We start from the raw sequence: 111,864 nt of genomic DNA, 5'->3' as shown, positions 1-111,864 counted from the left end.
ACTCGAGGTGCCCGACGAGTGGGCCGACGACATGCGGGGCATGTGGTCGGAGGCGATCGGCTCGATCAAACGGCTGGCGGAGCGCGCCTAGGTCGACGAAATCCCGAGCCGGTCAGGTATGGCGGCAGCCCCGACGGCAGCCTTCCAATGGGGCCCGGATGGGCCGCTGCAGGAGTCGCAGCGGTCCGTTGACACCGGTCCGGGCCGCGAGGAGACTTTCTTGTGGGGGGTGCCTCTTCGAAAGGAGCCCCAAATGCCGTGGCATGTCGAGGGCACGTATTTTGAGAATTGCAACTGCGATATGGCCTGCCCCTGCACCACTTCGGGGCTGACCGCACCGGCGGACAACGAACGCTGCAACGTGGCACTGGCCTTCCACATCGAAACGGGCGAAGTGAACGGCGTCGACGTCGGCGGCCTGACCGTCTGCGTCGTAGCCGATACTCCCGCCCTGATGAGTGAGGGCGGCTGGAAACTCGGAGTCCTGATGGATGCCGCCGCCTCGACCGAGCAGGCCGAAGCGCTCGGCGCAGTCTTCGGCGGCCAGCTCGGGGGACCGATGGCGGGCCTCGCCCCCTTGATCGGTGAAATGGCGGGCATGGAGTCCCGCACCATGGCCTACGCCGACGACGGGCGTGTCCACCGCGTCGGGATTGGCAGTGCCGTTGACATGGTGGTCGAGGACTTCGTGTCTCCCTTGGATCCCTCAGGCCTGGGAGTCAAAATCAGCGGGGTCGGATTCCCGGCCGATACCCTGGCAGTCGGTAGGTCGAGCACCGCCCGCGTTGACGTGTTTGGGATGACCTGGGATAACGCCGGCAAGAACTCCTACTCCGCCCCCTTCGCCTGGTCCGCGTAGTGCCGGGCAGGAGCGGCCTGGCTGCCACGCACCATGCCGCAGAGTTGGCCTTGATCGGGGGCGCCGGGCTGGCGTGGTACGTCACGGTCTCAGGCCTGGCCGACATGTCCGCAGGCCCGGGGACCATGGGACTGGGGCTCTGGGGTTTCCTGGGCGTGTGGACACTGATGATGGCTGCCATGATGTTGCCGGCGTTGGCGCCCCTCACTTCGACGTACCTCAGGTCCATCCGTGCCGTCCGCAGCCGCGGGGTCCGGGCCGTCCGGACAACTGCCCTGATTGGCGGTTATCTCTTGACGTGGATCGGATTCGGAATCGTTGCCTACGGGGCCGCGGAGCTCTCCGCGCTGCTGGCTGAAAACGCCGCGGACGTCGCACCCTGGGTGGGGGCTGGAGTGCTCGCGGCGGCCGGCGCCTACCAGCTGACCCCGCTGAAGGATTTCTGTCTCAGGCACTGCCGGTCGCCCATAGCATTCCTATTGCACGTCTCCGGGTATCGGGGCCGGTTGCGTGACGTCCGCGTCGGCATGTACCACGGGGTCTATTGCGTGGGCTGCTGCTGGGGCCTCATGGTGGTGCTGATTGCTGTTGGCGTGATGAACCTGGCATGGATGGCGGTGCTCACGGTCGTTATCTTCCTAGAGAAGACGTGGAAATACGGCCCCGCCCTCAGCCGGATCATTGGAGTCTCACTGATCGTGTTCGCGCTCTTCGTCCCGGCCCACCCGGAGCTGCTGCCCGGGCTCCACATGAATGCGGCCATGTGAAGGAAGGCAATCACGGAGCTGGATGGTTTGATTAGTCCGTGCTCCGTCTAAAACGCCTTTTGGTTTTCAGCCTGCTCGCGGTGTGCGCCATCGCCGCATTCTCGTTCTGGGCAGTCCGGCAGCCCGGCGTCGACGCCCGTGGGCTCCTTGCTCCGCCGCCGCGGGCGGTTGCGAAGCTCGATCCGTTCCCCGCCGGCATCACCACCGCTGTGAACGTAACCAGGAACCCGGATGCACAGTGGCTCCTCCGGGCCGCCGCGCAGACCGGGATCCCTGCCCGCGCTCTGCGGGCCTACGTCGCTGCGGCAACCACGGCCAACGCTGCCGCTCCGGCGTGCGGGATCGGCTGGAACACCGTAGCCGCCGTCGGCTTCGTCGAATCCGCGCACGGAACCTACGGCGGCGGCAGCCTTAACTCCGCAGGGGAGGCGAGCGGCCCAATTGTGGGCCCGAGCCTCAACGGATCCGGATTCGCCGCCATCGCTGACACCGACGCCGGTGAACTGGACGGTGACTCCCGCTGGGACCACGCCGTCGGACCCATGCAGTTCATTCCCTCAACCTGGGAGCTGGTTGGGCGGGACGGGAACGGGGACGGAACAGCGGACCCGTTCAATATCGACGACGCCGCCCTCAGCGCGGCGAGCTATCTGTGCGCCCACGGCCGTGACCTCTCAACCGCGCAGGGGTGGACCGACGCCATCTACTCCTACAACCAGTCCGATCCCTACCTGCGCCAGGTGCGGGCCGAAGCCACCGCCTATGCCGCGAAGACGGGCACCTCTTGAGTCGTTGGGTTCGATCACCATAAGGTGACTGCAAACGACAAGCACCTCAGGAGATGACATGTCCCTAGTCCGCGTGCATAACTTCTCGGTCTCACTCGACGGCTTCGGCACCGGCGAGGGGCAGCGACTCGACGCTCCTTTCGGTCACGCTGGCTCACGGCTGATGGAGTGGGCCTTCGAGACGCGCACGTTCCGTGAGATGGGCTTCCACGGGGAATCGGAGGGGTCGTTCGGCGTGGACGAGGCGTTCGCCAGCGCGTGGAAGCCCGGGATCGGCGCGGAGATCATGGGGCGCAACAAGTTCGGCCCGCAACGGGGTCCCTGGCAGGATGAGGAATGGAAGGGGTGGTGGGGTGATAACCCTGTCTTCCACACCCCCGTCGTTGTACTAACACACCATCCCCGGCCGGTACTCGAGATGGAAGGCGGGACAACCTTCCATTTCGTCGACGCCGACCCCGTCTCCGCGCTCAAGCAGGCCCGCGCCTTGGCCGGCGACCTCGACGTCCGGATCGGTGGCGGCGTCAGCACGGTCCGACAGTTCCTCGAGGCCGATCTGATCGACCACATGCACATCGTCCTCGTGCCGATCGTGCTGGGACGTGGCGAGCGGCTCTGGGACGGACTCGAAGACCTTGAGCAACGCTTCGACATCGAAGCGACCCCTTCTCCAGCCGGAGTTGTCCACATGATCTTCACGCGCCGCGCGGCCCGGTAATTCCGGGCGGCCTCCGGCGCGGGGAGGTGGACCCGGAAGTCCCGGGCAGCGAAGGCCTGCCGTCCTGTCAGCCCGACGGCGGTGTCCTCACCATCCGGCGGTGCCCGGGCCACCCTTGAACGGGCCAACGATCTGCTTGGTGATCCACCCTCCGTAGAAGTCGCCGTCCTGGGAGGTCACCTGTTCGCCGTCGACCTCGCAGGAGTCCATCTGAGCCGGGTAGAGGGCCACCCGGGTGGCGAGCGCCTCGAACCCCGGGGTGGGTTCCGGATAGGTCCACCCGCCACGGCGAACGACGACGCCGCCGGCGACGACATCGAAGTAGTGCGCTTCGCCCTTGAACTCGCAAAAGCTGGTGCCTTCTACCGGGACGAGTACCCCGGCAGGGAAGGAGTTCAATGGCAAGTAGTAGACAGGCGGATGACTCGTCTCCAGGACGCGCACTGCATCGGTGGTATCGGCAATGACCTGGCCCCCAAGACGAACGATGACCCGTTCCGATCGCGGCTCGACCCGTGGCGGCCGCGGGTAATCCCACACCGATTCCTCGCCGTCCTGGGGTTTGATGGGCTGGGGACGCCGGAAGAAGCCGGAAAAACCGTGAACGGGAGTCATGGTTCCATGGTGCCACCTTCACCCTGGGACGCCGTACGCGGCGGAGCTCCCGGTTGGCCCGTATGGCGGCTGGATCAGCTACCGGGGCCCTGGGCCCAAAGATGCCGGTGGTTAGAGGGTGACTTTTCGATTGATGATCTTGTCCGCAGTTTCGTAGAGCGTCTGGTTGTGGGCACGGGCATACCCGCGCAAGAGTGCGAACGCCGCGTTCATATCGACATTTGAGGTGTGGGCGATGACGCCCTTGGCTTGCTCGATCAGGATGCGGCTGTTCAGCGCGCGCTGCAACTGTTCGTTGATCAGGGTGGTTTCCCTCGCGGCACGTTCCTGCAGCAGGGTGATGGCTGCCACGTCAGCGAAGGCTTGGGCAATGGCGGCGTCGTCGGCGGGAAGCGGACCGGCCTCGTGGCCGAAGAGGTTCAGGGCGCCGATAGTGCGGTTCCGCAGCCGCATCGGGACGGCATGCAGGGACCGGAACCCCTGGGACAAAGCGGAGGACTGGAACAGCGGCCAGCGGTCACCCTGCGTCGCGATATCGTCGATTGCTACGACGGCTCCGGTCCGGTAGCAGTCAACGCACGGGCCAGTACCTGCCTCAAGCTGCAGGACTTCCACGAGTTGGCTTTCCTCGCTCGTCGAAGCCATGACCTGGAGATCGCCGGCTGGATCGACCAGCACCAACCCCGCAGCGGCGGCGTCGAGGATGCCGACCGACTCATCAACGAGGGTGTGGAGCAGATCGAAGACGTCGTAGTCCGCCACAAGTGTGTCCGCAATCTTGACGAAAGCGGCACTTACGCGGCCAGCGCGGCTCATCATCGCCATATCGGAATTCTACTGTATGCGCCCATGTCAGGTGCCCTCCGGCGTGAAGTCCAGGGTCCTGTTGACCACGTCCCGGGCAACCTCCCGCACCGTACGCCCACTGGCGAAGGCATGCGCCCGCATCAGGAGGAGGGCGTCCCGTGCTGTCGTCCCCGCCTGCGCCAGAATCATCCCCGTGGCCTGATGGACCTCGCGGCGGGAGAGGGGAGAGCCATCCGGCGGGTCATCGGCGCCGCTTTCTGGCGCAAGGGTCAGGAGCTGGCGCAGTAGCCGCCACGTTGCGGCGTCGGCGAGTTGCAGAGCCGTGGAATGCCCTGCCGGGCTCAGCGGGCCCGGCTCTGAACTGTAAAGCTCCACAACGCCGATGTCCATGGCGCCGAGTGCGAGGGGGAAAACGAACAGGGCCGCAACATCCAGTTCCAACAGGGACTTTGCAAAGACAGGCCAGGCGGTATGCGGGCCCCTGCGCACGTCCGGCACAAGCACGGGGTTGCGGGTCCGCAGGGCTTCCCAGCGCGGGCCTTCCCCAAGGTCGAACTGCAGCTCTTCGACCCTCGCGGAGACTGCGTTGCTGGCGCACACCATGGTTTCCGGTGCCAGTCCGGCGAACACTGAGACCGCGGCCCCGGAAATGGGCAATGACGTGAGGAACCCCCTGCACAAGCCGGCGTCAAGTCCCGCTGCCATGGGATCAGGTCCGTCACCCATGCCGGACGACCGGATCTGTCGTGTCCCCAACGGCAAAGCTTTCGGCCGGAGGAGGCAGCAGCGGCGCCATTGCCGAGCCAAAATTAGTGCACATGGGTCGCGCCTCCTCGGTCCGGTCTTAGTGCCATCAATTGCGGAAGAACCCCGTAGTTGTTTGTTTTAGTTTATGCCCGCGGGACCGAGTGCCGGTGGGCGGCGCGGCCCGGCCGTCTGTTGTCACAGCTACGTGATCCTTGCGTGGGCACCCTACCGGCTGGACTGAAATTCCGATAAAGTAGTGCTGTTGCCCCGGACCCCGGTAGCGCCATCATTCGGCATGCTAATTCGGAGGAGTCCCCCTCATGTCAGGCAACCCCAACTATAGGCCTGGATCAGTACATCCATTCCACCGTTCCTTGACCATCACAGAAGGTCTGTACCCCGGGGGCCCGGAAGACGACGATCAACAGCTCGCCCTAGGGATCGACGTAGAAGAAGTCTGGGAGCCGCCGGCCCCGACTCCTCAGAAGCTGTCGGCCGTTGAGCGTGCCAGTTCTTTGTGGGAGGAGCGGGAAGCGGGCCTTAACGCGCTGACGTCGTCCGCGAGTGGAGGCCCCTGGGCCAGTGATCCACTGACTTCGCGGGAACAACTGCTGGCTGAGATCGAAGACCTCACCCGGGTGCTCAAGGAGAAAGTAGCCCGATACTCCGCGCTTCGGGCGAACCAACCCCACGCCGAAGTCGGGGAAAGGGCTAACGAGACGGCCGTGATGTGGATTCAGGATGCCCTGGAGGATATTGCCGCGACTGCCTTGGGCATTGAAGTCGCCTCCCGTGAGCTGTTCCTCCGTTCGGCTTCGGCAGGGGAGCGGAGTTCGATTAGCGATCTGGGCGGCCAGGAACAAGCCGCCGCGGAGTGACCTCCAAGGGCAACGGCTGACGGTGCCGAGTGCGGGAACCGGGCCCGCCTGGCCCGGCTGATGCGGACGGGTGTGCCCGAGAAAGGGCGATCATTGCCCGTGGCACTGTACTTAGAGGCCGCGGCGCCCCGTCCACAACCCGTGGAGCAGCGGAACTGCCGACGCAATCATCAAAACGTTGCCGAGCACCGCGTCGTCCGCCCGGACCACGGCACCTGCAATGAGCAGGGCACCGAAGATCAGCGCCGATGCAGCTCGCTGCGCCGTGCGGTCCAGCCGGGCCAGCTGCCGTTCGAGGCGCGGATTGGCCACTGATAGCGAACCGTCCTCGATTAGGCTGATGAGCCCGTCGAGGCGTTTCGGCAGACGCAGGGCGACCCCGGCGGCGTCGAGCGCCTGCTGGGCCACATCCTGGACGATGTTGCCCCGCTCGTCGCGGAGCAGCTGCGCCGCATAGGGCTCGACCGCGTCCCAGAGATTGAACCGGGCGTCCAGCGAGCTGCACACGCCCGAGGTCAGTGACATCGCCCGGATGATGAGCAGGAAATTCTCCGGCAACTGGAACGGCAGCGAGCGAACCAGATCGCGGAATTCCACCGCAAAATCAAGGAACACCCGCTGGTCAACCTCGCGAAGCTCGGCGAAGCCCATCCCGCCAAACCGGGCGAAGAGGTGCGTCATCGCCCGTTCGAGCTCGGCCTTGTCGGCCGAAGGCACCAGCACACCCACGTCGCTGATCGCGCCCACCAGGCCCTTGCCGTCACGCGAGGCGGCCGCGATCAGAAGCTTCCGCAGGCCGCTCCGAGTGCTGGGCGGAACCTCGCCCATCATGCCGAAGTCGATGAACGTCAGCTTCCACGGGCGCCCTGCAGAGGGAGCAGCTGAATCGGCAACCGGGGTGACAAAGATGTTGCCGGGGTGCGGATCGGCATGGAAGAACCCGCGGGTGAACAGCTGGTCGAACATGACCGAGGCAAAAATCGGGGCAACCTGCGCCGGATCGATGCCCGCCGCCAAAAGTGCGTCCGCGTCAGTGATCTTGATCGCCGCGACATCTTCCAGCACGAGCACGCGGCGGGTGCTCCACTCCCACGCAACATCGGGCACCCCTACGCGGTCGTCGTCGGCGAAATCAGCCGCAAAGCGCTCTGCATTCGCTGCCTCGTGCAGGTAGTCGATTTCCTCGAGACTAATCTGCGCAAACTCCTCGACCAGGGCCGGCATGTCCGCACGATCGGACACGAGTCGCACGCGGCTGAGCCAGCCGCCCACTTTGCGCAGTGCCGCCAGGTCGACGTCGACAATCGCATCGATACCCGGGCGCTGCACCTTCAACACGACGGTTTTGAGACCGGCGTCGGCGCCATGGGAGGGAAGGAGTTGTGCACGGTGCGCCTGCCCGAGGGACGCCGCGGCAATCGGCGTCTCCTCGACTGAGGCGAAAACCTGGTCCAGCGGCGCGCCCAGCTCCGCCTCGGCCAGTAAACGGATTGCGGAGAACGGCACGGGAGGCACCTCATCCTGAAGTCCTTCGAGTTCCCGGGTGATCTCGGGCGGAAGCACGTCGAGCCTGGATGAGAGGAACTGACCGACCTTGATCATCAGGCCGCCCAGCTCCACCGCGAGCACGTGGAAGTGCTGCGCGAAACGCTGCATCCTCCTCGCCCTGGTGCGCTCGGCAATTCTGCCCAGCCCGAGGCGGGGGAGAAACAACTCAAACCACCAGGTCACCGCGAGCTGCCACGCCGCGAAGCGCAGGATGCGACGGTAACGGGCGCGGGTGTCCCCGAAGCCGGGTGCCGGATCTGCCCGCGTCCGACGAACCGACGTCACCCGCGTCAGTCCTGGGCGAGGATCGAATACAGCCGGCGACGTGCCTCGTCGAGCACCGAAACGGCCTGCTTCACTTGCTCCGGGGAACCGGTGCGACCGACCTGGGCTGCGGCCTGCGCCAGCTCGACGCCGGCCTTGGGCAGTGCCGCGAATCCGGGGCCGGCGGCCGGCCCCGACGACTCCCAGGGCTCCGACGGATCCGCACCCGCTACGACCTCCCGGCCTGCCTCGGTCAGCGAGTAGATCTTGCGGCCGTTGGACTCCTCGGCGCGGATGAGCCCCTCGTCGGACAGCAGCTGCAGCGTGGGGTAGACGGAGCCGGCACTCGGCTTCCAGCTGCCGCTGCTGCGCTCCTCGATTTCGCGGATGATCTGATAGCCGTGCATCGGCCGTTCGGCGAGCAGGGCCAGCACCGCGGACCGGACCTCGCCGCGTCCCGCGCGGGTGCCCGAGCGCTTCTCAAACCTTGAACGCAGTTCCTCAACCGCCTGCCACATGCCGTCGATGTTTGGCGTGCCAAATCCGCCGGCCGGGTATGAATTACGCATGCTGGTCTCCTTAGTGGATCGCGAACGATACTCAACGATACATTCCGATATACGCGAAAACCAGAGGTTCCAGAAGCCGGGGTGGTGAATTCGGTGTCTTCGTGCGGTAGACCGGAGGCTATGATCTTCAGCCAACTTGAATACATGGTCGCCTTGGCCCGGGAGCGGCATTTCGCACGGGCGGCCGAGAGTTGCTCGGTTTCCCAACCGGCCTTGTCGGAGGGGATTAGGAAACTTGAAGTTGAGTTGGACGTTCCGCTGATCCGTCGGGGCAATAGGTTCGAGGGGCTGACGGCCGAGGGTGAACAGATCGTGGTGTGGGCGCGACGCATTCTGGCGGACCGTAAGGCTCTGACCGAACAGATCAGTGCCATGCGGTCCGGCGTGACCGGGCAGCTGCGGATTGGCGCGATTCCGACCGCGTCACCAGCCGTGTCCGTGCTGACCGCCGCCTTCTGCGCGGCGCATCCTTTGGCCAATGTGCATGTCGCGTCCGATCTCAGGTCCGAGGACGTCCTGCGGCTGCTGGCAGATTTTGAGATCGACGCCGGGATCGCCTACGTAGGCGGCCCGGTACCGGATGGCTTCCGGGTGACCAGGTTGTACTTCGAAAAGCACGTGCTGCTCACAGCGGACGAGCGGGGAGCCTTCGGGGGCAGCACGGTCGGCTGGTCCGACGCGGCAGGACTGCCCCTGTGCCTGTTGGACCGGTCGATGCAGGGACGCCGGCAGGTGGATGATGCTCTCCGGGACGTGGGCCTGACTGCCGCGCCGCGGCTTGAAACGGACTCGGTCGCTTTGCTGCTGGCCCAGATGAAGGCCGGGCAGTGGTCAACGATTGTCCCGGCGGCGTGGTTGCACGTGTTTGAACTCCCGCGTGGCGTGCGCGCCCTCCGTTTGGTGGGGCCGGAGCGGCAGGCGGAAGTAGGCCTTGTCACCCTCTCCCGCGAGCCGGAAACCGTCCTTGCCCGGGCGCTGACCGCGGTGGCCCGTGCGGCCGATCTCACATTCCTGGAGAATCAGCCTGCTGACCAGCTGTAATAAACATCCCCTATTAGACGATGCACTATCCCTCTTTGAAACCTATCGCGAGGCGGCGAAGAGTGGGTGTTAGCCGCGGAGCTCCGGTCAAGCCCGGAGGCGGCAGTCATCGAGCGTGGCTTCTTTGGACGCCCGCCTAACTAAAGGAGATTTTCTTGAGTACTTTAACTGTTCCCCAGCCCCTGCGTGATCAGGCCAGGAAGGCCGCTTACACCGACACCAACACGCTTCAGCGCCCTGAGTCGGCGAACAAGCCGTTGCCCGGCAGTTACACCGACGTCGATGTCCTGACCAAAGGGAAGACCGCGCCCGCGGGACGCCCGGGCAGCTACGCCGACGTCCACACCGTGATCGGTAGGATGTCTGCTTGGGGCGGCCAGGGGCGTTACACCGACGCGGATCGCTAAGGCCGCTTGTACAACGATCGAGAGGACCACAGGATGGACACGAAACGCACGGTGGCGGTGCTGGGCACCGGCATCATGGGGGCAGCGATGGCCCGCAACCTGCTGCGGGCCGGGCACGAGGTCCACGTGTGGAACCGCGACCAGGCCAAGACCGCCCCGCTCGCCGACGCCGGAGCCCAGGTCGCCGTGTCCCCGGCGCAGGCTGTTGCCGGCGCGGACGTTGTGGTGACCATGCTCTTTGACGCTGCAGCCGTGACCGACGTGATCCGACAGGCAGCCGCGGGAGTCCGGCGGGGCACCGCCTGGGTGCAGTCCACGACTGTCGGTGTGCACGACGTCGCAGCCCTTGCGGACCTGGCCAACGAGGCCGGTCTCGACTTGGTCGAAGCGCCCGTTTCCGGCACCCGCGAGCCTGCCGAGGCCGGCCAGCTCCTGGTGATCGCGGCGGGACCGGAAGCTGTGCGCGAGCGCGTGGCACCCGTACTGGACGCCATCGGGGCGCGCACGGTCTGGACTGGTCAGGACCCGGCCGCGGGCTCGGCAACGCGGCTGAAGCTCGTCGTGAACAGCTGGGTCATCGCCGCCTCGAATGCCGCCGGTGAGATCCTTGCCCTGGCCGAGGCGCTCGGGGTGGACCCGCAGCAATTCTTCAACTTGATCGACGGCGGCGGCCTCGATCTGCCCTTCCTGCGCACCAAGGCCGGACTCATTCGCGATGATCGGCTGGAACCGGCGTCTTTTGCGGTCGATACGTCGCTGAAAGACGCCCGCCTCATCATCGACGCCGCCCGCGAACAGGGTCTTCGGCTCGACGGTGTCGAGGCGTCCGCCGCGCGCCTCGAACGGGTCGCGTCCCAGGGCCGCTCCAAGCAGGACATGGCTGCTGCTTACTACGCCGGTACCGGACAGAAGCCCGGATCGCGCGCCGAGCGATAACCACGGCGGCAATCAGCTGCCCCTCGCCCTCAATCCGTGAGGCGTTGGCTAAATGACACCAGGCGCGATTGCATCTCCCAATACGGGGTAGCGGGTGGGAGCTTCTTGCCATCGCGCAGGGCGCTGGCCACGTTGACCGCCGCGTCGACCGCTGCGCGGTAGGGCAGGGAGCCGGAACTCACCCGCCGGACCCCCAGCTCACCCAGCTCGGCAACAGTCAGCGAGGGATGTGCCAGCACGTTGACCGGCAGCGCAATGCCGGCGGTGACGGCCCGGATGTCCTCCGGGACCGCCAGCCCGGGCACGAAGATCCCGTCCGCCCCGGCGTCGGCGTAAAGACCGGCACGGAGCAGCACGGCATCCACTGTGGCTTCTTCGCCGAACCAGATGTTGTCTACCCGGGCGTTGATGAACACGGCCGGGCTGCGTTGTTTGACGGCGGCAACCTTCTCGGCAAAGGCTGCTGGATCGACAAGGTGTCCGGCCGTGCTGTCCTCCAAGTTGACCCCGGCCACGCCATGGGCCGCCAGTTGAGCCACGAATTCGGCAACCTCGGCGGGGTCGTCGGAGTAACCGTCCTCGATGTCCGCCGTGATGTGGACCGGCAGGCGGCACAGTTGGGCAGCCAGGGCGGAGGTTGCCGCCTTGCTGGACCCGCCTCCGTCCGGGAGGCCGGCACTTGCCGCAATGCCAAAGCTGGTGGTGCCGATGGCCGGGAATCCCGCTGTCGCAAAGGCCAACGCGGATCCGACGTCCCACGCATTGGGCAGCAAGAGCGGCGCCGCGCCGTGGTGAAGTTCCCGAAAAGTAGCCATGTTCACTCCCGTACCCTGCCAACCGAATAGGTGGATCCCGGTTCAGTCTACAAACGCGGCGGACCGCCGCAAGGCGTGGACGATACCCAAAACACGTGCCGCCCGAATGGAACAGCAAAGGCGGGTCTTGGCCACGTTGCACAGGGCCGGACAGGCCCTGTTACGCCGGCTGGCCGGCTGCTAGGCTCGGCGCCAAGACAACTTCGGGAGGTCTGATGTTTGAGCGACTTTGGGGACGAAAAGACCAGCAGGGAAATACCGAGACCCATTCCCGGGCCGATATCGCCAACCCGGTGTACAAGGAGATAGCGCTCCAGCTCACCTCCACCGCCGAGAACTCCACTCCTGACTGGACCACTTCCTTCGGATACATCGAGGACATCGACGACGGACGTGGCTACACCGGTGGGCTGGTGGGCTGGTGCAGTGGCACCGGCGATATGCTCGAGCTGGTCCGTGCCTACGAAAATGCCGCCCCGGGGAATCCGCTGGCGCGCTACCTGCCGCAGTTGGAGCAGATCATGGAAGCGCCCTACAAGGAACGCCCTGCCTTGAGTCATCGACTACTTGATCCTGGCTTCACGGCCGACTGGAAGAGGGCCGCGAGTGACCCGGCCTTCCAGTTGGCCCAGCAGGCGGAACGGGACCGGGTGTACTGGCAGCCGGCCTTTGAAGAGGCCGTCCGGGACGGCGTCGGGCCGCTGGGGCTTGCGATCTACTACGACGTCTCGGTCAACCATGGTCCCGGGGACGACGACGAGTCTTTCGGCGGCATCCTGGCCGCAGCCCGTAAGGCCGAACGCCCTCCGGCCCAGGGCGGGGACGAGTCCATGTACCTCGCAGCCGTGGTCAAGGACCGGGTAAAGATCCTGAAAGCCTGGGGCGATTATCAGAAGCACGGGCGCCAGGACATTCACAACGGGCTTTTGGAGGCCGGCAACCTCGATCTCAGGCCACCGATCCGCTGGTCCGTCTACGACGACCCGTACGAGCTGGGATCGTATCCCCAGGTTAGATAGGGCGGGGTTAGTCCCCGCTCACGTTGTCGCCGTGCCGATGCGCGACTTTCCACTCGCCATCTTCGCGTCGGTACACCTGGGTGGCCCGCAGGGTGTAGGTCCGCGGCTCACCGTCGACGGAGGCAGAGGTGTGTTCCAAACCGGCGGTGTAGGCCATGTCGCCCACCACGTCATACGCCTGAAGTTCGAAGGCGTAGGACGTGCAGTCGGAAAAGCTCTCCGCGAGCCCCGCGAACAGCTCATCCAGTTGATGCTGCCCGAACGCGTTGCGCCATGCCCCTAGGACGCTCACAGGCTCGTTGCGGGACCAGAGCGCCCGGCGGGGAGCAGAGTCGCCATTGTGGAGCGCCAGTTCCGCTTGGTACAGCGCGGTCTTGACCCAGGCAAGGAAGTCGTCACGCTCACTCATGCCCCCAGTATGCTCCGGCCCAGCAGGGGTCGGCGCAGATGTCGAGTGCGTGGATGGGGTGTACTCATGAGCGACAAGCGGAGCCGGGTCGCGTCTATACTTGTCCCTATCCGCCGCCGCCCCTACCAGGGAACGGGTCCGGATTTCGACGTAGAAGTGGAGTGGGCATGGCAGCAGAAGATCTTCACTTGACCCCGGAAGAACCATTTCCGGAGCACTTGGACAAGGTGTCCGACCAGGAACTGCAGATACTGGACAGCCAAATCCAGCGTCAACTGGACCACGAGGTGGTGGCTGAGGGCGAGCCGAACCCGGAGACAGAGTTCCGGGGTTTCGAGATGGACGAGGAGTTCGAAAGCCGGGATAAAGGCTAGGCCTTGCACCCCGGAACTGCACGCCCCTGCGTTCAGGCTGACTGCCAGCTGGCCGGCAGCGCCTTCAGCCCATAGACGATGCTGCTGTCCATCCGTTCCAGGCTCGCTCCCGGGGCCAGCGTCAGCCCGGGCAGCCGGGACAGGATGCCCTCCAGCGCGATCCTTGCCTCCAACCTGGCCAGCGGGGCGCCGAGACAAAAGTGAACGCCGTGGCCGAACGCCAGATGCCGGAGCTGGCCCCGGTCGACGTCGAATTCGGCCGCCCGCTGGAATTGCCGCTCGTCGCGGTTCGCGGAACCGATCCAGGCCACGAGCGGGGCGCCGGCCGGAATCTGAACTTCGCCGAGGGTGGTGTCGGCGACAGCAATCCGGTACATGGACTGCACCGGCGACCGAAAGCGGAGTACCTCTTCTATGGCCTGGGGGAGCAGCGCCGGTTCCTGCAGCAGCCGATCGATGGTGCCGGGCGCTTCAGTGAAGCAGAGCACGGCGTTGCCGATCAGGTTGGTGGTTGTTTCATTGCCGGCGACCAGCAGCAGACTGCAGAAACCCAGCAGTTCGACCACGCTAAGTTTCTGCCCGTCGATCTCGGCGGAGAGCAGGTTGCTGATCAAATCATTGCCGGGCCGGCTGCGACGCTGTTCGATCAGGTCCAGGAAGTACGCCGTCATCTCAAGATTGGTGGCCCGGTGGTCCTCATTCATCGCGCCGGTCCGCGTTTGGCTGACAATAACGTCGGACCACTGCTTGAACCGGTCACGGTCTTCGGCGGGCACGCCCATCAGTTCCGAGATCACGATCACCGGCAGCGGAACCGCCAGTGCCTGGATCAGGTCCGCCGTCCCGAGTGAAGCGATCCCGTCGAGGAGTTCGGTGGTGAGCTGCGTAATGCGGGGTGCAAGCGCGTCCACGGCTTTCGGCGTGAACGCCTGCGTCACCAGGGAGCGCAACTGCCGGTGCCGGGGAGGGTCGGTGGTGATGAGGCTGGACTCGAACAGGTGTCCTGCCTCGGAAGGATCGTCGCCACGCATCCGCGAGGAAAACGTGGCGTGTTCGGAGAGCACCCGCTGCACGTCGTCGTACCGGAAGACATGCCAGCTGCCCGACTGCTCGTCGTGACAGACGGGCGCTGCTTCCCGCATGCGTTGGTAATAAGGGAAGGGATCCAGAGGATGCTCATTGGCCGGGGCGAAGTCCATGGCTGGCCTCTCTGCTCAGCCCGGCGGGCTTTCGGCCGGGCCGAACCGCCGGGGTCCCGGGTCGATTGACCGGGGACCCTGATTTTAGCCAATGCCCGCCTGCGGCGACAGGGGGCGCCGGCTGCGGACGGCCTGCCGCGCTACTCCGCCGAAGGCCGCCTTCGCTGGCGTTTTGTCGCTGCCCGTTGTTCCTTTGCGGCGAGGCGGCGGCGGTTCGAGCCCCGCGTGGGTTTGGTCGGTCGGCGGGGAGCAGCTTCCGGGGCAAGGCCGGCAGCCACGAGCTCGGACAGCTTCGCCAGCGCGATCTCGCGATTGCGCAACTGGGACCGTTGCTCCGATGCGGTCACGGTCACCACCCCGCCGATGAGGCGCCGTCGTCCGAGCCGTTCGAGCAGCAGCACGCGTTGGTCGTCCGTGAGCGCTGCCGAGGCGGCGATGTTCCAGGAGAGTTCAACGCGGCTGTCCGAAGTGTTGACGTGCTGGCCTCCCGGCCCGGAGGAACGCGAGAACCGCCAGCGGAGTTCGGACGAGGGAATCGTGAGCGCGGGCGACACCTCGAGGTCCATGCAACCAGCGTCGCACACGATGCGGGGGATCGTGGCCTCACGCCTCGGGCCGGGACGGGTTGGGTCGGCCCACGCCGTCAGCGCTTCCCTGCTCTGTCCGGCGGGCGGAGGCTCAGTTGCCTGGCGTGGAAATCGAAGTGAAGGGTGGGGTAGGCGTAGATGTCGTTGAGGGTCATGACCGGCTTGAAGAACGGGTCCCACCGGTCCGGAAACGGCATGGTCCTGGCGAGCGAGGCAGGGTTCTCACGTTCCAGTTGCCGTATCAGCGCGGTGACAGTTTTTCAAGTTTCCTGGCCATCCGGCGCCTGTTGTAGACGAGGGCGGCGGCGCGCGAACCCCAGTAGTTCACCACATCGAAGGGTCCCGTGGCGGCGTTCAGTGCTGTGGCGAAGGCAGTGCCTGCCGGCCTGGGGAGCCGGCTGACCACCCGGACGAGGGGAAGCAGGGCACGGACGACCATGTAGCCGAACACCATTTGGAACAGGAGTTCCTCGTTGGTCCACCGGGTGCCGGCGCTCTTCCGGCGAAGTTCCGCGGGCGTGGCGTTCCCCAGCCAGGCGGCGAGGTCGTGGATGGCGTGGCGGTACCCGGTTGTGATCCCGTCTTTCGTCGGATCCATGGTCTGCGCTCCCTTGCCTCAGTTCCCCGGCCCTCCGAGGGGCCCGCGGTCCCGGATCGCGGTACGGAGGGATTCCGGGCCCATGGCCTCAGTATGGCGCCTGAAGGCGGGACCGGACCCCGACGCTTCTCAGCTGATTGCGTGCGGCCGGACTTTGCGCTGGCTCACGACGGCGGCGAGGACGGCTGCCGTGCCGGCCGCACCGGACATGGCGTACGTCATGCCCGTGTACGTGCCCAGTCCGGCCGCCAGTATGGGTCCCGCCGCCGGAGCGATGGCGGTAACTGCTGTCAGCGGGGCCGAGAAGATCCCCTGCAGCGTGCCCAGGCTCCGGGTGCCCCAGCGGTCACCCACGATCGTGGCCTGCAGCAGGGTCTGGCACCCGCGGACCGCGCCGGCGACCATCCCGGCCGCGATCAGTACCGGCACCGGGCCGGGCAGCGCCGCCAGGAGGAGGATGGCACCCGCCGCCGTGCCGGTGATGCCGGGCAGCCGGGCGCCGGCCGGGATGGCGGCGAACAACAGCCGGCCAGCCACCTGCCCGCCGCCCACCAGGCCAAGCCCCAGAGCGGCCGTGGCGTAGTCGGCGCCCTTTTCCAGCAACAGCGGGATGATGTTCAGGGTCACGGTGTAGAGCCCGAGGCACAGGAGGGCCATGAGGGCCTGCAGGCCGAGGAATTCCGGGCTTCGCCGGACATCCCGCGCCAGCGCACGGCGGTCCCCGGCGTTCGTGTTGGCGGCCGCCGGGGACCAGCTGTGGTTGAGGAATCGGGCATGCAGCGGAACCGTGATGATCGCCATGCTCCCGGCGAGGATGACAAAGGCGGCCCGCCAGCCGAATAGGGCGGTCAGGGCGGCGGTGGCAGGGGCGAAGATCGTGGACGCGAATCCGGCCACGAGGGTCAGGACGGTCAGGGGCCTGATGCGTGCGGGTCCGTACCAGCGGCTGATCACCGTGAATGCCGGCTGATACAGCACTGCGGCTTGCGCGGTACCGGCAAGCAGCCACGCGGCAAGAAACACCGGCAGGCTCGGCGCCGCAGCCACGAGAAGCATAGCCACTGTGCCAATCAGGGACCCGCCAACCATCAACGCGCGCGGTCCGGTTCGGTCAAGGATCCTGCCCACAAAGATGCCGGCCACCGCGGAGACCAGCAGTCCTGCGGAAAAGGCTCCCGTGACCGCGGCGGGATCCCAGCCGGTGTCCCCGCTGATGGGCCGGACCGCGGCGATTAGCGCGTAATAGAGCACGCCCCACCCGGTCGTCTGGGTGATGCACAGTGCGGCGAGGCCGCCACGCGGTGCGCCCTCCGCGACGAGGGTCGGGGTGGGAGCGTGCGTTGGCAACGGGAGGTCCCGGTCGGGTGGTCAGTTATCGCCGGAGCGGCCGTGCGCCAGGCCGGTGGGGAACCCGACGAGTACGGGCTCGGGCGCCCCGCAGCAGCCGCCGGAGGTTTCCGCCACGAAACCCGTTGCCGCGGCCGGGACGTCGCAACTGGTGCCGATGTCCGAGGAGCAGACCCCGGTCTCCGGCAGTTCGAGCTGGACGGTGTCGGCGGCTTCACGGTCCCCGGCCAGGGCGGCCGCGACGGAACGGACCTGTTCGTAGCCGGTGGCCAGCAGGAAGGTCGGCGCCCGGCCGTAGGACTTCATGCCCACGATGTAGAAATCTTGCTCCGGGTGGGCCAGCATCTTGGCGCCGTGCGGTTCCACGGTGCCGCAGGAGTGGAACTCGGGGTCGATCAGCGGGCCGAGTTCCCGCGGTGCCTCGACGCCGGGGTCCAGCTCCAGCCGGAGTTCCCGGAGCATGTCGAGGTTCGGGCGGAACCCGGTGGCCGGAACGACGACGTCGGCGACGAGGGTGCGGCCGTCGGCGGCGGTCAGGGTGACGGCGGCGTCGTCGGCGGCGAGGCCGGCGATACCAAAGCCGGTGTGCAGCTCAACGGTGCCGTCCTCCACCAGGGCGCGGAGCCGGCTGCCGAGCTGGCCGCGGGCGGCGAGACCGTCGGCGTCGCCGCCGCCGTAGACCTTGGCTGCCGAAGCGCCGCGGATCGCCCAGACGATCTTCGTCCCGGGCTCCTCGCTTGCGAGCTCGGAGAGGTTGATCAGGGTGTTGGCGGCGGAGTGTCCCGCGCCGACCACGACGGCGGTGCGGCCGGCAAAGGCCCCACGGTGGCGTGCCAGCACGTCCGGCAGGGGAGAGGAGATGTGGCCGGCAGCGGCGGCTTCGCCGACGGCAGGCAATCCCGAGGTTCCGAGCGGGTTGCGGGTGGACCAGGTGCCGGAGGCGTCAATGACAGCGGCGGCCCGGTAGTCGCGGACTTCGCCGTCGGCGTGTTCAACCCGGACCACGAAGGGGGTGGTGTCACGGTTCCGGCTGTGGGTCTTGTCCATTCCCAGACGGGTTACCGCGACGACGTGGGCGCCGGTGTGCAGGCGTGACGCGATCGCCGGGAGTGAAGCCAGCGGGGTGAGGTACCGGTCGATGAGGTCGCCGCCGGTGGGCAGCGCCGTCGGCTCAGGAGCTTCCCAGCCGGTAGCGGCGAGCAGGCGGACGGCGGCGGCGTCGGTGTTGTACTGCCACGGCGAGAACAGCCGGATGTGGCGCCACTGCTCGATGGCGGCGGCCGGGGTCGGGCCGGCCTCAAGAATGAGCGGCTCGAGGCCTCGCTCGAGCAGGTGGGCTGCCGCGGCGAGGCCGATCGGCCCGGCCCCGATGACAGCTACGGGAAGGGTTGTGGTTACAGCCATGGTGTCCTCTGTTTCTTCCGGTTGGGGCTACTTGGCGGCGGGGGTGAGGGAAGCGATGAGGCCCTCGATGCGGGACTTGATTTCGTCGCGGATGGGCCGGACGGCGTCGACGCCCTGGCCCGCCGGATCCTCGAGTTCCCAGTCCTCGTAGCGCTTGCCGGGGAAGATCGGGCAGGTGTCGCCGCAGCCCATGGTGATGACGACGTCGGACTCTTTCACGGCCTCGGTGGTGAGGACCTTGGGGATCTCGGCGGACATGTCGATGCCGAGTTCGGCCATGGCTTCGACGGCGGCGGGGTTCACCTTCTCCGCGGGCTGCGAGCCGGCGGAGCGGACCTCGATCCGGCCTTCGCCGAGGGTGGTGAGGAAGGCGGCGGCCATCTGGGAGCGGCCGGCATTGTGGACGCAAACGAAAAGGACGGAGGGCTTCTTGGCGGTGTCGGTGCTCATGGTGTTCTCCTGAAGTTTGTGGGGTTAGGCGGAAAGGGGGTGGGGGCTAAAGTAGCGCTTGCGGGCCCAGAGGGCCACGTAAACCAGTGCAACGAGGACGGGGACTTCGATCAAGGGCCCGACGACGCCGGCCAGGGCTTGTCCCGAGGTGACGCCGAAGGTACCGATCGCCACGGCGATGGCGAGTTCGAAGTTGTTGCCGGCAGCCGTGAACGCCAACGTGGTGGTCTTCGCGTAGCCGAGGTCCAGCCGCTTGCCGACCAGCATCCCGGCGCCGAACACGACCAGGAAGTACACCAGCAGCGGCAAGGCGATCCGGGCGACGTCCACGGGCCGGGACGTGATGGTCCCGCCCTGCAGGGCGAAGAGCAAGGTGATGGTGAAAAGCAGACCGTACAGCGCCCACGGGCCGAGCCGGGGGAGCAAGGTGCCTTCATACCAGTCGCGGCCCTTGGCTTTCTCGCCGATGGTGCGGGTCAGGAAGCCTGCCAGCAACGGGACCCCCAGGAACACCAGCACGGAGGCGGTGATGGACCAGAAGGAGAAGTCCGCGCTGGTGGTCGGCAGCCCAAGCAAGGACGGCAGGAGCTGAAGGTAGAACCAGCCCAGCGCACCGAAGGCGATGACCTGGAAGACGGAGTTGATGGCTACCAGCACGGCGGCGGCTTCCCGGTCGCCGCAGGCAAGGTCGTTCCAGATCATGACCATCGCGATGCAGCGGGCCAGGCCGACAATGATCAGCCCGGTGCGGTACTCGGGCAGGTCCGGGATGAAGAGCCAGGCCAGGGCGAACATGAACGCCGGGGCCAGCACCCAGTTCAGGACCAGTGAGGTAATCATCAGTCTGCGGTCGCCGATGACGCGGTGCGTCTGGTCGTAGCGGACCTTCGCGAGCACCGGGTACATCATCACCAGCAGGCCGACGGCGATCGGCAGCGATACTTCGCCGACCTTGACCGCCTCCAGCGCCGTGTTCAGGCCCGGGATGAAGCTGCCCAGAAGCAGTCCGAGGACCATGGCGGCAATGATCCACGCCGGGAGGAAACGGTCCACGGTGGAGAGTTTGCCGGCGACGGCAGCCTCATCTTCAGGGGCGGGCGACTGGTCGGTCTGGATGCTCACGGAACTCCTATGCTGCGCTGGCGCGGTTCTGCTTGTGGCCCCGCTGGCGCGGCCGTTTTGGTGCAGGGCTATCTGTGCAGCGCTACGATAAATTGATGCTTGTCGATATGAAGTATCGCCAACTATATCGATGAATGTCAATCAATGTGCATAATAGAGGCATGAACTCTCTGCAAACCCTTGAACCGGCCCTTGACGAGGCCTGCTGTGCACCGTCCGGCCAGCCGGTCCTCAGTGCAGAGGATGCCCAGCGAAAGGCCGTCGTCTTCAAGGCCCTGTCGGACCCCAACAGGCTCCGGCTGCTCTCCATCGTCAAGGGCACCGGCGACGGGGAAGCGTGCGTCTGCGATCTCACCGAGCCGCTTGACCTGGGCCAGCCCACCGTGTCGCACCACCTTAAGATTCTGGTCGACGCCGGCCTGCTGCACCGTGAGAAGCGCGGCACCTGGGCTTATTACTCGCTGGTTCCCGGGGCCCTTGAGCAGACGGCCGGCCTGCTGGCTTCCCTGTGAGCGCGGCCGCCGCGCCGGACGTCACTGTCCGGCCGATGCGGGAATCGGACTGGCCCGACGTCCGGCGGATCTACAGCGAAGGAATCGCGACCGGGCAGGCGACGTTCGAGGCCGAGGCGCCGGACTGGTCCCGTTTTGACGGTTCGCGGCTTGCGTCCCACCGCCTGGTGGCGGAGGCGCCCGATGCCGGGATCCTCGGCTGGGCGGCCGTCTCCGCCGTATCCGGCCGCCCGGTTTACTCCGGCGTGGTGGAACATTCCATTTACGTATCCGAGGCGGCACGCGGCAGGCGGATTGGATCCGTCCTCCTCCGGTTCTTGATCGCTTCGACGGAACGGGACGGCATTTGGACCCTCCAGGCGAGCGTCTTCCCTGAAAACGAGCAGAGCCTGAACCTGCACCTTGCCCACGGATTCAGGGTGGTCGGCCGGCGGGAAAAGATTGCCCGGATGGCTTATGGTCCCGCCGCGGGTCAGTGGCAGGACACCGTCCTGATTGAACGGCGCACCCGGGTCTTTTAGTTCTTGTGCTGCCGACGCGCCGACGGGGAAGGTAGTCCCTGGGACCTGCCAACAGGACCAAAGGCAAGGAGGACACATGAAGACCGAGACCCCCAGCACTGAGGACCGCTTGCGCGCGATGCTGGACAACGTCAGGATCGCGACCGCCAACACGCGCCGGGCCATGGATGCACCGGGAGATGAGGACTGGGTACAGGACGGCGAGTCCGATGCCGAGTACCTGCGGTCGATCCAGCGGGACACGATCGCCAGGCTGGATGCCACGGCCCGGGACCTCGAGGCGCTGCTGGACCGCGGCCCGGAGGGCTAGCCGGGCTGCGGCGAAGGCCGGGCCCGGATCCAGCTCAGGCGGGCAGGGAGCTGAGGGCGGTCAGGGCCGATAGTTTGTCTTCGCCGATGGGCTCGTCGGGCAGCAACGGAATGAGGGCTACCCGGCCCGTCAGGGTCCGCACCTTGGAAATCTGTTCGACTTCGCTCGCGGCGCGGGCCTGCAGGAACGGCGTTTCCGGGTGCGCGGCGGCGATCGAGTTGTTGACCACCCAGGCCCAGGGATGAATCCCTGCCCTTTCCAGGTCAGCCTGCAGTTCCTCTGCTTCGAGCACCGGCGTCGGTTCGGCCAGGGTGACGAGAACAACCTTGGTCTGTGCCGGGTCCTGTAACCGCATGAGCGGCGTTACGAACCCCATGGTGTCGCCGACCTGGCGGGCAATTTCGCGGTGGTAGGAGCCCGTGGCGTCCAGGAGCAGCAGGGTGTGGCCGGTGGGCGCGGTGTCGATGACAACAAAGTGCCGGCGGGACTCCTGCACCACCCGGGAGAACTGGCGGAACACGGCCACCTCGTCGGTGCACGGGGACAGCAGGTCCTCGGCCAGCGCCGCACGTCCTTCCTCGTCCAGGGTCCGGCCTTTGGTCGCCATGACGTGGCTGCGGTACTCCTGGATGGCCGCCTCCGGATCGATGCGCGAGACCGTCAGGCCCTTCACGGAACCGTGGAGTGTTTCGGTCAGATGGGCTGCGGGGTCAGTCGTGGTGAGGTGGACCGCATGGCCCCTTTTGGCCAGCGCGACGGCGATGGCGGCAGCGACGGTGGTCTTCCCGACTCCGCCCTTGCCCATGCACAGCACGAGGCCGTGGCCGTCGGATTCCAACTCGTTCACGAGGGCGGCCAGCGGGGCGTCGTGGACTTCCGTCACCCGGGCCGCATCCGCCGTGATTCCGGCGTCGGAAGTGGCTACGAACAGGGACTCAAGTGCCGGAATGCCGACCATGTTGCCCGGCTTCAGCTCCAGGACATCGCGGGGCAGCCCGGCGACGGCGTCCGGTATGGCGGCCAGGGCTGCGGACTCGCGGGCCCTCAGGGCCCGCGCCAGTTCCTCCTCGCCTGCGGCTTCCGGCAGGAGGCCGTTGACGACGACGTAACCGCCCCCGATTCCGATCTGGTTGAGTTCGAGATATGTCCGCTCGATCTCGCTCAGGGACGAAGTCTGCGCACGCGTGACCAGGACAAGCCGGGTCCTCGTCGGATCGGTGAGGGCCCGGACTGCCGTGGCGTACACCTGTTTGTGCTTCTCGAGCCCTGACAGCGGGCCCAGGCAGGACGGGTCGCCCTTGCCGGCCGCCAGGAAATCGGTCCACGAGCCGGGCAGTTGCAGCAGGCGGAGCGTGTGGCCCGTCGGGGCGGTATCGAAGATGATGTGGTCATAATCCCCGTAGTAGCTGTCGTCGGCGAGTAGGTTGGTGAACTCGTCGAAGGAGGCGATCTCCGTGGTGCACGAACCTGAGAGGCTCTCGGTGATGCCGGCCAGTTCCGACTCGGGCAGGAGCCCCCGGACGGGCGCGAGGATCCGTTCCCGGTAGGCCGCGACGGCCTGCTCCGGGTCAATTTCCAAGGCAGAGAGACCCGGCGCGCCCGGGATGGGGGTGACCATGTTCCCGATGCTCAGGCCGAAGACCTGCCCGACGTTGGAGGCCGGGTCGGTGCTGACCAACAAGACCCTCTGGCCGGTCCTCGCGAGGCTTAGCGCTGTTGCGCACGCTATGGACGTTTTCCCTACGCCACCCTTGCCGGTGAAGAAGACGAACCGCGGAGCATTCTCGAGAAATTTCACGCCGGAACCTCACAGCAGCTTGTCGAGCCGCCGCAGCGTCCGGCCGGCTCAAGGCTTCGGGCAGCAGACATGAAGTTCTCCTTGGCTGGCTCACACCGGCACGGTCCCCGGCGGGGGCGCGCCGACTTGAGTAAGACACTTACCGTCAGTATATCGATAAGCGTCAATGCCACCCGGCCTGCCCGCCGTCGCCGCAACCGGCCTCAGGCCCCGGGGGACTCGGCGGCCAGGCTTCGCTTGAGGATCTTCCCGCTGGGGCCGAGCGGGAGTTCCGTGAGCAGCCTGATGACGCGCGGATACTTGTATGCAGCCAGTTGGGCGCTTGCGAAGTCGATCAGCTCGGTCTCGGTGGTGGCGGCCCCCGCATCGAGCACGATCGCGGCCGCAATTTCCTGGCCGTGGACATCGTGCGGGATTCCATAGACGGCGGCGCTGACAACCTGGGGGTGGGAGAGGAGAATTTCCTCGACCTCACGGGGGTAGACGTTGTAGCCGTTCCGGATGATCATGTCCTTCTTGCGGTCCACGATGGTGAGGTAGCCATCCTCGTCCTTGGTGCCAAGATCCCCGGTCCGGAACCAGCCGTCCACGACGGCCTCGGCGGTGGCCTCGGGTCGGTTCAAGTACCCCTTCATCAGCAGGTGGCCGCGGACGACGAGCTCGCCGAGTTCGCCGGTCGGCAGCAGTTCGATGCTTTCGACAGTTTCGGCGCGCGCGATTTCAATGTCGACGCCCCAGATCGGGATCCCGATGGTGCCGGGCCTCGGTGCCGTGCCTACGTGGTTGAACGCGGCGACGGGGGACGTTTCGGTCAGGCCGTACCCTTCATGGATCTCCACCCCAAAGACGTCGCGGAACTTGTCCATCACCGCAAGCGGCAACGACGCCCCGCCGGAGACGCCGTAACGGAGAGCGGCCGGGCGGGCCGCCGTCGTCTTGGCCGCTTCCAGAAGCGCCACGTACATCGTCGGTACCCCGACAAAGATATTGACCTTGTGCCGGTCCAGCAGCGCCAGGGCGCCCTCGCCGCTGAAGCGGGGCATCATCACGATCGTGGCACCCGCGCGGAGACCGGCGTTGAGGACAACCGTCTGGCCGAAGGTGTGGAAGAGCGGCAGGCCGCCGAAGAGAACGTCGCCCTGCTTGAAGTCCATGACGCTGGTCAGGATCACGGACGTCTGTTCCACCAGGGCGAAGTGCGTGCCCAGGGCGCCCTTCGGTTTGCCGGTGGTGCCGGAGGTATAGAGGATGGTGGCGGTGTCCGAGGGACGGCACGGGACGTAGCTGCGGATGGGCTCGGCCGCGGCGGCCTCGGCCTCGAGCCGCGGCAGTCCGTCGTCGTCGGGCGCCATGACCGTCAGGACATCGACGCCGGTGCTGGCGGCGCCGGCGGCACCTTCCTTGAGCAGCGCGGCGGCGCAGATCAACATTCTGGCGCCGCTGTCCTGGAGGACGTATTCGATTTCGCGTGCCTTGAGCAGGGCGTGCACCGGAACCACAATGGCTCCCAGCGACAGGACGGCGTAGTAGACGCGGGCGAAATCCGGGACGTTGGGGATCAGGACGGCGACGGCGTCTCCCGGGCCGACGCCGCGCGCCCGGAGCGCCCCGGCGTAGGCGCGCGTCTCACGCCACAGATCTCCGTAGCTGGTTTCGTCGTCACCGACGATGAGGGCGACGCTGTCCGGCGTCCGCTTGGCGGATTCCGCCAGGATCGCCGCAACGGAAATGGTGGCGAAGCCGTCGCCGGTGGTGGTGTTGGTCATGGCCTGCTTCTTCGTAGGGTTGATTAAGCTTTGAGGATCAGGGCATCGCCCTGGCCGCCGCCGCCGCAGAGGGCGACGACGCCGGTGCCTCCGCCGCGGCGCTTCAGCGCCAGCGCCTGGTGCAGGACCAGGCGGGCGCCCGAAGCCCCCACCGGGTGGCCGAGGGCGATTGCACCGCCGTCGGCGTTGACGACGTCGGTCTCGATGCCGAGGTCGTTGGCTGACTGGATGAGGACCGAGGCGAAGGCTTCGTTGATTTCGACCAGGTCGAGGTCCCCGGCGGTGAGCCCCTCCTGAGACAAGGCGCGTTCAATGGCACGGGCCGGCTGGGAGTGCAGGGATCCGTCCGGTCCCGCGGTCTGGCCGTGGGCGCCGATTTCGGCGATCCAGTCCAGGCCGGCGGCGATGGCCGCGGCCTTGCTGGCAATCACCAGCGCGGCGGCGCCATCGGAAAGCGGCGAGGCCGAACCGGCGGTGATGGTTGCCGCTTCGTCTTTCGAGAAGGCGGGCCGGAGCTGGGCCAGGGATTCGGCGGTGGTCTCCGGCCGGATTCCCTCGTCGTGTTCCAGCGTCAGGGCGGGCCCCTTGCGTTGCGGCACCTGGATGGGCGCAATTTCCTCCGCAAGCACCCCGGCGGCGCGTGCCGCCTCGGCGCGCTGGTGGGAGCGGGCCGCGACGGCGTCCTGCTCGGCCCGGCTGATGCCCCGCTCGGTGTTTCCTGCGTCGGTGGCTTCGCCCATCAGCTTGCCACTGACCGGGTCCTGCAGGCCGTCGTGGTTCAGGGAGTCGAGCATGGGTGCGTCACCGATGACGACACCTGCGCGCAGCCCCGGGACCAGGTGCGGGGCGTTGGTCATGGATTCCTGGCCTGCGGCGACGATGAAGTCGGCCTCCCCGGCCCGGATCATCCTGGCGGCGTCGATGACGGCCGTGAGCCCGGAGAGGCAGAGCTTGTTAATCGTCACGGTGGGCACGTCCCAGCCGATGCCGGCGGCCAGGCTGGCCTGGCGCGCTGGGCCCTGGCCTGCTCCGGCCTGGATGACCTGTCCGACGATGACCGCGCCGACCTGTTCCGGGGAGACACCGGTGCGCTCCAGCGCGGCACGGATGGCGTGGGCGCCCAGCTCGCTGGACGAGAAGGGTGTCAGGCCGCCGCGGAAGCGGCCGAAAGGTGTCCGGGCGCCGCCGAGGATGACGGGGATGTTGGCATTCTGGTTCATGGGAAGTCCTTTCGGAGGAACAACGTTGGTCAGGCGAAGGCTGAGGTGCCGGTGATTCCGCGGCCGATGATGAGCGCCTGCATGGTCTCGGTGCCCTCGTAGGTGTGGATGGCTTCGATGTCGGCCAAATGCCGGGCGACGCGGTTGGCCAGCAGGATGCCGTTGCCGCCGAGGAGATCCCGGGCGTTGGAGGCAATGCCGCGGGCTGTGCGGGTGCAGGTGTATTTGGCCAGTGAGGCTTGCTCGGGGGTGAGCGACCCTTCCTCGTCGAGGCGGGTCATCTGGACGACCATCAGCTGCATGGTGGCCAGTTCGCTGAGCATCCGGGCCAGTCTTTCCTGCACGATCTGGGAAGCAGCCAGCGGCCGGCCGAACTGCACGCGCTGCTTGGCGTACTGAACCGCGGTTTCGTAGCAGGCGGTGGCATGTCCGACGGCGGACCAGGCGACGCCGAGCCGGGTCGCCAGCAGGACGCGGGCCGTGTCCTTGAAGGTCCGCGCCCCCGGCAGCACGTTCTCCTGCGGGACGAAGACGTTTTCGAGCCGGATGTGGGCCTGCCAGATGGCACGCAAGGCCAGCTTGCCTTCGATCCTTGTAGCGGAGTAGCCGGGGGAGTCCTGCGGTACCAGATAGCCGTGAACCTGGCCGTCCTCACCCCTGGCCCACACCACGCTGACGCCGCCGACGGAGCCGTTGCCGATCCATTTCTTTTCGCCGTTGAGAAGGAAGCCGCCCTCCGTGCTGGTGGCCGTGGATTCAAGGGCCACCGAATCCGAGCCGTGGGTCGGTTCCGTCAGCGCAAACGCGGCGTATTCCGTGCCGGCGGCGATCGCCGGCAGCCAGCGTTCCTTCTGCTCGGCAGACCCGCACTCCGCTACGGACCGCAGGGCGAGCCCGCCCTGGACCGCGATCATGGTCGCCACGGAGCCGTCGCCTCGGCTGATCTCCATGTTCACCAGGCCGGCGGCCATGCTGGTCATCGCGGGGAACCCTTCCACGGGGACGCCGTCGCGCAGCAGGTCCAGCTCGCCGAGGCGGCGTAGGAGGTGCAGCGGATACTCGGCGCGCTCCCAGTAACTGTCTATGACTGGAAGTACCTCGGCCTGGACGAAGTTGCGGGCACGTTCCCAGTAGCCGCGGTCCTCGTCGCCGATCGTGGCGAACACGGAGGCGGGATCCGTGCCCAGGGCTTCGGTGAGCACGTAGTCGGGTTCGACCGTGCCGAGCGGAAATTCGTCCGTGGCCGCTGTGGCGGTGAGCCCGGAACCGGGCGACGTCGTCGTCATGGGTAAGTCCTCTGTCTGGGGCGCGGGGTTTCTCCGCCCCGCGTAGTGTGGTTCAGGCCACACCGACTAAGGATGCATTGAAACGGAGTCTCACGTCAAGAAACTCAGTGCCAGAAGTGGCGTGTCGAGCCTAGGGCAGGGCATCGCGGACGGCCTGCACTATCGCGTCCTTGTCTGCGCCTGCCGCGAGGACAGTCACGACGACGGCGGGGGCCGGGTGCGCCGGTCCGGAGCCCAGTAAGACCGGCCGGAAGATCTCGGAGAGGGCCTGAAGCTCGTTCGCGAGCGCCGTTGCCCTGTCCCGGGCGGCCGACTCGGTTTCCTGGGCCGCCCCGCTGCGAAGCCAGCGCCGGAGGAAGGCGTTGTGGACCGCGACGACGGCCGCGGCGAAGGAGACGGCCTTGTACTCGCGGTGCTCGGCGTCGGGCAGCTTGTCCAGCAGGTGCTGGAGGAACGCCCTCTCGTACCGGTGCGAGGTGACCAGCTCCCGGTCCCGCAGCGCGGGGACGGCCTGCATCAGTTCATAACGCGCCCGGGACGTTTCCCCGTTCCGCAAGTGGTGGTTGAAAACCAGCAGCGCCGCGTCCCCGATCGCTGCCAGTGGTTCCTGCATCGTTTCCGCCAGGCTGTCCGTCACCTGCCGCAGGATCCGCTCGTGGTCCGCGAAGACCACATCCTCCTTGGAGCCGAACTTCCGAAAGAAGGTGCTGCGGCTCATGCCCGCGGCGTCCGCAAGGTCTTCTACGGACGTTGCGTCATAGCCCTGCCTCGCCAACAGCCCGATAGCGGCGGCGGCGGGCGCGTCGGCATGGTGGCTTGGCGGGTGCGAGGTCATGGGCCGAAATCTAGCACAACCGCGGCTATCCGATCCGGGCCGGGAGCCGAGGCCGCGCTCCTGCCCGGTTGTTAGCTCCGACGCGCGGAACACTCCGGCGTGTCTCCGACCCGGCGTTGTTGTTTCAGCCGAAAACCGGGCTGGAGCGCGCCGGTCGCCCTGCCGGCCGGTGCGGACGCGGCGGCGGGGTAGCCTGACGGCACTAATCTGGGGAGTAGCAAGCATCCGAGAAGTTCAGAAGCAGATGACCCGCAGGATGTTGCTCGAAAAGGGACTGGAGCTTTTTGAACAGAAGGGCGGGATGAGCCCTCGACAAGGAGGTCAGGATGGCTGGCGGCAGCAGCGAACCCGGCAGGACCGTTACCTCGAAGGTCCTCGCCATCCTGGAAGCCTTCGAAACATCCCGTGGTGCCCTCAGCCTGACCGGGATCGCCGAGAAATCCGGGCTGCCGCTGAGTACTGCCCACCGGCTGGTCACCGAACTCACCGCGTGGGGATTCCTGTCCCGGGAACCGAACGGGCGCTACCAGCTGGGCATCCGGCTGTGGGAGCTGGCGCAGAACACGGGGAGGCAGCTGCGTGACGCGGCCAGGCCCTACGTGCAGGATTTGTTCTCGCTCACGGGGGAAACCGCGCACCTTGCGGTCCGGGCCGGCCACGAGGTGCTCTACATCGACCGCGTTTACGGTTCAAAACGGGTGCCGCGGGCCTCCCGGGTCGGCGGCCGGCTGCCCATGCACGCGACCGCCGTCGGCAAGGTGATCCTGGCTTACGAGCAGGACTGGGTCCGGGACGCGTACCTGAACCGGCAGCTGGAGCGGCACACCGCCCACACCCATGTGGACCCCAAAAAGCTGGCCGCGGAACTGGTCCAGATCCGGGAGCAGGGGTACGCCACCACGCTGGAGGAGGTGCGGCTGGGCTCCTGTTCGATCGCGGTCCCGGTCTTCCATACCGGCAGGATCGGCGCCTCCATCGGCCTGGTGCTTCCCACCAGCCAGGCCGCCACAATGACCCGGCACCTGCCCGTCCTGCGGGGCATCGCAGCCCAGATTGAGCGTGCCACCGCGAGGATCCCGCTGGAGACGCTGCTGGGCAGCCACGTCGCCGGCACGGACTGAGCCGGGCACGCCCCGAGTGCTGTCTGCTCCCGGCGCCGGAGGGTCCGTCCGGGGGCACTTTGACGGCAAGCACTTTGACGGCAATCTTCGACGTCGGCCGCTGTGTTGGCGGCGTGGCCGCGTCGAAGTGCCCCCGCACCCCGGGCCGCACCCCGCACCCCCGGCCCGACGCTGTCCAGGGGGATCGGCCGGGCCCGGCCCTGGAACAAGTCCTTTCCACCCAGTGGAAGCACACGCTATCCGCGGGGAGTGACCGGGGCCACACTGGGAGATAAGAACCCCGGCATGCACTGGCGCTGCCGGCGGGACCGAAAACCTAGGAGCTTAGATGTCACCCTCGACGGAAACGGCCGGCCGCTGTCCCTTTGGACACGGCGCCGAAGCCCCCGCAGGGCACCACGGCTATGAGCCGTTCCAGATGAAGGATCCGTTTCCCGCCTATGCTGAACTCCGGGCCGAGCAGCCCGTGATGTTCGACGAGCGGGTGGGCCTCTACGTCGTCTCCCGCTATGACGACATCAAGGCCGTCTTTGAGGACTGGGAGACCTTCTCCAGCGAAAATGCCCAGGCCCCGGTCCGCGAGCGCGGCGCTGCGGCGAAGAAGATCATGGAAGAGGGCGGGTTCACCGCCTACTCGGGCCTGTCGGCGCGGCGCCCGCCGGAGCACACCCGCATCCGCGCCGTGGTCCAGAAAGCCTTCACGCCGCGCCGCTACAAGGCGCTGGAACCGTTCATCCGGCAGAACGTCGTCGACCTGCTGGAGAAGATGCTGGCCCACCCGGAACACCGCGGCGACATGGTCAAGGATCTCGCCTACGACGTCCCCACCATCACCATCCTCACCCTCATCGGCGCGGATGTCTCCCAGGTGGACACCTTCAAGCGCTGGAGCGATTCCCGCGCGGCGATGACCTGGGGCGACCTCAGCGACGAGGAACAGATCCCGCACGCCCACAACCTGGTGGAGTACTGGCAGGAATGCCTCCGCCTGGTCAAGGTGGCCCATGAGGAGGGCGGCGACAACCTCACCGCGGACCTGGTAAAGGCGCAGCAGGAGGGTGCCGAGATCTCCGACCATGAGATCGCCTCGGTCCTGTACAGCCTGCTTTTCGCCGGCCACGAGACCACCACCACGCTGATCTCCAACGCCCTCCGCGAGCTCCTGGCCCGCCCGGGCCAGTGGAAGCAGCTGGTCGAGGACCCCAAGAAGATCCCCGCCGCAATCGACGAGGTGCTCCGCTACGCCGGCTCGATCGTCGGCTGGCGGCGCAAGGCGCTCACAGACACCGAAGTCGGCGGCGTCCCCATCGAGGAAGGCGCGCAGCTGCTGCTCCTGATGGGCTCTGCCAACCGTGACGAGAACAAGTTCGACGCCGGCGAGGTCTTCGACATCAGCCGTCCCAACGCCCGCGAGCACCTCTCCTTCGGGTTCGGCATCCACTACTGCCTGGGCAACATGCTCGCCAAGCTCCAGGCCAAGATTGCCCTTGAGGAAGTGGCCCGGCTCGCCCCGGAACTGCAGCTGGAGAACCCGGAAGCCATCACCTTCCGCGAAAACCTGTCCTTCCGCGTCCCCGAGACCGTCCCCGTCAGCTGGAAGGCCTAAGGAAAATGCAAAGCAACGAGTACATCCAGTTCTTCGACGGCGGCATCGAACCGAAGCTCGACAACCTTGGCGGCAAGGGCGCGTCCCTGGTCACCATGACTTCCGCCGGCATGCCCGTCCCGCCAGGCTTCGTGGTCACCACCGCGCAGTTTGACGCCTTTATGCAGGAAGCCGGCATCACCCGGCATATTCACCAGCTCCTGGCCGATCTCGACCCCGAGGACATGGGCCAGGTGGATAAGGTCTCGGCCGCCATCCGCGAGGACATCTGCTCCCGCCCGGTGCCGCAAGCGCTGCGCGAGCTCACCGTCGGCGCCTACGAGGCCCTGATGTCACGCTTCGAGGCGCCCGTGCCGGTGGCCGTGCGCTCCAGCGCCACCGCCGAGGACCTCCCGGACGCCTCCTTCGCCGGCCAGCAGGACACCTATCTCTGGCTGCACGGCGTCAAGGCCGTCACCGATCACATCCGGCAGTGCTGGGCATCGCTGTTCACCTCCCGCGCCATCATTTACCGGCTGAAGAACAGCATCCCCAACGAGGGCCTCTCGATGGCCGTCGTGGTGCAGAAGATGGTCAACGCCCGCGTCTCCGGCGTCGCGATCACCATGGACCCCACCAACGGCGACCGCTCCAAGATCACCATCGACTCCTCTTACGGCGTCGGCGAGATGGTGGTCTCAGGCCAGGTCACCCCGGACAACATCATGCTGGACAAAGTCACCTTGGCCGTCATCTCCGAACACCTCGGCGACAAGCACGCCGAACTCGTCCCGGACGCCGTTGCCGGCCGCCTGGTGGAGCGGGAAGTCGACGCCGAACGCCGCGGCCGGCGCAGCCTCAGCGACGCTGAACTCAGCGCCGTGGCGCTGATGGCCAAGCGCGCGGAGAAACACTACAAGTGCCCGCAGGACATCGAGTGGGCCCTTGACACGGACCTGCCGGACGGCGCGAACCTGCTCCTGCTGCAGTCCCGCCCGGAAACCGTCCACTCCTCCAAGCCCGCCGTCGTCACGGCCCCGCAACCGGTGGTCGCTGGAGGCTTCTTCAGCGGATTCAGCGCCGGGACGCCCAAGGCGTCCGCCTAGTACCCGCTGTTGCCCCCCGTTCCGCCCTCCCACCACGGCTCAACGATGAGCCCGCCTTGAAAGGACCGCCATGTCCCTGAAGTCCTTCCCCAAACCCTCCGAGCTCGCGGTCCCCGCCGGCGCCGAGGGCTGGGAAAAGATCTACCCGTATTACCTGGTCTTCCAGGACAAGCTCAAGGAGCAGGAGGACGCCAAGTTCTGGTTCTGCGACAGCCAGCACTGGCCCACAGTCTTCAAGCCCTTCGAGACCATCGGCGGCGAATTCGCGGTCAAGTGCCTGGGCCAGTACAACGCCCGGCATCTGATGATCCCGAACGCCAACGGCATCGAATTCAGGGTGCACCTGGGCTACCTGTACATGTCGCCCATCCCGGTCCCCGAGGACCAGATCGCCGCGCGGGTCCCCCTGTTCGAGCAGCGCGTGGGCCACTACTTCCAGAACTGGGACCAGCTCCTCAAGCAGTGGCATGTCAAGGTCAAGGGCACCATCGACGAGATGGAAACCATCTCCTTCCCCAAGCTCCCGGACGTGGTCCCGATGGAGGATATCCTCTCCGGCAAGGGCAAGGACGGCTCCGAGAAGCTGCTGGAAAGCTACGACCGGCTCATCCAGCTGGCCTACCAGAACTGGCAATACCACTTCGAGTTCCTCAACCTCGGCTACATCGCCTACCTGGACTTCTTCAACTTCTGCAAGCAGGTCTTCCCCAACATCCCGGACCAGTCGATCGCCACCATGGTGCAGGGCGTGGACATGGAGCTGTTCCGTCCGGATGACGAGCTCAAGCAGCTCGCCAAGCTCGCCGTCGAACTCGGGCTGCAATCCCGCTTCGGCAACCCCGACGACGTCGAGGCCACCCTCGCTGCGATCGCGGCCGCCCCCGGCGGGGACCGCTGGATTGCCCAGTATGAGGCCGCCAAGGACCCGTGGTTCAACTTCACCGTGGGCAATGGCTTCTACGGCCACGACAAGTACTGGAACGAACACCAGGAAATCCCGCTCGGCTACATCGCGGACTACGTCCGGCGGGTGGACGAGGGCCAGGAAATCATGCGCCCGGTCGAGGCCCTGATCCTCGAACGCGACCGCATCATCGAGGAATACCGGGAGCTGCTGGAAGGCGAAAACCAGGCACTGTTCGACGCCAAGCGCGGGCTCGCCGCGACCGCCTACCCGTACGTGGAGAACCACAACTTCTACATCGAGCACTGGACCATGGGCGTCTTCTGGCGCAAAATCCGCGAGCTCAGCCGCATGATGCAGGGCGAAGGCTTCTGGACCGAGCCGGACGACCTGCTCTACCTGGGCCGCAACGAGGTCCGCGACGCGCTCTTCGACCTCGTCACCGGCTGGGGCGTCGGCGCGAAGCCGATCGGCCCGGACTACTGGCCGGAGGAGATCGAACGCCGCCGCGGGATCGTGGACGCACTGAAGACGGCGCGGCCGGCGCCCGCGCTGAACACCCCGCCGGAAATCATCACCGAACCGTTCACCCGGATGCTCTGGGGCATCACCACCGAGCAGGTCCAGCAGTGGCTGGGTGCCGGCGAAGCGGTGGAGGGCGGCGGCCTGCGCGGCATGGCGGCCTCACCCGGCGTCGTCGAAGGCCTGGCCCGCGTCGTCACCGACGCCGACCAGCTCTCCGAAGTGCAGCAGGGCGAAATCCTGGTCGCGACCGTCACGGCACCGTCCTGGGGCCCGATCTTCGGCAAGATCAAGGCAACGGTCACGGACATCGGCGGCATGATGAGCCACGCGGCGATCGTCTGCCGGGAATACGGGCTCCCGGCCGTGACCGGGACCGGCTCCGCGTCCACCACGATCAAGACCGGACAGCGGCTGCGGGTGGACGGCACCAAGGGGACCGTGCAGATCCTCGACGCCGAAGACGAACTGGCGGTCACCGGACCCGGAGCGCACAGCCACAGCCATGTCTGATGCGACGATGAACCCCGCAGAAGACGGGCGCACGGACCAGCCGGCCCGCACCGTCCTGATCACCGGTGCCGCCGGCGGGCTGGGCCGGGCGTTCGCGCTCGGCTTCGCCCGCCGCGGCTACCGCGTGGCGGTGGCGGACGTGAACCTGGCGGGCGCTGAGGAAACAGCCAAACTGGTCCTGGATACCGGGGCCGAGGCGGCCGCCTTCTACGCCGACGTCACCAGCGTCGACTCCACCGAGGCCCTCGCAAAAGACTGCGCGGACTTCGGTAGCGGAAGCATCGACGTCGTGCTCAACAACGCGGCGGTGTACGCCGGGGTGACCCGCAGCCCGTTCGAGGACATTGACCCGGCCGAATGGGACCTGGTGATGAACGTCAACCTCAAGGGCCCCTGGCTCGTCACCCGGGCGGCGAGCCCGTTCCTGCCCGAGGGCGGGCGCGTCATCAACCTCTCCAGCGCCACGATCTTCAGCGGCTCGGAGCAGTGGCTGCACTACGTCGCCTCGAAAGGCGGTGTGGTGGCCCTGACCCGGGTGCTGGCCAAGGAACTGGGCCGGCGGGGGATTACCGTCAACGCGATCGCCCCCGGCTTCACCCTCACCGAAGCCAGCTATGGGCTGATGGAGAACGCCGAGAACTACGGCGTGGACCGGGGTGCCATCAAGCGGGCCAGCCAGCCGGAAGACATCGTGGGTGCGGCGCTTTTCCTGGCCGGCCCGGACAGTTCCTACTACACCGGCCAGACCATGGTGGTCGACGGCGGCCGCCAGTTCATCTGAGCGCCGGCTCCAAATTTCCAAGCGACTTTCTACCCAAGGAGGACCAATGCCAACGGTTCATTTCACCGACGCCGATGGCGCCGTCCGCGACGTGCAGGGCAACCCCGGGGATTCCGTCATGGAGACCGCGGTGCGCAACGGCGTCCCCGGCATCGTGGCCGAATGCGGCGGCTCGCTGTCCTGCGCCACCTGCCACGTCTTTGTCCGCGAGGACTGCCTCGCGGAGCTTCCACCGATGGAGGACATGGAGGACGAGATGCTCTACGGCACGGCCGTGGACCGCGAGGACAACTCGCGGCTGTCCTGCCAGCTGCGCCTGACGGACGAGATCGAACTGTTCGTCACCACCCCGGAAACCCAGGTGTAGCCGTGGAAACCCACGTTGCCGCGGCGCAGCAGACGTCCGCCGAAACGGCCGGCGCAGCCGGTCCCGAAACTGCAAGCCCCACCCGCACCGGCCTGCTGATCATCGGCGCCAGCCAGTCCGGCGTCCAGCTCGCGGTGTCGCTGCGGGCGCTCGGCTTCGACGAGCACATCACCCTGCTTGGCGACGAGGACCACCGGCCCTACCAGCGCCCGGCCCTGTCCAAGGAGTTCCTGCAGGGCACGGTGGAGAGCGAATCCCTGATCTTCCGCTCCAACGAGTACTGGGCCGAGCACAACGTGGAGCTGGTCAAGGGCGAATACATCGTCCGGATCGAGAAGGAAGCCGACGGGTCCGGGGTGGCGCATTCCTCCTCCGGGCGGCAGTTCCCCTTCACGCGGCTCGCCCTCACCGTGGGCGCCCGCGCCCGAAAACTGGAGATTGAGGGCGGGGACCTCGACGGCGTCCTCTACCTGCGCAACGCCGACGACGCCCTGGCGCTCAAGGCCCGGGTGGAGGATGCCACCGACGTGGTGGTGATCGGCGGCGGATTCATCGGCCTCGAAGCCGCGTCCAGCCTGCAAAAGATGGGCAAGAACGTCACCGTGCTCGAATTCGGTCCGCGGCTGGTGGGCCGCGCCGTCGGCGAGGAAACCGCCGAGTACTTCCTGCAGGCCCACCGTGCCCGGGGCTTGGACATCCGGCTGAACACGAGCGCCAAGCGCTTCACCGCAGCCGGCGCCGGTGACAACGCCCCGGGCGACGGCCGCAGGGTCGCCGGCGTCGAACTCCAGGACGGCACGGTGCTGCCCGCGCAGATCGTGCTGGTCGGCATCGGCGTCATCCCGAACACCCAGCTGGCCGAACAGCTTGGCCTGGCCGTGGACAACGGGATCGTCGTGGACCGCTTCGCGCTGGCCTCGGACGGGACCACGGTGGCCATCGGCGACTGTGCCAACATGCCCAACCCGGTCCCCGGCTCGGAACCGGGGGAGCGGATCCGGCTCGAGAGTGTCAACAACGCGATCGAGCACGCCAAGGTGGCCGCCTATTCGCTCACCGGGCGGCGCGAGGAATATGCCGGCATCCCGTGGTTCTGGTCCAACCAGGCCGACCTCAAGCTCCAGATCGCCGGACTCTGCAGCGGCTACGACCAGACGGTGCTGCGGCAGGACCAGGAACGGGGCAAGTTCAGCGTCCTCTACTACCGGCAGGGCCGCATCATCGCCGCGGACTGCGTCAACGCGCCGCTGGACTTCATGGCGGTCAAGAACGCCCTCGCCAAAGGCCAGAACATCCCCGCCGACGCCGCCGCGGACCCGGCTACACCCCTCAAGACGATCACCACGGACAGCTAGCCGCCTCCGGCCAGCCCCACCCGAAGGAGCACTATGACCACCCCCAAGACGCCGGTTGCCGACGCCGGCACTGCCACAGCCGGGACTACTGCTGTCGCCCCTGCCCACCCCGCGGCCGCGGACTTCGCCGCCGCTTATCCGGTCCGGCCGATTCCGGCGCCGGGACCGGTGGACACGGCCCCGATCGCCACTACCCCCGCGGCCCTAGGAGAACTGGACGGGCTCTGGCGGGCAGTAGTGCACGAGACCCGCACCCGAGGCAACGACATTCACCTGCCTATCTCGCTCGCCTACGCGGAGCGGCTCTGCCGGGCCTATCCGGATGCCGACGCCGAATTGGTCCGGGTGGCCACGGTGCTGCACGACACCGGCTGGGCCCACGTGGACGAATCCCGGATCATCTCCGAGGGCTTCGCCGGGGACTGGCGCAAGGCCGCCATCCGGTATGAACACGAAAAGCAAGGCTGCGACGTCGCCCGCCGGGTGCTCCCGGACCTGGGCTACGACGCCGAATTCATCGAGCGCGTCTGCGCGATCATTGACGGGCATGACACCCGCCCCGTGGCCTATTCGCTGGAGGACGCACTGATGCGCGACGCCGACCGGCTGTGGCGCTTCGACCAGGCTGGGATCGCCCTGGCCTCCTCCTGGTTCAAGATGGACCCGGCGACCTACACCGAGCGGCTGACCTCGGAAATCGTGCCCGAGCTCATCACCCAGGCCGCGTTCGACATGGCCATCGCGGACCTGGACCGCTCCACCGCCCTGCTCAAGACGGCGGTCATCCGATGACCGCCGCCACGCACGAGGCCCCCGCCGTGGCCGCCCGCGCCGCGCTCAAACTGCCCTACACCCACGTCGACGACCTCTTCATCGACGGCGCCTGGATCCCGGCACGCGGTACCGGCCGCAACCCGGTCACGGACCCCGCCACCGGCGAAGCCTGGGGCTCCGTGCCGGACGGCACCGCCGAAGACGTCGACGCCGCCGTCGTCTCCGCACGCCGGGCTTTCGACGCCGGCGAGTGGCCGCGGCTGGCGCCGTCGGTCCGCGCCGCGTACCTGCTGCGCATCGCCGAGGAAGTGGAGAAGCGGGCCGGGGAGCTGTCCCTGACGAACACCCGCGAGAACGGCTCGCCGGTATCCGAATCCGCCGGGGCCGCCGCCAACGCCGCGGGGATCCTCCGCTACTTCGCCACCCTGGCCGAGTACCTGGAGCGTGAGGACGTACGGGCCTTCCCGAAGGGCAGCGGGGAATCTGTTGTCCGGCGCGATCCGGTGGGCGTGTGCGCCCTGATCGCACCGTGGAACTTTCCGATCAACCTCGTGGTCATCAAGCTGGCCCCGGCGCTGTTGGCCGGATGCACCGTGGTGATCAAGCCGGCGTCTCCCACCCCGTTGTCCCTCCGGGTGGTCATTGACGCGGTGGCCGCGGCCGGTGTCCCGGCCGGCGTCGTCAACCTTGTCACCGGATCCGGCCGGCTGGGGGATCAGCTCGTGAAGCACCCCGGCGTGGACAAGGTGGCGTTCACGGGTTCCACGCCGGTGGGCCGAAAGATCGCGGCGGCATGCGGCGAACTGTTGCGCCCTGTCACCCTCGAACTCGGCGGAAAATCCAGTGCGGTTGTGCTGCCGGACGCGGACTTGGACGCCATGTCCAAGGTGCTGATCCGCTCCTGCCTGCGCAACACCGGGCAGACCTGCTACATCTCGACCCGGATCCTGGCACCCGCCAGCAGGTACGAGGAGGTGGTGGACATGGTCACCGCCACGATCGCGGCAGCCAAGCAGGGCGACCCGCTGGAGCCTGACACCGTGTTTGGCCCGTGCGCCACGGAGTCCCAGTACCGGACCGTTCTGGAATACGTGGAGTCCGGCCTGGCCGAAGGCGCCCGTGCCACGACCGGCGGCCGCGCCGCGTCGCTGGGCGGCGGGCTCGAAGGCGGCTACTTTGTCGAGCCGACCGTGTTCGCCGACGTCACCCCCGCCATGCGGATCTCGCGCGAGGAGATCTTTGGACCGGTCATCTGCATCCTGAAGTACGACGACGCGGGAGGCAGCGCCGATGCAGCGGTCGCGTTGGCCAACAACACCGAGTTCGGCCTGGGCGGGCTGGTGTTCGGCTCCGACCCCGGGACGGCGATGGCGGTGGCGGAACGGATGGACACCGGTTCGGTGGGCATCAACTTCTTCGCCTCCAACCATGCGGCGCCCTTTGGCGGCCGGCACGATTCCGGCCTCGGCACCGAATATGGCGTCGAGGGCCTCAACGCCTACCTCAGCTACAAGTCGATCCACCGGAAGGTGTAGGGGATGCTCTTTCCCTTATGGTCCCTCTGCCGCACCCGGAACAACCAAAAGTGATAGCGCAACCGGTTCCGGCCGTGCCAGCATGGGGGCTCAGCGAAAGCGCGCCGGGAGGGGACTGCAATGAAGGCCAACGAACTGCTGCTTGACGGGTTTGGCAGGATCCACGAGATCGTGGCCGCCACCCTCGAAGACATAGACCCGGAGCTGCTGGTCCGGCGGGTGGCGGACCAGGCAAACCCGGTTGCGTGGCTGGTCTGGCACCTCAGCCGTGGGGAGGATGCCCAAATCGCCCCCGCCGCCGGCTTGGAGCAGGTGTGGACGTCGCAGGGCTTCGCCGGACGGTTTGGCCTGTCACTGCCCGTCCAGGACACCGGCTACGGGCACACGTCCGAGCAGGTCGACGCGGTTCAGGCCCCGCCTGAGTTGCTGCGGGACTATTACGACGCCGTCCACCGGCAGAGTGTCGGGTTCCTGGAATCCCTCAGCGACGAGGAGCTCGACCGCGTCGTGGACACCCGCTGGAAGCCGCCGGTCACGCTCGGGGTGCGGCTGGTCAGCATTCTCGCCGATTGCCTCCAGCACGCGGGACAGGCCGCGTACGTGAAAGGCGCCGTTACCGAGACCGGTTGAGCACCATCGCCGAACCGCCGCCGCGCCGGACCGGCTCGGCGGCCGCGACCAGGCGCCCGCCCGGACCGAACTCGATCGCGGTTGCCGCGCCGATCTCCGCCGCCGAGGTGAACGCATCCCCGGACGGTGTGAACTGATGGCCGTACGGCGCGAGCCCGGTGCCGTACGCGGCGATGAACGACGGCTCGGCCGTGACCTTGGCCGTGTTCCGCTGTGACGCACGCGGTGCCGCAATCGCCTCGGAGATCGTCATGCCCAGATCCACCCGGTTCAGGATGGTCTGCAGCACTGTCGTAATGATGGTCGATCCGCCGGGGGAGCCGAGCGCGAGGAACGGCGCCCCGTCCTTCAGGATGATGGTCGGCGCCATCGAGGAGCGCGGACGCTTCCCCGGCTCGATCCGGTTCGGATCCTTGGGGTCGTACACGGTGGAGAAGTCGGTCATTTCGTTGTTGAGCAGGAACCCGCGGCCGGGCACCACCATGCCGGATCCGCCGGTCTGCTCGATCGTGAGGGTGTACTCCGCCACGTTGCCCCACTTGTCCGCGACCGTCAGATTCGTCGTCGAGATGTTCTCGGTGTCCTTCTCGTCGGCGGGTGCCACTGCGGCGGCCGGGCACACGCCGTCGTACGCTGACACATTTCCCGGTGCGACCGGCTTGGCCGCGGCATGCTGCGGGTCGATCCGGCAGGCGCGTTCCTTGCCGAAGAGCGGGTCGGTGAGAGCGGCCGTTGGCACGTCGACCTGCGCCGGATCGCCGACGTACTTGCCGCGGTCGGCGAACGCCAGGGCACTGGCTTCCAGGTAGTGGTGCAGGGCGCCGGCCCGGGACATCCCGGAGAGATTGGACGGGTCCAGGATGTTCAGCGCCTCGCCGACCGTGGTGCCGCCGCTGCTGGAGGGCGCCATGCCGTAGACGTCCAGGCCGCGGTAGTCCACGTGGGTGGGATCCTGGTCCAGCGCACGGTAGGCGGCGAGATCCGCCGTTGTCATGAATCCGGCCGGGACGGGCAGCTTGGTGCCGGCGGCCTTCGCTGGAGCCTGGACGGTGGCCGCGATTTCCGCAGCGAGCGGCCCGCTGTAGAAGCCGCGCGTGCCGTGCTTCGCGAGGAGCCGGTAAGTCGCGGCCAGGTCGTGGTTTTGGAAAATGCTGCCGACGGCGGGAGCGTCCCCGCCGGGCAGGTAGAGGCTGCTGGTCGCGGGGAATGCGGCGAAGCGGGCCTTGTTGTCGAGGGTCTGCTGCCGGAACGTTCCGTCCACGACGAAGCCTCGGGTGGCCACCTTGATGGCCGGTTTGAGGGCCTCGCCAAGGCCCAGGCTGCCCCAGCGCTCGAGTGCCCGTTCCCAGGTCGCGGGGGTGCCAGGGACGCCGACGGCGACGCCGCTGGTGACGAGCTCGGGGGTGAAGCGGTAGGGCTGGCCCGTCGCCGGGTCAATGAACGCATCGTGCGGCATCCCGGCCGGAGCAGTCTCGCGTCCGTCGACTGTGCCGACCTTGCCGGTCTTTGCGTCGTAGTAGACGAAGTAGCCGCCGCCGCCGATGCCGGCGCTGTACGGCTCGGTCACGCCCAGGGTCGCGGCTGCGGCGACGGCGGCGTCTGCCGCGTTGCCGCCCTTGCGGAGCACCTCGATCGCGGCGGCCGAGGCCTCCGGGTCCACCGTGCTCACCGCGCCGCCGTAGCCGATGGCCGTCGCGGTCTTTTCAGTCTCGCGCGGTGCCGCGGAGGCGGGGCCGGCGACGGCGCCGCCCGCCACGCTCAGGGCCAGTGCCGCGGTGACGGCGGACAGTCGACGTCCTACATGTTGCATGGCTGCTCCCGGGCTAGCGTCGTGTGAACTGACAGTTTCTGTCACACTACCCGCGCCCGTTGTGACATTCAATGCAGCATCCTGTCACACCGGTGGCTGGCGGCCGCGGCTAGCCTGCCTCCCGCAGGTGCGCCAGGAGCGCGTCCAGGACCGGAAGCTGGCCGCGCACCAGCTTCGTGCGGGCCTCGGACTCGCTGAACCACGCGGCGTCGTCGATCTCCGGGTAGCTGCGGACGATGCCCGATCCCCTTGGCCACTCCAGCGAAAAGGTGTTGCTCACGCTCCTTTCCGGCCGGAAGTCACATTCGGCGGCGAAGACGGTGACAAACTTGCCCGAAGCCTGCCGGAAGCTGCCCAGCGGGAAGTAATCGACGTCGGGCGGGGCGGTGCCGATTTCCTCCGCGAACTCGCGGCGCGCGGCCGCCAGTGCGTCTTCGTCTTCGGTGTATTCGCCCTTGGGGATGGACCAGGCCGCGGCATCCTTCCGCGCCCAGAACGGCCCGCCCATGTGTCCGATCCAGACTTCCAGCCGCGACTGCGGACCCCGCCGGTACAGCAGCAGGCCGGCACTCAGAACGCTCATGCGGCCTCCAGTCCACGGGCGGGTTCCGGACTATCTTCGGACGCGCGCGGTGCGAAGGCAAGCGCGGTCGGGCCCGGAACCGTGGAGGCATGGCTGCCGCGGCCCGGTTGCCAGGGGAGGTTGGAGCCCCCTAAAGCGCGGATACCGCCGACCGGACCGCCTCGGACATGGGTGTTGTGGGCCGGCCGATCAACGTGCGTAGCTGAGTCGTAGTGACGTGAAGGTCTCCTCGAGCGATCCCCAGGTCGGAGTCCGCAAGGATATCGGCGAAGTCCAACGGCACGCCGAATCCTGCCAGCATGGCGGCGTAGTCGGCCGCGGGCAGGTCCTGATATGCGATCGGCTGCCCGCTGGCCTCGGCGATCTCGCCGGCCAGTTCCGCCATAGAGAAGGCCTCGTCGCCGCCGAGTTCGTAGACTTTCCCGGCCTGGTCCTCGGCCATCAGGGCCGCAGCCGCTGCCTCGGCATAGTCGGCGCGCGCCGCGGCGCTAACCTTGCCGTCGCCGGCGCTTCCGGCGAACACGCCCTGTGCGAGCGTCCCCTGAAGCTGCTCGGTGTAGTTCTCCAGGTACCAGCCGTTGCGCAGGAGCACGTAGGGGAGTCCGGATTGCGCGAGCAGGGCCTCCGTCGCCTGGTGCTCGGCGGCCAGCTTCATGCCCGTGCTGTCCGCATTGGCGATGCTGGTGTAGGCGATCAGTCCGACGCTCTCGGCGACGGCGGCATCGATCACAGCGCGGTGCTGTCTCACCCGCCGGCCGACTTCACTCCCGGAAATCAGCAGCACCTTCGTGGCGCCCTTAAGGGCGTCGGTGACCGTGGCGGCGTCGTCGTAGTCCATGGCCCTAACCTGGAGGCCGCGGCCGGCGAACTCCGCCAGCCGTTCGACGGCACGTCCGGTGGCGACGATCTGCCCTGCGGGGACGCCGCGCTGCAGCAGGGATTCGATTACAAGGCGGCCAAGTTGTCCGGTGGCGCCGGTGACGACGATGCTCATGGGAAATTCCTTTCACGTGTTTGCTCTTCCGGGGTGGACAACCGGCCCGCAGCGGCAAAACTTCCCGGAAGAGAGTACGCACTTTCAGGTAAGGTACATACGTGACGGTTAGTTATGAATCATCCCCGGTCCCCGCAGCCTCCGGAGAGCCCCGTATTTCCTGCCGGTTGCGCAAGCCGGACCCTGCTCGACCACGTGACGAGCAAGTGGGGGGTGCTGATTCTGATCGCATTGGCCGACGGGCAGCAGCGCTGGAGCGAATTGCGCCGCCGGGCCGAGGGCATCAGCGAAAAGATGCTGGCGCAGACGCTGAAGACGCTGGAGCGCGACGGCCTGGTGTACCGCGAGGCCCGGCCGACCATTCCGCCGCGGGTGGACTACAGCCTGACGCCGCGGGGCCGTGAACTCACCGACCACCTGCTGCCGCTCTTTGGCTGGGTGCAGGAGAACGCCGAGGAAATCATCGGCCAGTAGTGGGGCCCTGGCGCCCTGCTACCAGTTCTGTGGATCGTTCATGCTGCAGCCCTGGCTGCTGCACTGCCTCGCGCTGACCTGCCAGTCCGGCTGGCGCGCCGCCACGGGACGTACGTCTTTCCAGATCGGAACCACCCGTGAACCGCACGCCGGGCAGGGCGGCTCCATATGAGCGCGTCGTTGCGCCTTGTTCATGCTTCCCCCAAAAAACTCCGATGCCTACACCCAAATTTAGCCATAATTCCATCGAAGTTACAAACACCTTAGGAGCGTTCGGCCCAGTCCAGGACCCGCATGGCCCGCAGGGTGTTCCAGCGGCTCGGGCGGCCGTCACCCTCGTCCAGCGGGAAGTGGATCCGCCCCGGATGGCTGTTCTCAAGGTGCCAGGTCCCGTCGGGCTGCCGCTTGGACCGCACCACGCCCACTGCCTCGGCCGTCCGCTCATCCACGGCAGCCCCGGCGGCCCGGAGGTAGTCCAGGCCGCGGAGCACGTCGTAGTGCCAACGGACCGGGTGGGAGAATTGCAGCCACGCCGGGTCGATCAACCCGCCGGTGCTCTTGCGGCGGAGGAGGCCGCGTTCGAGCAGGTATTCCTCGCCGCGCCGCCGCGCCGCGGTGACCTCGGGAGTGCCGCCGGTTGCATGCCCGTACTCCAGCAGCCCTTCCAGGACGTTGATGGTGGTGTCGAAGGAGGATCGCGTGGACCCGCGTTCCGCCTCACAGTTCCAGCCACCGTCGTCGAGCTGTTCCCCCAGCAACCGCGTCACGACGCCATCGACGTCCTCGCCAAAGTAGGCACCGAGCGCGACGGTCATCCCATTGATGCAGGGCTCCACTTCGCCCTCGAAGAACGGCTGGCCGGCTTCCTCCCAGCGGCTGTTCTGCCGGACACGCGCGACGGCGTTGCGCGCTGCCTCGCTGCCGGGGTCGAGCCCGAACTCGCGGAGCAGCAGCAGGCTGTAGGTCGTCGCGGTCCAGGGCTGGCCCGGCTCGGATTCATCGAATGGCGCCGGGAAGTACGTGCCGCCGTCCCACTGCCCGTCGTCGGCCTGCAGCCCGAGCAGGCGGGCGCCCCACCCCTGCGCAGCGACGCGGGCCCGCTCGGCGGACAGTTCGTCCGCGCCCGCGCCCGTCAAGTCGCGCAGGGCCTGCCAGCGGATGGCGGGGTCGGAATCGAGCAGCCAGTCGAGGACGTCCATCCGGACAAGCTAGCACCACCTTCATCCGGCGGGGAAGGAACCCGGCGGGGGAGGAACCCGGCGGGGCCCTCAGTCGCCGTCGTCGTTGGACAGCCGGCGGAAATCCCTGGACAGGTAGAGCGCCAGCGCCGCCGAATTTCCGCTGTCCACCGTGACCGCCACCCGGGTGCGGCCCAAGGCATGCAGGGTGTGCAGGCAGTGGCCAAGCAGTTCCTCCGCCAGACCCTGCCGGCGATGGTCGGGGTGGGTAAAGAGTTCGGCGATCTCGCTGTCCCAGTCGCCCTCGCTGCCCGGGGCCGGCTCGGTGACGATGATGGCGGCCGCAAGTTGTCCGTCGGGGGCTGCTTTGACCGCGGATGCCTCCGGAACGTGCCGGCCGTGGGCTCCACCGAGCAGGGCGTCGATCCAGCCGACGGCGCGGTCCTCGGGCTGCGGCAGGCCGTCCGCATAGGAGTCCCGGTACATTACGGACAGCTCAGGGAGGTCGGCTGCCTGGATGGGCCGTATCGCGGTGCCCGGGCGGGCGCCCTCGCGTGGGCCGGTGGCCGCGGTCAGGATGATTAGGGGATTCACGGCAGCCCTGCTCTCTCTAGCAACCTCTTATAACGAGACACCCTTTGGGAGTCCCCTCCAGCTTGCACCCGCTTTATTGCGGCGGCGTTTCCGGATGGTGATATCCGGACGACGGGAAGGCCGTCGAAAGGTGAACAGTTCCTTTCCGGCCGGGTTACCCTGCTTGGCCGACGACGGCGGTGACGAAACCGGCCGGCGCGCCCCGCCGTCGGGTCTCTTTGCCGAAATTTCGGTGTTCCTCCATGGCAAGGCCGAAGGGCCGGAGGAACTCCACGGCGCGATCCCGTGCCGGGGGAGTGCTGTCGATTCCGAAGTCGAGGGGCTCGCCGGCAAAGGCTGCGGCGGCGCGGCCGTAGCGCATGTAGGGCGAGCGGGACGCAAGGGTCTGGGCGGCGAAATAGTCGAAACTGACCACACTGCCGGCGGCTCCACCGCCGATCCGGCGGAGCGTCGCCTCGACGGAAGCGCGGTCCAGGTACATGGTCACAGCCTCCCAGAGGAAGAACGCCGGCCGGTCGGGGTCGAAACCGGCGGCCAGGAGCTTGCTCCACCAATCCTGCGCCCGGAGGTCGGCGGCGACGTAGCTCGCCAGCTGTGTGGACAGTCCGGCACGCTTCAGCATGCCGAGCTTGAAGGCCTGGGTCAGGGGCTTGTCCACCTCGAAGCAGCGCACGTGGTCGGCTCCGGAGAACCGGAAGGCGCGGGTGTCGAAGCCCGCCCCGAGGATGACCAGCTGGCCCACGCCGGGAAGATGGCGCTGGAGGGCAGCATCAAAAAAGCTCGTCCGTGCCGAATCCTGGTGCCTCAACGGCGCTTCGCCCTCGTAGGGGTAGCGGTAGACCCTGGGAACGTAGCCGGTCGCACCGTGGGCGGCGATCGTTGGGGCCGCGACCAGGCTGAAACCCGTCCGGGAAACGTTGGGCATGACCATCATGAGCCGCTCGGCCGGCTCATCATCCCTGGTGCCCAGCCGGTGCTGCATGAACCGCGTGTGGAGAGAAGCCAGCAGGGTGGCCGAGACTCCGGTCCGCCGGCTGTAGACCAGCAGCTTGGGCAGTGCCCAGAGGTAGCCCGCTGTCCCTGCCGGGAGCAGCGCCAGCTGGATCACCCGGAACAGGGCCGCCGCCGCAGGTCCCTGTGCCGGTCGCCGAGGCGGGGCCGGGTGCGGGCCGTTGGGCGCTCCCTGCCGGACCCTCAGACGTAGGTGCCGGCCGAGGGTGTCGCGGAGTGTCTCAAACTTGCCAAGCTGGATCATGGCGGGCCTCCCTGATGTGCCCGACATCTTCCTCCCACGGGCCGTAACCGGCAAGGGGTGGCGGTTCCGGGGCGTGCAGCGGGTGATGGCTGAACCGCTGCCGGGGCGGGTTTCCGCGGCGGAAACCGCCTGGTGATACGGAAACGGTCCGGCGCCACGGGAATCCCCATAGCGCCGGACCGTTTGCGCGTCGTACGTCCGGAACCGCAGCGCGGAAAAGCTCCCCGGAACTAGACCAGGGTCGCGGTGTCGATCACGAAGCGGTAGGGCACGTCGGAAGCCAGCACGCGCTCGTAGGCCTCGTTGATCTTCTCGGCCGGGATGACCTCGATCTCGGCGCCGAGGTGGTGTTCGGCGCAGAAGTCCAGCATTTCCTGGGTCTGGCGGATGCCGCCGATCATCGAGCCGGCGAAGGAGCGACGGCCGCCGATCAGGGCGAACGCGTTGACCGGCAGCGGCTCGGCCGGGGCGCCCACGTTGACCATGGTGCCGTCGAGGCGCAGCAACTGCAGGTAGGAGCTGATGTCGATCGAGGCGCTCACGGTGTTGATGATCAGGTCAAAGGTGCCGGCGAGCTCGGTGAAGGTATTCTCGTCGCTCGTGGCGAAGTAGTGGTCCGCGCCGAGGCGCAAGCCGTCTTCCTGCTTCTTGAGGGACTGCGAGAGGACCGTGACCTCGGCGCCCATGGCGTGGGCGATCTTGACAGCCATGTGTCCAAGCCCGCCGAGCCCGACGACGGCGACCTTCTTGCCGGGGCCGGCGTTCCAGTGGCGCAGCGGCGAGTAGGTGGTGATGCCGGCGCACAGCAGGGGAGCGGCGACGTCGAGCTCGATGCCCTCGGGGATCCTCACCACGAAGTCTTCGGTCACGACGACGTGGGTGGAATAGCCGCCCTGGGTGATCGTGCCGTCGCGGTCCACGGCGCCGTAGGTGCCGGTGTTGCCCTTGAGGCAGTACTGTTCCTCGCCGGCCTGGCAGTTGGCGCACTCGCCGCAGGAGTTCACCATGCAGCCGACGCCGACGCGGTCACCGACGGCGTGCTTGGTGACGGCCGAGCCGACCTCGGTCACGATGCCGGCGATCTCATGGCCGGGAGCGAGCGGGTAGGACTGCGGTCCCCAGTCGCCGCGGACCGTGTGGATGTCCGAGTGGCAGATCCCGGCGAACTTGATCTCGATCAGGACGTCGTGCGGGCCGACGTCGCGGCGCTCGATGGTGGTGGGGACGAGGTCCTCCGTGGCGGACGGGGCGGCGTAAGCGTTTACAGTAAGCATTCTTCTCCAGTAAGAGTCGGTTCGAAAGTCGCGGTCGTGGGGGAGAGGAGTAGGTCCAGGGGCTTGGGGGGCGCCTCTGAACCTGCCGGCCCACGATGGCGCTGTGGCCGGACGGCATGCCGTCCGGGGCCACAGTATGAGCCAACACCCTGCCGGGGTGGATTGTTCCGAAGCGGGACACTTTTTCTGGTCCAGCTTTTGTCGCAGCTCCGGAAAGGGACTGCTCCAGCGGCGAGGCGCTGGCTCACGGTTCCATTCAACTGCCTGCCGCGGCGGCGGGGGAGTCCCTGCTGGTACAGGTACTGGCAGGGCCTCCCTCCCCGGCGCTGCTAGCCGGCCATGCCGGGGTGCACGCGGACGAATTCGATCTTGTTGCCCGGATCGACTCTCTTCTTGGGCGCACGGGAAAAGCCCTTGGCGTCCAAGTGGTTCTGCGCGCGGTACTCGGCGAGTGCGTCGTCGTAGGCCGCGTTCAGCTGCCGGCCGGCGACTTCTTCGGTGGAGCCGTCGGCGAAGGTGATGGTGATGGGCGTGCTGGCGGGGAAGTGCCGGTTCATCCGGATGAAGCCCTCGGCGTCCTGCTGGAGATTAATCAATGGGGTGCCACCTTTGTGATTGAGAAGTCCCAGTCTTCCGTAGTTTCCCCTCCCGCCGCGCCGCAGCCTAGGCGTTGAAGCGATACAGGGCGGGCCGGGCAGGCAGGATGGGCCCGCAGAACTGCCGCCAGGCGCGGCGGGGGACAATGGAGGAGTGACTCCAACGCCCACTGCTCCCAACCCGGCGGACAAGCCCTTCGATCTCGGCTCCATTGGAACCGGTCTGGTCTTTGCCGCTTCCCTGGGCAAGCTCGCGGAGGCCCTGCAGGCGGGATCCCCGGCGGGCACGTCGGTGGTCGAGGCGCCCCCGGGTACGGGCAAGACCACCCTGGTCCCGCCGCTGCTGGCCAACCTTGCCCACGGCGCCGGTGTGCGCGCCCCGCGCATCGTGGTGACCCAGCCGCGCCGCGTCGCCGCGCGTTCCGCGGCCCGGCGCCTCGCCGCTTTGGACGGCAGCCCGCTGGGCGGGCGCGTCGGCTACACGGTCCGCGGCGACCGCCAGGCCGGCCCCGGCACCTGGATCGAGTTCGTCACTCCCGGCATCCTGCTGCGCCGCCTCCTCGCCGATCCCGGGCTGGAGGGCACCGATGCGGTGGTGCTCGACGAGGTCCACGAACGGGGACTGGAGACCGACCTGCTGCTCGGCATGCTCGCCGAGGTCCGGCAGCTGCGCGGGGACCTCACGCTCGTCGCCATGTCAGCCACCCTGGACGCGCCGCGCTTCGCCGCCCTGCTGGGGGACACGACGCCGCCGTCGGACACCTTGCCGGAGGGGCGCGGCGCAGGGGCCGGCGGGCACGACGGCGGCGGCGCGGCTCCCGTTGTGGGCTGTCCTTCCGCGCTGTACCCGCTCGAGGTCCAGTGGACGCCCGCCCCGGCCGCCCGCCTGGACGCCCGGGGAGTGACGCGCGCGTTCCTGGACCATGTGGCGGATACGGCCGCTGACGCCCACGCCGCGGCGCTCGCCGCCGGAGAGGACATCGATGCCCTGGTCTTCGTCCCGGGTGCGCGGGAGGTCTCCCACGTCGCCGCCCGGCTGCGCGGCCGGGTGACGGCAGAGGTGCTGGAGCTGCACGGCCAGGTGGGCCCGGCCACTCAGGACCGGGCCGTATCCGGCCGCAGCCCCGGCGAACCCGCTCGGATCATCGTCTCCACCGCGCTCGCCGAGTCCTCCCTGACGGTGCCGGGCGTACGCCTGGTGGTCGATTCCGGCCTCTCCCGCGAACCGCGGCGGGACGCGGGGCGCGGCATGACGGGCCTGGTGACCGTGTCCTGTTCCCGGGCCTCCGCCGAACAGCGCGCCGGACGGGCCGCCCGGCTGGGCCCCGGACGCGTGGTCCGCTGCTATGACCAGAAGAGCTACGGAGCCGCCCCTGCCCATCAGACCCCGGAGATTGCCGTCGCCGACCTGACGGGCGCAGCCCTGGTGCTGGCCTGCTGGGGCTCGCCGGGCGGCAGCGGGCTGGCACTCCCGGACGCCCCGCCCAGGGCCGCGATGGACGAGGCCGTCGAAGTGCTGCGCGAACTCGGCGCGGTGGGACCCGCGGGCCTGGCCACGGAGCTCGGCAAGACGCTGGCCCGGATTCCGGCGGATCCGCGGCTCGCCCGCGCCCTGCTGGACGGCGCCGCCGCCGTGGGGCACCGCACCGCGGCGGAGGCCGTCGCCGTCGTCGCCGGCGGACAACGCGCCCCCGGCGCCGACCTGCCCGGACTACTGAGCGCCCTGCGCTCCGGCAACGACCCGGGGTCCCGTCGCTGGGCGGACGACGTCCGGCGGATGGAGGCCATTGCCCGCCAGCCGCAGTCCGGCAGCGTGGCGTCGCTGCCGACGGCGCCCGCAGCCGGCACGGACGGCACCGGATTCGTCGTCGCCCTCGCGTTCCCGGACCGGGTGGCGCGCCGGGTCCCGGGACCGGACGAGCGCTACTTGCTGTCCTCCGGAACCCGTGCCGGGCTCCCGGGCGGCAGCCGCCTGGCCGGCCACGAGTGGCTCGCCGTTGCCGAGGTTTCGCGCGCCGACGGGAAAGACGCGGCCGGAACCGGCGCGGTCATCCGGTCCGCCGCGCCGCTGACGGCGGAGGCCGCGGAGGCCGCCGCGCGGCATTTGCTCAGCGACACCGTGGAGGCAGGATTCGGCCAGGGCCGGGTCACCGCCCGCCGGGAACGCCGCCTGGGCGCGATCGTGCTCTCCTCGACGCCGGTGCGTCCGTCCGCGGCGGAAGGCCGCGCCGCGGTGGCCCGCGCCTTGGCGCAGGCAGGGCTGCAGACGATCGGCTGGTCGGCGGCGGCGGACGCCTTGCGCCGGCGCCTGGCCCTGCTGCACCGCGAACTGGGCGAACCCTGGCCGGACATGTCAGAGCCCGCCCTGCTGGCCCGGCTGGACGAGTGGCTGGCGCCGGAGCTCGAGGCCCTGGCCGCCGGTGCCGCAACGAGCGGCATCGGCCTGGCCGAACCGTTGCGGCGGCTGCTGCCCTGGCCCGAAGCGGGACGGCTGGGGGAGTTGGCTCCGGAGGCGCTGGAGGTACCCAGCGGCTCGCGGGTGCGGATCGATTACCCCGAGGCGGATGACGACGGCGGCCGGCCGGTGGTCGCGGTCAAGCTGCAGGAGTGCTTCGGCTGGGATCAGACGCCGCGGCTGGTGGATGGCCGCGTGCCGGTGTTGTTCCACTTGCTCTCGCCTGCCAGACGGCCGCTCGCGGTGACCGACGATCTGGCATCCTTCTGGTCCGGGCCCTACGCGCAGGTCCGGGCGGAGATGCGCGGCCGCTACCCGAAGCATCCCTGGCCTGAGGATCCCTGGACGGCACCCGCGACGGCCAGGGTCAAGAGCAGGATGTGACGGCCGGGGCCGACCCCCGCAGCTCCGTCAAGCCCCGGAAAGACCGGGTTCATACGTCCCGGCGTTCCACTCCTGTCCTTGCGGGTCCAGCACCCGTGCCAGCACTGCACCGCCGAGGCGGACTTCCGCATGGACGACCCGGCCCCCGGCCCCGTCCTCGCGGCGGACGACCTCAAACCCGACCCGCTCCATCCAGTCCAGCGCGGCAGGGGCATCCTGGTAGCTGAGGTAGGCGAAAAGCTTCGTCATCATGAGCGGATGCTAGTCCCGGGGCCCGCCGGTGGGTACCCTTGCTACCCGGCCTCGGCGCCCTCCCAGGCAACGTGGACCCAGCGCTGGCCTTCGCCGTCCCAGGATTCCGAATGGCCCAGCAGGGCCAGGTCCTGGAAGCTGACCTCGATCCCGTCGCGCTGAAGTTCGTCGCGGAGTTCGTGGGTGGCCTCCCGGACCGCTGTTGCCACTGCCTCGGGATTGCTGGATTCGACGCGCCGGGACGCTTCATATGGTTTGCTCATGGGCACCATCATTCAGCCTCGGAGCCGTTATGGGAACCATTGCCCGCAACCGGAACAACTGGGGATCAGCTGCCGATCAGCCGTTCGCCGTTGAACCAGCACACCGCCCGCAGCCAGTCGTCGTCGAGCCGTGGCTCCTTGTCGCGGAGCCGTTCGAGTGCCTCAAGCTGGTGCGCGTAGGGGTACGGGATGTTCGGGAAGTCGCTGCCGAGCACGATCCGGTCCGCAAATTCCGCGAGCCTCGGCAGCAGCCTGGCCGGGAACGGGGCCACCTCTTCAAAAAAGTCGGTAAACGCCATCGTGGTGTCGAGGTGGACGCGCGGGAACTTTTCGGCCAGGGCAAGGAATTCCCCGTATTCCGGCGTGCCCAGATGCGCGACGACGGCGGTGAGCCCGGGATGCCGGCGCAGCACGCCCTCAAGCTTGTCCGGGCCGGTGAACCCGGCCCTCGGCACCGGGCCGCTGCCCACATGCACCACCACGGGAACGGCCGCGTCCGCGAGGAGTCCCCAGACCGGGTCCAGGACCGGCTCGCGCAGGTCGAAACCGCCCACCTGGGCGTGGATCTTGAAGACGCGCGCGCCGCGGTGGAGGGCAGACTCGACCTGCCCCAGCACGCCGTCCTCCGGGTAGAACGTGGCGCTGGGCACGCAGTCCGGCTCAGCCGAGGCGAGGTCCAGGGCAAAGTCCGTGAGGTCCGCCGCCATCCCGGGCCGGTGCGCGTAGGTAAGGGCGGTGAAGCGTCGGACCCCCAGTTGCCGGAGCCGGGCCAACCTGCTGTCTTGGTCCGTGCGGTAGGTGATCGGCCAGGGCCGGCCCACCAGGGGTCCGGCCTCATCGAAATGCGCCCAGACCCGCCGCAGCATCCGCTCGGGGAGGAAATGTGTGTGGATGTCGATCAGCCCCGGCAACCCCAGCCGCTGCCACCACGCGGGGACGTCGCCGTCGCCCAGTGATCCCGGCCGGCCGGTGCGGGTGCCCGGCACCTCCGTCCCTTTCACCGGGCGCCCTCGGCGGTCCGGTCGGCGCTGTGCAGCCGGATGAAATCCGCCACTGCGGCCGCAAGGCCCGCCCCGATCTCTTCCGGCGACCGCTTCGCCCCGGCCACGGCGAAGGAATGGTCCCCGCCCTCACGCCACTGCAGCGTCGCGGCCGGGCCGATGCGCTCCACCACGGACTCCAGCAGCCCGCGGGTGGCGAAGGTGTCCCTGGTGCCCTGGAGGAACAGCATCGGCACGGTGAGCCCGTAGAGGTGTCCGTCACGCAGTTTCTCCGGTTTGCCCGGCGGATGCAGCGGATAGCCGAGGTACACCAGACCGGCCGCGGGCATGCCCTCCGCGACCGCCATCGACGCCATCCGGCCGCCGAAGGACTTCCCGGCGGCCCAGAGCGGTTCGCCCTCGGAACGGGCAGCGGCCGCGGCCATCGCCGCCCGCCAGGCCGCGATGGCCACCGGCGGCCGGTCCGGGAACTTCCGGCCCGCCTCGCGGTACGGGAAGTTGAACCGCAGCGTTGCGACGCCGTCGTCGTTCAAGGCCGCGGTGAAACCCCGAAGGAACGGGTGCTCCATCCCGGCGCCTGCGCCGTGGGCGACGACAAGAGTCGCGGCGGGTCTCGGCGGCCTGGCGTAGATCCCGGATACTGCCGTGCCGTCGACGTCGATGGTCAGCGCGAGTTCAGCGGCGGCCATGCAGGAGTCCCCGCAGTGACACAGCCCGCAGCATCAAACCAACAGCGCAGACCACCGGTGCCAGGCCGAGCAACACCGCGACCGGGTTGGGCCGGAACACGACGCGGCCGCCCCGGCTGCGGGCGTAAACGCCAAGCGGCAGGACGAAGCCGCCGCCCCCGCCGCCGGACCCCGCGGGAGCGTCCTCGGAGGCCGGGGCGCTCCCGCCGCCGAACCCGAACGACACCAGCGCCACGGGGATCAGTTCCTCGCCGTCGAGCTGCACGGGAGCGCCGTACGCCCGGGACACCCCCACGTTCTTGAACGCGTCCACGAGGGACGAAAATGCCTCAGCCATGTCTGCCACCCTAATCACCGGCCGCGGCGAGCACCAGAGCGGCCCGCGGCCCGTTGCCGAAGCGCGCGATTCCGGGACGTCCGGCCCCTGTTCGGGTGTCCCGGTTGCCAATAGATTGGGGCTGGGGCAAGCCACCGGCTGAGAGGAAAGAACCATGTCGACTACTGCTGGAGCCGCGTCGCGGCTGGCCGCTGCGCTGGCCATCGTGCTCGGTACCACGGACATTCCGCTCCGGCTGCGCGCCTGGGACGGTTCGGAAGCCGGACCGGAGGGCGCCCCGCTGCTGGTGTTCCACTCACGCCGGGCGCTGCGGCGGATCCTCTTCTCGCCCGGCCAGCTGGGCCTGAGCCGGGCCTACGTCGCCGGCGAGATTGAGGCGCCCGGCGACATCTTTGCCAGTTTCGCCGCCCTCAGCTCGGCGGGGAAATTCGCCGAGCCCGGGCCGTTCCGGCGCCCCACCGTCCGGGAACTGGGGACCCTGGCCGCGGCCGCGGTGCGGCTCGGCGCGCTGGGACCGAACCCGGCCCCGCCCCCCGAGGAGGCCCGCGTGGCGCGCAAGGGCCGGCGGCATTCCCGCAGGCGCGACGCCGCCGCCATCTCGCACCACTACGACGTCGGGAACAGCTTCTACGCCCTCGTGCTTGGCCCGTCCCTGGTTTACTCCTGCGCGGTCTGGGACACTCCCGGGACGGGCCTGGACGCGGCGCAGGAAGCAAAACTTGATCTGGTCTGCCGCAAGCTCGGACTCCGGCCAGGCATGCGGGTGCTGGACGTTGGCTGCGGCTGGGGCAGCTTCGCCATCCACGCCGCTGAACGCTACGGGGCCGACGTCGTCGGCGTCACCCTGTCCGCCGAGCAGGCGGAACTGGCACGGAAACGGGTGGCGGAAGCAGGGCTGACGGACCGGGTCGAGATCCGGATCCAGGACTACCGCGACGTGTCGGACGGACCGTTCGATGCGATCAGCTCCATCGGCATGTCCGAGCATGTGGGCCGCGAACAGATCGGCCACTACGCCTCCCGGCTGCACGGGTTGCTCCGCCCCGGCGGCCGGCTGCTGAACCACGCCATCTCCTGGAACGCCGGACCGACCGACCCCGATCCGAACTCCTTCATCCCGCGTTACGTCTTCCCGGACGGCGAGATGCTCAGCCTCACCGAGATGATCGGCGCCCTGGAGGCCAGCGGCCTGGAAGTGCTCGACGTCGAGGCGTTGCGCCCGCACTACGCGCTGACCCTGCGGGCATGGGTGCAGAACCTGGAACGCCACTGGGACGAGGCCGTTCGGGCCAGCAGTCCGGGCCGGGCCCGGGTCTGGCGGCTCTATATGGCCGCCAGTGCGCTGGGATTCGAGGCCGGAACCACGGGAGTGAACCAAGTCCTGGTGCAGCGCGCCGGTGGCGCCGAACCCCCGCTGCGCCGGACCGCCTGGCTCTGATGACACCCGGACCGGCCGCCGCCGTCGCGGAGGGGCTCTCCGCAGCGGAGGCAGCCCGGCGGCTGGCGGCCGAGGGGCCGAACGAGCTTCCGACAGCGAAGCCGCGCAATCTCCTGCAGCAGAGCTGGGCCGTGATCCGCCAGCCCATGTTGCTCCTGCTGCTGGTCGCCGGGACCGTGAACTTCCTGCTGGCCGAACTGCTCGACGGCGTGCTGCTGATGTCCTTCGTCGTGGTGGTGATCGGTATTTCCATCTATCAGGAGCGCAAGACCGAGAACGCCCTCGCAGCCCTCCGGGATTTGTCCTCCCCGCGCGCACTCGTGGTCCGCGACGGGGAGCAGATACGCATCCCCGGGCGCGAGGTGGTGCGCGGGGACCTCGCCGTGCTCGCCGAAGGGGACCGGGTGCCGGCCGACGCGGTGCTGCTGGAGGCCCGCAACTTCGCGGCGGACGAATCCGCCCTGACCGGGGAGTCGGTCCCGGTCCGCAAGGTACCGGACGCGGCCCTTGCCGCGGCGGAGGCGCTGGGCCGGCCAGGCGGGGACGCGACGCCCTGGATCTTCTCCGGCACCCTGGTGGTGAAGGGCCACGGCCTGGCGCTGGTCAAGGCGACGGGAGCGGGCACCGAACTGGGCCGCATCGGCTCGGCCCTGCGCTCCATCGAACAGGAACCCACCCCGCTGCAACGGGAAATCGACCGGCTGGTCCGGTATGTGGCCGTGTTCGGCCTGGCGGCCGCCGCCGTCGTCGTGGTCGTGTACGGGCTGACCCGGGGGAACTGGCTGGAAGGACTGCTGGCCGGCATCGCGACCGCGATGGCGATGCTGCCCGAGGAGTTCCCGGTGGTGCTGACCGTGTTCCTGGCCCTCGGCGCGTGGCGGATGTCGCAAAAGCATGTGCTGACCCGGCGCTCGCCGGTGATCGAGGCCCTGGGTGCGGCGACCGTCATCTGCGTAGACAAGACCGGTACCCTGACCCTGAACAGCATGACCGTGCGCCAGCTGGTGGTCGGGGGACAGAGCTTCACCGTCGACGACCGGCCGCTGCCGGAGGCCTTCCACGCGATCGCGGAGTTCGGTGTGCTCGCCTCCCCGGTGGATCCTTTCGATCCGATGGACAAGGCCTTCAAAGCGGTGGGCGCGAAGTACCTCGCCGACAGCGAACACCTGCACGCCGACTGGGAACTGGTGCGGGAGTACCCGCTCTCCGAAGGCCTGCTGGCCCTCTCGCACGTCTGGCGCGCGCCCGACGGAAACCGCTACGTCGTGGCCGCCAAGGGTGCCCCGGAAGCGATTGCCAGGCTGTGCCGCCTGAACCCGGCCCAGCTTGCGGTCCTCACCTCCGAAGTCGAGACGGCCACCGCCGGCGGCCAACGGGTCCTCGCCGTGGCGCGCGCCGTGTTCGACCGGGCCGGGAGCCTGCCGGAATTCCAGCGTGATTTCGACTTTGAGTACCTCGGCCTCGTGGGCCTGAACGACCCGTTGCGGCCTGGCGCGGCCGACGCCGTCGCGGCCTGCGCGCGGGCGGGGGTCCGGACCGTGATGATCACCGGGGACTATCCCGGAACGGCTTTGGCGATCGCCCGCGAGATCGGCCTGGACCACGGCGCGGGCGTCATCACAGGCCCCGAGCTCGAGGCCATGGCGGATGATGAACTGGCCCGGCGCATCCGGACCGTCAGCGTGTTCGCACGGATGGTGCCGGAGCAGAAACTCCGGCTGATCCGTGCCCTCAAGGTCAACGGCGAGGTGGTCGGCATGACCGGCGACGGCGTCAACGACGCCCCGGCCCTGCGCGCGGCGGACATTGGCATCGCCATGGGCGCGCGCGGCACCGATGTGGCCCGCGAATCCGCGGACCTGGTCATCACCGACGACGATTTCAGTTCCATCGCGGGCGGCATCCGCCAGGGCCGCGGGATCTTCGACAACCTGCGCAAGGCGCTGGCGTACACCATCGCCGTCCACGTCCCGATCGTCGGCATGTCCCTGCTGCCGGTTTTCGTCAGCGAGTGGCCGCTGGTGCTGCTGCCGGTCCAGATCGCGTTCCTGGAACTCATCATCGACCCGGCGTGCTCCGTGGTCTTCGAAGCCGAGGAGATCGACCCGGCGATCATGGACCAGCCGCCGCGCAAGGCCGGCCAGGGCATCTTCGGCCGCCGGGTCCTGGTCATCGCCGCCTGCCAGGGGCTCGCCGTGCTGGCGGCCGTCGTCGGCGTCTACCTCTGGAGCATCGGCAGCGGGAAGGCGGACGACGTCGTCCGTTCGGTCTCCTTCGCCACCCTGGTCATCGGCAACCTGTCGCTGATCCTGGTGAACCGGTCCTGGCGGTTGCCGGTCTGGCGGACGTTCCGCGAGCGCCGGAACCGGACGTTGAAGTGGGTGGTCGGCGGTGCGGCGCTGTTCCTGGTGGTGCTGCTGAGCGTCCCGGGGCTGCGCGGCGCCTTCGACCTGGGGCCGCTGGGGCCGGGGGACTGGCTGCTGGCGCTCGTGGCCGGGGCCGCCGGGGTGGTCTGGTTCGAAATCTACAAGACCGTCCGCCGGCCCTGACGCTGCCTCCTTTCCTTGGACAGCGCCCCGGGGTAGCTTGATCCTCATGGCGCGGGAAGAAACGACGGTCTCCGTTGCGGGACCAGACGGCAGCAGGGAAGTCAGGATCTCCAGTCCCAGCAGGCTGCTGTGGCCCGAAGCGGGCCTGAGCAAGCTGGACCTGGCCCACTACATGGTCGCCGTCGGGGACGCATTCCTGGCCGCTAATGGCGGCCGCCCCATCACGTTGCAGCGGTTCTCCGGCGACGTCGACGGCGAGCAGTTCTTCTCGAAGAACCCGCCCAAAGGGGCCCCAGACTTCGTGCGGGCCGTGGACGTGGTCTATCCGAGCCGCCGGTCGCATCCCCAGCTGGTGATCGATGAGATAGCCGCCGCGGTGTGGGCGGTGCAGATGAACACTGTGGTCTTCCACCCGTGGGCGTCGCGGGCTGCGAACCCGAACAACCCGGACCAGCTGCGGATCGACCTTGACCCGCAGCCGGGCACCAGCTTCCGGGACGCCGTGCCGGCGGCCCAGGAACTGCGCAAGGTGCTGGCCGAAGCGGGGCTGACGGCCTTCATCAAGACCTCCGGCAACCGCGGGCTCCACGTCTTCGCACCGATCGAGCCCGCGCATGAGTTCCTCGAGGTGCGGCACGCTGTCATCGCCGCCGCGCGCGAACTCGAGCGCCGGATGCCGGAGCAGGTCACCACAGCGTGGTGGAAGGAGGAACGCGGCACGCGGGTGTTCATCGACTTCAACCAGGCCAACCGTGACCGCACCATGGCCGGGGCCTACAGCCCGCGGGCGCTGCCCGCCGCCACCGTATCCTGCCCGCTGGAGTGGGACGAGCTGGACGGCGCGGACCCCAAGGACTTCACCGTCGCCACCGTTCCCGCCCGGCTCAAGGCCACCGGGGATCCGTGGGCGGACATGCATGCCAGCCCAGGCTCCATCGAGGCCCTGCTCGGGTGGTGGGAACGGGACGTGGCCGCGGGTCTCGGCGAGCTTCCCTTCCCGCCCGACTTCCCGAAAATGCCCGGCGAGCCGCCGCGGGTGCAGCCCAGCCGGGCCCGGAGCAAGGACTAGAAACGGACCCTCTTACTGGACCAGTTCGGGGTGGTGCAGCCTGGCGACCTCGGGGTGGGCGCGGAGCCAGCCCTTGAGTACGTTCGCCCCGTAGGAGGCGAGCATCGGGTTGTCCGGATCGTCCGAAAGCCCGCGGGACTGCGCCGCCAGGGCCGGCGGCAGCGGGACCGGATCGATGACGGCGTCCAGCCGCGGCGACCAGAAGAACGGAACCGTATAGCGGTCGACGCCGGGCGGCGGCGCCTGCACCCGGTGGATCGTCGCCGAGAGGTACCCCTGGGTCGCAACCTCCAGCATTTCGCCCAGGTTCACCACCAGGGCCCCTTCGAGCGGCGCCACCGGAATCCAGTCGTCGCTGCCGTGCGGCCGCACCTCCAGGCCGCCCACACGGTCCTGCAGCAGGAGGGTGACGAAGCCGTAGTCGGCGTGCGCACCGACGCCCTGGGTTCCGGCCGCCGGGACCACGCCGCCGACGTAGTGCGTGAGCTTGGCCATCCACGCGGGTGTCCCCTCGAAGGCGGCGGCGAAGTGGTCTTCCGGAAGGTCCAGCGAGACCGCGATCGCGCGCAGCAGTTCCGCGCCCACCACGCACATTCGGTCGGCCCAGGCCATGGCGACGGTGCGTAGCTCCGGGAGGGCCTTATCCGGCCAGAGGTTGGGCCCCTGGATCAGCCAGTACGGCTGCTCGGCCGGGTAGTCGCGCAGGGCGGGGCGCTCGGGACCGAAGTCCAGCTGTTCCCGTGCGTCCGGCCGTCCCTGCGTCACTTCGTGGCCGAGCCGCGTGTAGCCGCGGAAATGCGGCGACTTGCGGTTGTCCAGCGCCAGCCGGTCCGCTTCCGGAAGATTGAAAAACCGGCGCGTGACGTCGAAGAGCTCATCGACTTGCGCGCCGGTGGCGCCATAGCCGATCAACTGGAAGAAGCCCACCCGGTGGCTGGCGTCGCGGAGGTCGGCAACAAAGGCGGGGTTGAATGAACCGTCGTCGTTTCTCGCCGCACCCAGGTCCAACACCGGGATTGATTCGGTTCGAGTGTCCATCACTGCAAGGTAGCACCGGTACTTCAGCTATTGAAGGTGCCCGGAGTAGCGGCAGCAGCGGGGCCGGAGCGGTGCAGCCGCTCCAGCGCGGCGGTGTCACGGCCAAACGAGAAGAGTAGGAGCGCAAGCGCCACGAGGAGCGCGGTCGTGCCCGCCGCGGACGGGACACCCGGCGTCAGGGCCAGCAACAGGGCAAAGGGCTGAAGCGCACCGATGGCCTTGCGGAGGGGCGACGGGGGAAGAGTCTTCTGCAGGCCCGGACGGAACCTGCCCGCGACGGCAAACGCGTAGTACATGAGTCCGGTCAGTAGGACCCACGCCCCGGTGGACACCGCGGCGGCGCAGGACAGCACCAGGGTGAGCGCCGCATCGGTCTCGGTGTCCAGGCGCGCTCCCGCCGCGGACGCGGTCCTGGTCCGCCTCGCCACAGGACCGTCCAGGGCGTCGAGCGCGAAGGCTGCGGCGCCCAGGAAGACGAGGACCGCGGCGGGCGGTTGCCGGCCAAGGATGCCGGCGACCGTGAGGGCAGCGCAACACGCCACCAGCACGGCGCGGACCAGGGTGACGCGGTCGGCCGGCGTGCACACGCGGGGCTCCCGCAGCAGGATGGACCCGGCCGTACGGACGAGCACGGCGGCGCCGGCCCCGACGGCCAGGACACCGGCAGTGACGCCGGGGGAGCCAAGGGATGCGAGCCAGCTGCCGGCCCCGAGGTAGGCAGCCACGGCGGCGGTCACGTCGGCCGCCGCACGGCGCGGGAATCTGTGGGGCATGGTCACCTCGCCCCCAATGCTAACAACGCACTTCTCAGCTCGGGGGTCGGTCAGGGCGGCGGCGGACTGGCGGGCCGGCCGGCGAGGGCTGGCCGGCGTGCCGGGTCCAAGCCAGGCCGATGCCCGCCAGCGCAACTCCGGCACCCTCCGCAATGGCGCTGACCGTCTTCTCCGGGTACCAGACGGGCTCGTACATGGCCGGAAACGGGCCGAATGCGGGCAGGTCCACGTAGCGGTAGAACACGACGGCAGCGAAGGCGCTCAACGCCACGAGCAAGGCGAACGCATAGGCGGTCCTGCTGCCGCGCAGGAGCACGGCCAGGGCGGCGAGCGCCGCCGCCGCGGATTCGAGCAGGAAGAGGGTGCCCTGGCCGATACCCTGCGGGGATCCGGCCTGGTAGCCGGGTGCGAGATGGAGGTGGACCCCGGCGTCGATCAGCAGGGCCACGGCCGTCAGCGACCGCAGGGCCAGGTCCCGCCCCCGCGTCCCACTGCGGATCGGGACGTTCACTTGACCGTCAGCGTTCCGTGCATGCCGGGGTGGAAGGTGCAGTGATAGGCGTACGTTCCCGGCTTTGACGGCGCGGTGAAGGTGGCGGTGCCGCCGCTGCCCTTGACGTCGACGTCGAACGCCGGGCCGTCGTCCGCGGTGACCGTGTGCTCGGCGCTGTCCATGTTCGTCACGGTGACCTGCGCCCCGGCGGCGACGACCAGCGGCGTGCCGTACGCAAAGTCGCGCACGGTGATCGCCGCCGTCGCCGCCGCCGCGGACGAACTGCCGGGCGGCCCGCCGGAGGCGCCGGAGCCCATCTGCATGCCCTCTGTCGCGGATGCGCTCGCCGGAGCCGTGCTCCCGCCTCCCGGGGCGCATCCCGCGGCACCCAGCAGGACCGCCGCCAGCAGCAGCGTGACGCGAACATTCCCGGTGTTCATAGCGCACCCTCTTAGACCTTGACGCGGCTGTGGAAGTGAAGTTGCCTGCTTCAATTCTGCTCCCGTTACGGGCACATGGCGCCGGTGTGCCGGCGGGGTCTTCAGCCGAAATTCCCGGACGCTCCGAGGGGGACGTGGAGCGAACGACGGCCCGGCGCGACAGACCCGGGTGAGGGTGCAGGGCTACTTGAAGGAGCCCTGCTTGCCCCCGGAAGCTACTTGGCCAGGCTGCCGGCTACCTGTATTTCCTCGGGGGTGCGTACTCAACGGACGGATGCCCCTACCCGACTTTTGGCCTCCCGAAAATCGGGTAGTTTCCTACGCTTGCTGCCTCCGGGCCACCGTGTCACGGTGGCTCCGGGAGGCGGCATGTCTTTGACCAACGCGATTGCAACGGGGCCCGGGAAATCGGAGAACATCATGCACAACTTGCCGGCAACAGCACCAGCCATATCGGTTCAGCTTTTTGGATCACTGGAAGTCCGCCGTGAGGGTGTGGCACTCACGTCCGCGGATCTGGGCGGCTGCAAGCCGCGGCACATTCTGGAAATTCTCCTGCTGAACCTGGGCACGCCGGTCTCCAAGACCCGGCTGATCGAAATCCTCTGGGGGCCAAGTGCCAGCGACGGGGCCGTGGCCACGCTGGAGAGCTATGTCAGCGGCATCCGCCGGGCAATCCAGCCGGGACAGACCAAAACGGGACCACTCCGGACCGCGAACAGCGGATACGTGCTCGATCCCGGCCTCGTGGACCTGGACCTCTCGCGCTTCCGCTGCCTGCTCAGCGCAGCTGACCTTGCCGCGCCGGCCAGGGCCTATCGGTTCCTGGTCGAAGCGCTGGAACTCTCCGCCAAGCCTCTCCTCGGTTTTGAACTCGTCGCCGACTGGGCCGACGAAGCCCGTACTCGTCACGCCGCCGAACGCGTGGCGGCCATGATCTCCGCCGCCGAGGCGGCAACGCTCCTGGGTCGTCACGATGACGGGATCCGCTGGGCGCAGTCGGCCGTCCGGCTGGAGCCGCTGAATGAACGGGCCTGGCTGGCCCTGGTGGCGGCGTATGAAATCGCGGGCCTCCCGGTCGAGGGCCTGTCCGCCTATGACCGTTGCCGCCGCCTCTTCAGCCGCGACCTGGCCTGCTCTCCGGGACCGGCCCTGCAGGCGGCGCACCTCCGGCTGCTGCGGCGGCGCGCGGAGGCGGATACGGGGCTCTCCGAGGTGCTGGCGGCCCTCCTGTTGCTGTGGGATCGGCTGCACGTGGCGGGACCGCAGAGTCCGGCGGTCGATGACCGGCTAGGTGAGAACGCCGGACGGATTCTGGATTCCTTCCTGCAGCGGGTCCGGACCACGGCCTGATCGATCAGGGCGGCGCTGCGCGCCGGAGTCCGGGCGGCATGGCGCACTGCGGTGCTCCCGTGCTCCCGCGCCCCGGTGCCCCGGTCCTACCTTCGTGCCGGCGCCGTCAGGCGGCCTTGACCACGGGGAGTTCGTCCCAGTGGGTTGTGTAGCGCGGGGAGAGCATGTCGCGCTTCATCGTCCAGTCGGGGCCGCCGCGGATTCCGGCGTGGCCCAGACCGATGGAGCCCCGGCCGTACTTCCGGCTGACCTCCTCCAGCAGCGGGCCGATGCCGCGCTCCTCATGCGGGTTCTCGAACACGGCCAGCGGGGCCTGGTTGGCTGTCGGGCGCAGGTCGGTCACCATGATGCCGGCCCGCGCATACTTGACGCCGTCGTCGATCCGGGGGAGCAGGGCGTAGGCAGCCCTGGCCAGCAGCACCGGGTCCGCGGTGGGCATCGGCAGCGAAACACACACCGAGGGATGCGAACTGTCCCGGGGGTTGTAGTGGGATGTGGCGGCAAAAGCAGTCAGGACTTTGGCCTGCAGGCCGTGCCGGGCGAGCCGGGCGCTGGCCTGTTGCGCGTAGATCCCGAGGACCTGGCGCATTCCGGCCGGTGTGCTGATCGGCGTCGCGAACGACCTGCTGAAGATCAGCTGGTCGCGGCCGATGTGTTCCTCTTCGAGCGGGATGCAGGGCGTCCCCCGCAGTTCCAGGACCGTGCGCATAAGCACCACCGAGAAACGGTCCCTGATCCGGACCGGGTCCGCCCTGGCAAGGTCAAGCACGGTATGGATCCCCAGCGCGTTCAACCGTTTGGTCAGGCGCGTGGAAACGCCCCAGAGCTCGATCACGGACAGGCCGGCCATGAGACGTTCCTGCCGGTCGGCGGGAACGGAATCCCAGTGGCAGACGCCGTCGAACGCCGGGTTGTGTTTGGCCCACTTGTTGGCCAGTTTCGCCAGGGTCTTGGTCCCGGCAATGCCGACGCACACCGGAACACCGACGTTCCGCCGGACCGCCGTCTTCATGGCCTGCCCCAGCAGCAGCAGTTCCTCCGGGTTTCCGCGCACGCCCAGGAAGGCCTCGTCAATGCTGTAGACCTCCAGCCAGGCCGAATACCGGCCCAGGAGTTCCATCACCCGCGCGCTGATGTCGCCATAGAGCTCGTAATTGCTGGACTTGGCCACGAGCCCCCACTCCTTGGCCCGCGGGGCGAGTTTGAACCACGGTTCCCCGAGCGGGATGCCGAGGGCCTTTGCCTCGGGCGAACGGGTGACGGCGCAACCATCGTTGTTGGACAGCACGACCACCGGTCTGCCCTCCAGTGAGGGATCAAACGCGCGTTCGGCGCTGGCATAGAAGCAGTTCACATCCACGAGGGCAATACTGCCGCCGGGCCGGGCCTCAGGCATGGGGCTCAGACATTGGTCTCAGACATGGTGCAGGCACCGGGTGGCGACGCCCCAGATGACCAGGTCGGAGAGGGCGGGGACCCGGATGTCGGGGTAGCGCGGGTTGTCCGCCTGCAGGACCACGCCTGACGGGGTGACGCGGAGGCGCTTGACGGTGAGTTCGCCGTCGAGGACGGCGACGACGACGCACCCGTCGCGCGGCTCGAGCGCCCGGTTGACGATCAACTCGTCCCCGTCGCTGATGCCGGCGCCCTCCATCGAGTCCCCTGACACCCGCACGACGTAGGTGCTGGTGATGTCCTTGATCAGGTGCTCGTTGAGGTCGATCCTGCCGTCAAAGTAGTCCTGCGCCGGCGACGGATAGCCGGCGGCGACCGCCACCGGCGAGACCAGGACCGACAGCAGGGAAGTGCCCGCATCTATCACGCGGGGCCCGATGATTACGCCCACAACACACCCTTTTTCGAATATATGTTCGAATTAAAGTGTAGCCCCGGGGGCTGACATTTGACCGACCCTGCTGAAGGTTCCGGCCGGACGTGCGGGCACGGGCCCGGGAGGAGGGGTCTGGGGGATCAGGCGGCCTCGTACGGGGTGCCGAACAGCGTGACTCCCCATTCCGGGTTGTGCAGCACAATGCCGCTTTCCCGGCGCGCAAACTGAAGCGGAGCCTGAAGGTATCGCTTCATCCGTGCTTGTTCCTGGTCCCACGGGAAGTTGCACGTGCCCACAAAGCTTTCCAGTGTCCGCGGGTCCGGTGTGATTGTTTCGCCGGCAATGCCGACCCTGACCACGTACGAAGCGCAGCGGATCCGCACTGTCATCAGTGCGTGGCCACCCACGCTGCTGAACCTTACGGCGTAGTCGCCGGAACTCAGTCCCGGACCCCGGGGCACAGAGGCCGGCATCATCGAGCCTGAAGTGAAGTACTGGCACTCAAGGGGCCCGTTGGCCGCGGCGACCCCGGCATGCTGCGGCAGGCATTCATCTGCACCGTGCCGGGCGGGGGCTGGCGGAACGGGCGGCGCCGGCGCCAGGGTCATGCCCGGCGACAGTCCGGCTCCCGTCCCGGCCGCGGCCGAGGCTGCCGGCAGCTTGGTCAGTGCTGGCTCGCCGGCCGGCTCCGCCGGCGGAGCCGAACCGCAGCCCGCCGTCACCGCCCCAATGACGAGGCACGCCACGGACAGCAGCGTCGGCGTCATGCGTTGTCGACAGCGTGCGTTTCCCCCGGGCGCGGCCATGATCCGAACACTAGGGGGCCGGGGGCGTCGCGGCAAGTACCCGCCGGGCCAAGCCGGCGGTCGCTGTTCCCGGCGTTATTCGAACCTCGACGGATCGCCCATGCCGTGGCGGACGACCTCGGCGACGCCGCTGGAGAAATCAATGACGGTTGTCGGCTCGGCTCCGCAGTCCCCGGAGTCAATGACGGCGTCCACCACATGGTCCAGCCTCTCCTTGATTTCCCAGCCCTGGGTCAGCGGCTCTTCCTCGTCCGGGAGCAGCAGCGTGCTGGAGAGCAATGGCTCGCCGAGTTCGGCCAGCAGCGCCTGGACCACCTTGTTGTCCGGGATGCGCACACCGACCGTCTTTTTCTTGGGGTGCAGCAGCCGCTTCGGCACTTCCTTGGTAGCGGGCAGGATGAAGGTGTAGCTGCCCGGCGTCACGGCCTTGATGCTGCGGAACACGTCGTTGTCGATCTGGACAAACTGGCCGAGCTGGGCAAAGTCCTTGCAGACCAGAGTGAAGTGGTGCTTATCGTCCAGGTGCCGGATGGCGCGGATCCTGTCCAGCGCGTCCCGGTTTCCCAGCTGTGCGCCGAGGGCGTAGCAGGAGTCGGTCGGGTAGGCGATCAGGCCGCCGGACTTGACCATCTCCACCACCTGCGTGATGGATCGCGGCTGCGGGTTGTCGGGGTGCACATCGAAATATCTCGCCATGGCACGAGCTTACGCCCGCGGCTGGCCCGCGCGGCGCGGCAGCTCCGGCCGTCGACGGCCCCGGCTTGTGCACAGACAATTCTGTCTGGTAGCTTCGTTCGGCATAGACAGTCCTGTCTAGGTCCGCAGGCGGAAGCGTGGACCGGCGAACCAGCAGCGAGAGCGAGCCCCGAATGCGATCCATGGCAGGCAAGACGGTCCTGATCACCGGTGGCACCGGCGGAATCGGGAAGGCCACAGCGCTGGGTCTGGCGGCCCGGGGCGCCCGGGTGGCCATCACGGGACGCGACGCTGACCGGGCGGCGCGGGCAGCGGAGGAGATCCGCACGGTAGCGTCGGCCCCCGTCGAGGTGTTCATCGCAGATTTGTCGTCCCAGCAGGAGGTCCGCCGCCTGGCCGGCGAGGTGCTGCAGGCCCTGGACCGCCTCGATGTCCTGGTCAACAATGTGGGCGGATTCTGGAACAGCCGCCGCACCACCGTTGACGGACTCGAACACACCTTCGCGCTCAACCACCTCGCGCCTTTCCTGCTCACCAACCTGCTCCTGGAGCGGTTGCAGGAGAGCGGGCCGGCACGGGTCGTGACAGTTTCCTCAGGGGCCCAGGCCATGGGCCGCATGGACTTCGCGGATCTGCAGGGCGAACACTCCTACTCGGGCCAGCGCGCGTACAACCAATCGAAACTTGCGAATGTCCTGTTCACCTACGGCCTTGCCGCCCAGCTCGCCGGCACCAGGGTGACGGCAAACGCGCTGCACCCCGGGGTGGTGGCGACAGCGTTCGGCGCGGAAGATCCGGGCCGGGTGCAGGCGTTCCTGACGCCGCTGATCCAGCGCTGGATGAAGACTCCGGAGCAAGGCGCCCGGACCTCCATACACCTCGCCTCGGCGCCCGAGCTTGACAATGTCACGGGCCAGTACTTTGCCAACAGCACAGCCAAGAAATCATCAAAACGCAGTTACAACCAGGCCGATGCCGACCTCCTCTGGCGGCTCAGCAGCGCGCTGGTAGGCCTCGAACCCGATTCTGAAAGAAGCACAAACCTTCCATGACCGCACACCGCACGCTCGTCGTCGTCGCCCACCCTGACCTGGCGGCGTCCCGGATCACCGCGCAGCTCGCCGCCGCCATCAGGGACCTCGACGGCGTGACCGTCAGGGAACTCGCCTCCGCGTACCCGGACCGGCGCGTGGACGCCGCCCGGGAGCAGGAACTCCTGCGCGGGCATGACACCATCGTCCTGCAGTTCCCGTGGCACTGGTACTCCGTTCCCGGTGTGCTGAAGGAGTGGATGGACCAGGTGCTCACCTACGGTTTCGCCTACGGCGCCGGCGGCGACGCCCTTCACGGCAAGCGGCTGCAGCTGGTCATCTCCACCGGCGGCCCCGAATCCTCGTATACGCCGACGGGGCACAACCGCTTCACCATGGCCGAGCTGCTGCGTCCCCTGGAGGCCACCGCGCACCTCTGCGGCCTGGAAATGGCAGAACCTCTGGTCCTGCATGCGGCCCCGAGGGTGACGGCGGAGGAACTGACCGCGCACGCCGCGCGCTACCGGGAGCTGCTCTCGGCCGTCCCCGCCGCCGCGCGCTGAGCGGTGAGCTTACAGGGCTGCGGGCAGCCCTGTAGCCGGGCCGGCGCTAGGCCTGCTGCTGCTCGCGGTTCTGTTCCTCGTGGTGGATCCGCTCGTCCAGCTGCCGCAGCGGTTCACCGCTGCCGCTCCACTGCTTGGCAATGATTTCCGCGGCGATGGACACCGCCGTCTCTTCCGGGGTCCGTGCGCCGAGGTCCAGGCCCACGGGGCTGTGCAGCCGGGCCAGTTCCGCCCCGCCCAGCCCCGCCTCGTGCAGGCGCCTCATTCGGTCCTCGTGGGTACGCCGCGACCCCATGGCACCGACGAAGGCCACCGGGCGTCCGCGCAGGGCCACCTCCAAGAGCGGTATGTCGAATTTCGGGTCGTGGGTGAGCACGCAGATGACGGTCCGTTCATCCACCAGTCCCTGCTCCTGCTGGCCGGAGAGGTAGCGGTGCGGCCATTCGTTGACCACCTCGGCGGCCTCGGGAAACCTGGCCGGCGTGGCGAAGACGGCGCGGGCGTCGCAAACCGTCACCCGGTAGCCCAGGAAGGTCCCGAGCCGCGCGAGTGCCGAGGCGAAGTCAATGGCCCCGAAAACGAGCATCCGCGGCGGCGGGGCGTAGCTGGTGAAGAAGACCCGCATCCCGCTGTCCAGCCGCTCTCCGTCGGGACCGTAGCTCAGGATGCCGGTACGGCCCGCAGCCAGGTAACCCTGGCAGTCGTCGCCGACGGCGAGGTTGGCCCGCTCGGAGCCCAGGTTCCCCTCGAAGCCGCCCGGTCGCACTACCAGGTGCCGTCCCAGCCAGCTGCTGTCCGGGTGCTCGATCACCGTGGCAACGCCCACCCGCCTTTCGTCCTCGATGTCCTGCCGTACGCCGTCGAGCTCGGCGAAGCGCTGCTGCGAGACCGGCTCGACGAAGATGTCAATTATGCCGCCGCAGGTGAGGCCGACGGCGAACGCGTCGTCGTCGCTGATCCCGTACCGCACCAGCACCGGGACGCCGTCGTCCTTGACCTGGGTGGCCAGCTCGTACACGGCGCCCTCGACGCAGCCGCCGGAAACCGATCCCACGGCGGCCCCGCCGGCGGTGACCAGCATCGACGCGCCGGGAAGCCGCGGGGCGGACTTGAACGTGTTCACGACGGTGGCCAGGCCGGCAGTCCGGCCCTGCCGCCAGTCCGGCAGGATGGCCTCCAGCACGTCCCGCATGGGCTTCTCCCTAGAGCCTTCCGCAGAGCCGGAGCATCCGGAAGGCCGAGCGCCGGCCGGCCCAGTAAGCCACGCAGGCCACTGCGGCGACCAGGCCGAGGACCTTGCCGGGGCTGGAGAGCTTTTCGGCAGCGATGCCCTTCGCGAGGCTGAAGGCGTCAAGGCTGCCCGACGACGGCGACGGCTCGCCTGGTGTTGCGGTGGCCGGCGCTGCGGTGCCGGGGCCTGCGGCAGCGGTTGCGGCTGGGGGTGCTACCGGCGCGGTCTGGGGCTCCGCCGCCGCCGGTTCGGCGAGCATGGCCTGCAGGTTGGCCGCGAAGAGCCCCATCATTTGCTCGGTGACGCTGCCGATCACGCTCTTGCCCATCGCCGCGGCCTTGCCGGAAAGCGCCAGATCGGCACTGACCGTCCCGCGCGTCGTGGTCCCCTCTTCCGCCAGGGCCAGCGTGACCTTGGCTTCCGCGGTGCCCTGGCCGCGGGTTTCCTGCGCCTTGCCGCCGAGTACGGCCCGATGCTCGGCGGCGTTCCGCTCCAGGACGTTGAGCAGGCCCCTGTACTGCATGTTCACCGGGCCCAGCTTCACCGTCATGCCCACCTGGTAGGCGTCGTCGGATAGCTTGTTCAGGATCTGCGCGCCAGGGAGGCAACCGGCCACCCGTTCGAAATCCATCAGCGTGTCCCAGACCTTGCCGATCGGTGCAACCACCGAGAAACTGCTGTCAATCTGCATTAGCTGCTCCCTTGACTTGCGATCACTTGTCTTCCACCTGTGCGGCCTGCCGGCACGGGCGGGTCGTCGCCCCGGATTGCCGCCGCCAACTCCGCCAGGGCCGTGTAGCTGTGTCCACTGACGAACGCGTCGCAGTAGGGCAGCGCGGCGGCGATCCCGCCGGCCAACGGCTGATAGTTCGGTGCTGCCTTCCGCGGATTCACCCAGACCACCCGGTGCGCGAGCCTGCGCAGCCGGGCCATCTGGGCCCCGACCTGCGCCGGGTCCTCCTGCGCCCAGCCGTCGGAGAAGACCACCACCACGGCACCCCGGGCCAGGCCGCGGCGGCCGTGCTCGTCCACGAATCTCCGGAGGCTCTCGGCGATCCTGGTGCCGCTGGCCCAGTCGGGCGCGGTGGCGGCCGCCTGCGCAAGGGCCAGGTCCGGGTCGCGCTGGGCCAGTTGCCGGGTCAGGCGCGTCAGCCTGGTGGAGAACACGAAGGCCTCCGCCCCGGCCTTCGCGACGGCGCCCTGCAGCAGCGAGAGGAAAATCCGGGAGTACGGTTCCATCGAGCCGGAGACATCGCAGAGCAGCACCAGCTTGCGGCGCTGTTCGCGGCGCCGGGCGTACAGGAGCCTGGGGGAGTCGTAGCCGGAGCGGCGGGCTGCCCGCACGGTGGCCCGGATGTCCAGGCGTGCGCTGCTGTGCGGCGACTTGCGCGTGCGCCGGCTCACGCGCACGGGTGTTGCCAGCAGGATCCGGGTGGCCAGCCGGCGGATCTCGGCAGCTTCCGCCTCGGTGAGTTCGGCAAAGTTCATCCCGTGCAGGTGTTCTTCCGTGGACGCCATCGCGAGGACGGCCTCGCGCTCCGGTCCCTGCCGGTCTCCGGCGTCGTCCCGGCCCGCGGCTACTGCGGGGTGCGGCGGCCGGGCGGCGCGGCCGGGCTCGGTCTCTCGTCCGGTGTCGGCGGCGGCCCGGGTGCGCGAACCGTCCGCGGGAGGCGGCGCTGCCGGGACCGGGACCGGTTCCCCGGCGTGGCGGTCCAGCGCGGCGGCGGGATCGAAGCCGCCCCGGAAGACGGCGCCAAACACGGCGTCGAACACCGGCAACTGCTCACGGCTGGAGACCAGCACCACCCGCAGCGTCCAGTACAACCGCTCCAGGTTCGTCGGCGGGACCAGCCGGAGTGCCACCGCCAGCCGGGCCGCCCGGTCCGGCGAGCACGTGACGCCCGCGCCCCGCAGGGCCGTGATGAAGGCCGCAGCCAGGGAGGCGGCCTCGACGAACGGCGGGCCGGCGGCCGGCGTCGTGCGCATCGGGAGGGGCTGCCTCGGTTCAGCCATCGGTGCCGTCCACCAGCCAGGCCGCGCCGCGGGAGCCGACGAGCTCCAAGTCGTCGCGGTTTTTCACGATCGAACCCCAGGTCTGTTCGGCCGTCGCGGCGTCGATCCGTTCGATGCCCAGCACCGCGAGCGCCGAGACCCAGTCGATGGCCTCGGAAATCCCGGGCGGCTTGGCCAGGTCCAGGGTCCGCAGCCGCGTGATCACCGCCGCGGCCTGCAGCGCCAGCGGGCCGCTGCTGGCGGGCACCCGGCGGCGCACAATCTCGGCAATCCGGGCCGGTCCGGGGTAGTCGATCCAGTGGTAGAGACAGCGGCGGGTCAGCGCGTCGTGCAGGTCCCGGGTGCGGTTGGAGGTCAGCACCACGATGGGCGGATGCGTGGCGCGGATGGTGCCCAGCTCCGGGATGGTGACCGAGGCCTCCGCGAGCAGCTCAAAGGTGAACGCCTCGAACTCGGCGTCGGCGCGGTCGATCTCATCCAGCAGCAGCACGGCCGGCCGCGGCCCCGGGTGTTCGATGGCCTGCAGCAGCGGCCGGCGCAGCAGGTACTGGGGGCCGAACAGCTCGGCTTCGCTGACCTCGGCGTCGCGCGCCTCGGCCAGCCGGATGCCCAGCAGCTGGCGCTGGTGGTTCCACTCGTAGAGTGCCTCGCCCGCGTCGATCCCCTCGTAGCACTGCAGCCGGTACAGCGGGGTGTCCAGCAGCAGCGCCAGCGTCTTCGCGGCCTCCGTCTTGCCCACGCCGGCCTCTCCCTCGAGCAGGATGGGTTGGGGGAGCCGCACCGCGAGGAACAGTGCGGTGGCGAGCCCGGTGTCGGCCAGGTAGTCGTGCTTGTCCAGGGCCGCCATCAGCGAGGCGACGTCGGGGATCCGCCGCTGAACTTCCGCCTCCGCCCCGGTCCGGGCCGCCGTGTTCACCCGGCCCCCTGCAGCTCGGCCAGCACCCGCCGGTAGTCCTCCTCGGTGTCGACGTCGAGCGGGATGCTGCCCGGCGTGGGAACCTCGACGACGACGTCCGCGCGCTGCTCCAGCAGCTTCCACACGGCCTTGTCGCCATGCAGCGACGCCAGCTCAGGCAGCAGCCGCCGGCCGAAGGCAAGGGGATGGCCGACGCCGTCGTCGTAGCGGCACACCGCCGCTCCGGGACCGTCGGGCCGGGCCAGTGCCTGCAGCAACGGGGGCACGCTCTCCACCCGGATGCCGGGCTGGTCGCCGAGCAGCAGCACCACCGCCTCGGTGCCAGGCCGCAGCACGGCCATCGCCGCGGCAATCGAAGACGAACATCCCTGGCCGTAGTCCGGGTTGAGCGCCACCTCGCAGCCCGTGGTGTCCACGGCCCCGAGGACCTGCTCGGCCGCTCCGCCCAGTGCCAGCACGGTCTGGCCGAACCCGCAGCGCCGGGCGGTCGCAAGCACGGCGTCCAGCAGCACGCCGTCGCCGTAGGGCAGCAGCTGTTTGGGCCGACCCAGGCGCGCCGACGCCCCGGCCGCGAGGATGACGGCCGCGGTGCCGGCCATGCGGGGTGCTTCAGCTGCTGAGGGCATAGCGCTCCGGATCCTTGCGGAAGGCCGCGCGGCAGCCGGGGGAACAGAAGTACACGGTGGCGCCGTTGTGCTCGAGCTGCAGCGACGATTCGACGGCTGGCACGGACATGCCGCAGACGGGGTCGACCGCGGTTTCCGGTTGCGGGGTGGACGGCGCCGGAACCCCGCCGGCCTGCGCGCCGTGCTGAGCGCCGTCCCGTGCCGCGGCCCGCTCCTGGACCAGCTGGGCGAGGATGGACAGGGCGATTTCGCCGGGGGTGCGGGCGCCCAGTTGAAGGCCGGCCGGGGTGTACACCCGGGAGCGCAGCGCATCGTCCACGTCGAGCGAGTCCAGCACGGCGGCGCCGCGTGATGCGCTCGCCACCAGGGCGACGTAGGGCACGCCGGCGCGCAGCGCGGCTTCGAGGGCACCCTCCTCGGCCTTGCCGTGCGAAGCGACGATCAGGGCGGCGTCGTCCGGGCGGGGTTCGGCCGCCCCGCCGTCGGCGAGCTCAACGTCGAAACCCACCCCGGACCCCAGCGCGGCCAAGGCCTGCGCCACCGGCGCGGCCCCGACCACCACAACCCGGGGCGCAGGGAGGCGCGGCTGGAGGAAGATCTCGATCGCACCGCCGCTCAGGCACGGGTTGGACACCTCGACGGCGCCTTCCTCGGCCCGGCGGGACAGCTCCCCGGGCAGGACGCGCAGCAACAGGGGTTCCCCGGAGGAGAGCACCTGCAGGCCGTACTCCCGGACCGAGGACTCTACGCAGTTCCCGCCGACGAAGCCCTGGATCTCGCCGCCGGGCAGCACCAGGGCGGTGTCCCCGGCGCGGGCGCTGGTGGGATGCTGGGCGCGGACCACCGTGGCGTGCACGAACGGCTCGCGGCGGGCGGTGAGTTCGGCGGCCCGGGCGGCAAGGGATTCTGCGGCGGTGGTCATCTCAGATCGGCGGCCTTGCCCGGCCCTGCATGGCTGCCCAGACCCTGGCCGGTGTGCACGGCATGTCCATGTGGGTGACCCCGAACGGCGCCAGCGCGTCGACCACCGCGTTCACGATCGCCGGCGGCGAGCCGACCGTGGCGGACTCGCCGATGCCTTTCGCGCCGATGGGGTGGTGCGGGGAGGGCGTGACCGTGAACCCGGTCTCCCAGTCCGGGACTTCCATGGCCGTGGGGATCAGGTAGTCCATGAAGGAGCCGCCCAGGTTGTTGCCGTCCGCGTCGAACTCGATGATCTCCATCAGGGCCATCCCGACGCCGTCGGTCAGGCCGCCGTGGACCTGGCCTTCGATGATCATCGGGTTGATCCGGGTCCCGCAGTCGTCCACTGCGATGAAGCGCCGCACCACAACGCGCCCGGTGCCGGGGTCGACGTCGACGACGCAGATGTAGGCGCCGAAGGGGAAGGTCAGGTTGGGCGGGTCGTAGGTGACTTCCGCGTCGAGGTTGCCGTCGACGCCTTCAGGCAGCGTCATGGTCCCGTGCGCGGCCATCGCGATGTCCTCGATGGTCTTTCCGGCGGTGGGATCGCCCTTCACGAACCAGCGGCCTTTTTCCCATTCGAGGTCCTCCGGGCGGGTCTCCAGCATGGCCGCGGCAATCAGCTTCGCCTTCTCGCGCACCTTGCGCGCCACGAGCGCCACCGCGCCGCCGCTGACCGGCGTCGAGCGGCTCCCGTAGGTTCCCAGCCCGAACGGCGTCTGGTCGGTGTCGCCGTGGACGACGTCGATGTTCTCCGGCGGGATGCCGAGTTCCTCCGCGACGATCTGGGCAAAGGTGGTTTCGTGGCCTTGGCCCTGGCTTTGCACCGACAGCCGCACGACGGCCTTGCCGGTGGGGTGCACCCGCAGCTCGGCGCCGTCGGCCATGCCCAGGCCGACGATGTCGAAGTGCTTGCGCGGCCCGGCGCCAACGACTTCGGTGAAGAAGGAGAGTCCGATGCCCATCAGCTCGCCTCTGGCCCGCTTCTCACGTTGTTCGCGTCGAAGGTCCTCGTAGCCGGCCAGCTGCATGGACAGCCGCATGGCCGCCTCGTAGTTGCCCGAGTCGTAGACCCAACCGGTCTTGTTCGCGTAGGGGAACTGCTCGGGTTTGATGAAGTTCTTCAGCCGCAGCTCCGCGGGGTCCATCTCCAGCTTCCGGGCGAGGATGTCGACCATCCGCTCCACGAGGTACACGGCCTCGGTGACGCGGAAGGAGCAGGCGTAGGCAACCCCGCCTGGCGCCTTGTTGGTGTAGACGCCGGTCACCTTGCAGTGGGCGGCCTGCAGGTCGTAGCTGCCGGTAAAGATGGAGAAGAAGCCGGCCGGGTTCTTGGTGGGCTGGGCGGTGGCGTTGAACGCGCCGTGGTCGGCCAGCACGTTGGTGCGCAGGGCCAGGATCTTCCCGTCCTTGGTCGCGGCGATTTCGCCCGTCATGATGTAGTCGCGGGCGAAGGAGGTGGACATCAGGTTCTCGGAGCGGTCCTCCACCCACTTCACCGGCCGCCCGGTGACGATGGAGCCGACGACGGCGAGGATGTAGCCCGGGTAAATGCCGACCTTGTTGCCGAAGCCGCCGCCGATGTCCGGGGACACGATCCGGATCTTGTGCTCCGGGATGCCGGCCACGATCGCGAAGAGCGTGCGGTGCGCGTGCGGAGCCTGGGTGGTCTCGTAGAGGGTCAGTTTGCCGTCCACGGGGTCGAAGTCGGCGACGGCGCCGCAGGTCTCCATCGGGGCCGGGTGCACACGGGGGTACACCATCTCCTGGCTCACGACGACGTCGGCGCTTGCGAACACGGCGTCGGTCTCGGCAGCGCTGCCCATCTCCCAGTCGAAGATCTTGTTGTCCGTCCGGCCGGCAATTTCGTCCCGGATGAGCGGGGCGTCGGCGTCGAGGGCCTTGCGCGCGTCGACCAGGGGCGGCAGCACATCGTATTCGACGTCGATCAGTTCCAGCGCGTCGCGGGCGGCATACCGGTCCTCGGCCACCACGAACGCGACCTCCTGGCCCTGGAACCGGACCTTATCCGTGACCAGCACGGCTTGGACGTCGGCGGAGAGGGTCGGCGCCCAAGCGAGCTTGAGGCCCTCCAGGTCCTTGCCGGTGATGACGGCGAGCACCTTGGGGTGGGCCAGGGCGTTGGTGGTGTCGATCGACACGAGCCGGGCGTGGGCCACGGGGGCGCGCAGGATGGCGCCGTGCAGCATTCCGGGCAGCACGAGGTCGTCGATGTAGTGGCCCTTGCCGCGGACGAAGCGGGGGTCCTCCTTGCGCTGGATGCGGCCGTAGCCGATTGGCCGGTCCGCGTCGCCGGCAGCGGGGTTGGTCTCCCGCTCATGGATGACGGTCATGCCTTCACCTCTGAGTCTTCGGTTTCCGTGGCGACGTCCGCCACCACGGTGTCGGTCCCTTCGAGAACCTCGTCGGCCCCTTCGCCCCCGCCGGCCGCGGCCGCGGGATGGGCCGCCGCCCACTGCACCGAGCGGACGATCGTCGCATAGCCGGTGCACCGGCAAATCTGACCGGAGATGGCCTGCCGGATCTCGCCGTCGTCCGGGTGCGGGTTCTTATCCAGCAGGGCGCGCGCGGTGAGCATCATGCCCGGGGTGCAGAAGCCGCACTGCAGCCCGTGTTCCTCCATGAAGCCCTGCTGCACGGGGTCCAGCGTGGTCCCGGCGGCGAGACCCTCGACGGTGCGGATGTCGTGCCCGGCGGCCATCGCGGCGAGGACGGTGCAGGACTTCACCGGCTGGCCGTCCAGCAGGACCACGCAGGTCCCGCAGTTGCTCGTGTCGCAGCCCCAGTGGGTGCCGGTCAGTCCGAGCACCTCGCGGATGTAGTGGACCAGGAGCACGCGGGGTTCGATGTCGGAGGTAACTTCGTTGCCGTTCACGGTCATGCTGATCTGCATGCGCTTCAGCCTTCCTGTGTCTGGGGGGCCGTCTGGCCGGCGTTCTGGCCGGCGCGGGCGCAGGCCTGCCGCAGGACGCGCCGGGTGAGTTCGTCGGCCAGGTGCCGTTTGTAGTCGACCGGTCCGCGCTGGTCCGCCACCGGGTCGCAGGCCGCCGCGGCCAGCCGGCCGGCGTCGGCGAACAGCTCTTCCGAGGGGCGCTTGCCGCGCAGCAGTCCGGCGGCGTCGGCGATGGAGTGGTCCAGGCCCAGTGCGGTCAGCCCGATGGCGGCATCGGCGATGCTGCCGTCCTCCGCGAGGGTCACGGATGCTCCAGCGGCCCCGACGGCCCAGTCGCCCACGCGCCGCTCCACCTTCTCGTAGGCGCTGCCGGAACGGGCCTTGATGGGGATGCGGACCTCGCACAGCAGCTCGTCCTGGCCGACGGCGGTCTGGTACGGGCCGCGGTGGAAGTCCTGCATGGCCAGGCTGCGCTCGCCGCCGGGGCCGCGGACCACGGCGACGGCGCCGAGGACGTCGCACACCGTGGAGAGATCCTCGGCGGGGTCGGCCTGGCACAGTGAGCCGCCGATGGTGCCCCGGTTGCGGACCACCGGGTCCGCGATCACCAGCTCCGCGTCCCGGACGATCGGGAACAGCCGGGCGATCTCGTCCGATTCCAGCAGCGTGGTGTGGCGGGTCAGCGCACCGATGCGTAGTTCCGCGCCGTCGCGCAGGATGAAGTCGAGTTCGAAGAGGTCGTTGATGTCGATCAGCCATTCGGGCCGGGAAAGCCGGAGCTTCATCATCGGGAGCAGGCTGTGGCCGCCGGCGATGACCCGCGACTCGGGACCGTGGCGTGCCAGAAGCTCGAGTGCGTCCTCCACCGTGGTGGCCCGAACGTAGTCGAATGGAGCCGGAATCTGCATAGTCCCACCTCACTCCAAGGCGCGGGCAACGCCGCCCGGCGCCGATTTAACGCAAGTCTTGCCCCGCCCCGATGAGGGTGTCAACATCGTCATAAGCGAAAGGTTATGAAGCCGTGTCGATGACGTTGAGCCAGCTGCGGACGTTCGCGCTGGTCGCACGCCTGGGCTCCCTCCACGCCGCCGCAGCCGCCCTCGGGGTCAGCGAGCCGGCCGTGTCCGCGGCCCTCGCGGCGCTTCGGCAGGACCTGGGCGACCCCTTGTTTGTGCGGGCCTCGGGCGGGATCACCCTGACGCCCGGCGGGCGGGCCCTGGCGGACTATGCCCAGGACATTGTCGGGCTCGCGGACCAGGCCCGCTGGGAGGTCGGCAATGCCAAGAACGACGCCGGCCGGCTGAAGATCGCCGCCACCGCGCCGTTTGCCGAGCACGCTGCCGGCCGGCTGCTGGACCTGTTCACCAAGCGGGTGCCGGGGGCCTCGGTGGACGTCGTCGCCGAAGCCGCCGAGGACCTGGCCGGGCTGCTGCTGGAGCGCGCCTACGACATCGCCCTGGGTGCCAGGCCGCCCGCGCCCGCCGGCAATCCGGCGTCCGTCCCGGGCCTGGTCTCCGTCCCGTTCCTCCGCTACCAGCGGGTCTTTGTGGCGGCCCCGGCCGATCCGCTGGGCCGGGTGCACGGCCCGCTCGCGGTGGAACGGTTGCTGGGCAGGCCCTGGTTCGCCGGTCCCGCGGGCATCCTGGAAAGTTCGGAGGAAGGCCGCTGGCTCGCGTCGCTGGGCATCGCCCCGGAGATCATCAGGCTCAGCAGCGAGACCGAGGCCCTTGCGGCCGTGCGCGCGGGGGAGGGAACCATGCTGGCCCTGGGGCACATCGTCCACGCCGAAGTCGCCAGCGGGACGCTGGTGCGGCTGCCCGTCGTCGGAACCCCGGTGGCCGGCCTGTGGTGGGCCAGCACGCTGGACCAGCACAGGACCACCACCATGGCCCAGACCCTGCAGCGCTTCGTCGGCACGGCCGACGCCACCGCGGCGATGGTCGCCCATGGCGGCTCGCGCGGGCTGGAGCGCCGCGGCTCGAAATTTCATGTCGCCCTGTGGAGTTGACGGCCGGGGGAGCCGGCGACTTGGCGGTGAGCGGCTGTGTCGCGTTGCACATTGGCCGGAATCGGTGCTACCCCTTGAGGGACACCCGCTTGACCCCAAGCACCCGACGATGAGGAGTAGCACATGACTTTGCCCCGAGATGAAGACAGCTCGCTGCGGCACTGGAGCGCCCGACTGATCCAGGCCCTGCAGATCCTGGATCTGGAAGTCGACCACGACAAGATCGTCGAAGTCGCGGACGAGTCACTGAAGGCGGTCGGGCCGCACGCGGACGCCATCAGCGCTTTCATCGTCGGTTACGCCGCCGGGACGGCGTCCACCAACGGCCGCAAGAGCACCCAGGAGGCGGTACACGCCGCGTCCAACAAGGTCATCGAGCTGTGCGAAAACGGTGAGGCCGGCGGCCCGGACGAGGAGGGCTGGGCCAAGCGGGCCCAGTAACACCGGAGCAGTAGCGAAAAGCGAGCAGGCCGCGTCCCCACCGGGGGCGCGGCCTGCCTGCGTGTCGCGGAGGTGCCGGCGGGCCTAAGCCGGCACGGTGACTCCCGGGGCTGCATGGAGCCGGGCCGGGCTGTCCGGCGACTGGTCCAGGCTCGGCTCAAGGCGCACGATGACGGCCTTCGAGATCGGCGTGTTGCTGCCCTCTGCCGTGTGGTTCAGTGGCACCAGCACGTTGGCTTCGGGGTAGTACGCGGCGGCGCAGCCCCGGGCCGTCGGGTAGGAGACCACGCGGAACTTGCGCAGCACACGCTCGACGCCGTCCTGGTACTGGCCGTGGATGTCCACAAACAGCCCGTCGGCCAGGCCCAGCTCGGTCAGGTCCTCCGGATTCACGAACACCACGTGGCGGCCCTTCTTGATGCCCCGGTAGCGGTCGTTGTGGCCGTAGATGGTGGTGTTGAACTGGTCGTGCGAGCGCATGCTCTGCAGGATCAGGGTGCCCTCCGGCCGCTCCACGTGTTCGAGTTCGTTCACCGTGAGCACGGCCTTGCCGGTCGGCGTCGGGAAGGTGCGCGAGTCCCGGGGTCCGTTCTCAAGGATGAAGCCGCCTTCCTGGCGGATCCTGGTGTTGTAGTCCTCGCAGCCGCCTACGACCCGCGAAATGTGGTCGCGGATCAGGTCATAGTTCTTCTCGTAACCATCCCAGTCCGCCTTGATCTTGTCGCCGACGAGGGCTTTGCCGAGCCGGCTGAGGATGGCCGGTTCGGAGAGCAGGTGGTGTGAAACGGGCTCCACGCTGCCCCAGGAGGGGTGGACCGCGCAGACCGTGTCCTCGACCGAGACGAACTGCTCGCCGGATTCCTGGATGTCGATCTCGCTCCGGCCCATGGTGGGCAGGATCAGGGCCTCGGCGCCCGTCACCACATGCGAGCGGTTGAGCTTGGTGGAGACCTGGATGGACATTTCCGTCCCGGCCATCGCGGCCTCGGCGGCGTTGGTGTCGGAAATGGCGCCGACGAAGTTGCCGCCGACGGCCATGAACACCTTGATCTCGCCGTCCTGCATCTTGTTGATGGTCTCGACCGCGTCCACGCCGTGCTCGCGGGGCGGTTCGAAGTCGAATTCCTCGCCGAGGGCTTCCATGAAGGACTGCGGCATCTGTTCCCAGATGCCCATCGTGCGGTCGCCCTGCACGTTGCTGTGGCCGCGGATGGGTGAGGCGCCCGCGCCGGGCTTGCCCATGTTGCCGCGCAGCAGGAGCAGGTTGATGATTTCCTTGATCGTGGCCACGCCCTTCTTCTGCTGCGTGATCCCCATGGCCCAGGTGATGATGACCTTCTCGGCCTTCAGGTAGCGGGCGGCAAGCTCGTCGATCTCCTCGGTGCGCAGCCCGGTCGCTTCCAGCACCGCCTGCTCGTCCAGCAGGGCCAGATGTTCCTTGAGCTCCTCGAGCCCTTCGCAGTGCTCGGCGAGGAAAGCGTGGTCCAGGACCGTGCCGGGGTTCTTCGCTTCGGCGTCGAGCACCCGCTTGGAGACGGCCTGCAGCAGGGCCATGTCCCCGCCGATCCGGATGTGCAGGAACTGGTCGGCGATGGACGTGCCGCGGCCGATGATGCCCTTGACCTTCTGCGGGTTCTTGTAGCGGTGCAGCCCGGCCTCGGGGAGCGGGTTGACAGCGACAATTTCGCCGCCGTTCTCCTTGCAGTTCTCCAGCTCGGTGAGCATGCGCGGATGGTTGGTGCCCGGGTTCTGGCCCATGATGATGATCAGGTCTGCGTCGGCGTAATCGTCGAAGTTGACCGTGGCCTTGCCGATGCCGATGGTCTGGCCCATCGCCCAGCCCGAGGACTCGTGGCACATGTTGGAGCAGTCCGGCAGGTTGTTGGTGCCGTAGCCACGGACCAGCAGCTGGTACAGGAAGGCAGCTTCGTTGGAGGTGCGGCCGCTGGTGTAGAAGGAGGCCTCATCCGGGGAGTCCAGGCCCTTGAGCTTCTCCGTGATGATCCGGATGGCGTCGTCCCAGCTGATCGGCTTGTAGTGGTCCTCGCCGCTGGGCTTATAGACCGGCTCGGTCAGCCGGCCCTGCATGCCCAGCCAGTAGTCCGAGCGGTCGCGGAGTTCACTCACCGAGTGCTCCGCCCAGAACGACGTCGGGATGACCACCGGAGTGGCTTCCCAGGTGACAGCCTTCGCGCCGTTCTCGCAGAATTCGAAGGCCTTCCGGTGATGCGGGTCCGGCCAGGCGCAGCTCGGGCAGTCGAAGCCGTCCTTCTGGTTCATCTTCATGACCGTCTTGCGCGTGCGGTTCAGCCCCATCTGCTCAATGGCAGGCTTCATGGAGTGGTAGACGCCCGGGACGCCGGCGGCCCAGTGCTTCGGCCCGTCGCCGACCTCCAGGTCCTTTTCGTTCTCTTCTTCAACGCGCGGAGTCTTACGAGTCACGACAACTTCCCTTCTGCAGACGCCGCCGGTAGTCCGGCGGCCGGCACAACTACCTCTAGGCACCCTACCTGCCCTCTTGTGACAGGCCTATCAGCTTGCCCGGAGCGCCGTCAGGAAATGGGCAGGCGCCGACGGCGGCCGGACTCCAGATTTTCCCAAGGTCCGTCCCCGATGCTGGCACCACCATCAGCGTCCGCAGACAGAAGCGCGGCATCCGACCGCGGACGTCCAGCCGCGGCAGAACTGCCAGGGGCCGGGTCCGGGACGCTTGAGATGGGACCGCCGGCTGCCGGGTTCCCAGCGACCCGGCAGCCGGCCCGCCTCCGTCAGCGGCCGGCCACCAGCATGTCCCGGATCTCGCGGCGCAGGACCTTGCCGATCAGCGAGCGCGGCAGCACGTCCAGGACCGCGACGCGGCGGGGAACCTTATAAGCCGCCAGCTGCCCGCGCGCGTAATCCAGCAGGGCGCCGGTGTCGAGGGTGCCCCCCGGGGCGGGTACGACGGCGGCCACGACATCTTCGCCGCCGCCGGGCCGGGGCAGGCCTACCACGGAGACCTCGGCGACGCCGGGGTATTCGGCGAGGACGTCCTCCACCTCGGTCGGTGAGATGTTAAAACCTCCGGTGATGATCAGTTCCTTGATCCGGTCCCGGATGGTGACGAAGTAGTCCTTGTCCACCGAGACGATGTCGCCGGTGCGGAACCAGCCGCCCTCCAGCAGGGCCTCCTCGGTTTCCTCCGGGCGGTTCCAGTAGCCGGCGAAGACCTGGGGTCCGCGGATCAGCAGCTCGCCCGCCTCGCCCGGGGCGCGATCGATTTTCACGTTCTGCGGGTCCACGACGCGGACGTCGGTGAGCGGGAACGGGACACCCACCGTGCCCGGTTTGCGGCTCGGGCCGAACGGGTTGCCGACCGAGATGGGTGAGGTCTCGGTGAGCCCGTAGCCTTCGATCAGGTACCCGCCGGTTGCTTTCTCCCAGGTTTCCACGGTCGCGGCCGGCAGGTTCATGGCCCCGGAAATGGAGAACCGGATGCCCTTGAGGCTGATGCCCCGCAGTGCCGCCGCGGCGGCGATCCGGTCGTAGATCGGAGGGACCGCCGGCAGGAACGTCGCCGGAGACTTCCGGTACGCCTTGAGCACCAGGTCGACGTCGAACTTGGGGAAAAGCACCAGCCGCGCACCAATGCTGAGGGCGAAGGTCATGCAGAGCGTCAGGCCGTAGGCGTGGAACATGGGCAGCACCGCGTACACGGTTTCGCGGCCGTCCTTGAGCCCCGGAACCCAGGCCCGCCCCTGGGCGGCGTTGGCCTGCAGGTTCGCGTGCGTGAGCATGGCCCCCTTCGGCGCCCCGGTGGTGCCGCTGGTGTACTGCAGCACCGCCAGGTCCTCCGGCGCCGGGCGCGGGTGCCGTTTCTTCAGTTCGCCCGCCTTAAGAAGGTCGTGCCACGGCAGGACCGTGCGAGATGCACCCCCCGTGTGGGCGCGGGGGGCGGGCTTCCCGGCGGCCAGCGCGGCCCGCGCCTTCCGGGCCGCCGGCAGCGGCAGCCGCAGTGCGAGCCGCTTGGCCAGCGGCATCGAGGGGATCAGCCCGACCGAGACGATACTCCGGAGCCCGACGTCGGCCGGCAGCTGCAGCACCCGGTCCACCGCCTTGTCCCAGACGATCGCGACGGCGGCCCCGTGGTCCTCGAACTGATGGCGCAGTTCCCGGTCCGTGTACAGCGGGTTGTGCTCCACCACGACCGCACCGAGCCGCAGCGCCGCGTAGAAGGCGATCACATGCTGGGGGCAGTTCGGCAGCACCAGGGCGACCCGGTCACCGGCTTTCACGCCCAGTTTCTTCAGGCCGGCGGCCGCCCGGCTGATCAGCGTCCCGAGTTCCCGGTAGCTGGTCGTAGCCCCGAAGAACTCGAGTGCCGTCTTACTTCCGAAGCGCCGGACGGAGGAATCCACCAGGTCCACGAGGGAACCCGTGGGCAGCTTGAGGTCGGCAGGGACGCCCTGGCTGTAATGCCTCGTCCACGGACGGTCCGCCCAGGGGAGGCCGGGAACCGGGGCGCCTGGGCGTGATTTCTTGTTCATGCGTAGTCCTTGCCACTGGGAATGGCGGCGTCCGGTTTCCCTTCCCGCCCGAAGGCCTGCCCGGAGAGCCTGCCGGAAAAAGCCTACCGGTGCGGGCCCCGCCGCTCTGCCCGTACCCTGCCTGCTGCCGGCCGCCGCCCGTGACTTTTGGCCCTAGGTGGGGGCCCGGATTGCGCGGAAGGTGGGGTTGACGGACTCGGGAACGGAAGCACCATGAAACACGAGCAGCCGACCCTCCGGTTCTTCGGCGCAACGGACACCGTGACCGGCTCCCGCTACTTGCTCGAAGCCGGCGGACGCCGGGTGCTGGTCGACTGCGGCCTGTTCCAGGGCTACAAACGCAGCCGCGAGCGCAACCGTATGCCCTTCCCCGTGCCGCCCCGCTCGCTCGACGCCGTCGTCCTCACCCATGCGCACCTGGACCACACCGGCTACGTCCCGGCGCTGGTCCGGGACGGCTTCGCCGGGCCGGTCTACGCCACCGACGGGACCACCGAGCTGTGCAAGCTGATCCTGCCGGACAGCGGCTACCTGCAGGAAGAAGAGGCCCGCTACGCCACGCACCGCGGATCCACCCGGCACAGCCCGGCGCTGCCGCTCTACACCGCCGCGGACGCCGTCAAGTCGCTGAACAGCTTCAAGATCCGCGACTTCGACGACCCGTTGGATCTTGGCGGCGGAATGGAAATGACTTTCGTTCCGGCCGGCCACATCCTGGGGGCCGCGCAGGTGCACGTCCGGTTCGGCTCCCAGTCGGTGCACTTCACCGGCGACCTTGGCCGCTCCGACGATCCGTTCATGTTCCCGCCCCGGCCGCTGGGCGCCGTGGACGTGCTTGTCACGGAGTCCACCTACGGCAACCGCAAGCACTCCACCCTGGATCCCGAACAGCAGCTCGGGGAAATCATCACACGGGTCGCCAAGCGCGGCGGGGTGGTGATGTTCGCCGCCTTCGCCGTCGGACGGGCCGAGACGCTCATGCTCTACCTCTCCCGGCTCCGCCGCAAGAACGCCATCCCGGACATTCCGGTGTACCTCAACAGCCCGATGGCCATCGACGCCTCGGACATGTACCAGCGTCATCCGGAGGAGCACCGGCTCAAACGGGACGAATACGAGCACATGTACAGCCTCGCCAAGCTCACCCGCAGCGTGGACGACTCCAAGCTGCTGAACCTGCGCGGCGGGCCAATGATCATCATTTCCGCCAGCGGCATGCTCACCGGCGGCAGGATCCTGCACCACCTCGCCGCCTACGGCCCCGACCCCAAAAACGCCCTCATCCTCAGCGGCTACCAGGCCGGCGGCACCCGCGGCGCTTCACTCGCCGCGGGTGAGCGTGAGGTCCGGATCTACGGCGAAGACGTCAAGATCCGGGCCGAGGTCATCCAGATGGAAAACCTGTCCGCGCACGCGGACACGGACGGCCTGATCAACTGGATGCAGGCCGCACCGGCGGCGCCGCGGATGACCTACATCACGCACGGCGAGCCGGAATCCTCGGACGCGCTACGGGTGAGGATAAAGCGTGAACTGGGCTGGCGGGCCAGGGTCCCGGAGCACCTGGAGCGGATCGACATCGGGGACCCGCGGTGAACCCGGGCAACGTCACCAAGGCATCCGTCCTGGGCGAGATCCATTCCCTCGCGCGGCCGCTCCGCACCGAACGCGATCTGGACGGACTGGTCCGGCGCGCCGCGGACTGCCGCTTCACGGCGATCGGGGAGGCCTCGCACGGCACCCACGAGTTCTACACCTGGCGGGCCACGCTCAGCCGCCGGCTGATCGAGGAACAGGGCTACACCTGGATCGGCGTGGAGGGGGACTGGCCCGACTGCTGGCGGCTCAACCAGTGGGTCCGGGGCCAAACCGGGCAGGACCAGGGCGTCCATGCGCTCCTCGCCGGGTTCCAGCGCTGGCCCACCTGGATGTGGGCGAACGAGGAAGTGGCCGGCTTCCTGGACTGGCTGCGCACTTGGAACTCCCGCCGGCCGCTGCCGGAACGGGTCGGCTTCTACGGCCTGGACGTCTATTCGCTCTGGGACTCGCTGCGCGAGATCATCGCCTGGCTCCAGGAACACGTGCCCGACGCCGTGCCCGCCGCGATGCGCGCCTGGCAGTGCTTCCTGCCGCACCACGAGGACCCGCACCAGTACGCCTGGAGCACGCGGCTGGTCCCGAACTCCTGCGAGGCCGACGTCGTGGCCCTGCTCAGCGAAGTGCGGAGCCGTGTGTTCACCCCGGGCGACCACGACGAGGAAGCGTTCGACGCCGTCCAGAACGCCGAGGTCGCGGCCAACGCCGAGCACTACTACCGGATCATGGTCCGCGGCGACAGGCAGTCCTGGAACGTCCGGGACCATCACATGGCGGACACGATCGACCGGCTGAGCCGCCACCTGGGCGCGGCATCCAAGGGCATCATCTGGGAGCACAACACCCACGTAGGGGACGCGCGTGCCACCGACATGGCGCGGGACGGCCTGGTCAACGTCGGCCAGCTGCTGCGGGAGCGGCACGCGCTCGACGGCGTCATGCTGGTCGGCTTCGCCGCACACCGCGGCGCGGTCATCGCCGCCGACTCCTGGGGGACACCGGAGCGGATCCTGCCCGTGCCCGCGGCGCGGCCCGGCAGCCACGAGGATTTCCTGCACGAAGCCCTGGGCGTCCCGGCGGTGCTGGAGTTCGGCGACGACCGGACCGGGCCGTGGCTCTCGACCTGGCTCGGCCACCGGGCGATCGGGGTGGTCTACCACCCGGAGCGGGAGCAGGGGAACTACGTCCCGACCCGGATGGGGGAGCGTTACGACGCCCTGATCTGGCTCGAGGACACGGCCGCGCTCCGCCCGGTGCACCATGAGGGCCCGCCCCGGGAGCCCGAATTCGAGACCGAACCGACCGGCTTCTGAGCCGGTTGTGCGGGGCTTAAGGCCCTAACCCGCCACCGGGGGCCGGGGCACACTGAAGTGTCGGCAGAGCCTCGGAGCTGCCGGAGAGTCATGCCGGAGTGCAGCGGCCGCCAGCAACGGTCTCCGCCGCGGTCTTAGCAGTGGTCACAGAACGGTGCGCTGCCGGGATCCCGTCGAGGTCACGTACACCTTCACGCTATGGAAAAGAGCAGGATTCAGCATGAGTAAACCAATCGTCGTCGGCATCAACGGTTCGGCGGGCAGCGAAGCCGCGCTGGCGTGGGCACTCGACCGCGCTGCCCGGCAGAAACTTCCGGTCATATGCGTCCACGCCGTGGACGACCGCTGGATGTCGCCGGACTTCCAGTACCACGAGCTGATCCGCGAATCCGGGATGGAACTGCTGGAGAAGGCCAAGGCCAACGCGAAGAACCAGGCCCCCGACGTGGACGTAGACGTCCAGTTGCGGCACGGAAGCCCGGGTTCGGCGCTCCGGGAAGCGTCCAAGGATGCGTCCATGGTCGTCGTCGGCGGCCACGACAAACATTGGATGGACGGCGGCCCAATGACGGACCGCGCCCTCCAGATCGTGAGCGCCTCGGACAGCCCGGTCACGGTCGTCCCGGTCCAGCGCGGCACGGGCAACCACGGCGTGGTGGTCGGCGTGGACGGATCGGAGGAGTCGCTCCAGGCCGTGGCTTTCGCGGCCGCCGAAGCCGACCGCGGCGGCGACGAACTGACCGTGGTCCTGGCTTTCCGCAGCCCGGCCCGCTGGGTGGAACACCAGCTGCCCGAAAGCGGGCTCGCGGAGACGATCGTTGAGGAGGACCGGATTGTGCTGGCCGAATCGGTGGCCGGCCTCGGGGACAAGTACCCGGACCTGGTAGTCCACCAGCGCCTCGAAACGGACACGGAGCCGGCGAAGGCCCTTGTTGACCTTGCCCGGGAGGCGCGGCTGCTGGTGGTCGGCAGCCGCGGCCGCGGCGGCTTCTCCAGGCTGGTGCTCGGGTCCACGGCCCATGCCGTGTTGCTGAACGTACCGTGCCCCACGGTGGTGACCCGGCTGCACAAGGTCAAGCACGAAGACTGACCCGGTAGCTGGCGGGTTTTGCCACGACGGCCCCCTTCGCGGAGGGGGCTTTCCGCTGCCCGGGTCCGGTGGGAGGATGTTGCCGTGGATTCCCTGTTCAATTTTATCGGCCACAACTGGTGGCTGGTGTTCCCCTTGAGCGCGCTGCTCGCCAACTGGGCCCGTTCCTGGGGCAAGGCCGCCGAACGCCGGCACCGCCGGAAGGTGGAGCTGTACCGGCTGAAGAACCACCAGGCCGAGGTGGAACAGGCCGGCCGCGACGAGGTACAGGCCCTCATCGACGCCCACGACGCCGTCAACCGGCGCTGGCTGGACTACGAACTGGACGTCGGCAAACTGATTGACTTCCCCGTGATGACCGATGTGCGGGAGCCCCTCACCGTGGCCTTCCTGCGCGCCAAACGCGAAGCCGACGGCCTGCGCCCGGCGGACCCCGGACAGCTCACGACGTCGGCCCGGCTGACGGAATACCGCGCCGCCGTGCGCGGCTATGAACTGGCCTTCGACGTCGCCGAGCGCGAAGCCCGCCGGCTCAAGGACAGCAACTTCACCGGACCGGAACGCGAGCGGCTCGCCACGGCCCGGAAACTGCTGCGGATCGCTTCCGACGGCGCCGCCACCCCGGCCGAGCGGCAGACGGCGTACAAGCGGGCACGGCGGGAGCTGGACGGCCTGATCGTGCTGCCGGAGGCAACGGTGGCCTCCCTGGAGGAGAAGATTGCCGGCATGCTCGACGCAGGTCCGGCGCTGGGGACACCGCAGGGCTGACCGCCGCCGGCTCCGCGGCCGGGCACGTTGTTTTGCCCTGCACCCATTGGCACGTACGATCTATAGGGTTTCAGGACAGCTTTGGTGAACTGCGCGGGTGCACGCCGCTTGACAGCGGGTGAACAGTGAGAAGCAAGGCCGCCACGGGGAATGAAACTGCTGACCGTCGACTCTGCAGATTGGGCAACAGGTGGAAATCACCGTAATGGTGGCGCTGGTTATTGCGCTGGCGCTTTTCTTTGACTTCACGAATGGATTTCACGACACCGCGAACGCGATGGCGACACCCATCGCGACCGGTGCCATCAAGCCCAAGACCGCCGTCGCCCTCGCGGCAGTGCTGAACCTGGTGGGGGCGTTTCTTTCCACCGAGGTGGCCAAGACGGTGTCCGGCGGCATCATCCGGGAAGGTTCCGACGGCGTCCAGATCACCCCGGACATCATCTTCGCCGGCCTGATGGGCGCCATTCTGTGGAACATGATCACCTGGCTGAAGGGTCTGCCCTCCAGCTCCTCGCACGCCCTCTTCGGTGGCCTGATCGGTGCGGCCATCGCCGGCATCGGCCTGCACTCGGTGAACTTCACCTCGGTGCTCCAGAAGGTCCTCCTGCCCGCAGTTTTCGCCCCCGTCATCGCCGCCGCCGTGGCCTACGTGTGCACCCGGCTGGCCTACGCGCTGACGGCCCGCCATGACCCCGAGACCGGCAGCAAGCTGACGCAGAAGCGCGGCGGGTTCCGCACCGGACAGATCTTCACCTCCAGCCTGGTGGCCCTCGCGCACGGCACCAATGACGCGCAGAAGACCATGGGCATCATCACCCTGGTGCTCATCTCGGCCGGAAGCCAGGCTCCCGGCTCGGGACCGCAGCTTTGGGTCATTGCGGCCTGCGCCCTGGCCATCGCGATCGGCACGTACTCCGGCGGCTGGCGGATCATCCGGACCATGGGTTCGGGCCTCACCGACGTCAAACCCGCCCAGGGCTTCGCCGCGGAGACCAGCACCGCGGCCGCCATCCTCGCCTCCTCCCACCTCGGCTTCGCCCTCTCCACCACCCACGTGGCCTCGGGCTCGGTGATCGGCTCTGGGATGGGCCGCCGCGGCACCACCGTGCGCTGGGGGACCGCGGGGAAGATCGTCGTCGGCTGGCTCTTCACCCTCCCGGCCGCCGGGATCGTCGGTGCCCTCACCGCCATGCTGGTGCACACCGGCACGGTCGGATTCGTCATCGCCGCAGTCGCCGGCACGGCAGCCGTGGTCTACATGTTCGTTGCGTCCCGGAAGTCCCACGTCGGCCACCACAACGCCGTCGAGGTCGAAGAGGCCGGCCAGGCCATCCGGTTCGCCAAGAAGAAGGCGGCTGCGGTCAGCCGCAACAACAACTCCAAGGGTGGCCGGTAATGAAGTGGCTTGAACTCGTCCTGGTAGCGGGGGCCACCCTCGTTTCCGCAGTGACCGTCGTCGTTCTCTACGCCCTGGGCGTGCGTCTCACCGCCATCGCCGGGGACGTCCGGACCAGCCAGCCGGGCTGGATCCGGCCGCTTTCCTATGTCTGCTTCGGCCTCTGCGGCATCGCGGTGCTCTTCGGGCTGTACCTGATCATTCCGTACTTCAGCAAGTAGCCGACGGCGGCGGCGCCGGCCGGGCACCCCGCACCGGAAGCGGTGCTCCCGGGAGCGGGTGCTCTGCGAGCGGGTGCTCTGGGAAAAGGCCCCGGCGGTGGCTACGCTATGCACATGCCCGGCTTCCAGTACTTCGTAGCGGCCTCCCTGGACGGCTTCATCGCCACCGCGGACGACGACCTCGACTGGCTGCTCCAGTTCGACGGCTTCGCCGGCGGCAAGGAGAGCTACGAGACCTTCATGGCTGACGTCGGCTGCATCGTGATGGGCGGGGCAACCTACGCCTGGCTTACCGAGCACGAGCCCGGCAACTGGCCCTACCCGGGAACCCCGTGCTGGATCTTCACGCACCACGAACTGGCGGCCCCGAAAGGCACGGACATCACCTTTGTCCGCGGACCCGTGGCCGAATTCGCCGAGGACCTGATGGACGCCGCCGCGGGCAAGAACGTCTGGGTGGTGGGCGGGGGTGTCCTCGCCGCGCAATTCGCCGACGCCGGACTGCTGGCGGAACTGATCATCTCGATCATCCCGCTCGTCCTGGGCAGCGGGAAGCCGCTGCTTCCGCTGGCCCGCCCGACGGCGCCGCTGGATCTGCTCTCGTCGCAGACCATGGGCCGCGGCATCGTCGAGCTCCGCTACCGCCTCCCGGGCGGCTCCTGACGCGGGACTGAAACCCGGCTTACCGCGGAAACGCTACTCGGTCACATCCCGCAGCAGGTTGGTGATCCGCGCAGTGGACAGCCGGCGGCCCTGCTCGTCGGTCATCACGATTTCATGCGTCGTGAGCGTGCGGCCCAGGTGGATGGCGGTGCAGGTCCCGGTCACGGTGCCGGAGGAGATCGCGCGGTGGTGCGTCGCGCCGACGTCGATCCCCAGGGCCTGTCGCCCCGGACCGGCGTGCATGCCGGCGGCGAAGGACCCCAGCGTTTCGGCCAGCACCACGTGCGCGCCGCCGTGCAGGATTCCAGCCACCTGGGTGTTGCCCTCCACGGGCATGGTGGCGACGGTGCGTTCAGGGCTCAACTCGAGGAAGTGGATTCCCATCTTCACCACGAGGGCGCCCACCCCCATCCGGCCCAGCCAGTCGTGCAGTTCCGCGGGAACGCCGGCGGCTTCCAGTTCGGCGGCGAACGGGGCGGGCGTGAAATTGTCGATCATGGCAACTAGGCTGGCACCTGTGAGCGAAACTACCAAACCGGCCCCTTCCCCTTCTGCCGCAGGCACTGCAACGGCTGCCGCAGGCAGCACAACATCCGCCGCCACCGATGCGCTGGCGGATGCCGTTGCGGCGTCCGGCGGTTCCCTGCTCGTGGCCGAGGCGGCGAAGAAGCCCCGGCGCAGCAGGCCCGAGGTTTCCGCCACCGAAGCGCCGGTCATTCCCATCACGGACCAGCCCCGCCTCCTGGTACTGGACGGACACTCCATGGCGTTCCGGGCATTCTTCGCCCTGCCCGCGGACAAGTTCTCTACCTCGACCGGGCAGCACACCAACGCCGTGCATGGCTTTACGTCGATGCTGATTAACCTGATCAAGGCGCAAAAGCCTACCCACGTGGCCGTGGCTTTCGACGTCTCCGATGACACCACCCACCGCAAGGCCGAGTACGACGGCTACAAGGGCGGACGCAATGAGACCCCGCGGGAAATGAGCGGCCAGATCGACCTGATCGATAAGGTCATGGGCGCGTGGGGCATCAAGACCATCAAGATGCCCGGCTGGGAGGCAGACGACATCCTGGCCACGCTCGCCGCGATGGGGGAGAAGGCGGGCTACGAGGTGCTGCTGGTCTCGGGCGACCGGGATGCCTTCCAGCTCATTACGGACAACGTGTTCGTGCTCTACCCCAAGAAGGGTGTCAGCGACATTCCCCGGATGGACGCGGACGCCATCCAGGAGAAGTACTTCGTCAGCCCGGCCCAGTACTCGGACCTCGCCGCCCTGGTGGGCGAGAGCGCGGACAACCTCCCCGGCGTTCCCGGCGTCGGGCCCAAAACGGCGGCCAAATGGATCAACCTCTACGGCGGCCTTGAGGGCGTCCTGGAGAACCTTGACGCGATCGGCGGAAAGGTGGGGGACGCCCTCCGCGAAAACGTCGAGGAGGTCAAGCGGAACCGGCGGCTCAACCGGCTCCGCACCGATCTGGAGCTGCCCGTCACCCTGGACGAGCTCGCCGACCCGCGGCCGGACCAGGCCGCCCTTGAGGAGCTGTTCGACGCCCTCGAATTCAAGACCATCCGGACGCGACTCTTTGCCCTGTACGGCAGTGAAGTGACGGAAGCCGAGCGGGAAAGCATCGAAACCCCGGACTTCACGATCCCCTCGGACGCCGCCGAGCTGGGCGCCTTCCTCGCGGGCGGCGCCGGGAAGCGGTCCGCCATGGCGGTCGACCTCGTGCCGGGCCGGATCGGCGAGGACGCCGCCGCGCTGGCGATCGTGCGTGACGACGCCGCCGTGTACATCGACCTGGCCCGGCAGGACGCCGACGCCGAAAACGTCCTGGCCGCTTGGCTGCGTGACCCCCAGGCCGCCAAGGTGATGCACGGGTTCAAGGCCGCACTGAAGGCGCTGACTGCCCGCGGTCTGGAACTTGAGGGCGTGGTGGATGACACGTCCATCTCCGGCTACCTCATCCAGCCCGACCGCCGCAGCTACGAGCTCGCCGAGCTGGCGCAGCACCACCTCAACGTTGCGGTTTCGCAGGAAGCCGCGAAGGAAGGCCAGCTTGAGCTGGCGTTCGACGGCGACGACGCTGCCGCCGCCGGTGCGCTGGTGCACGTCGCCGCCGTCGTCCAGGCCCTGAGCCGCTACTTCGAATCAGAGCTCAAAGAGCGCAAAGCGCAGGACCTGCTGACCACCCTTGAACTGCCCGTCAGCCGGGTCCTCGCCGACATGGAACTGGCAGGAATTGCCATCGACATGCCGCGCATGGATGAGCAGCTGGCGGACCTCGCGAAGGTGATCGACAACGCGCAGGAGCAGGCCTTCGCGGCCATCGGCCATGAGGTGAACCTCGGCTCGCCCAAGCAGCTCCAGACCGTCCTGTTCGACGAGTTGGGCCTGCCCAAGACCAAGAAGATCAAGTCCGGCTACACCACCGACGCCGCCTCGCTCAAGAACCTGCTGGAAAAGACCGGGCACGAATTCCTGGTCCAGCTGATGGCGCACCGCGAATCCTCGAAGCTGCGCCAGATGCTGGAGTCGCTGAAGAAGTCCGTCGCGGAAGACGGCCGGATCCACACCACCTACGCGCAGAACGTCGCAGCCACGGGGCGGATCTCTTCCAACAATCCGAACCTGCAGAACATCCCGATCCGCAGCGAGGAAGGTCGCCGTGTGCGCGGCATCTTTGTGGTCAGCGACGGCTACGAGTGCCTGCTCTCCGCGGACTATTCGCAGATCGAAATGCGCATCATGGCCCACCTCTCGGGCGACGCCGGACTGATCCAGGCGTACAAGGACGGCGAGGACCTGCACCGGTTCGTGGGGTCCAACATCTTCCATGTGCCCACTGACCAGGTAACCAGTGCGATGCGTTCCAAGGTCAAGGCGATGTCCTATGGGCTGGCCTACGGTCTGACCTCGTTCGGCCTGTCCAAGCAGCTGGAGATTTCCGTTGACGAGGCCCGGACGTTGATGAAGGACTACTTCGACCGGTTCGGCGCCGTCCGCGACTACCTGCGCGGCGTCGTCGACCAGGCCAGGATCGACGGGTACACCGCCACCATCGAGGGCCGCCGCCGGTACCTTCCGGACCTGACCAGCACCGACCGGCAGCTGCGCGAAAACGCCGAACGGATCGCGCTCAACTCGCCGATTCAGGGCTCCGCGGCCGACATCATCAAGCGGGCGATGCTGGGCGTGTCCGGCGCGCTGGCCGAACAGGGGCTGAAATCACGGATGCTGCTGCAGGTCCATGATGAACTGGTCCTCGAAGTCGCCGAGGGCGAACGCGAGGCCGTCGAGAAGCTCGTGACGGAACAGATGGGGGCCGCGGCGCAGCTCTCGGTTCCGCTGGAAGTCCAGATCGGCATCGGCTCCAGCTGGTTCGAGGCAGGGCACTAGGCCCGGCCCCGGAGCCGGGCGTTCAGTTCTTTCAAAGTTGCAGGAATTTCCAGGGGGAGAAGCACGTGGCAGAGCAGTATGACATCAGGCGTTTCCAACCGGCGGCCAAGGACGACGCGACATACCCGGAGTCGGTCGCCTGGATGCGGGCCGTAGCCTTCGGCTTCCACGACGCCCGCCGAAGCGACGAACGGGTCGACAGAGGCCTTGAGATGCAGCGCGCGGACGGGCGGGTATTGACCGGTGCCTACCAGACCGGTCCAGTGGCCGAGCATGCCCTCGGCACCGATGTACCGGTGGCAACGTTCGGCACGATGACCAAGACGCTGAACATTGGCTACGGCCGGCTCCTGGACACGCGGCTCGTGACTGCCGTCACCGTGCGGACCTCGCACCGCCGCCGCGGCCTGTTGCGCCGGATGATGGCGGAGGAGCTGGGGCTGGCACGGCAGGAGGGGCTGGCGATGGCGGCACTGACGGCCTCGGAAGCGTCCATTTACGGCCGGTTCGGCTTCGGCGTTGCGACCTCGGAACAGTCGATCAAGGTCGACACGAGTGCCCGCTTCGTCCTGAACCACACGCCCGTTGGGAGCGTTGAGGTGGCTGATCCCAAGGTGCTCCTTGAGTTGGCGCCGGTGATCTTCGAACGCTTGCACCGCCAGACGCCGGGTTCGGTGGACCGGCACGAGTTTTACCGGCAATTCGCTTCCGGTTCCATCAGCCGGGAAGACGGTGAGGACCCGAAAGTCAAGGTCGCGCTGCACTACGACGCCGACGGCGCCGTGGACGGCTACGTGTCCTACAAGTTCGGCGGCTGGTCCAGCACCCCGTACACGATGGACGTCGTCGATCTGGTGGCCGCCACCCGCACCGCCTACCTGGAGCTGTGGCAATACCTCGGCGCCATCGACCTCGTCGAACGCGTGACCTGGGACGAGGCGCCCGTTGACGATCCGCTGCCGTGGGCGCTCACGGACCCGCGCTGTGTTGATGCCTCGGACGCCCGGGACATGCTCTGGCTGCGGATACTGGACGTGGAGAAGGCGCTGGCCGCCCGGCGCTATTCCGCCGACGGAGCCCTCGTGCTGCGCGTCACCGACAGCCTCGGCTTCGCGGCGGGGACGTTCGCCCTGCAGGTCGGCGGGGGAGAGGCGACGGTTACGCCGGCCCCCGACGCCGAACCGGAGCTGACGCTGGATGTCGCGGACCTCGGCTCCATCTACCTGGGCGCCGTCTGCCCGGTGACCCTGCAGGCGGCCGGCCGGCTTATCGAACACACCCCGGGGGCCGCGCTGACTGCGCGGCTGATGTTCGCCGTCGAACGCGCACCGCACTGCCTCACGCACTTCTAGGAGGGCGCCGGCGGGCTCCGTTGCGCTTTGACCGGCGTTGACGTATACGATTAGACTAAACGGGCGTGTACTACGTGTGCGCAATCTAATCCACAAAATCAGGATGACCCGGCGGATCGCCTTTGATTTGCCGTGTTCTTCACCCGCGTCGCCGACGAGGGTGGGACGGTTTGCCTGACCGACTAACTATCCACAACGGAGCCCCTACTACATGACCATCACCTCAACCGAGAAGTCCGGTACCCCCGTAGTCGCGATTAACGACATCGGTACCGCCGAGGACTTCCTCGCAGCAGTCGACGCCACCATCAAGTACTTCAACGACGGAGACCTCGTCGAAGGTACCGTCGTCAAGGTCGACCGCGACGAAGTCCTGCTCGACATCGGTTACAAGACCGAAGGTGTCATTCCCTCCCGCGAGCTTTCCATCAAGCACGACGTTGACCCCGGAGACGTCGTCTCCGTTGGCGATCAGGTCGAAGCCCTGGTGCTCACCAAGGAAGACAAAGAAGGCCGTCTGATCCTCTCCAAGAAGCGCGCTCAGTACGAGCGTGCCTGGGGCGACATCGAGAAGGTCAAGGAAGAAGACGGCGTCGTCACCGGTACCGTCATCGAGGTTGTCAAGGGTGGTCTTATCCTCGACATCGGCCTGCGCGGCTTCCTGCCCGCATCCCTGGTCGAGATGCGCCGTGTGCGCGACCTTGCTCCGTACATCGGTCAGCAGATCGAAGCCAAGATCATCGAGCTGGACAAGAACCGCAACAACGTTGTGCTGTCCCGCCGTGCCTGGCTCGAGCAGACCCAGTCCGAGGTCCGCTCCACGTTCCTCAACAAGCTGGAAAAGGGCCAGGTTCGTCCCGGCGTCGTTTCCTCCATCGTCAACTTCGGTGCCTTCGTGGACCTGGGCGGCGTAGACGGCCTGGTTCACGTTTCCGAGCTGTCCTGGAAGCACATCGACCACCCGTCCGAGGTTGTCGAAGTTGGCCAGGAAGTCACCGTCGAGGTTCTCGAGGTCGACCTGGACCGCGAGCGCGTCTCCCTGTCGCTCAAGGCTACGCAGGAAGATCCGTGGCAGACCTTCGCCCGCACCCACGCCCTCGGCCAGGTTGTTCCGGGTAAGGTCACCAAGCTGGTTCCGTTCGGCGCGTTCGTTCGCGTTGAAGACGGCATCGAAGGCCTGGTCCACATCTCCGAGCTCGCCGTGCGCCACGTTGAGCTGGCCGAGCAGGTTGTCTCCGTTGGCGACGAGCTCTTCGTCAAGGTCATCGACATCGACCTCGAACGCCGCCGCATCTCGCTGTCCCTCAAGCAGGCCAACGAGGGCGTCGACGCCGAGTCCACCGAATTCGATCCGGCTCTCTACGGCATGGCCGCTGAGTACGACGAAGAGGGCAACTACAAGTACCCGGAGGGCTTCGATCCGGAGTCCAACGAGTGGCTTGAAGGCTACGAGACGCAGCGCGCCGCCTGGGAGCAGCAGTACGCTGACGCCCAGACCCGCTGGGAAGCCCACAAGAAGCAGGTTGCCCAGCACGCTGCCGACGACGCTGCCGCTGCAACGTCCGGCGAGAGCGACTCCGGCACCACCAGCTACTCCTCCGAGCCGGCTGCAGCCGAGACCGGTGCAGGCACGCTTGCATCGGACGAAGCCCTCGCCGCTCTGCGCGAGAAGCTGACCGGCAACTAATTGCCACCGGCCCGGGTCGTCCCGGGCCAAGCAAAGCGGGTCCCTGCCACGTGCAGGGGCCCGCTTTGGGTTAAGCGGCGGGTTCCTGCGGGGCCGCGCGGGCTTGGGGGCATGCCCAGTCCTCGGCCCGGGGAATGGACACAGTACGAATATGTCCAGTGGCCCGGGCGGGCGCCGGGCATGTTCCTTGCACTGAGGGAGGCACGGGATGCCGCGGGGGGCATGCCCAGTCCTCGGCCCGGGGAGTGGACATAGTACGAATATGCCAGTGGCCCGGGAGGGCGCCGGGCATGTTCCTTGAGGCATGGGTTGCCAGGCCGGGGGACATGCCCACTTTTCAGCCCGGGGAGTGGACATAGTACGAATATGTCCAGTGGCCCGGCCGGGCGCCGGGCATGTTCCTTGCACTGAGGGAGGCGCGGGATTCCGCCGGGGGGACATGCCCAGTCCTCGTCCAGGGGAGTGGACACAGGACGAATACGTCCAGTGGCCCGGGCGGGCGCCGGGCATGTTCCTTGAATTTTGAGGGCCACGCGGGGAGTCGGGGTGGCCCCGCGACTGTTCAGGGCGCGGAGCTGAGGATCCGGTCCGTGGCCTCGTCGGGGACTCCGCCGAAGTACTTGTCCAGGATCTGCTGGAACACTACTTCGTCGGGCGCGGCCCGGAGGAACAGGGTCGACGACGAGTGCAGTTTCCGTGCGTCGATGCCTCCCAAAATCTGCTCCGCGCTTCGGCCGTCGACGGCGAGGATCGCCCGGGCGCAGTCCAGCAGGCGGGCACCCAGGACCGGGTGGTTCAGGAAAGCACGTGCTTCATCCAAGGATGAAATGGCATATTTGCGTGAGGTCGGGCTCTGTCCCAGCCCGGCTATTTGCGGAAAGATGAACCACATCCAGTGGCCGTGCTTGGATCCGGCCCGGAGTTCCGACAGCGCACCCTCATAGGTTCCCGCAGAGTCCTGGGCTTCCACGAAGCGTGAGAGGTCGAAGGGGTCGTTCACGTAGATTCTCCTAATTCGCTGTTTCACAGCCCGGTAGCTGCGCCGGCGCCGGAACGGTCTTTTGCGCCGGAACATGGCCTTTCCCTCATCCAACCACTCTTCCGGCGTCCCGGGGGAGGGCATGTCCGTTCCTGGGCACGGGCGGTGGGCATAATGGCATTATGCCCATTGCCCGGTGTGGGCGCTGGGCATGTCCCTCGGCGGGGGCAGAACCCGGGCACGTCCCCTCCCCGTGGCGGAGCAAGGTTTCTGGGGGAGCATGTCCATTCTTGGGGCCGGGCACTGGGCATGTCCACACCCGCGGCTACCCCAGCTTGAAACGCGCGCTGACCCGCCGCCCGTCGGCTGCGAGCTCGGCACCCGCGGAACGCAGCAAGGCCTGGGCCGCGACATTCCCGGGGGTCGTTTCCGCCTCCAGCAGGTCCGCCCCGGCCGCCGCGGCCTCGGCCTTGACCAGGCGCAATGCCTCCCGGCCGATGCCGCGCCCGCGGAAGCTCCGGCCTAGCCAGATCCCGGTCTCCAATGCGCCGCCGTCCTGCGGGAACGTCCCGGGCCGGGCAGCCGGAACCCGCAGCAGCCGGATGGAACCGGCCAGCTCGCCGTCGGCCGTGATTGCCCAGGTTTTCTGCCGCGCCGGGCCGTCGAGCCCTGCCGCGGCGGCGTGGTGGTAGTCGCGGAACCAGCTGATCCGTTCGGTGTTCCAACCCTCGGCGGTCCCCAGCGGCGGGGTGACCTCGTCGGCGTCGGCGTCGTGCAGCGCCACCGCCAATAGCCGCTCCAGCACCGGGTCCGTCACGTCCACGAGCGCCACCACGGGCACCGGTTCAGTTGATGGCAACATCGATCCACTCCGTTTCTCCGGGCAGCAGCACGGCGCTTCCGGCCGAGAGGGCCGCGAGGCGATCAGCGGCCTGCGCCAGCGCAACGGGTTCGTCCGGCAGGGCCAGCCGAAGAACCGTCGTCTGCGCATCATAGCTGGTGCCGGCCATCACATACCCGGCCGCGCGCAACTCATTCTCGAGCCGGCCGGCGGAGGCGTGTGGCACCGGCACGGCACAGATCCGCAGCCGCTGGCGCCGCACCAGCGGCGCGAGCTCCAGCGCGGCGGACACCGATTCGGAGTAGGCCCGGACCAGTCCGCCCGCGCCGAGCAGGATCCCGCCGAAATAGCGGACGACGACGGCGGTCACGTCGCTGAGGTCCGTCATGCCGGGCCCGGTTTCGCGTTTCAGCAGTGCCTCCAGCATCGGGATGCCGGCCGTGCCGGAGGGTTCGCCGTCGTCGTTGGAGCGCTGCACCGCGCGGTCCGGGCCGAGGATGAAGGCCGAGCAGTGGTGCCGGGCGTCGTGGAATTCCCGGCGCAGGCCAGTGACCAGGGCGCGGGCGCTTTCCTCGTCGGCGGTGCGCTGGAGCACGGTGATGAAGCGGGACCGTTTGATCTCCAGCTCGTGGCGGAAGCCGCCGCCGGCCGCCGGTGTGGTGTAAACGGTGGCTCTGCTTTCCGGAGAAACCGCGTCGACTGGCACTGCTTCAGTTTAGTCTGGTGGAGTGCTGAAGATCGGTTTGACGGGCGGCATCGCCTCAGGGAAGTCAGTGGTCGCGTCGCGGCTGCGCGAGCTGGGTGCCGTGCTGGTCGACGCCGACGCGCTGGCCCGCGAGGTGGTCGAGCCGGGGACGCCCGGGCTGGCGCGGGTGGTGGAAGCCTTCAGTTCCTCCATCCTGGCCCCCGACGGCGCCCTCGACCGTGCCCGCCTGGGCGCCCTCGTCTTCGGCAACCCCGAACGCCTGGCAGTGCTCAACGGCATCATCCACCCCCTCGTCAGGGAGCGCGCCGCCGCCCTCGCCGCCGGCGCCCCGAAAGGCGCAGTCGTGGTCCAGGACATCCCGCTCCTGGTCGAGACCGGCCAGGGCGCCAACTTCCATCTCGTGGTGGTCGTGGACGCCCCGGAGGACGTCCGGGTGCGGCGCATGGTTGAACACCGGAAGATGACGGTCGAAGAGGCCCGCTCCCGAATGGCCGCCCAGGCCACGCGGGAGGCCCGGTTGGCGGCTGCCGACGTCGTCCTGGACAACTCAGGCTCCAAGGAGGAACTCCGGGACGCGGTGGACCGGCTCTGGGAGCGCCGGCTGCTCCCGTTCGCGGAGAACCTGACCAAGCACCGGATGGCCCCGCGCTCCGGCGGCCCGGTGCTCAGCCCCGCCAATCCGGACTGGCCGGCCCAGGCCTCCCGGATCGCCGCCCGTCTGCGCGCCGTTGCCCCACAGGACATCTTCGCCGTGGACCACATCGGTTCCACCGCGGTCCCGGGCCTCGAGGCCAAGGACGTGCTGGACCTGCAGCTCACCGTCCGGGACCTGGCGACGGCGGACCGACTGGAGCCGCTGCTGGCCGCGGCGGGCTACCCGCGCTGGCCGGGCATCGGCCCGGACAACCCCAAGCCCGCCCACCCCGACCCGGCCGACTGGGACAAGCGCGTGCACGGCAGCGCGGACCCCGGCCGGCCCGTGAACCTGCACATCCGGGCCGCGGGATCGCCCGGCTGGCGGTACGCTCTATGCTTCCGCGATTGGCTGCGCGACGACGCCGGGGCGCGCGCCGACTACCTTGCGGAGAAGCGCCGCGCGGCCCGGCGGCACGGCGTGGACAAGTCCACCGCGGCCTACGCCGCGGACAAGGAGGAGTGGTTCACCGCCTACGCCGCCCCGCGGATGGAAGAGTGGGCCCGGCGCACCGGCTGGCTGCCGCCGTCGTACGACGCACCCTGACCGGCGGGTACAGCCCAAAGCTGAATCAGGGCTTCCTGTCGGAGGGCGGCGGTAGATTAGTAACATGAGCCTTGCCCAGGAAATCAACCGTGTCGTGGCGCCCTTCGAGGTCATCAGCGAGTTCAAGCCCGCCGGGGACCAGCCCGCCGCGATCGCCGAACTGACCGAGCGCATCCAGAACGGCGAGAAGGATGTGGTGCTCCTCGGCGCCACCGGTACCGGTAAAAGCGCGACGACGGCGTGGCTGATCGAACAGGTGCAGCGGCCCACCCTGGTGATGGTGCAGAACAAGACCCTCGCCGCCCAGCTGGCCAACGAATTCCGCGAACTGCTGCCGAACAACGCGGTGGAGTACTTCGTTTCCTACTACGACTACTACCAGCCGGAAGCCTACGTGGCCCAGACGGACACCTTCATCGAGAAGGACTCCTCCGTCAACGAGGAAGTCGAACGGCTCCGGCACTCCGCCACGAATGCGCTGCTGACCCGGCGCGACGTGATTGTGGTTGCCACCGTTTCCTGTATCTACGGCCTCGGCACCCCGGAAGAATACATCGCCGGCATGGTGACCCTGCGCAAGGGCGCCCAGATGAACCGCGACGACCTGCTCCGGAAATTCGTCTCCATGCAGTACACCCGCAATGACATGGACTTCCACCGCGGCACGTTCCGGGTCCGGGGCGACACCGTGGAAATCATCCCGATGTACGAGGAACTCGCGATCCGGATCGAGTTCTTCGGCGACGAGATCGAGAACATCTACACCCTGCATCCGCTGACCGGAGAAGTGCTCCGGGACGAGACCGAAATGTACGTCTTCCCCGCCTCGCACTACGTCGCGGGACCGGAACGGATGGCCCGGGCGATCAAGCGGATCGAGGACGAACTCGCCGACCGCCTCAAGGTCCTGGAGAGCCAGAACAAGCTGGTCGAGGCCCAGCGGTTGCGAATGCGCACCACCTATGACCTGGAAATGATGCAGCAGATGGGATTCTGCAACGGCATCGAGAACTATTCCTCGCACATCGACGGCCGCGCCCGCGGAACCGCGCCACACTGCCTTATCGACTACTTCCCGGACGACTTCCTGCTGGTCATCGACGAATCCCACGTCACCGTGCCGCAGATCGGCGCCATGTATGAGGGCGACATGTCCCGCAAGCGAAACCTTGTGGACCACGGCTTCCGGCTGCCCTCGGCGATGGACAACCGCCCGCTCAAGTGGGACGAGTTCCAGGACCGCGTGGGCCAGACCGTCTACCTGTCCGCAACCCCGGGCAAGTACGAGCTCGGCAAGGCAGACGGCTTCGTGCAGCAAATCATCCGACCCACCGGCCTGATCGACCCCGAGGTCATCGTCAAGCCCACCAAGGGCCAGATCGATGACCTGCTGGGCGAAATCCGCACCCGCACCGCGAAGAACGAACGCGTCCTCGTCACCACGCTGACCAAACGGATGGCCGAGGACCTCACCGACTACCTGCTGGGCCACGGCGTGAAGGTCGAGTACCTGCACTCCGACGTCGACACGCTGCGCCGCGTGGAGCTGCTCCGTGAACTGCGGATGGGCGTCTTCGACGTCCTGGTCGGCATCAACCTGCTCCGGGAGGGCCTGGACTTGCCCGAAGTGTCGCTGGTGAGCATCCTGGACGCGGACAAGGAAGGCTTCCTGCGCTCGGCGACCTCGCTGATCCAGACCATCGGCCGTGCCGCACGTAACGTGTCCGGCCAGGTCCACATGTACGCGGACCGGATTACCGATTCGATGGCGCAGGCCATCGACGAGACCAACCGCCGCCGCGCCATCCAGGTGGCCTACAACACGGAAAAGGGCATCGACCCGCAGCCGCTGCGCAAGAAGATCGCCGATATCACCGACCAGCTGGCCAAGGAGGACGCGGACACCCGCGAACTGCTGGCCAGCGCGGGCAAGGCGCGCGGCAAGGGCAAGGGCGGCTCCAAGGTCCGCGCCGACGGCCTTGCGGCCGCCCCGGCCGAGGACCTGGTGGGCCTGATCGAACAGCTGACCGAGCAGATGCACGCCGCCGCCGGCGAGCTGCAGTTTGAGCTCGCCGCCAGGCTGCGCGACGAGGTCGGGGATCTCAAGAAGGAGCTGCGCCAGATGCAGTCGGCCGGGCACGCCTAGGGTAAAGTGGATCAGACGTAGGGGAGTATCCCAAGCGCTACGATCGTCAACACGCACGGCACAGATGCCCTGCCGGGCGTAGCGGGCAGCGAATCGGCACCTGATGGCGACAGCCACGGTGCGGCAGCTTAGCCGGAGAGACTTACACCGCTTAGTTGTACCCTGCGAAAGGTATCTTCGTGCCCGAACTTCCCGTCTGGTTCGAGATCGGCTCCTTCGTCGTTCTCGGAATCATCCTCGCCATCGATCTACTCCTGGTGCTGAAGCGGCCGCATGAACCCTCCATGAAGGAAGCCGGCCTGTGGGTCTCCTTCTACATTGCGCTGGCCCTGGTCTTCGCCGGAGCCATGTTCCTCTTCACCGGCCCGGAGTATGGCGGCCAGTTCATCGCCGGCTGGGTGACGGAGTACAGCCTCAGCATCGACAACCTGTTTGTCTTCATCATCATCATGGCGCGCTTCTCGGTACCCCGTAAGTACCAGCAGGAAGTGCTCATGGTCGGCATCATCATCGCCCTGATCCTGCGCGGCATCTTCATCCTGCTCGGCGCGATCGTGATCGAGCAGTTCAGCTGGGTCTTCTACATCTTCGGCGCCTTCCTGCTGTGGACCGCCTGGAAGCAGGCCCAGGACGAAGGCGAGGACGAGGAAGATAAGGAAAACCCGCTGATCGCCCGGATCCGCCGGATCCTGCCGATGTCCGAGAAGTTCGACGGCGGCAAGCTGCGCACCGAAGTCGACGGCAAGAAGGTCTTCACTCCGATGCTGATCGTCTTCGTGACCATCGGCATGACCGACCTGCTCTTCGCGGTGGACTCCATCCCGGCCATCTTCGGCCTCACCCAGAGCGCGTTCATCGTCTTCACCGCCAACATCTTCGCCCTGATGGGTCTGCGCCAGCTCTACTTCCTGCTCGGCGGCCTGATGAACCGGCTCATCTACCTCAAGCACGCGCTCTCGGTCATCCTCGCCTTCATCGGCGTCAAACTGGTGCTGCACGCCATGCACGTCAACGAACTTCCCTTCATCAACGGCGGCAAGCACATCGAATGGGCCCCGGAAATCCCGACCTACGTTTCGCTCGGGGTGATCATCGGCACCATCATCATCGCGGTCGTCGCCAGCCTGGTCAGCTCCAAGGCGTCGAAGGCCAAGCTGGATGCCCGGCTCGAAGAGGACTCGCGCAAGAGCCTCACCGACGCCGAGTAGCGCCCCCGGCGGCCCTGCACGGGCTAAGCTCGGAGCGTGAAAAGCTTTGACGCCGCGACGGCGGCCGGTACGGCGCTGCACCCGCAACGGGTGCAGCGCCGTACCGTTGTGATGCTCAGTGCCGCCCAGTTGCTCAGCGGCGTCGGCGGCGGCGCCAGCCTTTCCGTCGGCTCGCTGCTGGCCGTCCAGCTCTCCGGCTCGAACGCCTGGGCGGGCTCGGTCACCACCACCATGACGCTCGCCGCCGCGCTGACCGCGCTGCCGCTTGCCGGGCTGGCCGGCCGGCGGGGACGCCGGGCAGCCCTCGTGACCGGGCTCCTGTCCGCCATGAGCGGCGCTGTGCTGGTGATCCTGGCGACCGTCACCGCCTTCTTCCCGTTGCTGCTGCTGGGCGCCGCCATGCTGGGCCTCGGCACGGCGGCCAACCTGCAGGCCCGCTTCGCCGCCGTCGACCTCGCAGAGCCGGAACACCGCGGACGGTCCCTCGCGATCGTGGTGTGGGCCGTGACCGTCGGCGCCGTGGCCGGGCCGAACCTCATCCAGCCCGGCGCGATGGTGGGGCAGGCCCTCGGCCTGCCGCCGATTTCCGGGCCGTTCGTGTTCTCGACCGCCGGACTGGCCCTCGCCGCCTTGCTGCTGTTCATCGGGCTGCGCCCGGATCCGCTGCTGCTGGCTGCCCGGATCCGCACAGTGGACGAGGAGCCGGCGAAAGGGACAGCGGCAACCCGGGGCAAGCATGCCCTGCGCAACGGACTGCGCGCGGTCCGTTCCTCCCCGCGCGCCCGGCTGGCGCTGCTCGCCGTCGTCGCGGCGCACGGCTGCATGGCCGCCGTGATGTCCATGACGCCGCTGCATCTGCAACTGCTCACCGAGGGCCCGATGGCCGGTCACGCCGCGGAGCACGCCCACACCGCCGGCACGGACGTCTTCGTGCTGATCGGCTTCACGATCTCGCTGCATATCGCCGGCATGTACGCCCTCTCACCGGTGATGGGCTGGCTCACCGACCGGGTCGGCCGGCTCCCGGTGATCCTGCTGGGCCACGGGCTGATCCTGCTCGCCGTCTGCGTCGCGGGCTTCGGCCAGACGCAGCCGGCCCTGGTCACCGTCGGACTGGTGCTGCTGGGGCTGGGCTGGTCGGCGGCCACCATCGCCGGTTCCACCCTGCTCGCGGAGAGTGTCGCGGTCGGCGAGCGGGTCCTCGTGCAGGGCGTGTCGGACACCCTGATGGGCGTCGCGGGCGCTGTTGGCTCGGGCTTCGCCGGTCTCGTGATGAGCGGAATCGGCTACCAGGGATTGAACCTCGTGGCGGCCGTCGTGGCTGCCGCGGTCCTGGCCGTGGTCTTCCAGGCGGCGGCGCGGTCACGCCGCAACCCGGAGCCTGCCGGGGCCTGAACCCCCGGCCGGGTAGCCGCGGACGCCGTCAGGCGCGCGTCGCGCGGGCCATGCCGAGCAGCCGGCCGAAGATCGCCTCGCCGTCGTCGGCGATGCCGTCGTGGTGGAACTCAGCGGACTCCCACACCTGCAGGCCGCGCACGGCGGCTGCAGTCTCCAGCGACAGGTCCCGGTCCACGTAGATGTCGTCCGTGTACACGGCGGCGGCCACCGGAATGTTGTTCAGGGCCAGCCGCTCGGGGTCGTAGAGCGGTTTCCAGTCGTCCTTCTCGGCGAGCAGCTGCGCCACGGTGCGGAGCGGACGGAGGGCCGGATCCTGTTCGAAGTACCAGGGATAGACCATCTCGCCGGTTAGCAGCGGGGCGGCGGCGTCCGGGCGGAACTCCGGGAAGTCCTGGAGCACCCGCAGTGCAGCCCAGTCGGTGGCCTCGCCCTGGCCGTAGATGGATTCGTGCATGAGGGCGTACAGCGGGTTCGACGCGCGGGAGACAAGCCCGCGGACCTGCTCCAGGAAGCCGTCGGAGAGCCGGTCGCCGTCGGGGGTGCTGACGAAGGCATCCTCCAGCAGGTGGTGCAGCCCGTCCACCCGGGTGTTGCCGCCCAGGTAGAAACCCACCATCTGGAAGCGCTCCACGGTGAGCCTGCTGCCGTCGGGCAGGTACTCCTCGAAGTCGCGGAGGTGCCCGGCGATGCGGCTGACCAACTCCCGGTCCTGCGGGTACCAGCCGAAGTATTCGGCGTTGCGCGCTGCCACGCGGCGGAAGGTTGCCTGGTAGACCCGGTCCGCGGGGCCGGTCAGGGGCGCGAGGCCGCCGGTGATCAGCGCCTCGCGCAGCCCCTCGGGGGCGAAGGACAGGTAGCTCAGCGCGCAGAAGCCGCCGTAGCTCTGCCCGTAGATAGTCCAGGGCGCGGCGCCGAGGGTCCGCCGGATCGCCTCCGCGTCCGCCACAATCGAGTCGGCGCGGAAGTGCTCGAGGTACTGCGCCTGGTCCCGGTCGCTCCCCCGCAGCGGGAGGGTCTTGCGGTCGATGGGGGAGGAGAGCCCGGTGCCGCGCTGGTCCAGCATCAGGATGCGGAAGTCCTTCGCCGCGGCCTTGCTCCAGCCGCCCAGCGCGGGGAAGCGGTTGCCGCGGCCGCCGGGACCGCCCTGCAGGTACAGCAGCCACGGCAGTTCCGCGGCGGCCTCCTCGCTGTGGTCCGCGGAGACGTATTCCCGGGCGAAGACGGTGATCGTTTCGCCGTCGGCGCCGAAGTGGTCCAGCGGTACTTCAAAGTAATGCTCCGCGGTGCGCATGCCGCGGTAGTCGTGCCTGGCCTTGACGATGTGCGGGACGGAGGCCGTCTGAGTCGACGTTGTGTCAACCACGGGCGTTAGCCGTCCGGGCGCCGGCGAATGCGTCCAAGGCGTCGCCGGTGAGCCGGAAGGTGGACCATTCGTCCATCGGGGCCGCGCCGAGGTTCTTGTAGAAGGCGATCGAGGGCTCGTTCCAGTCCAGCACGCTCCACTCCACCCGGGCGTAGCCGCGCTCCACGGCGGTGGCGGCCAGGTGCTGCAGCAGTGCCTTGCCGTGGCCGGCGCCGCGGGCTTCCGGCATGACGTAGAGATCCTCGAGGTAGATCCCGTGCACGCCTTCCCAGGTGGAGTAGTTCAGGAACCACAAAGCGAAGCCCTGGACGTCGCCGGCCTCATTCTCGGCCATGGTCGCGTACACGCGTGGGTTCTCGCCGAACAGTACCTGCGTGAGCATCTCGGGGGTGTTCCGGACGGCGTCCGGCTCCTTTTCGTAGATGGCCAGGTCATGGATCATCTGCAGGATGGCGGGAACGTCGGGGGCGGTGGCCGGGCGGATTACACTCATGGTCGCCAGTTTACTAGCGGCTACAGGCGGTTCACGTCGATCACGCGCACGACGGCGGTGCCGGTCTCGTCCGAGGCGGCCAGGTCCACCTCGGCGGAGATGCCCCAGTCATGGTTGCGGGCCGGGTCGTCGAAGATCTGCCGGACCTTCCAGACGCCCGGCTCCTCGGTGATGATCAGCAGGCCCGGACCGCGTGCGTCCGGGCCGGTGCCGATGTCCTCGTGCTCCTCGAAGTAGTCGTCCAGCGCGTCCTCCCAGCGCTCCGCATCCCAGCCGGAGCCGGCGTCGAGTTCGCCCAGCGCGGTGGCGGCCTCGTCCGCGAACAGTTCCACCCGGCGGAACATTTCGTTGCGGACCATCACCCGGAAGGCGCGGATATTGGAGGTCAGCGACGGCGGCGGGGGCGGCGGGGCATCGTGCCGGGTCGGGGCGGCGCCGGAGGTGAGTTCCTCCCATTCGTCCAGCAGGCTTGAGTCCACCTGGCGGACCAGCTCGCCGAGCCACGCGATCAGGTCCTCAAGGTCCTCGCGCAGCGCGTCCTGCGGCACCGTCTGCCGGAGTGCCTTGAAGCCGTCAGCCAGGTAGCGCAGCACAATGCCCTCGGAACGGGCCAGGCCGTAGAACTGCACGAATTCGCCGAAGTTCATTGCCCGTTCGTACATGTCCCGGATCACGGACTTGGGGGCGAGTTCGAAGTCGCCGATCCACGGCGCCGCCTTGCGGTACACGTCGAACGCCTCGCCGAGGATCTCCGCGAGCGGCTGCGGGTAGGTAACCTCCTCGAGCATGGCCATGCGCTGGTCGTACTCGATCCCGTCGGCCTTCATCGCGGCAATCGCCTCCCCGCGGGCCTTCTTCTGCTGCGCGGACAGGATCTGCCGCGGCTTCTCCAGCGTCGACTCGATCACCGAGACGACGTCGAGGGCATACGACGGCGACTCCGGATCCAGCAGCTCCAGGGCCGCCAGGGCGAAGGGGGAGAGCGGCTGGTTCAGGGCGAAGTTCGCCTGCAGGTGGACCGTGAGCCGGACGCTGCGGCCGTCCGGGCCTTGTTCCGCGGGCGGGATGCGTTCGACGACGCCGGCGGCCAGCAGCTCGCGGTAGATGCCCAGCGCTCTTTTCATCAGCTGCAGCTGCGCGGCGCGCGTCTCGTGGTTTTCGGTCAACAGGCGGCGCGCGGCCTTGAACGGGTCGCCGGGGCGTTCCATCAGGTTCATCAGCATCGCGTGGGTGACGGTGAAGCTGGAGCCCAGCGGGTCCGGCACGGAATCCACCAGCCGCTTATAGGTGGGTTCGCCCCAGGACACAAACCCCTCCGGCGGCTTCTTCTTGACGACCTGGCGCAGCTTCTTCTGGTCGTCGCCGAACTTCGCCGTGGCCTTGGCCATCGCCTTGACGTTCTCGATCACATGCTCGGGCGCCTGGACCACCACCGTCCCGGCGGTGTCATAGCCGGCCCGGCCCGCCCGGCCCGCGATCTGGTGGAACTCACGCGAATTCAGCAGGCGGGTGCGGACGCCGTCGTACTTGCTCAGCGCGGTCAGGAGCACGGTGCGGATGGGAACGTTGATGCCGACGCCCAGAGTGTCCGTGCCGCAGATGACCTTGAGCAGACCGGCCTGGGCCAGCTGTTCGACGAGCCGGCGGTACTTGGGCAGCATGCCGGCGTGGTGCACGCCGATGCCGTGCCGGACCAGCCGGTGGAGGGTCTTGCCGAAGCCCGCGGCGAAGCGGAAGCCGGCGATCAGCTCGGCGATCTTGTCCTTTTCCTCGCGGGTGCAGACGTTGATGCTCATCAGGTTCTGGGCCCGGTCGATCGCCTCGAGCTGGCTGAAGTGCACCACGTAAACCGGCACCTGCTTGGTGGAGAGCAGCTCCTCCAAGGTCTCGTGCACGGGGGTCTGCTGGTAGTAGAAGTGCAGCGGAATGGGCCGTTCCGCGGAGCTGACGGTCGTCGTCTGGCGTCCGGTCAGCTCGGTGATGCCCTCCTCGAAACGGCTCACGTCGCCGAGCGTGGCGGACATCAGCAGGAACTGGGCCTGCGGGAGTTCCAGCAGCGGCACCTGCCAGGCCCAGCCGCGCTGCGGATCGGAGTAGAAGTGGAACTCGTCCATGATCACCGCGCCAAGCTCCGCGGCGGATCCCTCGCGCAGGGCGATGTTCGCCAGGATTTCCGCGGTGCAGCAGATGATGGGCGCGTCCTGGTTGACGCCGGAATCGCCGGTGATCATGCCGACGTTTTCGGCGCCGAAGATCTCGCACAGGGCGAAGAATTTCTCCGAGACGAGGGCCTTGATCGGTGCGGTGTAATAGCTGCGCGCCCCGCGGGCCATGGCCTGGAAGTGCGCCGCGATCGCCACCAGCGACTTGCCCGAACCGGTGGGGGTCGCCAGGATGACGTTGGCGCCTGCGGCCAGCTCCATGATGGCCTCGTCCTGGGCGGTGTAAAGGGCCAGGCCGCGGCTCTCCGTCCATTCGACGAACCGGGTGTAGAGCTCATCCGGATCGAGCCCGCTCCTGCCGGGAACTCGGGCGGCCGGGGCGGGGAGCTGATCAACAAGTTTCATTGCTTTCCAGCTTAGTGGCCCGCGGCGCGGCCGGCTGCCTGCCTCCGGGGTGGCATCCCGCGGCCAGACACCCGGGCCGGAAACCCGGGCCGACACCCGGCCCGACACCCGGGCCGGCATCCCGCGGTGCGGCGGCGGCGCCCCGGGGCCGCTGCCGGGTTAGGCTTCGGCTGACGGCCCGAGCGGTGAAGCGAGGAATGCATGAAGTGGGATCCAGCCAAGTACGTGCAGTTCGGCGACTATCGGGACCGGCCGTTCTTCGACTTGACCGCCCGCATCCACGCCGAGGCTCCGCGGCATGTCGTCGACCTTGGCTGCGGACCGGGAAGCCTGACCGCCACGCTGGCGGCGCGCTGGCCCGGCGCCGCGGTGCAGGGGCTGGACTCCTCCGCCGAAATGCTCGCGAAGTCAGCCCCCTTCGCAGCCGCGGCGGACAACCTTTCCTTTGGCCTGGCGGACATCGCCGCGTGGATGCCCGCGCCGGATACCGACGTCGTCGTCACCAACGCCGCCCTGCAGTGGGTGCCCGGGCATCGGGAGCTGCTGCCCCGCTGGCTTGGGGCGCTGCGTCCGGGAGCATGGTTTGCGCTCCAGGTGCCGGGCAATTTCAACGCCCCCTCGCACACCCTCATGCGGACGCTCGCCGATTCGGATGAGTGGTCCGCCCGACTGGCCGGAGTGCTGCGGCATAACGACGTGGTGGGCGAGCCTGCGGATTACCTCGAACTGATGCTCGACGCCGGCTGCGATGCCGACGCCTGGGAGACCACGTACCTCCAGCTCCTGCCGGGCGCCGATCCGGTGCTTGAGTGGGTGCGGGGGACTGGCCTGCGCCCGGTGCTGGCCGCGCTCACGCCGGAAGAGGCCGCCCGGTTCGAGCGGGACTACGCGCGGCTGCTGAACGAGGCTTACCCGCCGGGCGGCCACGGAACGGTTTTCCCCTTCCGGAGGGTCTTCGCCGTGGGCCGCAAGCGGAGCTGAGAGGGTGCCGGACCTGCCGCCGCCCGGGGGTGCACGGTGCGAACCCTTCCGCCGGCCGGGCTCTTTGACGAATGTGACACGCCGTGTGACAACAAGCGGCATGTGATGGGGCTTACAATGACAAGGCGGTCTGGGGGCGGCCGCGGTCTGGTCCGATTCCGAGCCCTGTTCTAGTGATGGAGGTTCGGTGCTATTTAGCCTGATGGGGCGCCTGCTCGTCGCCCACAGGATGACCGTTCTGGCCATCATTTGCCTGCAGCTCGTGCAGACCACCGCCAACCTGATGCTTCCGACGCTCAACGCTGCCATTATCGACGACGGCATTGTCGCCGGCGACACGCCCGTGATCCTGCGCCTGGGAGCCTGGATGGCGGTAGTTGCTGCCCTCCAGGTCGGTGCCGCCATCGCCGCAGGCTACCTCGGCGCCATCGTCGCCATGCGCGTGGGGCGGGAGTTGCGCGAGGAGCTTTTTGCCAAGGTGCAGACCTTTTCCTCCCAGGAGGTCGGCGTGTTCGGGGCGCCCAGCCTGGTCACCAGGGCCACCAATGACGTCACGCAGATCCAGAACCTCACCGTCCTGGTCTTCACCATGCTCGTCGCCGCGCCCGCCAGCTTCATCGGCGGCATCGTCCTCGCGGTGCGCCAGGACCTGCCGCTGTCCGGGATTGTGGTGGCCGTGATCCCGGTTCTCGCGGGACTCATGCTGCTGATTGTGCGCCGGCTGATTCCGCTGTACCGGCGCGGCCAGGGACTCATCGACCGGATCAGCCGGGTCCTGCGCGAACAGATCATTGGCGCCAACGTTATCCGCGGCTTTGTCCGGCAGGAGCATGAAATCCGGCGCTTCGATGCGGCCAACAGGGACCTCACCAGGAACAACCTCG

110 protein-coding genes (2 of these 110 running past the window's edge) are annotated in these 111,864 nt (G+C 68.4%); 50 read left to right on the top strand and 60 right to left on the bottom strand.

What is annotated here, in order from left to right; genetic code table 11:
* From AC1DB8_RS07635 to AC1DB8_RS07615, 5 genes are all read left to right on the top strand, one after another.
* A protein-coding gene (locus AC1DB8_RS07635) for an SRPBCC family protein (RefSeq protein ID WP_476892642.1) crosses the window boundary here: on the top strand, positions 1-91 show its end. Its footprint begins 350 nt before the window's first position; 91 of the gene's 441 nt are visible here — the last part of the coding sequence; its start codon lies beyond the left edge, outside the window; its stop codon occupies positions 89-91.
* 162 nt (positions 92-253) lie between these two features.
* On the top strand, positions 254-859 hold the full coding sequence (locus AC1DB8_RS07630; protein WP_476892641.1) for a DUF1326 domain-containing protein: 606 nt from the start codon (positions 254-256) through the stop codon (positions 857-859).
* A 44-nt stretch (positions 860-903) separates the two neighbouring features.
* A complete protein-coding gene (locus tag AC1DB8_RS07625; protein ID WP_476892640.1) occupies positions 904-1,626 on the top strand; it encodes a DUF2182 domain-containing protein in 723 nt (240 codons plus the stop codon).
* 38 nt (positions 1,627-1,664) lie between these two features.
* Entirely contained in the window at positions 1,665-2,414 is a 750-nt protein-coding gene (locus AC1DB8_RS07620) for a lytic transglycosylase domain-containing protein (protein ID WP_476892639.1), read from the top strand.
* A 58-nt stretch (positions 2,415-2,472) separates the two neighbouring features.
* Positions 2,473-3,132, top strand: coding sequence for a dihydrofolate reductase family protein (locus tag AC1DB8_RS07615; protein WP_441418584.1), 660 nt, complete (start codon positions 2,473-2,475; stop codon positions 3,130-3,132).
* An 87-nt stretch (positions 3,133-3,219) separates the two neighbouring features.
* On the opposite strand, the gene AC1DB8_RS07610 is transcribed toward AC1DB8_RS07615, so the two are convergent.
* The 3 genes from AC1DB8_RS07610 to AC1DB8_RS07600 form a co-directional block, all read right to left on the bottom strand.
* Positions 3,220-3,747 carry a DUF427 domain-containing protein gene (locus AC1DB8_RS07610; protein ID WP_441418585.1) on the bottom strand — a complete coding sequence of 176 codons (528 nt, stop codon included), beginning with the start codon at positions 3,745-3,747 and terminating at the stop codon, positions 3,220-3,222.
* Positions 3,748-3,858: 111 nt separating this feature from the next.
* Entirely contained in the window at positions 3,859-4,572 is a 714-nt protein-coding gene (locus AC1DB8_RS07605; protein ID WP_476892638.1) for a GAF and ANTAR domain-containing protein, read from the bottom strand.
* A gap of 27 nt (positions 4,573-4,599) precedes the next feature.
* Positions 4,600-5,211 carry a GAF and ANTAR domain-containing protein gene (locus AC1DB8_RS07600; RefSeq protein ID WP_476892637.1) on the bottom strand — a complete coding sequence of 204 codons (612 nt, stop codon included), beginning with the start codon at positions 5,209-5,211 and terminating at the stop codon, positions 4,600-4,602.
* Positions 5,212-5,675: 464 nt separating this feature from the next.
* On the opposite strand from AC1DB8_RS07600, the gene AC1DB8_RS07595 reads away from it, so the two are divergent.
* Positions 5,676-6,179, top strand: coding sequence for a hypothetical protein (locus AC1DB8_RS07595; protein WP_476892636.1), 504 nt, complete (start codon positions 5,676-5,678; stop codon positions 6,177-6,179).
* A 111-nt stretch (positions 6,180-6,290) separates the two neighbouring features.
* Here AC1DB8_RS07595 and AC1DB8_RS07590 read toward each other — a convergent pair whose 3' ends face one another.
* Complete coding sequence (locus tag AC1DB8_RS07590; RefSeq protein ID WP_476892635.1) at positions 6,291-8,012, bottom strand: ABC1 kinase family protein; 1,722 nt, start codon at positions 8,010-8,012, stop codon at positions 6,291-6,293.
* 5 nt (positions 8,013-8,017) lie between these two features.
* Positions 8,018-8,560, bottom strand: a complete 543-nt coding sequence (locus AC1DB8_RS07585; protein ID WP_476892634.1) for a PadR family transcriptional regulator — start codon at positions 8,558-8,560, stop codon at positions 8,018-8,020.
* A gap of 120 nt (positions 8,561-8,680) precedes the next feature.
* Here AC1DB8_RS07585 and AC1DB8_RS07580 point away from each other — a divergent pair, with 120 nt between their 5' ends.
* The 3 genes from AC1DB8_RS07580 to AC1DB8_RS07570 all read left to right on the top strand — a co-directional run bounded on the left by AC1DB8_RS07580 (position 8,681) and on the right by AC1DB8_RS07570 (position 10,944).
* Positions 8,681-9,601 (top strand): LysR family transcriptional regulator, encoded by a 921-nt coding sequence (locus tag AC1DB8_RS07580; protein WP_476892633.1) that lies wholly within the window; start codon positions 8,681-8,683, stop codon positions 9,599-9,601.
* 155 nt (positions 9,602-9,756) lie between these two features.
* Positions 9,757-10,008: a hypothetical protein gene (locus AC1DB8_RS07575; RefSeq protein WP_476892632.1), complete on the top strand. Its 252-nt coding sequence runs from the start codon at positions 9,757-9,759 to the stop codon at positions 10,006-10,008.
* Between the two features lie 33 nt (positions 10,009-10,041).
* Positions 10,042-10,944 carry an NAD(P)-dependent oxidoreductase gene (locus AC1DB8_RS07570; RefSeq protein WP_476892631.1) on the top strand — a complete coding sequence of 301 codons (903 nt, stop codon included), beginning with the start codon at positions 10,042-10,044 and terminating at the stop codon, positions 10,942-10,944.
* Between the two features lie 29 nt (positions 10,945-10,973).
* Here the strand turns inward: AC1DB8_RS07570 and AC1DB8_RS07565 are convergent, their stop codons facing one another.
* The gene (locus AC1DB8_RS07565; RefSeq protein ID WP_476892630.1) at positions 10,974-11,759 is read right to left on the bottom strand and encodes an isocitrate lyase/PEP mutase family protein; all 786 of its coding nucleotides are present in this window, start codon (positions 11,757-11,759) and stop codon (positions 10,974-10,976) included.
* Positions 11,760-11,974: 215 nt separating this feature from the next.
* Between AC1DB8_RS07565 and AC1DB8_RS07560 the strand changes: the two genes are divergently transcribed.
* Complete coding sequence (locus AC1DB8_RS07560) at positions 11,975-12,778, top strand: chitosanase (protein WP_476892629.1); 804 nt, start codon at positions 11,975-11,977, stop codon at positions 12,776-12,778.
* A 7-nt stretch (positions 12,779-12,785) separates the two neighbouring features.
* Here AC1DB8_RS07560 and AC1DB8_RS07555 read toward each other — a convergent pair whose 3' ends face one another.
* Positions 12,786-13,187 (bottom strand): nuclear transport factor 2 family protein, encoded by a 402-nt coding sequence (locus AC1DB8_RS07555; RefSeq protein ID WP_476892628.1) that lies wholly within the window; start codon positions 13,185-13,187, stop codon positions 12,786-12,788.
* Between the two features lie 167 nt (positions 13,188-13,354).
* Between AC1DB8_RS07555 and AC1DB8_RS07550 the strand changes: the two genes are divergently transcribed.
* Positions 13,355-13,561, top strand: a complete 207-nt coding sequence (locus AC1DB8_RS07550; protein ID WP_441418597.1) for a hypothetical protein — start codon at positions 13,355-13,357, stop codon at positions 13,559-13,561.
* 32 nt (positions 13,562-13,593) lie between these two features.
* Here AC1DB8_RS07550 and AC1DB8_RS07545 read toward each other — a convergent pair whose 3' ends face one another.
* The 8 genes from AC1DB8_RS07545 to arsB all read right to left on the bottom strand — a co-directional run bounded on the left by AC1DB8_RS07545 (position 13,594) and on the right by arsB (position 20,262).
* Complete coding sequence (locus AC1DB8_RS07545; protein WP_476892627.1) at positions 13,594-14,703, bottom strand: cytochrome P450; 1,110 nt, start codon at positions 14,701-14,703, stop codon at positions 13,594-13,596.
* 197 nt (positions 14,704-14,900) lie between these two features.
* Positions 14,901-15,326 (bottom strand): alternative ribosome rescue aminoacyl-tRNA hydrolase ArfB, encoded by a 426-nt coding sequence (gene arfB / locus AC1DB8_RS07540; RefSeq protein ID WP_476892626.1) that lies wholly within the window; start codon positions 15,324-15,326, stop codon positions 14,901-14,903.
* Positions 15,327-15,403: 77 nt separating this feature from the next.
* On the bottom strand, positions 15,404-15,544 hold the full coding sequence (locus tag AC1DB8_RS07535; RefSeq protein WP_476892625.1) for a hypothetical protein: 141 nt from the start codon (positions 15,542-15,544) through the stop codon (positions 15,404-15,406).
* A gap of 44 nt (positions 15,545-15,588) precedes the next feature.
* Complete coding sequence (locus AC1DB8_RS07530; RefSeq protein WP_476892624.1) at positions 15,589-15,945, bottom strand: hypothetical protein; 357 nt, start codon at positions 15,943-15,945, stop codon at positions 15,589-15,591.
* A 129-nt stretch (positions 15,946-16,074) separates the two neighbouring features.
* Positions 16,075-17,292, bottom strand: a complete 1,218-nt coding sequence (locus AC1DB8_RS07525) for an MFS transporter (protein ID WP_441418601.1) — start codon at positions 17,290-17,292, stop codon at positions 16,075-16,077.
* Positions 17,293-17,313: 21 nt separating this feature from the next.
* The gene (locus AC1DB8_RS07520) at positions 17,314-18,696 is read right to left on the bottom strand and encodes an FAD-dependent oxidoreductase (RefSeq protein ID WP_441418602.1); all 1,383 of its coding nucleotides are present in this window, start codon (positions 18,694-18,696) and stop codon (positions 17,314-17,316) included.
* 27 nt (positions 18,697-18,723) lie between these two features.
* A complete protein-coding gene (locus AC1DB8_RS07515; RefSeq protein WP_441418603.1) occupies positions 18,724-19,146 on the bottom strand; it encodes an arsenate reductase ArsC in 423 nt (140 codons plus the stop codon).
* 24 nt (positions 19,147-19,170) lie between these two features.
* Positions 19,171-20,262 carry an ACR3 family arsenite efflux transporter gene (arsB, locus tag AC1DB8_RS07510; protein ID WP_476892684.1) on the bottom strand — a complete coding sequence of 364 codons (1,092 nt, stop codon included), beginning with the start codon at positions 20,260-20,262 and terminating at the stop codon, positions 19,171-19,173.
* Between the two features lie 167 nt (positions 20,263-20,429).
* Between arsB and AC1DB8_RS07505 the strand changes: the two genes are divergently transcribed.
* From AC1DB8_RS07505 to AC1DB8_RS07495, 3 genes are all read left to right on the top strand, one after another.
* Positions 20,430-20,780: an ArsR/SmtB family transcription factor gene (locus tag AC1DB8_RS07505; protein WP_441418604.1), complete on the top strand. Its 351-nt coding sequence runs from the start codon at positions 20,430-20,432 to the stop codon at positions 20,778-20,780.
* A gap of 35 nt (positions 20,781-20,815) precedes the next feature.
* A complete protein-coding gene (locus AC1DB8_RS07500) occupies positions 20,816-21,301 on the top strand; it encodes a GNAT family N-acetyltransferase (RefSeq protein ID WP_441418747.1) in 486 nt (161 codons plus the stop codon).
* 76 nt (positions 21,302-21,377) lie between these two features.
* Positions 21,378-21,611, top strand: coding sequence for a hypothetical protein (locus AC1DB8_RS07495; protein WP_441418605.1), 234 nt, complete (start codon positions 21,378-21,380; stop codon positions 21,609-21,611).
* Positions 21,612-21,645: 34 nt separating this feature from the next.
* Here the strand turns inward: AC1DB8_RS07495 and arsA are convergent, their stop codons facing one another.
* The 5 genes from arsA to AC1DB8_RS07470 all read right to left on the bottom strand — a co-directional run bounded on the left by arsA (position 21,646) and on the right by AC1DB8_RS07470 (position 28,516).
* Positions 21,646-23,409, bottom strand: a complete 1,764-nt coding sequence (arsA, locus tag AC1DB8_RS07490; RefSeq protein WP_476892623.1) for an arsenical pump-driving ATPase — start codon at positions 23,407-23,409, stop codon at positions 21,646-21,648.
* 203 nt (positions 23,410-23,612) lie between these two features.
* Positions 23,613-25,175, bottom strand: a complete 1,563-nt coding sequence (locus tag AC1DB8_RS07485) for a long-chain-fatty-acid--CoA ligase (protein ID WP_441418607.1) — start codon at positions 25,173-25,175, stop codon at positions 23,613-23,615.
* A 23-nt stretch (positions 25,176-25,198) separates the two neighbouring features.
* Positions 25,199-26,395 carry an acetyl-CoA C-acetyltransferase gene (locus tag AC1DB8_RS07480; protein WP_441418608.1) on the bottom strand — a complete coding sequence of 399 codons (1,197 nt, stop codon included), beginning with the start codon at positions 26,393-26,395 and terminating at the stop codon, positions 25,199-25,201.
* A 29-nt stretch (positions 26,396-26,424) separates the two neighbouring features.
* Positions 26,425-27,681 (bottom strand): acyl-CoA dehydrogenase family protein, encoded by a 1,257-nt coding sequence (locus AC1DB8_RS07475; RefSeq protein ID WP_441418609.1) that lies wholly within the window; start codon positions 27,679-27,681, stop codon positions 26,425-26,427.
* Between the two features lie 130 nt (positions 27,682-27,811).
* Entirely contained in the window at positions 27,812-28,516 is a 705-nt protein-coding gene (locus tag AC1DB8_RS07470) for a TetR/AcrR family transcriptional regulator (RefSeq protein WP_441418610.1), read from the bottom strand.
* A 326-nt stretch (positions 28,517-28,842) separates the two neighbouring features.
* Between AC1DB8_RS07470 and AC1DB8_RS07465 the strand changes: the two genes are divergently transcribed.
* The 10 genes from AC1DB8_RS07465 to AC1DB8_RS07420 all read left to right on the top strand — a co-directional run bounded on the left by AC1DB8_RS07465 (position 28,843) and on the right by AC1DB8_RS07420 (position 39,709).
* The gene (locus AC1DB8_RS07465) at positions 28,843-29,637 is read left to right on the top strand and encodes an IclR family transcriptional regulator (protein ID WP_441418611.1); all 795 of its coding nucleotides are present in this window, start codon (positions 28,843-28,845) and stop codon (positions 29,635-29,637) included.
* Between the two features lie 328 nt (positions 29,638-29,965).
* The gene (locus tag AC1DB8_RS07460) at positions 29,966-31,243 is read left to right on the top strand and encodes a cytochrome P450 (protein ID WP_441418612.1); all 1,278 of its coding nucleotides are present in this window, start codon (positions 29,966-29,968) and stop codon (positions 31,241-31,243) included.
* Between the two features lie 5 nt (positions 31,244-31,248).
* Positions 31,249-32,328, top strand: a complete 1,080-nt coding sequence (locus tag AC1DB8_RS07455) for a PEP/pyruvate-binding domain-containing protein (RefSeq protein WP_441418613.1) — start codon at positions 31,249-31,251, stop codon at positions 32,326-32,328.
* A 70-nt stretch (positions 32,329-32,398) separates the two neighbouring features.
* On the top strand, positions 32,399-34,267 hold the full coding sequence (locus AC1DB8_RS07450) for a PEP-utilizing enzyme (RefSeq protein ID WP_441418614.1): 1,869 nt from the start codon (positions 32,399-32,401) through the stop codon (positions 34,265-34,267).
* Between the two features lie 7 nt (positions 34,268-34,274).
* Complete coding sequence (locus AC1DB8_RS07445) at positions 34,275-35,048, top strand: SDR family NAD(P)-dependent oxidoreductase (RefSeq protein ID WP_441418615.1); 774 nt, start codon at positions 34,275-34,277, stop codon at positions 35,046-35,048.
* Positions 35,049-35,094: 46 nt separating this feature from the next.
* A complete protein-coding gene (locus tag AC1DB8_RS07440) occupies positions 35,095-35,415 on the top strand; it encodes a 2Fe-2S iron-sulfur cluster-binding protein (RefSeq protein WP_441418616.1) in 321 nt (106 codons plus the stop codon).
* 92 nt (positions 35,416-35,507) lie between these two features.
* Positions 35,508-36,770: an NAD(P)/FAD-dependent oxidoreductase gene (locus AC1DB8_RS07435; protein WP_441418748.1), complete on the top strand. Its 1,263-nt coding sequence runs from the start codon at positions 35,508-35,510 to the stop codon at positions 36,768-36,770.
* A 33-nt stretch (positions 36,771-36,803) separates the two neighbouring features.
* Entirely contained in the window at positions 36,804-37,562 is a 759-nt protein-coding gene (locus tag AC1DB8_RS07430; protein ID WP_441418617.1) for an HD domain-containing protein, read from the top strand.
* The gene (locus tag AC1DB8_RS07425) at positions 37,559-39,079 is read left to right on the top strand and encodes an aldehyde dehydrogenase family protein (protein WP_441418618.1); all 1,521 of its coding nucleotides are present in this window, start codon (positions 37,559-37,561) and stop codon (positions 39,077-39,079) included. Before AC1DB8_RS07430 ends, AC1DB8_RS07425 begins: the two co-directional genes overlap by 4 nt.
* 120 nt (positions 39,080-39,199) lie before the next feature.
* Entirely contained in the window at positions 39,200-39,709 is a 510-nt protein-coding gene (locus tag AC1DB8_RS07420; protein ID WP_476892622.1) for a mycothiol transferase, read from the top strand.
* Here AC1DB8_RS07420 and ggt read toward each other — a convergent pair.
* The 3 genes from ggt to AC1DB8_RS07405 form a co-directional block, all read right to left on the bottom strand.
* A complete protein-coding gene (ggt, locus tag AC1DB8_RS07415; RefSeq protein WP_441418620.1) occupies positions 39,693-41,519 on the bottom strand; it encodes a gamma-glutamyltransferase in 1,827 nt (608 codons plus the stop codon). The genes AC1DB8_RS07420 and ggt overlap by 17 nt on opposite strands.
* Positions 41,520-41,628: 109 nt before the next feature.
* A complete protein-coding gene (locus AC1DB8_RS07410) occupies positions 41,629-42,102 on the bottom strand; it encodes an NUDIX hydrolase (RefSeq protein WP_441418621.1) in 474 nt (157 codons plus the stop codon).
* 130 nt (positions 42,103-42,232) lie between these two features.
* Positions 42,233-43,096, bottom strand: coding sequence for an SDR family oxidoreductase (locus AC1DB8_RS07405; RefSeq protein ID WP_441418622.1), 864 nt, complete (start codon positions 43,094-43,096; stop codon positions 42,233-42,235).
* A 114-nt stretch (positions 43,097-43,210) separates the two neighbouring features.
* Here AC1DB8_RS07405 and AC1DB8_RS07400 point away from each other — a divergent pair, with 114 nt between their 5' ends.
* Entirely contained in the window at positions 43,211-43,570 is a 360-nt protein-coding gene (locus AC1DB8_RS07400; RefSeq protein ID WP_476892621.1) for a winged helix-turn-helix transcriptional regulator, read from the top strand.
* Between the two features lie 18 nt (positions 43,571-43,588).
* Here AC1DB8_RS07400 and AC1DB8_RS07395 read toward each other — a convergent pair whose 3' ends face one another.
* The 6 genes from AC1DB8_RS07395 to AC1DB8_RS07370 all read right to left on the bottom strand — a co-directional run bounded on the left by AC1DB8_RS07395 (position 43,589) and on the right by AC1DB8_RS07370 (position 48,467).
* Complete coding sequence (locus tag AC1DB8_RS07395; protein WP_476892683.1) at positions 43,589-43,738, bottom strand: hypothetical protein; 150 nt, start codon at positions 43,736-43,738, stop codon at positions 43,589-43,591.
* A 95-nt stretch (positions 43,739-43,833) separates the two neighbouring features.
* Positions 43,834-44,769, bottom strand: a complete 936-nt coding sequence (locus AC1DB8_RS07390; protein ID WP_441418625.1) for a prenyltransferase/squalene oxidase repeat-containing protein — start codon at positions 44,767-44,769, stop codon at positions 43,834-43,836.
* A 69-nt stretch (positions 44,770-44,838) separates the two neighbouring features.
* Entirely contained in the window at positions 44,839-45,342 is a 504-nt protein-coding gene (locus AC1DB8_RS07385; protein WP_441418626.1) for a GNAT family N-acetyltransferase, read from the bottom strand.
* Positions 45,343-45,496: 154 nt separating this feature from the next.
* Positions 45,497-46,597, bottom strand: a complete 1,101-nt coding sequence (locus AC1DB8_RS07380; protein ID WP_441418627.1) for a class I SAM-dependent methyltransferase — start codon at positions 46,595-46,597, stop codon at positions 45,497-45,499.
* Positions 46,598-46,827: 230 nt separating this feature from the next.
* Positions 46,828-47,871 carry an NAD(P)-dependent alcohol dehydrogenase gene (locus AC1DB8_RS07375; RefSeq protein ID WP_476892620.1) on the bottom strand — a complete coding sequence of 348 codons (1,044 nt, stop codon included), beginning with the start codon at positions 47,869-47,871 and terminating at the stop codon, positions 46,828-46,830.
* Positions 47,872-48,200: 329 nt separating this feature from the next.
* Positions 48,201-48,467 carry a hypothetical protein gene (locus AC1DB8_RS07370; protein WP_441418628.1) on the bottom strand — a complete coding sequence of 89 codons (267 nt, stop codon included), beginning with the start codon at positions 48,465-48,467 and terminating at the stop codon, positions 48,201-48,203.
* A gap of 154 nt (positions 48,468-48,621) precedes the next feature.
* On the opposite strand from AC1DB8_RS07370, the gene AC1DB8_RS07365 reads away from it, so the two are divergent.
* Positions 48,622-51,306, top strand: a complete 2,685-nt coding sequence (locus AC1DB8_RS07365) for an ATP-dependent RNA helicase (protein ID WP_476892619.1) — start codon at positions 48,622-48,624, stop codon at positions 51,304-51,306.
* A 27-nt stretch (positions 51,307-51,333) separates the two neighbouring features.
* Here AC1DB8_RS07365 and AC1DB8_RS07360 read toward each other — a convergent pair whose 3' ends face one another.
* From AC1DB8_RS07360 to AC1DB8_RS07340, 5 genes are all read right to left on the bottom strand, one after another.
* Positions 51,334-51,558: a VOC family protein gene (locus tag AC1DB8_RS07360; RefSeq protein ID WP_441418630.1), complete on the bottom strand. Its 225-nt coding sequence runs from the start codon at positions 51,556-51,558 to the stop codon at positions 51,334-51,336.
* A gap of 41 nt (positions 51,559-51,599) precedes the next feature.
* Positions 51,600-51,821 (bottom strand): hypothetical protein, encoded by a 222-nt coding sequence (locus AC1DB8_RS07355; RefSeq protein ID WP_441418631.1) that lies wholly within the window; start codon positions 51,819-51,821, stop codon positions 51,600-51,602.
* A 65-nt stretch (positions 51,822-51,886) separates the two neighbouring features.
* Positions 51,887-52,822 (bottom strand): amidohydrolase family protein, encoded by a 936-nt coding sequence (locus tag AC1DB8_RS07350; RefSeq protein ID WP_476892618.1) that lies wholly within the window; start codon positions 52,820-52,822, stop codon positions 51,887-51,889.
* The gene (locus tag AC1DB8_RS07345) at positions 52,819-53,511 is read right to left on the bottom strand and encodes an alpha/beta hydrolase family protein (RefSeq protein ID WP_476892617.1); all 693 of its coding nucleotides are present in this window, start codon (positions 53,509-53,511) and stop codon (positions 52,819-52,821) included. The genes AC1DB8_RS07350 and AC1DB8_RS07345 overlap by 4 nt, the downstream gene beginning before the upstream one ends.
* Positions 53,498-53,848: a hypothetical protein gene (locus AC1DB8_RS07340; RefSeq protein WP_441418634.1), complete on the bottom strand. Its 351-nt coding sequence runs from the start codon at positions 53,846-53,848 to the stop codon at positions 53,498-53,500. Before AC1DB8_RS07340 ends, AC1DB8_RS07345 begins: the two co-directional genes overlap by 14 nt.
* Positions 53,849-54,002: 154 nt before the next feature.
* Between AC1DB8_RS07340 and AC1DB8_RS07335 the strand changes: the two genes are divergently transcribed.
* The 3 genes from AC1DB8_RS07335 to ligD are packed head-to-tail and all read left to right on the top strand — an operon-like array spanning position 54,003 to position 58,904.
* On the top strand, positions 54,003-55,286 hold the full coding sequence (locus AC1DB8_RS07335) for a class I SAM-dependent methyltransferase (RefSeq protein ID WP_441418635.1): 1,284 nt from the start codon (positions 54,003-54,005) through the stop codon (positions 55,284-55,286).
* The gene (locus AC1DB8_RS07330; protein WP_441418636.1) at positions 55,286-57,835 is read left to right on the top strand and encodes a cation-translocating P-type ATPase; all 2,550 of its coding nucleotides are present in this window, start codon (positions 55,286-55,288) and stop codon (positions 57,833-57,835) included. Before AC1DB8_RS07335 ends, AC1DB8_RS07330 begins: the two co-directional genes overlap by 1 nt.
* 46 nt (positions 57,836-57,881) lie before the next feature.
* Positions 57,882-58,904, top strand: coding sequence for a non-homologous end-joining DNA ligase (gene ligD, locus AC1DB8_RS07325; RefSeq protein ID WP_476892616.1), 1,023 nt, complete (start codon positions 57,882-57,884; stop codon positions 58,902-58,904).
* A 12-nt stretch (positions 58,905-58,916) separates the two neighbouring features.
* Here ligD and AC1DB8_RS07320 read toward each other — a convergent pair whose 3' ends face one another.
* The 4 genes from AC1DB8_RS07320 to AC1DB8_RS07305 are packed head-to-tail and all read right to left on the bottom strand — an operon-like array spanning position 58,917 to position 61,648.
* Positions 58,917-59,942 (bottom strand): isopenicillin N synthase family dioxygenase, encoded by a 1,026-nt coding sequence (locus AC1DB8_RS07320; RefSeq protein ID WP_476892615.1) that lies wholly within the window; start codon positions 59,940-59,942, stop codon positions 58,917-58,919.
* 23 nt (positions 59,943-59,965) lie between these two features.
* Complete coding sequence (locus AC1DB8_RS07315) at positions 59,966-60,715, bottom strand: CDP-alcohol phosphatidyltransferase family protein (protein ID WP_476892614.1); 750 nt, start codon at positions 60,713-60,715, stop codon at positions 59,966-59,968.
* Positions 60,716-60,749: 34 nt separating this feature from the next.
* Positions 60,750-61,226, bottom strand: coding sequence for a hypothetical protein (locus AC1DB8_RS07310; RefSeq protein ID WP_476892613.1), 477 nt, complete (start codon positions 61,224-61,226; stop codon positions 60,750-60,752).
* Positions 61,223-61,648: a cupredoxin domain-containing protein gene (locus AC1DB8_RS07305; RefSeq protein ID WP_476892612.1), complete on the bottom strand. Its 426-nt coding sequence runs from the start codon at positions 61,646-61,648 to the stop codon at positions 61,223-61,225. Before AC1DB8_RS07305 ends, AC1DB8_RS07310 begins: the two co-directional genes overlap by 4 nt.
* A 495-nt stretch (positions 61,649-62,143) precedes the next feature.
* On the opposite strand from AC1DB8_RS07305, the gene AC1DB8_RS07300 reads away from it, so the two are divergent.
* Positions 62,144-63,001 carry an AfsR/SARP family transcriptional regulator gene (locus AC1DB8_RS07300; protein WP_476892611.1) on the top strand — a complete coding sequence of 286 codons (858 nt, stop codon included), beginning with the start codon at positions 62,144-62,146 and terminating at the stop codon, positions 62,999-63,001.
* Positions 63,002-63,107: 106 nt separating this feature from the next.
* On the opposite strand, the gene AC1DB8_RS07295 is transcribed toward AC1DB8_RS07300, so the two are convergent.
* The 4 genes from AC1DB8_RS07295 to AC1DB8_RS07280 all read right to left on the bottom strand — a co-directional run bounded on the left by AC1DB8_RS07295 (position 63,108) and on the right by AC1DB8_RS07280 (position 66,334).
* Positions 63,108-64,397: a Y-family DNA polymerase gene (locus AC1DB8_RS07295; protein ID WP_476892610.1), complete on the bottom strand. Its 1,290-nt coding sequence runs from the start codon at positions 64,395-64,397 to the stop codon at positions 63,108-63,110.
* 18 nt (positions 64,398-64,415) lie between these two features.
* The gene (locus tag AC1DB8_RS07290) at positions 64,416-64,847 is read right to left on the bottom strand and encodes a LexA family protein (protein WP_441418644.1); all 432 of its coding nucleotides are present in this window, start codon (positions 64,845-64,847) and stop codon (positions 64,416-64,418) included.
* Between the two features lie 125 nt (positions 64,848-64,972).
* Entirely contained in the window at positions 64,973-65,599 is a 627-nt protein-coding gene (locus tag AC1DB8_RS07285) for a hypothetical protein (RefSeq protein ID WP_441418645.1), read from the bottom strand.
* Between the two features lie 114 nt (positions 65,600-65,713).
* Positions 65,714-66,334: an L-threonylcarbamoyladenylate synthase gene (locus AC1DB8_RS07280; RefSeq protein WP_441418646.1), complete on the bottom strand. Its 621-nt coding sequence runs from the start codon at positions 66,332-66,334 to the stop codon at positions 65,714-65,716.
* 182 nt (positions 66,335-66,516) lie between these two features.
* Here AC1DB8_RS07280 and AC1DB8_RS07275 point away from each other — a divergent pair, with 182 nt between their 5' ends.
* Positions 66,517-67,386: an SDR family NAD(P)-dependent oxidoreductase gene (locus AC1DB8_RS07275; RefSeq protein ID WP_476892609.1), complete on the top strand. Its 870-nt coding sequence runs from the start codon at positions 66,517-66,519 to the stop codon at positions 67,384-67,386.
* Positions 67,383-67,928: an NAD(P)H-dependent oxidoreductase gene (locus AC1DB8_RS07270; RefSeq protein ID WP_476892608.1), complete on the top strand. Its 546-nt coding sequence runs from the start codon at positions 67,383-67,385 to the stop codon at positions 67,926-67,928. The genes AC1DB8_RS07275 and AC1DB8_RS07270 overlap by 4 nt, the downstream gene beginning before the upstream one ends.
* 46 nt (positions 67,929-67,974) lie before the next feature.
* On the opposite strand, the gene AC1DB8_RS07265 is transcribed toward AC1DB8_RS07270, so the two are convergent.
* The 9 genes from AC1DB8_RS07265 to AC1DB8_RS07225 are packed head-to-tail and all read right to left on the bottom strand — an operon-like array spanning position 67,975 to position 77,499.
* The gene (locus AC1DB8_RS07265; protein ID WP_476892607.1) at positions 67,975-69,120 is read right to left on the bottom strand and encodes an XdhC family protein; all 1,146 of its coding nucleotides are present in this window, start codon (positions 69,118-69,120) and stop codon (positions 67,975-67,977) included.
* 10 nt (positions 69,121-69,130) lie between these two features.
* A complete protein-coding gene (locus AC1DB8_RS07260; RefSeq protein WP_476892606.1) occupies positions 69,131-69,850 on the bottom strand; it encodes an SRPBCC family protein in 720 nt (239 codons plus the stop codon).
* Complete coding sequence (locus tag AC1DB8_RS07255) at positions 69,850-71,172, bottom strand: vWA domain-containing protein (protein ID WP_476892605.1); 1,323 nt, start codon at positions 71,170-71,172, stop codon at positions 69,850-69,852. The genes AC1DB8_RS07260 and AC1DB8_RS07255 overlap by 1 nt, the downstream gene beginning before the upstream one ends.
* Positions 71,165-72,088, bottom strand: a complete 924-nt coding sequence (locus tag AC1DB8_RS07250) for an AAA family ATPase (RefSeq protein WP_441418652.1) — start codon at positions 72,086-72,088, stop codon at positions 71,165-71,167. The genes AC1DB8_RS07255 and AC1DB8_RS07250 overlap by 8 nt, the downstream gene beginning before the upstream one ends.
* Positions 72,085-72,714 (bottom strand): nucleotidyltransferase family protein, encoded by a 630-nt coding sequence (locus AC1DB8_RS07245; RefSeq protein WP_441418653.1) that lies wholly within the window; start codon positions 72,712-72,714, stop codon positions 72,085-72,087. Before AC1DB8_RS07245 ends, AC1DB8_RS07250 begins: the two co-directional genes overlap by 4 nt.
* Complete coding sequence (locus AC1DB8_RS07240) at positions 72,698-73,636, bottom strand: XdhC family protein (RefSeq protein ID WP_476892604.1); 939 nt, start codon at positions 73,634-73,636, stop codon at positions 72,698-72,700. Before AC1DB8_RS07240 ends, AC1DB8_RS07245 begins: the two co-directional genes overlap by 17 nt.
* A 1-nt stretch (position 73,637) precedes the next feature.
* A complete protein-coding gene (locus AC1DB8_RS07235) occupies positions 73,638-76,031 on the bottom strand; it encodes an aerobic carbon-monoxide dehydrogenase large subunit (RefSeq protein ID WP_476892603.1) in 2,394 nt (797 codons plus the stop codon).
* Positions 76,028-76,591 (bottom strand): (2Fe-2S)-binding protein, encoded by a 564-nt coding sequence (locus AC1DB8_RS07230; RefSeq protein ID WP_476892602.1) that lies wholly within the window; start codon positions 76,589-76,591, stop codon positions 76,028-76,030. Before AC1DB8_RS07230 ends, AC1DB8_RS07235 begins: the two co-directional genes overlap by 4 nt.
* Before the next feature lie 5 nt (positions 76,592-76,596).
* The gene (locus AC1DB8_RS07225; RefSeq protein WP_476892601.1) at positions 76,597-77,499 is read right to left on the bottom strand and encodes an FAD binding domain-containing protein; all 903 of its coding nucleotides are present in this window, start codon (positions 77,497-77,499) and stop codon (positions 76,597-76,599) included.
* A gap of 119 nt (positions 77,500-77,618) precedes the next feature.
* Here AC1DB8_RS07225 and AC1DB8_RS07220 point away from each other — a divergent pair, with 119 nt between their 5' ends.
* Both AC1DB8_RS07220 and AC1DB8_RS07215 read left to right on the top strand, forming a co-directional pair.
* Positions 77,619-78,599: a LysR family transcriptional regulator gene (locus tag AC1DB8_RS07220; RefSeq protein WP_476892682.1), complete on the top strand. Its 981-nt coding sequence runs from the start codon at positions 77,619-77,621 to the stop codon at positions 78,597-78,599.
* Positions 78,600-78,722: 123 nt separating this feature from the next.
* Entirely contained in the window at positions 78,723-79,040 is a 318-nt protein-coding gene (locus tag AC1DB8_RS07215) for a DUF6457 domain-containing protein (protein ID WP_441418658.1), read from the top strand.
* An 84-nt stretch (positions 79,041-79,124) separates the two neighbouring features.
* Here the strand turns inward: AC1DB8_RS07215 and AC1DB8_RS07210 are convergent, their stop codons facing one another.
* Both AC1DB8_RS07210 and AC1DB8_RS07205 read right to left on the bottom strand, forming a co-directional pair.
* Positions 79,125-81,482 carry an FdhF/YdeP family oxidoreductase gene (locus tag AC1DB8_RS07210; RefSeq protein ID WP_476892600.1) on the bottom strand — a complete coding sequence of 786 codons (2,358 nt, stop codon included), beginning with the start codon at positions 81,480-81,482 and terminating at the stop codon, positions 79,125-79,127.
* A gap of 326 nt (positions 81,483-81,808) precedes the next feature.
* Complete coding sequence (locus AC1DB8_RS07205; RefSeq protein ID WP_476892599.1) at positions 81,809-83,566, bottom strand: long-chain-fatty-acid--CoA ligase; 1,758 nt, start codon at positions 83,564-83,566, stop codon at positions 81,809-81,811.
* A 213-nt stretch (positions 83,567-83,779) separates the two neighbouring features.
* Between AC1DB8_RS07205 and AC1DB8_RS07200 the strand changes: the two genes are divergently transcribed.
* From AC1DB8_RS07200 to AC1DB8_RS07170, 7 genes are all read left to right on the top strand, one after another.
* Positions 83,780-85,162 carry an MBL fold metallo-hydrolase gene (locus AC1DB8_RS07200; RefSeq protein WP_476892598.1) on the top strand — a complete coding sequence of 461 codons (1,383 nt, stop codon included), beginning with the start codon at positions 83,780-83,782 and terminating at the stop codon, positions 85,160-85,162.
* Complete coding sequence (locus AC1DB8_RS07195; RefSeq protein WP_476892597.1) at positions 85,159-86,475, top strand: erythromycin esterase family protein; 1,317 nt, start codon at positions 85,159-85,161, stop codon at positions 86,473-86,475. Before AC1DB8_RS07200 ends, AC1DB8_RS07195 begins: the two co-directional genes overlap by 4 nt.
* 220 nt (positions 86,476-86,695) lie before the next feature.
* The gene (locus AC1DB8_RS07190; protein WP_441418663.1) at positions 86,696-87,565 is read left to right on the top strand and encodes a universal stress protein; all 870 of its coding nucleotides are present in this window, start codon (positions 86,696-86,698) and stop codon (positions 87,563-87,565) included.
* Positions 87,566-87,649: 84 nt separating this feature from the next.
* Positions 87,650-88,333, top strand: a complete 684-nt coding sequence (locus AC1DB8_RS07185) for a hypothetical protein (protein WP_476892596.1) — start codon at positions 87,650-87,652, stop codon at positions 88,331-88,333.
* Positions 88,334-88,523: 190 nt separating this feature from the next.
* Entirely contained in the window at positions 88,524-89,732 is a 1,209-nt protein-coding gene (locus tag AC1DB8_RS07180) for an inorganic phosphate transporter (protein ID WP_441418665.1), read from the top strand.
* Complete coding sequence (locus AC1DB8_RS07175) at positions 89,732-89,953, top strand: hypothetical protein (RefSeq protein WP_441418666.1); 222 nt, start codon at positions 89,732-89,734, stop codon at positions 89,951-89,953. Before AC1DB8_RS07180 ends, AC1DB8_RS07175 begins: the two co-directional genes overlap by 1 nt.
* Before the next feature lie 114 nt (positions 89,954-90,067).
* Entirely contained in the window at positions 90,068-90,616 is a 549-nt protein-coding gene (locus tag AC1DB8_RS07170; RefSeq protein ID WP_476892595.1) for a dihydrofolate reductase family protein, read from the top strand.
* A 33-nt stretch (positions 90,617-90,649) separates the two neighbouring features.
* Here the strand turns inward: AC1DB8_RS07170 and AC1DB8_RS07165 are convergent, their stop codons facing one another.
* The gene (locus AC1DB8_RS07165) at positions 90,650-91,114 is read right to left on the bottom strand and encodes a hotdog fold thioesterase (RefSeq protein ID WP_441418668.1); all 465 of its coding nucleotides are present in this window, start codon (positions 91,112-91,114) and stop codon (positions 90,650-90,652) included.
* On the opposite strand from AC1DB8_RS07165, the gene polA reads away from it, so the two are divergent.
* The 3 genes from polA to rpsA all read left to right on the top strand — a co-directional run bounded on the left by polA (position 91,113) and on the right by rpsA (position 97,058).
* On the top strand, positions 91,113-94,019 hold the full coding sequence (polA, locus tag AC1DB8_RS07160; RefSeq protein ID WP_476892594.1) for a DNA polymerase I: 2,907 nt from the start codon (positions 91,113-91,115) through the stop codon (positions 94,017-94,019). The two genes, AC1DB8_RS07165 and polA, sit on opposite strands and share 2 nt — an antisense overlap.
* A 65-nt stretch (positions 94,020-94,084) precedes the next feature.
* Complete coding sequence (locus AC1DB8_RS07155) at positions 94,085-95,371, top strand: GNAT family N-acetyltransferase (RefSeq protein ID WP_476892593.1); 1,287 nt, start codon at positions 94,085-94,087, stop codon at positions 95,369-95,371.
* A gap of 211 nt (positions 95,372-95,582) precedes the next feature.
* Entirely contained in the window at positions 95,583-97,058 is a 1,476-nt protein-coding gene (gene rpsA, locus AC1DB8_RS07150) for a 30S ribosomal protein S1 (protein WP_175323298.1), read from the top strand.
* A 562-nt stretch (positions 97,059-97,620) separates the two neighbouring features.
* Here the strand turns inward: rpsA and AC1DB8_RS07145 are convergent.
* The 3 genes from AC1DB8_RS07145 to AC1DB8_RS07135 all read right to left on the bottom strand — a co-directional run bounded on the left by AC1DB8_RS07145 (position 97,621) and on the right by AC1DB8_RS07135 (position 99,584).
* Positions 97,621-98,058 (bottom strand): DUF1810 domain-containing protein, encoded by a 438-nt coding sequence (locus AC1DB8_RS07145; RefSeq protein WP_476892592.1) that lies wholly within the window; start codon positions 98,056-98,058, stop codon positions 97,621-97,623.
* A 304-nt stretch (positions 98,059-98,362) separates the two neighbouring features.
* Positions 98,363-98,899, bottom strand: a complete 537-nt coding sequence (locus AC1DB8_RS07140) for a GNAT family N-acetyltransferase (RefSeq protein ID WP_441418672.1) — start codon at positions 98,897-98,899, stop codon at positions 98,363-98,365.
* Entirely contained in the window at positions 98,883-99,584 is a 702-nt protein-coding gene (locus AC1DB8_RS07135) for an IMPACT family protein (RefSeq protein WP_476892591.1), read from the bottom strand. The genes AC1DB8_RS07140 and AC1DB8_RS07135 overlap by 17 nt, the downstream gene beginning before the upstream one ends.
* A gap of 22 nt (positions 99,585-99,606) precedes the next feature.
* Between AC1DB8_RS07135 and coaE the strand changes: the two genes are divergently transcribed.
* The 4 genes from coaE to AC1DB8_RS07115 all read left to right on the top strand — a co-directional run bounded on the left by coaE (position 99,607) and on the right by AC1DB8_RS07115 (position 105,573).
* A complete protein-coding gene (gene coaE / locus AC1DB8_RS07130) occupies positions 99,607-100,824 on the top strand; it encodes a dephospho-CoA kinase (RefSeq protein WP_441418674.1) in 1,218 nt (405 codons plus the stop codon).
* A gap of 64 nt (positions 100,825-100,888) precedes the next feature.
* On the top strand, positions 100,889-102,970 hold the full coding sequence (gene uvrB / locus AC1DB8_RS07125; protein WP_441418675.1) for an excinuclease ABC subunit UvrB: 2,082 nt from the start codon (positions 100,889-100,891) through the stop codon (positions 102,968-102,970).
* 179 nt (positions 102,971-103,149) lie between these two features.
* Entirely contained in the window at positions 103,150-104,178 is a 1,029-nt protein-coding gene (locus AC1DB8_RS07120) for a TerC family protein (RefSeq protein ID WP_346958166.1), read from the top strand.
* Between the two features lie 111 nt (positions 104,179-104,289).
* Entirely contained in the window at positions 104,290-105,573 is a 1,284-nt protein-coding gene (locus AC1DB8_RS07115; RefSeq protein WP_441418750.1) for an MFS transporter, read from the top strand.
* 28 nt (positions 105,574-105,601) lie between these two features.
* On the opposite strand, the gene AC1DB8_RS07110 is transcribed toward AC1DB8_RS07115, so the two are convergent.
* The 3 genes from AC1DB8_RS07110 to AC1DB8_RS07100 form a co-directional block, all read right to left on the bottom strand.
* Entirely contained in the window at positions 105,602-106,867 is a 1,266-nt protein-coding gene (locus AC1DB8_RS07110) for an alpha/beta fold hydrolase (RefSeq protein ID WP_476892681.1), read from the bottom strand.
* Between the two features lie 64 nt (positions 106,868-106,931).
* Complete coding sequence (locus tag AC1DB8_RS07105) at positions 106,932-107,432, bottom strand: GNAT family N-acetyltransferase (protein WP_441418676.1); 501 nt, start codon at positions 107,430-107,432, stop codon at positions 106,932-106,934.
* 20 nt (positions 107,433-107,452) lie between these two features.
* Complete coding sequence (locus tag AC1DB8_RS07100; protein WP_441418677.1) at positions 107,453-109,999, bottom strand: DEAD/DEAH box helicase; 2,547 nt, start codon at positions 109,997-109,999, stop codon at positions 107,453-107,455.
* 201 nt (positions 110,000-110,200) lie between these two features.
* Here AC1DB8_RS07100 and AC1DB8_RS07095 point away from each other — a divergent pair, with 201 nt between their 5' ends.
* Both AC1DB8_RS07095 and AC1DB8_RS07090 read left to right on the top strand, forming a co-directional pair.
* Positions 110,201-110,980 (top strand): trans-aconitate 2-methyltransferase, encoded by a 780-nt coding sequence (locus AC1DB8_RS07095; protein WP_441418678.1) that lies wholly within the window; start codon positions 110,201-110,203, stop codon positions 110,978-110,980.
* A 202-nt stretch (positions 110,981-111,182) separates the two neighbouring features.
* Positions 111,183-111,864: the 5' portion of an ABC transporter ATP-binding protein gene (locus AC1DB8_RS07090; RefSeq protein WP_441418752.1), read on the top strand. The gene runs 1,082 nt beyond the window's last position; only the first 682 of its 1,764 coding nucleotides appear in the window; the start codon lies at positions 111,183-111,185; its stop codon lies off the right edge, out of view.

The organism is Arthrobacter sp. 10N410 (genome assembly GCF_056394945.1).
This window is presented reverse-complemented; position numbering and strand designations above follow the sequence as displayed.

Bases quoted from the DNA above. Each gene is read 5' to 3' on its own strand.
- AC1DB8_RS07630 (WP_476892641.1), top strand. From the start codon at position 254: ATGCCGTGGCATGTCGAGGGCACGTATTTTGAGAATTGCAACTGCGAT.
- AC1DB8_RS07615 (WP_441418584.1), top strand. From the start codon at position 2,473: ATGTCCCTAGTCCGCGTGCATAACTTCTCGGTCTCACTCGACGGCTTC.
- AC1DB8_RS07610 (WP_441418585.1), bottom strand. From the start codon at position 3,747: ATGACTCCCGTTCACGGTTTTTCCGGCTTCTTCCGGCGTCCCCAGCCC.
- AC1DB8_RS07605 (WP_476892638.1), bottom strand. From the start codon at position 4,572: ATGGCGATGATGAGCCGCGCTGGCCGCGTAAGTGCCGCTTTCGTCAAG.
- AC1DB8_RS07585 (WP_476892634.1), bottom strand. From the start codon at position 8,560: ATGCGTAATTCATACCCGGCCGGCGGATTTGGCACGCCAAACATCGAC.
- AC1DB8_RS07580 (WP_476892633.1), top strand. From the start codon at position 8,681: ATGATCTTCAGCCAACTTGAATACATGGTCGCCTTGGCCCGGGAGCGG.
- AC1DB8_RS07570 (WP_476892631.1), top strand. From the start codon at position 10,042: ATGGACACGAAACGCACGGTGGCGGTGCTGGGCACCGGCATCATGGGG.
- AC1DB8_RS07565 (WP_476892630.1), bottom strand. From the start codon at position 11,759: ATGGCTACTTTTCGGGAACTTCACCACGGCGCGGCGCCGCTCTTGCTG.
- AC1DB8_RS07560 (WP_476892629.1), top strand. From the start codon at position 11,975: ATGTTTGAGCGACTTTGGGGACGAAAAGACCAGCAGGGAAATACCGAG.
- AC1DB8_RS07555 (WP_476892628.1), bottom strand. From the start codon at position 13,187: ATGAGTGAGCGTGACGACTTCCTTGCCTGGGTCAAGACCGCGCTGTAC.
- AC1DB8_RS07550 (WP_441418597.1), top strand. From the start codon at position 13,355: ATGGCAGCAGAAGATCTTCACTTGACCCCGGAAGAACCATTTCCGGAG.
- AC1DB8_RS07545 (WP_476892627.1), bottom strand. From the start codon at position 14,703: ATGCGGGAAGCAGCGCCCGTCTGTCACGACGAGCAGTCGGGCAGCTGG.
- arfB (WP_476892626.1), bottom strand. From the start codon at position 15,326: ATGGACCTCGAGGTGTCGCCCGCGCTCACGATTCCCTCGTCCGAACTC.
- AC1DB8_RS07535 (WP_476892625.1), bottom strand. From the start codon at position 15,544: ATGCCGTTTCCGGACCGGTGGGACCCGTTCTTCAAGCCGGTCATGACC.
- AC1DB8_RS07530 (WP_476892624.1), bottom strand. From the start codon at position 15,945: ATGGATCCGACGAAAGACGGGATCACAACCGGGTACCGCCACGCCATC.
- AC1DB8_RS07520 (WP_441418602.1), bottom strand. From the start codon at position 18,696: ATGGCTGTAACCACAACCCTTCCCGTAGCTGTCATCGGGGCCGGGCCG.
- AC1DB8_RS07515 (WP_441418603.1), bottom strand. From the start codon at position 19,146: ATGAGCACCGACACCGCCAAGAAGCCCTCCGTCCTTTTCGTTTGCGTC.
- AC1DB8_RS07505 (WP_441418604.1), top strand. From the start codon at position 20,430: ATGAACTCTCTGCAAACCCTTGAACCGGCCCTTGACGAGGCCTGCTGT.
- AC1DB8_RS07500 (WP_441418747.1), top strand. From the start codon at position 20,816: ATGCGGGAATCGGACTGGCCCGACGTCCGGCGGATCTACAGCGAAGGA.
- AC1DB8_RS07495 (WP_441418605.1), top strand. From the start codon at position 21,378: ATGAAGACCGAGACCCCCAGCACTGAGGACCGCTTGCGCGCGATGCTG.
- AC1DB8_RS07485 (WP_441418607.1), bottom strand. From the start codon at position 25,175: ATGACCAACACCACCACCGGCGACGGCTTCGCCACCATTTCCGTTGCG.
- AC1DB8_RS07480 (WP_441418608.1), bottom strand. From the start codon at position 26,395: ATGAACCAGAATGCCAACATCCCCGTCATCCTCGGCGGCGCCCGGACA.
- AC1DB8_RS07475 (WP_441418609.1), bottom strand. From the start codon at position 27,681: ATGACGACGACGTCGCCCGGTTCCGGGCTCACCGCCACAGCGGCCACG.
- AC1DB8_RS07470 (WP_441418610.1), bottom strand. From the start codon at position 28,516: ATGACCTCGCACCCGCCAAGCCACCATGCCGACGCGCCCGCCGCCGCC.
- AC1DB8_RS07465 (WP_441418611.1), top strand. From the start codon at position 28,843: ATGGCTGGCGGCAGCAGCGAACCCGGCAGGACCGTTACCTCGAAGGTC.
- AC1DB8_RS07460 (WP_441418612.1), top strand. From the start codon at position 29,966: ATGTCACCCTCGACGGAAACGGCCGGCCGCTGTCCCTTTGGACACGGC.
- AC1DB8_RS07455 (WP_441418613.1), top strand. From the start codon at position 31,249: ATGCAAAGCAACGAGTACATCCAGTTCTTCGACGGCGGCATCGAACCG.
- AC1DB8_RS07450 (WP_441418614.1), top strand. From the start codon at position 32,399: ATGTCCCTGAAGTCCTTCCCCAAACCCTCCGAGCTCGCGGTCCCCGCC.
- AC1DB8_RS07445 (WP_441418615.1), top strand. From the start codon at position 34,275: ATGAACCCCGCAGAAGACGGGCGCACGGACCAGCCGGCCCGCACCGTC.
- AC1DB8_RS07440 (WP_441418616.1), top strand. From the start codon at position 35,095: ATGCCAACGGTTCATTTCACCGACGCCGATGGCGCCGTCCGCGACGTG.
- AC1DB8_RS07430 (WP_441418617.1), top strand. From the start codon at position 36,804: ATGACCACCCCCAAGACGCCGGTTGCCGACGCCGGCACTGCCACAGCC.
- AC1DB8_RS07425 (WP_441418618.1), top strand. From the start codon at position 37,559: ATGACCGCCGCCACGCACGAGGCCCCCGCCGTGGCCGCCCGCGCCGCG.
- AC1DB8_RS07420 (WP_476892622.1), top strand. From the start codon at position 39,200: ATGAAGGCCAACGAACTGCTGCTTGACGGGTTTGGCAGGATCCACGAG.
- ggt (WP_441418620.1), bottom strand. From the start codon at position 41,519: ATGCAACATGTAGGACGTCGACTGTCCGCCGTCACCGCGGCACTGGCC.
- AC1DB8_RS07410 (WP_441418621.1), bottom strand. From the start codon at position 42,102: ATGAGCGTTCTGAGTGCCGGCCTGCTGCTGTACCGGCGGGGTCCGCAG.
- AC1DB8_RS07405 (WP_441418622.1), bottom strand. From the start codon at position 43,096: ATGAGCATCGTCGTCACCGGCGCCACCGGACAACTTGGCCGCCTTGTA.
- AC1DB8_RS07400 (WP_476892621.1), top strand. From the start codon at position 43,211: ATGAATCATCCCCGGTCCCCGCAGCCTCCGGAGAGCCCCGTATTTCCT.
- AC1DB8_RS07395 (WP_476892683.1), bottom strand. From the start codon at position 43,738: ATGGAGCCGCCCTGCCCGGCGTGCGGTTCACGGGTGGTTCCGATCTGG.
- AC1DB8_RS07390 (WP_441418625.1), bottom strand. From the start codon at position 44,769: ATGGACGTCCTCGACTGGCTGCTCGATTCCGACCCCGCCATCCGCTGG.
- AC1DB8_RS07380 (WP_441418627.1), bottom strand. From the start codon at position 46,597: ATGATCCAGCTTGGCAAGTTTGAGACACTCCGCGACACCCTCGGCCGG.
- AC1DB8_RS07375 (WP_476892620.1), bottom strand. From the start codon at position 47,871: ATGCTTACTGTAAACGCTTACGCCGCCCCGTCCGCCACGGAGGACCTC.
- AC1DB8_RS07360 (WP_441418630.1), bottom strand. From the start codon at position 51,558: ATGATGACGAAGCTTTTCGCCTACCTCAGCTACCAGGATGCCCCTGCC.
- AC1DB8_RS07355 (WP_441418631.1), bottom strand. From the start codon at position 51,821: ATGAGCAAACCATATGAAGCGTCCCGGCGCGTCGAATCCAGCAATCCC.
- AC1DB8_RS07345 (WP_476892617.1), bottom strand. From the start codon at position 53,511: ATGGCCGCCGCTGAACTCGCGCTGACCATCGACGTCGACGGCACGGCA.
- AC1DB8_RS07340 (WP_441418634.1), bottom strand. From the start codon at position 53,848: ATGGCTGAGGCATTTTCGTCCCTCGTGGACGCGTTCAAGAACGTGGGG.
- AC1DB8_RS07335 (WP_441418635.1), top strand. From the start codon at position 54,003: ATGTCGACTACTGCTGGAGCCGCGTCGCGGCTGGCCGCTGCGCTGGCC.
- AC1DB8_RS07330 (WP_441418636.1), top strand. From the start codon at position 55,286: ATGACACCCGGACCGGCCGCCGCCGTCGCGGAGGGGCTCTCCGCAGCG.
- ligD (WP_476892616.1), top strand. From the start codon at position 57,882: ATGGCGCGGGAAGAAACGACGGTCTCCGTTGCGGGACCAGACGGCAGC.
- AC1DB8_RS07320 (WP_476892615.1), bottom strand. From the start codon at position 59,942: ATGGACACTCGAACCGAATCAATCCCGGTGTTGGACCTGGGTGCGGCG.
- AC1DB8_RS07315 (WP_476892614.1), bottom strand. From the start codon at position 60,715: ATGCCCCACAGATTCCCGCGCCGTGCGGCGGCCGACGTGACCGCCGCC.
- AC1DB8_RS07305 (WP_476892612.1), bottom strand. From the start codon at position 61,648: ATGAACACCGGGAATGTTCGCGTCACGCTGCTGCTGGCGGCGGTCCTG.
- AC1DB8_RS07295 (WP_476892610.1), bottom strand. From the start codon at position 64,397: ATGCCTGAGGCCCGGCCCGGCGGCAGTATTGCCCTCGTGGATGTGAAC.
- AC1DB8_RS07285 (WP_441418645.1), bottom strand. From the start codon at position 65,599: ATGACGCCGACGCTGCTGTCCGTGGCGTGCCTCGTCATTGGGGCGGTG.
- AC1DB8_RS07280 (WP_441418646.1), bottom strand. From the start codon at position 66,334: ATGGCGAGATATTTCGATGTGCACCCCGACAACCCGCAGCCGCGATCC.
- AC1DB8_RS07275 (WP_476892609.1), top strand. From the start codon at position 66,517: ATGGCAGGCAAGACGGTCCTGATCACCGGTGGCACCGGCGGAATCGGG.
- AC1DB8_RS07270 (WP_476892608.1), top strand. From the start codon at position 67,383: ATGACCGCACACCGCACGCTCGTCGTCGTCGCCCACCCTGACCTGGCG.
- AC1DB8_RS07265 (WP_476892607.1), bottom strand. From the start codon at position 69,120: ATGCGGGACGTGCTGGAGGCCATCCTGCCGGACTGGCGGCAGGGCCGG.
- AC1DB8_RS07260 (WP_476892606.1), bottom strand. From the start codon at position 69,850: ATGCAGATTGACAGCAGTTTCTCGGTGGTTGCACCGATCGGCAAGGTC.
- AC1DB8_RS07255 (WP_476892605.1), bottom strand. From the start codon at position 71,172: ATGGCTGAACCGAGGCAGCCCCTCCCGATGCGCACGACGCCGGCCGCC.
- AC1DB8_RS07245 (WP_441418653.1), bottom strand. From the start codon at position 72,714: ATGCCCTCAGCAGCTGAAGCACCCCGCATGGCCGGCACCGCGGCCGTC.
- AC1DB8_RS07240 (WP_476892604.1), bottom strand. From the start codon at position 73,636: ATGACCACCGCCGCAGAATCCCTTGCCGCCCGGGCCGCCGAACTCACC.
- AC1DB8_RS07235 (WP_476892603.1), bottom strand. From the start codon at position 76,031: ATGACCGTCATCCATGAGCGGGAGACCAACCCCGCTGCCGGCGACGCG.
- AC1DB8_RS07230 (WP_476892602.1), bottom strand. From the start codon at position 76,591: ATGCAGATCAGCATGACCGTGAACGGCAACGAAGTTACCTCCGACATC.
- AC1DB8_RS07225 (WP_476892601.1), bottom strand. From the start codon at position 77,499: ATGCAGATTCCGGCTCCATTCGACTACGTTCGGGCCACCACGGTGGAG.
- AC1DB8_RS07220 (WP_476892682.1), top strand. From the start codon at position 77,619: ATGACGTTGAGCCAGCTGCGGACGTTCGCGCTGGTCGCACGCCTGGGC.
- AC1DB8_RS07215 (WP_441418658.1), top strand. From the start codon at position 78,723: ATGACTTTGCCCCGAGATGAAGACAGCTCGCTGCGGCACTGGAGCGCC.
- AC1DB8_RS07205 (WP_476892599.1), bottom strand. From the start codon at position 83,566: ATGAACAAGAAATCACGCCCAGGCGCCCCGGTTCCCGGCCTCCCCTGG.
- AC1DB8_RS07200 (WP_476892598.1), top strand. From the start codon at position 83,780: ATGAAACACGAGCAGCCGACCCTCCGGTTCTTCGGCGCAACGGACACC.
- AC1DB8_RS07190 (WP_441418663.1), top strand. From the start codon at position 86,696: ATGAGTAAACCAATCGTCGTCGGCATCAACGGTTCGGCGGGCAGCGAA.
- AC1DB8_RS07175 (WP_441418666.1), top strand. From the start codon at position 89,732: ATGAAGTGGCTTGAACTCGTCCTGGTAGCGGGGGCCACCCTCGTTTCC.
- AC1DB8_RS07170 (WP_476892595.1), top strand. From the start codon at position 90,068: ATGCCCGGCTTCCAGTACTTCGTAGCGGCCTCCCTGGACGGCTTCATC.
- polA (WP_476892594.1), top strand. From the start codon at position 91,113: ATGGCAACTAGGCTGGCACCTGTGAGCGAAACTACCAAACCGGCCCCT.
- AC1DB8_RS07165 (WP_441418668.1), bottom strand. From the start codon at position 91,114: ATGATCGACAATTTCACGCCCGCCCCGTTCGCCGCCGAACTGGAAGCC.
- rpsA (WP_175323298.1), top strand. From the start codon at position 95,583: ATGACCATCACCTCAACCGAGAAGTCCGGTACCCCCGTAGTCGCGATT.
- AC1DB8_RS07140 (WP_441418672.1), bottom strand. From the start codon at position 98,899: ATGTTGCCATCAACTGAACCGGTGCCCGTGGTGGCGCTCGTGGACGTG.
- uvrB (WP_441418675.1), top strand. From the start codon at position 100,889: ATGAGCCTTGCCCAGGAAATCAACCGTGTCGTGGCGCCCTTCGAGGTC.
- AC1DB8_RS07115 (WP_441418750.1), top strand. From the start codon at position 104,290: ATGCTCAGTGCCGCCCAGTTGCTCAGCGGCGTCGGCGGCGGCGCCAGC.
- AC1DB8_RS07110 (WP_476892681.1), bottom strand. From the start codon at position 106,867: ATGCGCACCGCGGAGCATTACTTTGAAGTACCGCTGGACCACTTCGGC.
- AC1DB8_RS07105 (WP_441418676.1), bottom strand. From the start codon at position 107,432: ATGAGTGTAATCCGCCCGGCCACCGCCCCCGACGTTCCCGCCATCCTG.
- AC1DB8_RS07100 (WP_441418677.1), bottom strand. From the start codon at position 109,999: ATGAAACTTGTTGATCAGCTCCCCGCCCCGGCCGCCCGAGTTCCCGGC.
- AC1DB8_RS07095 (WP_441418678.1), top strand. From the start codon at position 110,201: ATGAAGTGGGATCCAGCCAAGTACGTGCAGTTCGGCGACTATCGGGAC.